Source organism: Paenibacillus sp. PsM32, from assembly GCF_030433815.1.
Lineage (GTDB): Bacteria > Bacillota > Bacilli > Paenibacillales > Paenibacillaceae > Saccharibacillus > Saccharibacillus kyungheensis.
Genome location: NZ_JARUWY010000001.1, coordinates 288,357 through 403,699 on the forward strand (window position 1 = coordinate 288,357; position 115,343 = coordinate 403,699).

Here is a 115,343-nt window from a genome sequence, read left to right on the forward strand (position 1 = left end):
ATGTGAAGACGTGATAAACGTTTGTGTGATTATTGAAAGTATAGATGACCACTGCATTTTACCTACTTCGTGAAAGCGAGGGGCTGGAATACGATAGTGTTGTACGAGGTGTTCTATTTCATCCCTTGTACTAGCATAATGTTGACCAGACATATCTACTAACCTCCTTATCCAATACGAATCAAATCTTCAAACTGATTGTTAGCGATTGCCTGTTCAGTTCGTAACAAAGCAAATTCAATATTTTGCTGTATTACTGCTATTTTCAAATGATATACGCCCGGCTCAACCGTTATATATTGTCCACTGTCCCCATCTTCTGGCTCTAGCTCGCCCCCCTGTCACATTTTCTGCTGCTCCTGCATACAATTGACCCGAAGGAACATTGATCCATAATTGAACTACGGGTTGTTCGATCTCATCTACCTGTTGCATAGTATATAATCCATCTGCGCCTACATTAAGAAAAGCAATATTCCCTAGATTCACTTCTAACAATTCATCTTCAGGAATAGACCACCAATCTGATGTATCTTCCAATCGATGCTTGAGTGCTTGCAGATCATAAATACAAAGTGTTGCTGTATCTGTCATCACTTGAATTTGGTTAGACATTGGATCGTTCCTCCTTAATTATACTCATTTCATCATGTGCACATCTGATCCTGATTACAATCTCATCTCTTCCAGTATTCTTATGATTATTTACAATTCAATCCACTGATCTTCTGTAGAAATAATTGTTTGGATGGTATCAATCATTCGCCGTACAGGTACATCATGTCGATGAAATAAACAATGAATATACACTTCGCCTTCGGCTATAGATTCGATTGCTAGATCAGCCTGCTCCACTTGAATCTGTGCCACATCTGGCCAATCTGTATAAGAAGGATCTGTAATAACCAATCCATCGTCTACCTGCTCAATCACCATATCACCCAGATCTAACGTAACCAAAGCTTGGCTCAACTGCTCGATTAACTGCCTGGCTTGCTGTTCTTTACTTATGCCCTCTTCTTCTATACATTGAATACCGTATTCCCAACCCACGATGACTCACCTCATAAATTCCCGAAAATAATAATCTCATCTGCCCATTCTAATTGAATCTCTAACCAGGTAACCAGCGAGCGGATAAATGCTTTGAGCTCACGATCTTTGGTCTGATAAGCTTTCATTTCTGCTAATATATTAGTCCAGAGTGCTTTGGCTATCGGATTAAAACCAGATGTATCAAAGTAACCATACCGATCATTGGTCACTGGATCAACAATAGGATAATGCTTTTTCAAATAAGGAATCAAATAATCAAAATCACCGGCATAAATAAACACAGAATCAGCTTGAATCTGATCCCACTTTTCACCATAACGTGCAGGCAATAATTCATATCCTAGTAGTCCATCAGCTTTACTATGCTTATACGTAATCGTTCTCATTTGTTCATCCTCATTTCTTATTGAATGACATCTGTTCACAATTTAGGTTTGATTCGAAGATAGAAATGGATACATATACGACTTCATGATTTCGTTGGCTTGTTCTTGAGAAGGTGGCTGTACATAAGGTTGTTCTTGTTCCAACCGTTTTACTTTTTGTTCAACAAATGCTTCATTCACCAGTGACGCTTTATTGTAAAAAGAAGCTTCAATCTCAGCCATATCGCTTGCTTTCATCATTTTATAAAGTAGACTATTGAGCGAATCGCTACCAGCATACAATAATGAATCTGTTTCCTCACAAGAAAATTTCAAGTACAACATCGCTTTTTGAAAAGCAGTAATCTCGGCTTGATTCACCTCTATCGCTCGTAAGCGTCCATCCCGATGATCATTTTGCTCTCTAAGAAATTCATTCATTTTGTACTCCTCCACTCTTATTGCCTTTTTACCATCAATTACTTGCTATCCAGTTGAATAATCCATTCCAGTGTCCGATGCTTACCTTGATCCAATACACTCTTACTTTGCTCTAAATAGCATAAAAGCTGTTTTTTCATTTCAATAGGAAGTTCTGCTCGAAATTGAGAATTTGCTTTGGTGATCCAACCGTCTAGTAGATGATTCACTGTATGCTCTACTATTCTATGTTCAGTTTGGACTAATATTCGCAATAAACTATCTAGACTTTGCCAAGAGTCAAAAGCAAACAGAATACGAAGAGCATTGCGCGAAATATGGGACAATGGACAATTTAGCACCAGTTGGATCAATCGTTCTCGATCTAACATATACGTATATTGGATAAGCGTCTGTTTCGCTATTTTGGATACGCCGGGTTGCGAATCTACTAAAGCTTGAGAGAAAACATCCATATAAGCGGTAGGCTTTAATTTACCCAAAGCTGTCAACACAGCTTTACGTACTTTAATCTGTGTATGATCTTTATATTCAGCTATAACTTCGGCATCTTCTGCTGTACCCGTCTCTCCTAATCCAGCGATTGCGACAGCCAGAGACGATTCATTTCCATTCCATATCTGATCCAAATAATATTCGACATAGGGTATTGGCTTGATTTTGGGCAAATGACGACGTGCTGTCTCGCGAATGGTCAGATTATGACTCATCAGACCATCAATTAACGCAGTCTCGGCTTGCATTGGAAAATGATAACTTAATATATCCAACGCCAGACGACGCAATGCCGGGAAATGATCGGCTAACATCATATACACGATATCTAGCCATTGATTCGATATCTTCTCAGACGAATCTTTATCTACTTCGATTGCTTGATCAATTTGACGAGCAGCCCATAGACGAATCGCTAAAGCATGATCTTGTAAAGCAGAAGTGAATAAATCATATCGATCTGTCGCTTCTGTTTTCAACATCATGTTGTAGCAAAATTGACGAATATAGACATCTGTCGAGTGCATATAATGTTCCAAAGCAGGTCTAGCTTCAGGTTGCGCAATAAGCTGTTGAATCTGTGTATTCAACAATTCATGATGCTCTTTGCCACGCCCTACTAATCGCTGTACTAACCAGATCGACTGAATAAAATATTCGGTATTGCAGATATGTATTTTTTGTTTCAATGCACGATAAGCTTTGAATCGAATAGGAGATACCCAATCATTTAATCGAATCAGCAACCATGGGATTTCTGATCCATTTTGAAATTGGCTTAATCGTTGTACTGCCACTTCACGCACATATCCATCCCAATGAAAGCTAGCCATAATGATCTGAATAGGATGAATATCGTTAGACCAATGCAATACTGTCTCTGGTCGAAGCTCAATCCATGCTTTGCCACGTTGTTGATAATGAAAAGGAAGTGTTTCGCGACAGCGTTCACTTAACCAGATCAATTCACTCACAGGGCATTGTAGTAACAGATCACTAATTGCATTTTCAGCAGCCCTCACGATGTCAGCTCGTTCTGAAAACAAAAAAGATTTGAGATACGGAATCGCAGCTAACTGTCCACTTTCTTTAATTTGAACAAGGAGGTCGACCGATTCTTGCTCATACAATTGATCTAATAAATACTCTACATGAATAGACATACGCCTACTCTTTTTGATGCCACTCATACATTCACCTTCCTATTTTTCTGCGTTCTATGTTTGAGTCTGATATTCAGAAATCATAAAAAGATCGTGATACAACAATCTCTGACGATCCGGTAATTGTACATCTTGATGAAAATGACCAAAGTACCATTGATCATAATCTAGTCGACTCTGGATTATTTGAAAATATTCATGCATCTCATCAGCAACCACTTCTGTTGAATACTTTTGTTGTATCCAGGCTAGACTTTGTGCAGTACAGGTATGAGTGATCACAATATCCACTTTCCAGTGATGTTTTTCCAGATTGGATAGCCCTAACTGGTATTCTTCATCATCCGGCATTTCACGAGCCCACCATGACTTTCCTTCGCATCGAAATGCTTTATCATGTGAAGCGGCTCCTCCAAACGTAAAAAAAGTTAATCCTTCTATCTCATAGACTTGTCCGCGCATGAGGTGTAATACACTGTCATTGATTCGATGCACTAATCCGCCTTGCCATAATTCAGTAGGATATTGTTCTAACAGATCGAAATTTTCGTGATTTCCATCAATAAATACTGTTGTAAACGGTTTGGTCTTATCTAACCATTTCAACCAGTATTGATCTTCTTTGTCTCCGTTCCATATCAATCCAAAGTCACCTGCTACGATCACAATATCTTGTTTACTTAAATGTTTTTGCTCCGGGAAATTCCGAGTATTAAAACGTGTATTCACACTATGAGTACCATGAATATCACCAGTGATATAGATCATCGTAGCAAGCTCCTTTCATTACATGATTATCAGCTTATATATGTTCAACAGTACACTGATCCAATTGTACCCATAAGTTCTGTTCATCGTACCCGCTCACTTTACCTGCTATTACAATCCCTATTCCAAGCGGAAGTCCATCAATCTGTTCAGGTAACATCGCTCGATCTGCAATAGCATACGTATGCTCATCCAACTGAATAACACATCCTTGCGGATAGAACATGCGTAATACTCCTGTTACTGAATCACCGGGTAGATACTGCTGTTTGTAATAATCCCACTGTTTGCGATATTTGGAGATCGCTGATTCCCAGGCAATTTCAAATTCAACCACACCGATCTTTTCATCAGGTTCGTATTCAACTTCTGCTTCAGCGAGCATAAAATCAGGAGCAATAGACACTTTGGAATCTGTGTCTGTCACTACAATTTGGCGATAAGCAATCTGTTGATCATCCAATTCAAAATAATACATTTCATCTTCAAAAAATGATTTGATATACTCCACAAATCTATCCTCCTTATTCCAAGTACTCCATACAGTCCTGTAACGTATTTTGCATATCTGGATCAGTGGTATGACGTGAGATATTTTCAAATATAGGTAGAGCTTGCTTTAGAAGGAGATAACTGTAGACATAATAATTGAAAAAGACTTCTGAATCATATCCACGAGGTTCTTCATTTTCCCACTCTAATTCATCGTCTTGATCATCTTGATCCCAAAGATACACTTCTTCTAATAAAAGAGGCATCGTCTCCAATGTCTGCTCCGTATCTTCCAACTGTTCATGTTCAGAAAGAGCTTCTATCACTCCTTCATACAAATCGATCTCTACTACACTGACTTCATCTGGCGATTGAAGAGATAATTCTTTTAACAAAAAGAATAGTATCCATGGGGTAACCTGCCATAATGTCAATTGATGTTCTACGATATTGGACAGACCACTATAATTTCTTTTAGCGATCATTTGAGGGACTTCTGTGGCTCTCCCATAAGGCGTAGTGATCCGATTCCATGGAATGTCTTGAATCGTTAATTGATCCAAAGAAACTGTCATTTGACCTCTCCTTTCTCCACTTGCTTTATCTGTGTATAGAATTGTAGATATTTGTGATCAAATCCTTGAAAAGCACGTGCTCCCCCGAATTGATGCGCTTGTTCAAACCATGTATATGCGTCAGACGTAGCACCTGTTTCATAACAGGTTATACCGACATTAATTTTGGCTGAAGTATGTCTGGGATTATCTTTTACCGCTTCTACAGCAATCAACGCCCATTCGTGAGCCTGTTGATAATCTTGGCGATCCATATAGATGCTCATTTTACAAGAAGCAATCCACTCAGTAAGATCCCAATGCACTATAGGCTCTGGAAGCAACTCCCAAGCCTCTGTATATTTGTCTAACGCTTGCTCCCATTTGTGATCTTGATGCAACCGATTTCCTTGTTCTACAATAAACACAATTTGATCAGATAGCGGTTGATTATAATCTTCTAAATTAGGCACATTTCAGCCCCCTTTATACCTTGCATATCAATATTCATTCGAAGTTCCTCATCTGAAATCTACTGTCACTTTCAACTCACCTTATGATTTGAATTCGGCTTTGATTCCGCCACAGAAGAAACTTCCTGACATCCCTTGTGCAGCTTCAATATCAACCACCATTAATGTCTCATCATAGCGAAAATCCATTTCAGCGATTTCATTTTTTTCTACATCCGGTGCAGAAAATTCAATCTCTGTCGCTTCTAAAAACGTAAGCTTGATTGTATGATCTGCAAAAGGTTCTGCCAATTGAACATCTAACTCTACCTGATCTTTGCCAATATGATGATCGGTAATGACTCCATGTTCAAAATCAGGGAAATGACCCAATGTTGCAATAATATCTTTGCTACCTACAATCGATACGGTTGGCGAAAATGCCAATTGAATCACAATTTGGTCGCCCCATTCTAGCGGCTCATCTGTTGAAATGTATAATTGAATATGATCTGCTGTTAATTCACGTACACTTGCTACAACATAATCACCCGCAGATACCATCACTACATCGTGTGGATCAAAAGGTAATGGTTGTTCAGACGTATAATAAAGTGTGAATACCTTGTTATTTTGTTCAACTTTTTGAATATGTAATTGCATGTTGTAATGCCTCCTAGTAAACTAAATAAAATCAAAATTATCGTATCCCTTACATGAGTCAGGTGATATAATAATAAATTATACTAAAAAACAATGCTTTATTGACACCCCACTTCACAAATGATTAACGAAACACTAAAAAACAAGTATTCATTTTTTTGCACAAATGAAGGAGGACTCCCCATTATGTCAAAGTCCATATCGATTTTCGACACTACGCTTCGTGATGGTACTCAAGGTGAAGGGATCAGCTTGTCCGCAGATGACAAACTCAAAATTGCCAAAAAACTTGATGAGCTTGGTGTTCATTATATTGAAGGCGGTATTCCAGGCAGTAATGGTAAAGACATCGAGTTTTTCAAACGAGTACAAACACTTGGACTGAACGCCAAAATCACAGCATTTGGTAGTACACGTCGCAAGGGGAGTGTTGCCCATCAGGACGATAACCTCAAACGGATGATTGAATCAGGTGCACAAGCAGCTACATTGGTCGGTAAATCATGGGATTTCCATGTGCATACTGCACTTCAGACGACACTCGAAGAAAATCTAGCGATGATAGCAGACTCGATCTCCTACATGAAGCAACAAGGCATGGAACTGATTTTTGATGCCGAGCATTTTTTTGATGGATACAAAAACAATCCTGAATATGCTGTATCCGTATTGCGCACTGCGCGTGAAGCTGGTGCTGATTGGTTGACTATGTGCGATACGAATGGTGGTACACTTCCTCATGAAATTTATGAAATCGTATCCAGATTAAATCTTGAACTAGGCGGCGCTCCTCTAGGAATTCATACACATAACGATTGCGAACTAGCTGTAGCTAATACATTAAGCGCTGTTCAAGCCGGAGCAAGACAAATTCAGGGTACGATGAATGGATATGGTGAGCGTTGTGGTAATGCTAATCTGTGTTCGATCTTACCAACATTACAGTTGAAAATGGATTACACCTGCATCAGCAATGATCAATTGTCTCAACTTACCAACACCGCACGATATGTCAGTGAAATTGCGAATGTGCATATGCCTGTGAATCAGCCTTATGTAGGTAATGCTGCATTTGCTCACAAAGGTGGCATACATGTTTCCGCTATTTTGCGTGATTCTAGAACGTATGAGCATATCGAACCTGAGAAAATCGGTAACAAACAACGTATTCTCGTCTCTGAATTAGCAGGTCAAAGCAATATCCTTTCCAAAGCAAAAGAAATGGATCTAATCCTTGACCCTGAAAATGAAAACACCAAACAGATCATCGGTAAAATCAAAGATCTGGAGCATCAAGGATATCAATTTGAAGGTGCAGACGCTTCTCTTGAATTGCTGTTACGTGAAGCTAATGGTGAGATCAAAGAGTTATTTGTTTTTGAATCTTTCAAAATGTTAGTCGAAAAAAATGCAGGGTCTGCTGTTGTGTCTGAAGCTTTTGTCAAACTCAGAATCGGCGGAGAAAGTATCTATACAGCCGCAGAAGGTAATGGACCTGTAAATGCACTGGATAATGCACTTCGTAAAGCTTTGGTTGAACATTATCCGAATTTGCGTGAAATGCATCTATCCGATTATAAAGTTCGTGTATTGGATGAAGCCGACGCAACCGCTTCTAAAGTTCGTGTATTGATCGAATCGCAGAATTTGAGCAACACATGGAGTACGGTCGGCGTATCTGCTAACGTTATCGAAGCCAGTTGGGAAGCATTGGTAGACAGTATTCGTTATGCATTGATTGGTCAAGCTTTACCGGATCAGAGTGTCTCGAATGGCCCTTCTGTTCATGGGATCGTTAATCATTAATTATGAATGTACGTATCTTCAAGATAACTTCGCACTGTAATGCTTCATAGCGTTACAAGACGTTATTAAAGGCTCTCATTATGATAAGCTACTATGTCGTATGCCTGTAATCGATATCTGTATTTAGAATTTATAATTTGTATAATTTATATCAAAATAAGGTTCTGGATCGTATATCTTTTTGAGATATGCTTCTAGAACCTTATTTTATGACTTCCTTCTAATGATAATGACTATACACAACACAATAAAAAAAGTGACTCCCCATAGCGTATGGAGAGTCTAATAAAGAGAGGGGTAAATACAATGGCAGACCTGCTGTGCACTGATAGAGAAACTACCATTTTTATTCGTCCAACAGCCCTACAGCTACTGACCGACCATATGAATAGCTCTCTATCCTCAGAAGTCTGCGGGGTCTTGCTCGGTAGAAAAGCAGCGGGCGGTATGCGCATCGAATCCTATCGGAAGTTACGCAACGTTGCACCTGACCCGCTGCACCACTTCCTTTTTGACCCTATTGAATGGGTTCAATGTTGTTATCAAGAGTCTGATCTGATCGGCATTTTTCACTCTCACCCTTTGTCAGCTCCAATTCCTTCGTCAACCGATCTTCATCAGTTACAGTCATTTGGTGCTTTGACTCCTATCTATCTGATAGGATCACCCTCTACTTCCTGGGTAGATCATAGACAAGTGCTGAATCAGCAATGGATATCGAATATGCATCAACATTATTCAGACGACGTATATCCTGAGCATACGCAACCTTTTACGATAGCAGGTTATTATGCAATCCCTACTTCGCTAACAGATACCAATACATCCCAACTGCCTTGGTATACATTGCAATCTTCTACATTACAATTATTTTAAATCATACTGACTTTTTGAAATCAATCTTAAAAATTACTCAAATAAGCATACAAATCTTCCAGTGTATCCACCTGTTTGTGACGCATTAGACGAAGATACTCTCCCCATAAAGATGCCGTCATTTTGGCATCTTCTAGTGCATGATGGCGAAGTGTAATTGGAATACGTGCTTCTTCCAATAATTCATCTAATCCGTAACTACCAAGTGAAGGCTTGAGCCATTTACCAATCATCATGGTATCCAGTATCCGATGTGTTAATTGAATTTTGGATGTTTTCCACAATGCTGCATTTAGAAATGCTTTATCATGACCTGTACCATGAGCGATCAATACCGATCTCCCGACAAAAGCCATAAAATCATGCAAACCATCTATCAACGATGGTGCTCCTTCAATCATTTCCTGGGTAATACCAGTAAGTTCTGTAATATTCTCAGGTACACTTGTTTTGGCATTGACCAAAGTATAAAAGTGTCCGTCTGTTACTTGGTCACCGATCATTTTGACTGCTCCAAACGATAATATTTCATCTCCATGTTGCGCATGAAATCCCGTCGTCTCCAAATCGAAAACGACGGTTTCTAGCTTGTTCAGTGGCATATACAATACTTCAGGGCGACGCTGTTCACGAGAAAGAGATCTTATAAATGCCATTTGCTGTGCAGAAGGCGCACCGAATACGGAAGCAATAGCAGATGGAACCCCACCACTACGCAGACTTCTCCAAAAACCATTGTTCGCTGTTTTCACTGGCTCTTTCATAAGCGTCTCCTTTCTAAAAAGCGTAATTGCCGTTGAAGCACACGATGTGCTTTTTTAACCGTTCCCAGACTATCTCGAAGCTCATGAAAAAACGGTCGTTGTTTCCAATCTTTTTGGGGCATAAATCCAGTACTAATATACAATCCATCGACTATTTGTACAGGCGTTGAATTGCGCATACGAAGTGCTGTCAAAAAAGCTTCTTGCATCATTTCAAGCAATGATAACGTAGCCGCTTCTAATTGGATTAATCGCTCTAATCGCTTCAATGTAGACGATTCATAGATACCATGCTGTAACGCCAGATAGCGTGATGCATTTACGAGTGGAATATAGATACCATATTTCACATCAAAATCACCTGCATGTTCTCCAAATCGTTCTGCAACCACCTGACCTAATACATTAAGTGTAGCTTTGTGACGAACCGTATTACGAAGTACCGCCGCAGGCAACTGTGGTGTTTCTTTCACACCGCTATATAATGTATCTAACCATGCCGCTGAAAGTTCTTCATCGCCTGCCATATGACGCATATCCGAAGCGATAATCCAATTGCGAACAGGTTCCCAGCTCAGATCATTACGCCAACTATTCAATTGCGTACGCCAATCGGTTAGTGTTTTGCGCCACATCGGTTCAGAGCACATGACTTTACCCTGACATTTCTCATACCCTATAGCTTCTAATATATCGGCAAGCATACTTCCAAATTGCTTAAAATAAGTCTCTTTGCCCTCATGAGGTTCATCACTTATGATCAATCCGTTATCTTGATCACTCCACAATGTGGATTCCAATCTCCCTGCGCTACCGAAAACAATAAAAGAATATGCAACAGGAGGCGGACCGTAGCCCGCCTCACTCAATTGTTTTTCACAAATGATAACTGCCTGTTGCATCACATGATCGTGCATCTCATTGACCTGCTTCACCCATTGGCGTGTATCGCTATCAGGCAAAGCTTGATACAATTCGGTCTGCATCGATATGCGCTTTTCTTTCAATAATTGCGGAGTATCAGCATCGGCAAGATCGCGCAAGGGAAGATCAAAAGAATGTTCATTCATCAGCTTCATCCCCTACTGCTCTTTCTTCATGATGTTGGAGAAAAGAGCGTTATTTGCGCGCGTCTTCGCCTAATGCTCTCATTTGCTCAGGATAACCATAAGAACCATGTTCACTAATATCCAAGCCCATCATTTCTTCTTCTTCAGTAACACGGATACCGTTGATCGACTTCATCACCCATAAGATAAGAAGAGAGATCACTAGAACAAAGATAAATGTACCGATCATACCTAACAACTGAACACCCAACTGATGGAATCCACCACCGTAGAACAATCCTGGCGAACCTACGCCTGTTTTTTCTACTAATTCTGGTGTAGCGAAGAATCCAGTAGATATAGCTCCCCACATCCCTGCAATACCATGTACAGAGAATGCATAGATTGGATCATCGATTCCTGCTTTTTCAAACCATTGTGATGTAAAGAAGGTAACAATACCAGCTACCAGACCAATAACGATTGCTGCCCATACTTCGACAAAAGCACAAGAACCAGTAATTGCTACAAGTGCAGCCAGTACACCATTTAACATACTTGGAATATCTGCTTTACCAAAAACAACCCATGAGATCAATAGAGCGGCTACACCACCCGCTGCTGCTGCAAGGTTAGTCGTTAGCGCAACATAAGTGAAGAATCCATCATTTAATGTAGATAACGCACTACCCGGGTTGAAGCCCATCCATCCGAACCAGAGAATAAATACTCCGACTACAGAATAAATTTGGTTATGACCTGGAATAATGTTAGGCTTACCATCTTTATTGTATTTACCAAGACGTGGTTTAAGCATTAATGTAGCGGCTAGACCTGCTGTTGCACCTGTCAAATGGACAACGGTAGAACCTGCATAATCTTGCATTTCCATAGCGCCTAACCATCCGCCACCCCATACCCAGTGAGCAATGATCGGATAAATAATAACTGTAAATAAAATACCGAAGATAATATACACACTCAACTTCGCACGTTCAGCAAATCCGCCAAAAGCAATTGACAAAGATACTGCTGCAAAGGCAAGATGGAAAAGGAACATCATCGAGATCGGAATACCGAGTCCAGATAGTGCATCAAAGGACCCCATCATTCCTTCACCACTTAAGAAAAATCCTTCATAACCGAAAAATCCATTACCATTACCAAATCCAAGACCAAATCCAAAAGCCCAGAAAGCAATTAGTGCAATACCCAGTGTAAGAATTGTTTTACCTGCAACGTGTCCAGCATTTTTCATACGGACTGAACCTGCTTCTAACAGTGCAAAACCAGCTTGCATGAATAACACCAGTGCGAACGCAAGGAACACGAAGAATGTGTTTAACCCTGTGGATACTTCAGCTGTTGTTACCTCAGCTGCTGCAAAAGCACTTAATGGAAAAGCAAGAAGGGTTGATGCCGCTAACCCCATAACGGCCCATTTTTTTCTCATATAACCCACTCTCCTTATGTAATATTACTTCACATGTCGTGAAATCCTTAATGTCATTATAATCAGAATAATGAAAGAATGACAAGAGTTAATTTTCAATTTTTGAAAATACTTTTTTTGTTACATCTATAGATTCTTTAATTCTTCACCGTTTAACATCGTCAAAGTCTATATTCATCAAGCTTTTGAGCTGTTTAGATGCTAGTTGTGATGATCTTTTTAATATTTATTTTTAATGCCTTTATTTATAGTACTTATATAGTATTCAGATCATTTTCATCTAAATTTAAGGGACAATGGTTATACTCATTGATAAGGTACCTAATCAATAATTACAGAATATGTAAAAGTAAGCATAACGTGAAACTGTATGGTTTGACTGTAACGTTTGTATTCCTGTAATATAAACAAACAGGATGCAAACTCAAGGGATCCTGTTTTGATCATGACTATAAATGGGGGTGGATACCTTGGGGATATGAAGCTTTACCGGATTGGCGAATTAGCCAAGACTGCCGGTATTAGTGAGCGAACAGTAGATTACTATACAAAGCTCGGATTAATACAACCAGAAAGTCGTTCCTTAAAAAACTATAGGCTCTATAGTTTTGAAACCTTAACACGCTTGGAACGTATAACAAAGTTAAAGCAGGATAAATACACTCTTGATGAAATTAGAGATAAATTGCACGCCTGGGATCGGGTTTCAGACGAAGAACAGGTTACGCAGCGACTTACCGAGTTGGAACAACACATGCTTCAATTACAACGTGAAGTACGTGAACTCGAACCTTTACTTTCGCAAATGAAGCCTAATCAAGCCAAACGTGCATTTGTTAATCTGATTCCTCAAAGTGCCGCCTGTATCGAGGCGTTAAAATTCCTGCTAGGTCAAAGTTCAGGCATGATGTAATTTGTCTATACTATGGAGGAATGAGAAATGAGTATTAATGCTTTCTTTTGGATCTTAATTATTCTTGCGTTTGGATTAACCATCTGGGCACAATTTAGAGTTAAAGGTACATTTAAGAAATATTCCCAAGTACCCAATGCACGAGGTCTTACCGGCTATGAAGCAGCTCGTCATATGTTAGATAGTAACGGTCTACAAGATGTTCCTATCGAACCTGTACGTGGCTCGCTAAGCGACCATTATGATCCTGTTCATCGGGTGGTACGTCTTTCTGAAGATGTATATTACCAAAACAGTATTTCGGCTGTATCTGTAGCTTGTCACGAGATTGGTCATGCGATTCAACACAAAACGCATTATCCAATGCTTGCACTTCGTCACCGTATCTTCCCGGTTGTTAATTTCACATCCGGTATCGCACCATTCTTAATTATTGCAGGTGCTATTTTCAGTTCATTTAGTCTTTTGGGACTTGGTATTATCTTCTTCTCGGCTGCTGTTGTATTCCAATTGGTTACTTTACCTGTTGAGTTTAACGCTAGTAATCGTGCGAGAGATATTATGGTTGCTGAAGGTTATGTGACTAACGAAGAAGAACGTAGTGTTGGTAAAGTATTGAATGCTGCTGCTCTTACGTATGTAGCTGCTGCATTGCTATCTGTACTTGAATTGTTACGTCTTGTATTTATGTTCGCTGGTAACCGCGACTAATATAACAATATCGTGATCCTACGAATCATACAAAATCGCAAATCGATTTAAAAAAACCCACTTTTGTTTAAACAAAAGTGGGTTTTCTTATTTATTATTTTATTTTTTAACATTGCTGGTTAATTATATCTGTATAAATTGTATATTTTATTCAGCCTTATTATAAACAACAGTACACTTTATTGATTTTCACATTGCTTATGCCTCTATCTACACCTTAGTGAATGTTACATCCATCCATTGTGCAGATACTATTAAACATTATTCAATCTTGTTCTGATTTTCTTGTTCAGACAGTGCTTTGGCATACGCTTCTGCTAGACGTCTCCATCTTCCTCGCAAGCCAGTTAATCTCAACATCAATCCGTAAATAAAGAATCCTGCTATTAACCCACCTACATGCGCCCAGATGCCGATACCAGGAACAACAAAGGTGAAAATAAGCCCTAGTACCAAAATCGTGTACATCGTCTTACGAGAAGCCTCATCCATAATCTGACGCTGGAACAACGCTATATACAAAAATGCTCCATAGATGCCATAGATTGCTCCTGAAGCACCAACAGCTACCACACTATTACCGGATTGTTGATATAATTCCAAACTGATTACATTTCCGATAATACCACTCGCCATATATAGAACCACATAACGCCAGCTTCCAATTAAACGTTCTAATGGAGGCGCAAATACAATCAGTCCAAAGCTATTTGATAACAAATGACTGAATCCATTATGCAAAAATATAGCTGTAATGACTCTCCACCATTGATCATACATAGGTACATTTGTGACAGCACCATAATCGGCTAGCGTCTGTGGATTCGTAGAACCACCGTTAAAGCTCAAAAAGATAAACACTGCCAGATTAATCAATAAAATCAACGAAGTGACTGGATAATACCGTAAAAAACTTTTCCAATTCTCATAACGGACAAATAACATAAGATCTTCCTTTACTGAATATAATAGTGAATCGCATTTTTGATTTATTACCCTTACTCTATTATAATGAATTCTGGTTACGATTGCGAAATGATAGCAATGAATAAGGAGGCAATATGATATGGTACAAGAACGTACAGGTGTAGCTACTTTCAAAGGAAATCCTATTACACTTATTGGGCCTGAACTTAAAGTAGGCGATCAAGCGCCTGACTTCAATCTTAGTAAAAACCTACTTGAACAATCCACACTTAGCGATTATGCAGGTAAAGTAAAACTAATCAGTGTTGTTCCTTCTTTGGATACAGGTGTATGTGATGCACAGACACGTCGTTTTAATGAAGCCGCTTCTGAACTTGGTGACGATGTAATTGTGCTGACCATCAGTGCTGATCTTCCATTTGCTCAAGCACGCTGGTGTGGTGCCGCTGGAGTAGATCGAGTGATCACATTATCCGATTATCGTGATAATTCATTTGGTAAAGATTATGGTGTATTGATTAAAGAATTTGTGATCGATATGCGTTCTATTTTTGTGATTGATCAAAATGATGTTATTCAATACGTTGAATATTTACCAGAAATGGCAGAACATCCAGACTATGATCAAGCTGTGGAAGCTGTAAAAAATCTACTATAGTATTATTATGATAGGTTGTACGCTAAAAGTGCTAATTCTTAGTATTACGATACAATCTCGGTAACGTTCCAAAAAAAGAAGCTTCCTTTTCACATATGATGTGAGTAGGAAGCTTCTTTCTAAATAGTATACCAAATACGTATGTATGAAGCATCTGGCTTCATTAAGTACTGGTTGTTTTGTATTGTGCTAGTTTTTTATCCAAAGAACCAAAAAGATTCAGGATGTTGCGATAATTCGCTCCCAGATCACCTAATGATCCACGAGAAGCTGAATAAATATCGATCGCACTACGCACAGGGCTTACCGATACAATCGATACCGTAATATCCATTGTGCGTCCAAAACCTGTTTTTTTCTCCAGTATAATTTCGCCTACACTTGGAACCTCATGTAATACTTTATAACCCGGAATTTTTTTGAGTGTTGAAGAAACCTCTTCCCATGCTCTTTCGCGGGATAGATTGTAATATCTTGTTTTCATTTGAGGATCTTTGGCACGATCGCCAGTTCCTTCTTGGCTACGTATAATCCCCACTAATGTTCTTTTTAACGACAAGATTTTTCCTCCTTTACATGTAAAGCCTACCTTATTCTAAGTGTATCATTAGTATATGAATAATAAAACTAATATTATGTAAGCGCACACGAAAAACGCCCTATTCTATCAATTCTGATTCAGAACTGTAGCTAGAGCGCTCTCGTATTCAATGTTTCGATCATTCACATTACACCAACTTCTTGCTTACTGATGAATCTACTAAAAAGTCCCGCATATGCCGTCTGATTACATTGTCTTCGAACCTGCGTAGCAGGTGGGTGATCGCAAAACTGTTTTTGAAGTCCCCGCATCCAATGGATAGGGCTGGTCAGCTACAGTTCAATTTGAATCTCCCAAGACATTGTTATTGGTTCAAAACAACAGATAATCAAAACGTACATTGCAGGATGTAAATTCATTATAAACCTGGTAGGGAGAAATGTAAACCTTTACACCAATTTTTTCCTGATACCTATTTTTATACCATAATACAGAGGGAAATCGATAGATAATCCGTGTATTGTTTTCGCTATGTTAACGTTCTTTATTTTTGGTCAAACTTTTTTTGACGTTCTCGTTCATCGAAGTAGGCTGTTTTTCAACATTAATCTGTTGCGCTTGCTCGTTAGGAGACTGATCTCCAATCGCTAATTGTTCGTCTGCTTTTAATTCTTTTTCTTCATCTGCTAGTGCTTGCTTCTCAGACTGTTCTTGCATTTTGAGGAACATGCCATAGAAGTTAAAGAAAGCGAACCAGGCGATACCTGAAGCTAAAAAGAATACAAACAATACCGGATACTTTGTACCGATAAACAACAACGCTACTGTCCCTAGTAATGTAGAGAATAAGCGAAATGGTCTGACGATAGATAGTAAAATTGCATTTTTGATAATATCTTTTAATTTCATATGATAATGAGCAATCATCGCAAAGAAATTAAATAATGATACAAATAATACTAACAAGAAAATTAACATCACAATTCCAAGTAGTTGAAGATTCGGGAATTGGTTCATATAGACGGTATAATCGACATACATAATAATAAACAATAAAGTATAGAAAAATCCGCCTAGCATACTTTGTTTATAATTTTCTTTATATCCTCTAAAGTACGTTTTAAAAACAGATACATCCCCTTCACCCATCACCCATTTACGTACAACGGTAAACAGAGCCGCTGTAGCTGGAAACAAAGTGAACGGTGCCATAATGCCCATTCCCCAATTGGCTTGCAGAATATCATTAGCCGTAAACCCTGGTTGACCGAAAATAAATCGCATGACTAGAAAAAACAAAAATGGTGAAGAACAAATTACCCATAATAGGTTGCTACCTGCCAAGCGCATAATCCACTCGGATAGCCTGTATATTCCACCCATTACCCCTCTAAATTCCAAATCAATTTCCCCCTCACGTCTGCATCAGCATTTGGTTCTATGCCTATTTTCTCTGAACCTACATATATTAAATATACCTAACTCTTCATTATAATACCAGTGCCTATTAAGTATGTACGAGAATTGAAGGTTTCTCCTTCTTGTAAAACAAAAAAAGAAAGTCAGGCGATTAGACCTGACTCTCTTATCTATATTGTATTTATTTTAATTATGCGTTGAAAGAATCGTCACGTTTTGGAGCTGGACGACGGTTTTCGCTGCTAGTTGTACGTGGTTTGTTACGATCACGTCCAGCATCTTTGTTACCTTTGTATCCGCCACCGCTAGAACTTCCGCCGCTGCTGTATCCACCGCGTCCGCCACTGCTGCTGTTGCCTTTGTATCCGCCTGTGCTACTTCCACCACGGTTATAGCTACCACCTGGTTTACGTCCACCAGAGCGAACATCAGGTTTACGACGTTTTGCACGAATTGGATCTTCAGGAGTCAAGTCAACCTGTGCGTCTTTTTTCTCACCAGTTAACAATTTGATTGCTGCTGAAAGCAAGTTCACAGAATCATATTGTTCTAACAATTGGATAGCAATACCTTTGTATTCGTTCAAAGGAGTTGTATCGTCTTGTACTAGCTCAAGCAAGCGCTCAGCTGTAATACGTTGTTTACCTTCAATCGCTTCTGCCAAAGATGGTAGAGGTTTACGCGCGATTTTTTGGTTCGTTACACGCTCGATAAAGTGCAAATGATCTAATTCGCGTGGTGTTACGAAAGAGTAAGCTGCGCCTTCTTTACCAGCACGTCCTGTACGACCGATACGGTGAACATAACTTTCTGGATCTTGTGGCAAGTCAAAGTTAACAACATGAGTTACGCCAGATACATCAAGTCCACGTGCTGCTACGTCTGTAGCAACTAGAACATCAATACTACCATCACGGAATTTACGCATAACGCTATCACGTTGGTTCTGAGACAAGTCACCATGCAAACCGTCTGCTGTATAGCCACGTTTTTGCAAAGCTTCTGCTAACTCATCAACACGACGTTTTGTACGTCCGAAAACGATTGCTAGCTCTGGAGATTCCATATCTAACAAGCGAGACAATGCATCAAATTTTTGACGCTCATTCACTTCGATATAAGATTGATCAATCAAAGGTGCGCTAACGTGTTTTGGAATTACAGAAACATGTTGAGGGTTTTTCAAGAATTGTTGCGCTAAACGCTTGATGTTAGCAGGCATAGTTGCTGAGAACAACATTGTTTGACGCTCTTCTGGAACTTGTTTCAAAATAGATTGGATATCTTCCATGAAACCCATATCAAGCATTTCATCTGCTTCATCCAATACTACAGTTTGTACATCATCTAGTTTGATTGTTTTACGGTTGATATGGTCAAGCAAGCGACCAGGTGTACCGATAATAATTTGAGGTTTCTTTTTCAAAGCGCGGATCTGACGAACGATATCTTGTCCACCGTAGATTGGCAATGAACGGATACCTTTAAAGCGGGATAATTTCTCGATTTCTTCTGCTACCTGGATCGCCAACTCACGAGTTGGTGCCATAATCAATGCTACAATTTTATCTTCCGAACGTTCGATCTTGTTAATAAGGGGTATGCCGAATGCTGCTGTTTTACCTGTACCTGTTTGAGCTTGTCCGATCATGTCACTGCCGCTCATAGCAATTGGAATAGCTTGTGCTTGGATAGGTGTTGATTCTTCAAAACCTAGCTCCATTACCGCTTGTAGTACTTTTTCATCTAACCCGAAATCTGCAAATTTAGTCAAAATATTCGTGCTCCTTCTATATTGTGGACAATCCACCAACTTGTTTGTATTCTTAAGTAGCAAATGAGTAGTATATACCTGCATCGCAGGAGGCCTTGTGGACCGCCACTTATTCTTTTTTTTGTTATGAACTATTGAATAATTCAGTAGTTAGTATAAACTATACCTTTGTTCAATAGTTTCTATGATGAAATAAATCAGTCTTGCGTTTATAGAATAGTCAACATAATTCAGCAAAACATCCCTACTCAAGAATATCTAAATCATTATATCACAAAATACACAATGATTACTAGCTGAATCATAATATAATTACTTTTGTGAAAGATACTTCTTATAAATTAACAGGTATACTTTCCATAACTTACTAACTTACAACCCGAGGTGATTTTTGTGTCAAAAAAAATCGGTGCCCTATTTGTTGTTTTTCTGGGCTCCTTATTCACAGCTGCTGCGTTTAACCTGTTCCTGATTCCCCATCAATTATTAAGTGGTGGTGTATCAGGACTTGCTATGTTAACCGGTTATTTTACACCGCTTAATATTAGTCTGCTTTACTTTGTATACAATATACCTCTTTTGATCGCGGGTTGGTTTTTGCTAGGCAAACGCTATATTTTGCTTAGTATCGTTTCTGTTGCAGCTACCACATGGATGATGACTATTATTCCTGTTGAAGCCGCAGCACCCGATTTATTGTTATCTGCTGTATTTGGTGGTGTATTGATCGGAATAGGAGTTGGTATTTCGTTCCGAGTAGGCGGTTCTTCCGGTGGATTCGATATTCTGGGTTCTATTATTACTCGTTATCGTGATTTCCCTGTTGGTAATGTTATTGTTGGATTAAATGGTCTCGTTGTACTTGCAATGGGTTACTGGTCTAATGACTGGAATATCGCTCTTGCTTCAATGGTATCGATCTACATTGCTGGTAAAGTGCTTGATCTTATTCATGTCAGTCATGTCAAAGTAACACTATTTATCGTATCGAACCATACTGATTTGTTGCTTGAAAAATTAATGCCTCTTCAACGCGGTGTAACTATGATCAAAGCAGAAGGTGCATTTTCTCATACGCCTAAAGATATGCTGATGACAGTAACGACCCGTTATGAATTAGCTGAATTGCGCAGAATTATTAAAGAAACCGATCCTGCTGCTTTTGTTAATATGGTCGAAACCGTTGGAGTTATGGGATCTTTCCGCAAAGGCTAATTGGGATTGATTAGATCTGTATAAAATTTTTATTCGAAAAATGTAAACTATTTTGGTTTTGCTATACACTGAAAGTCGCTTTTTGTCGTAATATATAGTAGACTAAAAACACGCCACCTCTACTTTTTATTATTTGCAGTTTGTGTTCAGTCCCTAACATTTGTTACACAGCCATGCTTTTCCTAAAGTTCTCATCAGAATGATTTCGTTCATTAAGCGTAATGATTCCAGAATAGGAAAGGGTGATTATTGTGGAAATGGAAACGGTCAAATTGTCACAAATCGTCATGAAATGGTTTCCTGATATGATGCCTTCCCTAAAACAGCAAGAATTGAACGCTGTTATCGTTTTACGTGATGGGTTGCGTATTTTGGAACCAGAGGATGCTATGGAAATTATCCACCACAGTATTTGCGAAAATCAAAGCCAGCAATTCATGCAATAAGATTAATTGATAACGATATTAAAAATGTCACTGTTACATCTTTTATAGATGATTGCAGTGGCATTTTTATGTTGTATACTTATATTGGTCATTCACTTGTTTCGCTATGGTTTTACATGTTTAAATAGTGAAGATGGGTATTTTTAGGCACTAACGGTAACAATTATGTTGCTTTACAGTTGATGGACATCCGTTATACTTAAAAAGTAAATCCATTCTGACGTCATGATTATACATACAGAGAAGGAGCTAACACATGGAAATTTTATGGGCAATTATGCTGCTCGCATCGACAACGCTTAGTGGTGGACAAGATGGACAAGCTACAGCTAAGTCCACTACGCTTAAATCCGCTTTGAACCAGGCGGCAATTCACAGTCAATTAAGTAACACAGAGGTAGATGCAGATAATCCTCCTGCCAAAATTGATCCGCAAGTAGATGCGCCTAAAGTAAAAGGTGTCTATGTTACTGCTTATAGTGCTGGTGGTTCGCGTATGACTACCCTGCTTGATCTTTTGGATAAAACAGAGCTAAATGCTATGGTTATTGATCTAAAAGATGACGCTGGATACATAACGTATCAAACTAAAAATGCCAAGTTAAAAGAAATGGGCAGTCCGCAAAAATTTATCGCTGATCCAGACGCTATGATGAAACGCTTGAAAAAACATGATGTTTATCCTATTGCTCGTATCGTAGTATTCAAAGACTCTATCCTTGCCAAAAAACATCCTGAACTTTCTTTTGTTAAAAGCAATGGACAAGTATGGAGTAATGGTAAAGGTGACAACTTCGTAAATCCATATAACAAAGATGTATGGGATTACAATATTGAATTGGCTAAAGAAGCAGCAGCAATGGGCTTCAAAGAAATCCAATTTGATTATGTTCGTTTCCCGGAAGGATTTGAAAATCATGAATCCGAGTTGAAATTTACCAAAACCAAACAATCGCGTGTAGATGTGATTGCTGAATTTGTACAATATGCTCGTAAAGAGCTTGCTCCTTTGGGTGTACGTGTATCTGTAGATATTTTCGGTTATGCGGCTTCTGTACCTGCTGCTGAAGGTATCGGACAAGATTTTGCCAAAATTTCAGAAAATGTAGATGTTATTAGTCCAATGGTCTATCCAAGTCACTATTCTACAGGTTGGTTCGGTGTAAAAGATCCTGACAAAAACCCATATGCAACGATTAAAGGTTCTATGGAAGATACATTGAAAAAGCTGAAACCACTTGGTGATCAGACGCCTATTATCCGTCCATGGATTCAAGACTTTACAGCAAGCTGGTTAGGTAGCGGTCATTATACACAATACGGTGCAAAAGAAGTCAATGACCAGATTCGTGCAATGCATGAAAAAGGAATTGACGAGTATCTATTATGGAATGCCGGTAACCGTTATACCGCTAATGCTAATTATTAATCTTTAATCTGTGCTTTATATACTAGAGCATACGTTATGGATCAGTAAGAACCCGGATCATTGTCCGGGTTCTTTTTTTGTCTATTCAAAAGAAATGATATCCTGTACAATCATTTTTTAATGGACTTATCTGAAAGTTCGTTCAAATACACATAATTGATTATCGTAAATGAGGTTAGCCTATGATTCCTACTGTTACATTGTTGCAGAAGTTCAGTCAGTTTTTGAAAATATTATTTCCTATTCTGATTACCCAGATTGCTTTATCTTTAATGACTTTTTTCGATACGAATATGTCTGGTCATGCCAGTGCAGAAGATTTGGCTGGTGTCGCGATAGGATCGAGTCTGTGGGTTCCGATTCAAGCGGGACTTAGTGGTATTCTAGTAGCAGTGACACCGATTGTGTCACAATTGATCGGTTCGAATCAACGATCCAAAATTAGCTTTAATGTAGTGCAAGCTTTGTTATTATCAGTTGTTGTATCGATTGTCATTCTAATTATCGGTGGATTGTTATTAAATCCAATTCTGGATCTGATGAGTCTAGAACCTTATGTACGTGAAGTGGCTCATGGTTTTATCGTATGTTTATCTACAGGGATTATTCCTTTATTTGCTTACACGGTGCTGCGAAGTTATATCGATGCTCTAGGTCAAACACGATTTTCAATGATGATTACATTATGTGCGTTACCGATCAATGTCGCGATTAATTATTTATTAATTTTTGGTAAATTCGGATTCCCTAAATTAGGCGGAATCGGAGCTGGTGTAGCATCTGCGATCACTTACTGGTGTGTATTTTTGATCGCCGTACTCGTTATACGTATCGCAAAACCTTTTCGCCAAGATCAGTTGTTTAGTAGGTGGCACTCCCCTTCTTTGCAAAATTGGGGCGAAATTTTAAAATTAGGTATTCCGATGGGCTTTGCAATCTTTTTTGAAGTGGCTATTTTTGCTGGAGTCACTTTATTTATGAGCAACTACGATACGATGACGATTGCAGCTCATCAGGCGGCTCAGAACTTTGCTGCAACCCTTTATATGATACCGTTAAGTATTTGTACAGCGTTAACGATTCTAGTCGGTTATGAGGTCGGTGCTAAGCGTCTGAAAGATGCACGGCAATATACAAAGCTTGGTCTTGGCTTAGCGCTTGCTTTGTCATTATGCACCGCTGTGATTCTACTTGCATTTCGTCAATCGGTATCAGCGCTTTACTCTTCTGATCCTGTATTGATTGATCTAATAGCTCATTTTATGATTTATGCTGCTTTTTATCAAATATCAGATGCTATTGCTACGCCTGTACAGGGAGCACTCCGAGGATACAAAGATGTAAATCCTGCTTTCGTTTTAACCTTTATCTCATACTGGATTATAGGATTACCTGTCGGTTACCTGATTGCTAATTATACCGATTATGCTGCTTTTGGATATTGGATTGGTCTCAGTACAGGACTTGCAGTAGGCGCGATCACATTGCTGTCTCGTTTACTATGGGTACAACGACAAGCTATACATTTTGTACCTTCTGAATCTAAATAGTATTACGTCATTTTTGATCTCTATATCAAATCATCGTTGATCACAAAAAACAAAAGCGACATTCTCCTCAATCGGGAAAATGTCGCTTTTCTATTCTTGTCCACTCCAGTCGAAAAGATCAATCTGTTCCATTTCTACTTTCTTTTCTTCTGGAATAGCAGGTATCTCTTGTCCTAACATGCCCATCAATTGTCTGGCGTTATCTGCTGCATCTCCACCAGAATTATTATTGAAAATCACACACACTTCATCCGATTGTTGTTCTAATCGCTGTAAGCGTTCTGCCCATTCTTGTAATTCTGTCTCATTATAGCGATACAGATAACGGACTTCTCGCCAATTCGGTTGACCCGATGAATTCCAGCCTGATTCATTACGGCCATGCATACGCACGACTGTTAATTGACGATCTGTGACTTCTTCTACAATCGGTACAGAACCAATTCCTGCTTGTGGTTCATCGCAGATACTATGAATCCAATTTTCTTTGCGCATGAATTGGATCGTTTTGTCTCGCATTTCAGGTGTGTACCAACTTTGATGACGAAATTCGAGCGCACATGGGTAATCTCCCATCAGTTCACGAATATGTCGAAGTGTTTTGACATTTTCTCGATTACAATCGAACCAGGGTGGAAATTGAAATAGTGCAGCCATCAATTTACCCGCTTGATCCATCGTGCTAATCGATAAGCGAAATGCTTCAAACATTTCGGCTTCACTATCAAAAGGAATCTTGCCACGCGAATGCCCGGTCATACCCTGAAAAGCTTTTACAAGAAAACGAAAAGAACCAGGTGTTTCCTCGGTCCATTTTTCCATATTCCGCCGGGACTGGATCGCATAAAATGAACTATCTACCTCTACGGTGCGGAATAGTGAGCTATAAGTGGGTAATTTGTTCTTATTTGCTTCTTTGGTTAGATAAAGAGAATCATGATCTCCCCATCCGGTTAAACCGACAGTAATCATATGAAAATGAACCTCCTAGCTCTATCGATTACACTTTACTTTGTTTCATTCCAATGCCTGATACATATAAGTTAACAATATCTAATGCTAATTGTTCTGGTGCAACTTTGCCAGGAAGAAGCTGTGTAAATACAATACGTTCGATCGTGCCTACCAAACATTCTGCAACCATATTCATCCGAAAATCAGATTTGAATTGTCCAGAACGTTGTTCACCCGATAACATCTGCTCAACCCATTGAACCAGTTCTTGTTTCATATTTTGCGATTGTGGTGCCAAATGAAATCCTATCCGAGTTAAATAAGGGTTAGCATAAAAATAATCAAACATTAATGTCAACGTATGACATAATTGGTTCAATACCCCATCGGTTGAATTGATTTCAGGAAGACGACTTTCATTAATAACTGTCGTCAAGCGAACATGGAAAAGCTTCACTAACTCCTCAAAAACAGCATCTTTACTTTCAAAATACAAATAAAATGCGGGTTGTGAAAGCTTGGCTTCTGCAACAATAGAACTCACTTTCGTTTCGTGAAAACCATGAATAGCAAATTGTTTAGCAGCAGCGTGTAGCAAACGTAAACGGCTCTCCCTTCCTTTTGCTCCTTTTTCTCTCGCCAATGTATGGTAGCCCCCTTCTAGTTGGTCTCTCCAGTTCCTACGGAGTGAGGATATAAATGACTTACTCCCTTATAGTACAATAATTTAACCGTTACTTCTAATCTTTAATTCAAAATTTTTACCAATTCTTATCATATTTTTTACAAAAGTGATATCTAAAAACAATTTTTAACAAAATAAAAAGCGCGCAAATATTAGCAATCCGAAGATTACGTAAGATTTAGCACGCTTTTTAAAGTTAATGATTGAAACATTTACTTTTTTCTAAAGATAACACTGATTATTGAGATAAACGAAGTGCCAGCTCATAAGTTTCATGATCGAACTCTTTTTTGCTATTTACTACTTTATCGATATCTGTCAATACGATTTCGCCTTTGATTACACCGCAAGCTTTATCGGATTCACCTTCGATTAATTTACGAACTGCAAAGTCTCCTAGACGACTTGCTAAATTACGGTCACGAGGAGTTGGTGTTCCACCGCGTTGAATATGTCCAAGAACCGTTACACGAGGCTCCAAGTTAGGATAATGGATATGCAATTGTTCTGCAATATCTTCTCCACGACCTGCGCCTTCAGCTACGATCACGATACTATGACGTTTACCACAAGCAAAGTTGTGATGCATACGATCTGCTACTTCTTTTAGATCATACGATACTTCAGGTACAAGAATAGTTTCTGCACCAGAAGCTAGACCAGAATGAAGAGCGATATCGCCACAATGACGACCCATCACTTCTACGATAGAGACACGTTCATGAGAAGACATCGTATCACGTAATTTGTTTACTGCATCTACCACAATACCTACTGCTGTATCAAAACCAATCGTTGTATCTGTATACGAAATATCGTTATCGATTGTTCCTGGCAATGCCATTGTTTTGATACCTAATTTACTCAATTTGTTCGCACCTTGATAAGATCCGTCTCCGCCGATAACAACCAATCCGTCGATACCGTGTTTGCGCAGAATATCAGCGCCTTTTTGTTGACCTTCAAGTGTCATGAATTCTTTACAACGTGCAGACTGAAGTACTGTTCCCCCGCGTTGGATAATATCACCTACACTACGTAGATCCATAGGGAAAATATCTTCATTTAGTAACCCCTGATATCCACGTTGAACCCCGCATACTTCAAGACCGAAATAAAGTGCGCTACGTACAACTGCACGAACCGCAGCATTCATTCCTTGGGAGTCTCCTCCACTTGTTAGTACTGCAATTTTTTTGACTGCTGACATTTCAAATTGCCCCCTTGTTAATATGTTTACAAATACTTGCGGATCACCTGGCTATTCAAGATAAAAAAGGCACGCATAGGAGGACCTTTTCGCAATAGCCGTTTAGAGATAGCACGCACTTCTTGTTGTGTTTTGACCTTGGGGTCTGTTAAGTATAGTGCGACTAAACCTTCAACAATCATAAGATGGAATGAAGCACCCGGCAGTTGATGTACATCTGCACGCGCCCAATCAACGATCTTCTCAATTCGATCAATGACTTTAATCGACGGGTCATAATAATCGCAAAAATTAAGATCGCCAGAATGCTGATCTTCTTCCTGATCAATCACATAATCCAGCATAATATGAAGGCAACATACATTTGGAAAATAAGCAGCATGTGCTTGCTTGGCAGCCGCATCATTCATGCCTGGAAGACCACTTGCTGCTAAAAACATCATAAATATACCTAACGTTGAACCTGTTGCAGCAGCAAACTCGTGCCAGTATAAATGAGGTGTACGATGCTTATGCTCAGACCACCACTCCATCAATGTCGCTTGACGTAATTCAGGAGCGATATGTTTGTATGTTTGTAAACCGCAATATAATTCAACCAGATCACGCAAATAAGGATATACAATATCGTAATCTGGAAGTTCACTAATATATCCCTGGCAAGCTTTTACCAGTGTAGACATATAACCAACTTCACTTTCGCTATTAAATACATAATAGTCTCTTGGTTCTACGCCTGGAACAATCGCATCAAGCAAAGCCTGGTGCAATAGACGAAAATCTTCAACATTTGTACATTGAGGACGATCCGATAAGTTATCGGCATAATCGCAAATCGTCTGGAATGCTACAATCAAAGGTAGCAAATTATGAAATTGAGCCATATTCGCTACGGCATATACTGACCCACCATCACAGTGGAATTGCTTATTGCTTAGACTATCAAGCGCTTGATATCGCAATTCTGCATCAGGTATCAAGTTTGCCTGTTCGCGCCAGCGAGCAAACTCTTTACGGACTTCCGGTATTCCGTGTTTGTATACGCGTCTCATCAAAGAAACAGCATTACGCGGAAACGGATAACGGACTTTCATCATATCATTCAATGGGCTTCCTCCACATAGTTGTCTGTTGAACCTATCAGTATTATCATACATTATATTCAGAGTGCTCACAACGTACAATTGAATTTATCACACCGCGCCCTATATGGGTTTTGCTCATTTTCTTCTTCATTTTAAGGACATATATTTCTTATTTTCACTATGGTCTTTGAATAGAATACAAAAAGAATATTCAATGTTGGAAATCGGATCAAAAACACTACTTTTTGTTTTGACTTTCCACATAGACGCTTATGATCGTTTCTCTTCGCCAAATATACATAAAAACAGATAGAATTTTAAATAAATGTAACTTTTTGTTGTATAAATCATACTCTCTTCAAAACGGTTATGATATACTAACCATAATTTTTATAGACCAAAGGGAGAAGATTACATATGTCCACACAAGAACCGCTCTCATGGAGGCGGTTGTTTTCATTTTTTGTACCACTTGGAATTTCAGCTTCACTGGTCACTATTTCACATGTCATTATTAATCGTACACTTGCTTTTGCTGTGGATGCTGAAGTGGTGATTGCTAGCTATGCATTGGCAATGAGTCTGGTGACGATTACAGAACGACCGTCTACTTTATTACGCCAGACTTGTTCTGCTCTGGTTCGAGATCGACTTTCATTTAAGGCTTTGCTTAAAGTGACTTGGATTTTTCTAGCTTTTGTTTTAGCGATTGGAATACTGATTGTGTACACGCCTATAGGAAAATGGATATTCAGTACATTGTTCGGCATCAAAGATTCTATGGTTCCTCTGGTGATTGATGTGTATGCTATTTTGATGTTTGTGAGCATCTTTTCAGTTATTCGCAATATTTATCAAGGTATTATTATTACCAACAATCGTACCAAATGGTTAACGATTGGCATGGTATTCCGTTTGGCAGGAATGTACTCCTTATCGCTTTATTTTATTTATTATCATCACATTACAAGTGGAACTGTCGGTGCTATTTTATTTTTAACAGGTATGATTATCGAAGCGATTGTTAGTTATAGTGAAGGACGGAATATCGCCAAAAAAATGCCTGAAAAGCGTCCTGACCATCCTGTAGAAACACGGGCAGATGTGTTTAAATTTTATAAACCACTTCTTTTCTCATCTTTTGTTGCCATGTTAATCGGCCCTGCTATTAATGTAGTGCTAGGTAAAACAGAAGGGATTGCTCTCGCTATTTCTTCGTTTGCGATAGCAAGTAGTCTATTGCAGTTAATGCTTAGCTTTTTTACTTATATTCATCAGATTGTATTGAATTTCTATCATATTGATCCCAAAAAAGTACGTCGATTCGGATTAGTGACTGGATTTATCCCTGTGACGTTGTTAGCTCTGATTGCTTATACACCTATGAGCTATTGGGTGCTCGGACATATTATGAATGTAAATGGAGAATTATTAACTCAAAGTCTATATACACTGCGAGCTTTTGTATTATATGCACTGGTTATGCCCTGGTTAGATTATTCTAATGGACTTATTCTTTTACGTGGACAGACCAAAGCAATGTTCCGCTCTCAGATGGCGAATGCTATATGTACTTTTATTGTTCTGATTATATTATTGTTTATATTTCCGGCATGGAATGGCGTTATCGGAGCTTTGGCACAGTCATTAGGGCTTGCTGCTGAGTTGGCTATTATTACGCTGGTCATCCGACGGACGGGCAGACGTTCCGGACTTCAAGTAAACAACTGATCGTATGTGTAGCATGTTATAGATGAGAAAATAAGCTTAATTCAAATACCTTTTGTTTGTTCTAGATTATGGTGGAGCAAATAAAGGGTATTTTTTGTTCATTTTGATAGATCATTTGAAATGATCTGTTTTAGAATAGAACTTGTTTTACTTTAGAAAAGACCTATTTGTTTGTATAGAGAATTTGTTTGTAAACATGAAAAAGCGCAAGTCCCTTGAAATGAATCAAGGAAACTTGCGCTTTTACTAACATATGGATGAACATTCAATGAATGCTCAATATATAAGTGATCCGTTACCGGATATCGGTCTTATAATTTAATTACGTTAGCTGCTTGAGGACCACGGTTACCTTCAGTGATGTCGAATTCTACCGCTTGACCTTCATCTAACGATTTAAAACCATCGCTTTGAATAGCTGAGAAATGTACGAATACGTCTTCTCCACCTTCAACTTCAATAAATCCGAAACCTTTTTCTGCATTAAACCATTTAACTGTACCTTTCATTCAAAAAACCTCCTAGAATATCGCCATATATGACGCATAAACCTAGTATAACGTACATGTTCTGAAATAGCAAATAAAACAGCTGTTATGATTTGCAATTAATGAAGGCAAAGGGTATGATTTTAGCAAACGAACAGGGAGTAGAATACTATAATGATAAAAAAACACCAGATTTATAAAAAAGACAATTGGAACATGATGACTGTTGAAGTTCAAGGACGCAAAATCGTACTGAGAGAAATCTCTGACGAATGGGGCGAAGAAACACATGATTTCTTGAGTCGTCCAGCTTTGATGCAATGGGCAAGTGATCGTTTTCCTAAAGAACGCTTTGAGACAGAAGCCGAATGGGAAGAAATTATGAATGCTTTCCGGGAGGTATAACCTTTTCCAATGAATTATACAGCGATTGTCATATTTATTATTCTTGCTTTTTTGCAAGGGTTTGTACTGATTGCTTATAAGGAAACCATTCCAGCGCCTTTAAAGCGCTGGCTTGCTATTTTTGCTATTGTCATGTTATTGGTTGCGTTCTTCTTAATGATCTACGGATTTTTGGTTGCCGTTAACCCTAACACATAATATAGCTTGATGTAGATCAATGTACTCTGGCGCTGAATGGATTATACCCGAATCAGTGCTATTCATTTCAAATATCTATTCATAATTATTGCTCAAGAGGAGGATTTATTTATGCAGCAAATACTTAAAAGGTCTGAAGTGTCACAGGAAAATTGCTGGAATTTATCCGATCTGTTCGCAGATCAACAAGCTTGGGATCAAGCGTATGACAAAGTAAAACAAGAATTGCCTGAAGCGGCTCAATTACAAGGTAAACTTCATACTGCTGAAGCAGTTAAGTCGGCATTTGAGCTAGAAGATCGTATCGGTCTACAGGTAGAACAATTATATGCGTATGCTCATATGCATCAGGATGAAGATACAACGAATCCTACATATCAGGCATTATCGCAAAAAGTTAAAAAATTAGGCGTAGAATTGGGACAAGCTCTTTCTTTTATCACACCTGAAATTCTAGGTCTGTCTGATGAGAAGTTAGATGAATTGCTAGAGTCTTCTCTTCTCGCTCCTTACCGCTTTACACTACAAGAAATGAAACGGGAAAAAGCACATGTGTTATCACAAGCGGAAGAAGCTTTGTTAGCACAAGTAGGTAACCTGTCTCAAGCCCCACAGACGATTTTTGGGATGTTGAATAATGCAGATATGAAATTCCCTAACATTATTGATGAAAATGGTAATGAAGTAGAACTTACTCATGGCCGCTATATTCAATTTTTGGAAAATCCGAATCGTGAATTACGTGAACGTGCATTCAAAGCGATTTACAGTGCATATGCTCGTCAAAAAAATACGATTGGTGCTACATTAACTGCCAATATCAACAAAAATATGTTCTATGCAAATGTACGTAAATATCCATCTGTTCTGGAAAAAGCACTTTATGGAGATAATATTCCTAAAGAAGTGTATACGAACTTGATTGATACCATTCATGAAGGTCTTCCTCTACTACATCGCTATATTGCGTTACGCAAAAAATTACTTGGTGTAGATGAACTGCATATGTATGATCTATTTGCTCCACTTGTAGATGAATTCAAAATGGATATCACTTATGAAGAAGCAAAAGCAACAGTAGCAGAAGGTCTCAAACCACTCGGTGAAGATTATCAACAAGCGCTTCAAGCCGGTTACAACGAAGGCTGGATCGATGTGTATGAAAATGAAGGAAAACGTACAGGTGCTTATAGCTGGGGCGCTTATGGTGTCCATCCTTACGTTCTACTGAATCACAAAGACAATCTAAATAGTATGTTTACACTTGCTCACGAAATGGGTCATGCACTGCATAGTTATTATTCAGACAACGCTCTTCCTTATCGTGATGCACAATACACTATTTTCCTTGCAGAAGTGGCTTCGACCACGAATGAAGCATTATTAATGGATTATCTTTTGAAAAAATCGACTGATCCAAAAGAAAAAATGTACTTGTTAACTTATTATGCAGATCAATTCCGTACGACAGTTTTCCGTCAGACGATGTTTGCAGAATTTGAAATGATTACACATGCTCGTGCAGAAGCTGGCGAGTCCCTAACTCCACAAGAACTATCCAAAATCTACTATGACCTGAATGTGAAATATCATGGTGAAGGTATGCATGTAGATCAAGATATCGAAATGGAATGGGCACGTATTCCGCATTTCTATAACAGCTTCTATGTATATAAATATGCGACAGGCTTCTCTGCTGCAACTAGCTTCTCCAAACAAATTTTGGAAGAAGGACAATCTGCGGTAGATCGTTATACTGGTTTCCTGAAAAGCGGTGGTAGCGATTATTCTATCAATATTCTTGCCAAAGCAGGTGTTGATATGTCTACTCCAGCTCCTATTCGTGAAGCTATGAGTGTATTTGAAGCTCTAATTACTGAAATGGAACAGTTAGCAAAGTAAGTATTGAACATCGGTGAATCACACCCAGACCTTGCATTTCCTCCAATATTCGCCCAATACTTGTAAAGACATGTTTACAATAGGACTGATTGCGTTTTATAGATTAGATAAGGAAAGATTTGACCTTATGCTAATTTGAGGAGGTTATTTATTTTGAAAATGCAATGGATGCTTATTTTAGGTTTGATATTTGCACTGATTACCGCGGTGTTTGCCGTAATTAACGTGAACCCAGTACAGGTCAATCTTTATTTCAATGTAGTACAAGTACCTTTAATTCTTTTGATTATTGGATGCGCTTTGTTAGGTGGTCTAATTGTAGGATTTTATGGTATCTATCGTCAGTACCGTTTACAGCGTGAGATCAAACAACTGAAAGCAGAGTTAGCTCAGGTTCCAGCTGCTACGACTCCTTTGACTACATCATCTGTAGACAATGATCCGCTTAAACCGATGTATACTGATAATGATACGACTGCAACTTCTTTTTCTAACCGTAAGTAAGTCATGCTGAAAAGCTACATGTAATTTACTTGCTGATCAAGATGAAAAACCACTTATCTTTTGTTGTCTGATTTCAGTCAACAGATAAGTGGTTTTTTTGTTGGTTATTTTTTGAATCCATGATGGATATCCTATTTGTCAAAACAGAATATGAATCTATCTCCGTTCATCAGTAGGATGTTATTGTAGTCACTGGATATTGTTAAAATTGGATTTATTATAAAGGAGACCTTTTATTATGACGATAACGATCAATCAAGATTATACGATCTCTTTGCTTACAGAATTATTATCTACTGCTAGTCCTACAGGATTCACTCACGATATTATCAAGCGGATTGCAGAAGAAGCAGGCAAATTTGGTGTAACTACAGCATACAACCAAAAAGGCGGTCTGATTTTGACATTAGACGGTCAGGATGATTCCAAAACGATTGCTTTAAGCGCACATGTTGATACACTAGGTGCAATGGTACGTGCCATTAAGCCACAAGGAACGATTCGATTTACAATTCTAGGTGGATTCAGTATGAACAGTATTGAAAATGAATACTGCACGATTCATACACGTAGTGGCAAAACGTATACAGGGACTATTTTGTCTATTCAACCTTCTGTACACGTATATGATGAAGCTCGCGGACTCAAACGTGAAGAAGAAAATATGGAAGTTCGAATTGATGAATTAGTAGATTCCAAAGAAGATGTCCAACAACTTGGTATAGAAGTTGGAGACTATATTTCATTTGATGCACGTCCTGTCGTCACATCAAGCGGATATATCAAGTCTCGTCATTTGGATGATAAAGCAAGTGTTGCTGCATTGTTTGCACTTTTAGAATCACAATATACCCAGAAATGGAAACCACAGTATCGCACTCAATTTCTTATTTCCAATTATGAAGAAGTAGGACATGGTACAGCTTATATTCCTGAAGGGATTCATGAAATGATCGCTGTAGATATGGGTTGTATTGGAGACGATCTCAGCTGTAAAGAAACAGATGTGTCTATCTGTGCAAAAGATTCTTCCGGTCCTTATGATTATGAAATGACAGGCAAATTAATTGAATTGGCTCAAGCAGGTAATATTGCTTATGCGATCGATGTATATCCTCACTATGGCTCAGATGCTTCTGCTGCTCTACGTGCTGGTAATAATATTCGTGCAGCCTTAATCGGGCCTGGTGTACATGCTTCCCACTCTATGGAACGTACTCATACCGATGCTGTTATCAATACAGCCAAGTTGCTAGGTGCTTATATTACTGCTAAATAAACATAGGGTGCATCCCTTGTGAATCAACAAAAAAACCTTCTTTCTTATCATTTCTGACGAGAAAGAAGGTTTTTTGATATATAGACTGCTGATATCCTACTAAGATGCTTGTACAATAACAGTCGTTGCAAATCGAATCTAATTTAGTTCTGGCTTTGTGCTATCTTTTCAGCCAGTTCGGTTAGATACGTCCAGCGTTCCATAAGATGCTCTAGATGCTTCTCGGTTGCTGTCTGCTCAGCCATCAGCTCTTGCAGTCTTACAGAGTCACTGAACGCTTTCTCCATATCACTTGCAAGATCGACTAGCTTCTGCTCTGTTGCTGCAATATCATCATCAATTTTTTCATATTCCAATTGCTCTTTGTATGAGAATTTTAATTTATTCCGCCAAGCGTTTTTATCTGGTGCAGGTGCTTTTTCTTTTACAGGTTCTACTGCTTTGGGTGCTACGACTGGTGCACTAGCTGCTTTAGCACTTTTGGCAAGATCAGCGATTCGCTCTTCATAATCACTGTAATTCCCTGCATGAATACTAACCTGACCTTCACCTTCAAAAGCAAAGATGCGATCACACGTACGATCTAGGAAGTAGCGATCATGTGAGACCGAGAACACAACACCAGGGAACTCATCAAGATACTGTTCCAGAACGGTTAATGTAGTGATATCCAGATCATTGGTAGGCTCATCCAGTAACAATACGTTAGGTGCACCCATCAATACACGTAGCAAATACAGTCTACGCTTTTCGCCACCCGATAATTTGGAGATCGGTGTCCATTGTGCTGCTGGTGTAAATAAAAAGCGCTCTAACATTTGTGAAGCAGAAATTTTGCTACCATCTGCGGTTTCGACTACTTCTGCTACATCTTTGATATATTCGATCACACGCATTGATTCATCCATTTCTTGATGTTCCTGCGTGAAATAGCCAAATTTAACAGTCTGACCTGTAACCACATTACCTTCACTAGGAACCAGACGACCGGATACTAGATTCAGTAATGTCGATTTACCACGTCCATTAGGTCCTACAATTCCGATACGATCTCCTGGAACCGCATGATACGTCAGATCGTGAATGAGTTCTTTACCACCCAGTGTTAAAGATACATGATCCAACTCTACAATTTGCTTACCAAGACGAGATGAAATGGCTGACATATCCATCGCTTCATCACGACGACCAGGTCCATCATTTTTCAATTGTTCAAAACGGTTAATACGTGCTTGTTGCTTGGTTGTACGTGCTTTGGCTCCACGTCTGATCCATGCTAATTCACGACGTAATAGATTTTGACGTTTGTCTTCTGATGCTGCTTCTCGTTCTTCACGCTCTGCTTTGAGCTCAAGAAAACGTGAATAGTTGGCTTCATAACGATACAGACTACCATGATCCAGTTCGATCATGACATTTGCAACACGATCTAGGAAGTAGCGATCATGGGTGATCATTAGTAAAGCGCCACGACGCTTTTGCAAAAATTGTTCTAACCATGTAATCGAATCATGATCAATATGGTTGGTAGGCTCATCTAAAATTAATAGATCAGAGGGTTGAATAAGTGCAGACGCTAGCGCTACCCGTTTACGTTGACCACCGGATAGTGTACCCATTAGAGCATCATAATGATGAATACCTAATTTGGACAAAATATTTTTGGCTTCACTTTCAAGTGACCATGCATCCAAACGTTCCAATTCTTGGTTTAAATGAATCAATTGCTCTAATACAGCTTCGTCTTCGGGATGAGTCTCTAATTGTTCAAGTACATTCATATATGCACCGACAATTTGAAGTTCTTCTCCGCCACCATCAAATACCTGACGCAATACGGTTGCTTCTGGATCATAAGGTGGATTCTGTGCTAAATAACGAATACGCAATCCATTATTTAATGTCACACGTCCACTTTCTGTACTTTCCATCCCTGCAATTACTTTAAGAAAAGTCGATTTCCCTGTTCCATTGACTCCGACGATTCCGATTTTATCTTGATCTTCCATCCCAAATGAAGCATTTTCAAACAATACTTTTTCGCCGTAACTTTTGGAGATTGACTCCACTGTCATAATATTCATTGTGACTCACCTTCTTGGGAATTGTCCCGGTCTATTTGATCCTGATGATCTACCGAATGATTACATCCTTCTAAAAACAAACGTGCTACAAAATCTGTCCGTTCATGAAGTTGTTCTATCGGAAATTCAGGGTTGAATAAAATATCCATACGTATGCGATCCAGCATTCCAATATAGGATTCTGCACACCATACAGGCTGAGATACGCCACCTTCTGTGAGTACTTTCTCTACAGCTTGCATATAACGCAACATGAACTGCTTCATATAAGCCATAAGTTCAGGATCATTGTTGGGCGTACGGAAAAATAACTTGGTACGATGTTTGCGTTCAAAATAATACATCGAATGATGCTTAGCAATCACAAGTAAGCGTTCTGCCATCGTACTACAATTTTGCAAATTAGTATCTAAACCGCCGAGAAAATGTTCGCAATCTCGACGAGTAACTGCCATAAATAGTTCTTCTTTACTTTTAAAATATAAATATACAGTGCCTTTCGCTATTCCCGCCTGGTGTGCGATATCTGAAATTTTGGTCTCATAAAATCCATTGGAACCAAAAAGATCGTAAGCAGCATCCAAAATCAATTCTAACTTTTCACCTGTGGTGCTGCTCATTAGCCCACTCTCCTATACCCATAAAAATATCAATGCTACCACTCCACCGATAATAGAGCTAAGCCCATTTACAATATCATTAGTCATCCATGACCAGCCACGTAAGTAGGATGTTGGACGATTACAGTGTACTTTGGTTTCTACGACTTTGCCGCAGACCTCGCATTGATACATGACTTGTACGGTTGCTCCTAAAAATGAATCGGCAAAACAACCGGCTAATCCGCCAATCAATCCAACAAGTGGCAATACACCAATAGTAAGTATACCATCTTTAGCTCCAACACTGCTTGATTCTATAGATGCACCTGACCATAGCGAAAATGCCCATGCGGCTAGACCGATCATCAATGCTCCTATTGCGGCTGCGACTGTACCACGAACCGATACCCCGCCTGAAGCTCCTGCTTCTAATACACGACCATTCAATACAGAGCGCGGAGGCTTGCGACTAAGGCTTCCCCATTCAGTCGCCCATGTATCTGCTGTAACAGTCGCCATCACGCCTACAAAAGCGTATATCCATGCTGGATGAGGTATTACAGCATGACCGAGGCACAGAATCATACCCAATCCACCGTTAGCAAATACTTGCCCTGCATCACGACGTGACGTTTTGGCATAATCTTGTTCTAATTTACGTTTGCGTTCGCCTTTCATTTTGGACAGCAGACTACCACTGATAAAAAATAAAATAAGCAAGCCAAACCATAATAGATTCCCTGCTCCATAATAAATGGTACCCATAATAGCTGCCGCATAGGCACCTGAACCGGATAACCACTGCTTTTTATACGCAAGTGCAGCGATTAATCCGGCGCATACTGCACCAATCAACCAATCTAACATTATTCAGCGATCCGGCACTTACCTACAGAAGCGCCTGCATAGATTAATTCAAATGTATCGCCAGTTGCTACAGGGCCTACACCTTCAGGCGTACCTGTAAAAATAATATCGCCGGCTGCAAGTCCATAATTGTCTCCGATATGCGCAATAATCGTTTCAAGGGAAAAGATCATATTGCGTGTGTATCCTAGCTGAACTTGTTGATCGTTTTTGAGCAAAGCAAAAGGTTGTTCAGCCCATGTAGCGGCATCCGGGAAAGGAACAAAAGCAGTCAATGGTGCAGAGTTTTTGAATCCTTTCGCTGCTGTCCATGGATGTCCTTTTTTCTTGAGTACACTTTGTACATCACGCAATGTAAAATCGATTCCAAGTGCTAATCCATCTACCATTTGTTCTACTGAAAGACCAGGTTCATAATCGCGTCCAATTCGAATTACTAACTCGGCTTCATAATGAATTTCACCTTTGTCTTTGGGTAATATCAATTCAGCCTGTTCTAGAGGTACAGCTGCATGAGAAGGTTTCATAAAAATCATCGGTTCAGTCGGTACTTCATTCCCTAATTCTTCAGCATGAAGACGATAATTACGACCTACACAATATACGTTTTGAATAGCAGTCATTGTACATTCTCCTCTGTGATCAATAATATATGATGAATACATGAGATTAATTAGCGATAGCATTTCCTTTGGTATCAAATGCAATACTACTGGATAGTGTTTGTAATCGTTTGAGTAATGCTTGTGCTTTGTCTGATGTCATAGGTACAGGTTGACCTAACTCTGCGGTATACGGAATCACCTGCATACTGCAATCACCGTTTACTGTACATTTGGCTTGAAACACACCCGTATCCCATGTCTTTTCTACCAGTGAACGAGTAAAAATAAAATTGCCTGTACTGTAAGCAATCCATTTTCCTTTGTAATGCTCTAGCCCTTGTAACACATGCGGATGACCGCCAATAACAAGATCAGCTCCTGCATCGACAAATGTATGTGCTAGATCACTTTGATGATCTGCAAGAGTATCTGAACGTTCGACGCCCCAGTGAGCGACGACAACGACAAGATCGGCTTTGCTTTTGGCTTCGCGAATAGCCGCCTGTGCAGCTGTTGCATCATAAGCTGTTGCTACCCCTGCTTGATTCTTACCAGCATTCCAACTCGTTTCTGGAATGACTCGACTAAATCCCAAAAGAGCAATTTTAATTCCTTTACGATCAAAATAAACCGGTTGGTACGCACGAGCGCTGTCTTTGCCAGCTCCGACATAAGCAATCCCACTTTGATCCAGTTGAGCAATGGTATCGGTTAATCCTGTAATGCCTTGATCCAAAATATGATTGTTTGCTAAATTTACTGCGTCAATACCTGCTTGCGCCATATGTGGAAGCGCTTGAGGCGATGATTTAAAAGCATATGTTTTGTCAGCGGCCGTTGTATTTGAATCAGTCACAGGCGTTTCTAGATTCACCACTGTTAGATCATCTGAAGTAAACGAACCTTTAACATATTGATATGGATAATCATATCCTGCTTTCGCTAACTTTTCACCGACTTTTCCTGAAAACATCACATCTCCGCCAAAATTAAGAGTCACCGTCTGACCGGATGGTGTTGTGTTAGTAGCAGGCTGAAGTGCTTTGTTGGACGAATCTGAAGATGATTCAGAAGGTGCTGGCGTATTAGTAGATGAATCCGGTGTTGTCTGTTCTGGCGCTTTATCGGTTGCTGTAGATTCATTAGATGGTGTATCCGATGATTGCGAGTCCGTTTCTTCAGCATTTTGCTCCAAATCAGAAGGTTGTGCTTCTTGATCATCAGTTGACGTCTGATCTAGATGCTCTACATCCCCTTCTGTCGTAGAAAGTGAAGGATCATTCTCATTATCATTTTCATGATCTGACAGCTCTGAAGAATCATTGTTTTCTATAGCAGGATCAGGTACATCTTGATCTGATCTATTTGCCGGATCTAATGTATTATCTGTCTGAACACTCGAAGCTTGCTGTACTTCCTGTGGCTTGATATGAAGCCAGTAATAACCGCCAAGCGCAACAATAGACAGAACCAGCACAGTGTTAAACATAATCCAATAACGGATCCGTTTTTGACGCTGTTTTTTTGCTTGCTGACGCTGACGAGATTGTTGAGACCTTGTTGTGTACATAACGAACTCCTTTAAAGCATAAAATAGTTTACTATACCAAATGTCTTTTTGACTATATCGAATCATACAGACCATTTGTAGCATTTTACACTCTGTCTATTATAACAGGTTATAGTTGTTCGGCAAAAGCTGACGTCTCTATACAAAAAAACCTTCTGTTGTGTTTGATCTCTATGACACATCTATCCAAGTGTATACAAGATACGACAAATAGATGTGTTCAAAAGACTTTGCACAACAGAAGGTTGCTTATACAGCTATATGATTATTACGAATGACTATTAGAAAATGAAGTCACTCGTTCTGCTTCTTTTATCGCCATTTCTTTGGCTGTACGAATACAGTCGGGTAGTCCTACACCATCGTATCCTGCTCCAAGTGCTAATACGCCTGGATATTGTGCTGCTAATTGAGCACGTAGCATCGCAATATTATCCATATGCCCTACTGGATATTGAGGCATCGAATGATGAAGTCGTGTAATCTCGGTAAATAATGGCTGTGCATCAATACCCATCAATTCACGCATATCATGTAGCACTTTCGCTGTAATCTGTTCATCCGTTTCATCAACAACTTGCTCATCACCAGAACGTCCTACATAGAAACGCATCAGTACACGATCATCTGGACTGGTATGAAGCCATTTAGTGGATGTCCATGTACATGCTGTAATCGTGCGACCTTCTTTACGCGGTACAAGGAAGCCAGAACCATCATATTCTGTCTCAATATCTTTGCGGTCAAATGCCATAACGACATTAGCTACAGATACATAATTGATCATCTCTAACGCTTTGGTATCTACCAGCGGCTTCAACAATTTGGAAGCGGCAAATGTCTGTACAGTGACAATCACATGATCGGCAACAACTTCTTGTCCATCACTTAATAACACAATATACGTACCATCTGCTTGAGGCTGAATCGATTGTACACCTGTATTCAGACGTAGATCTGCTGTAGATAATGATTCACCAAGACGATTAATCAGACTCTGTAATCCATTGCGGAACGTTAGAAATGCACTTTTCTTTGTACCTGTGTGCGTTTCTACAGGCTTGCTCCCTGTATTCATTCCTTTGATCAGGCTACCATATTCACGTTCCACGACACCAAATTGCGGAAAAGTGGCTTGTAGACTTAATTTGCGTGTATCTCCAGCATAAATGCCTGCAAGCAATGGCTCGGTTACATTTTCCAATACTTCTTTTCCCAGACGACGTTCGATAAAGTCACCTAACGATTCGTCTTTGCCATCCATTTTGGCAGGTAATAGAAAATCATCCAATGCACGAATTTTACCATCCATCGACAATAGATCACTTTCCATAAATGATCTTAATTCTGTAGGAATACCAAGTACCAGACCGGAAGGCATCGGATGCAATTGACCATCATGCAAAATATACGTTTTTTTGGCATCAGGATTCGTGGTAACCAATTCATCTTCCATTCCAAGTTCTGTTGCCAGATCCACCATCGCTGTTTTGCGAGCAAGAAAAGAATCCGGCCCGCGTTCGATTACAAAACCATCACGTTGTAATGTGTTAACTTTCCCACCAATATGATCATCTTGATCTACAATCGTGATCTGTGCAGTAATTTCTGCTTCTTGCAAAAATTTGCGCATATAGTAAGCGGCACTGAGTCCAGTCATCCCTGCGCCAATAACAACTACGCGGCGAGTAGATTGACTCATTACGCATACACCTCTTTATATTTACGAATGACTTCGTCTGCTAATACTTCCATATATAACGGATCGGTATTTAATGAATCAATACGCATAAGACGCATATCAATTTCAGTTGCTAATTCTTGTGCTTCAATATCCAGATCATACAATACTTCTAGATGATCAGATACGAATCCAATAGGAGCTACCAATACATATTTAACTTGTTCTTTGGCTAACTCTTGCATCGTGTCTAGTACATCTGGACCTAACCAAGGCTCAGCAGTACGTCCAGCACTTTGCCATGTGAACTGCCATGAAGGTACATTGGCACGTTCAGCAATCGCTTTGGAAGTCTCCATCAATTGATCACGGTAAGGATCACCCATAGTCAAAATACGTTCAGGTAGACTATGTGCACTAAACAATACACGTACTTGCTCACGCGTCGCACCTGTTTCTTCAAACAGCTCTAATTTAGCGTTAACACGATTCGATAACGTTTCGATTAATTTAGGATGCAAATGATAACTTTCGATAAATGAGATCGGCAAGTTATGTTTTTCTGCTGTTTCTTTCGCACGTTTGATATAGCTTGCTACACTCATTGTAGAATAATGAGGAGCGAGTACTATACCGACTGCTTCTGTAATCCCATCAGCTGCCATTTGTTCCACACCATCTTCAATAAATGGAAAAGCATGTTTTAACCCCTGGTAACATACAAATTCCAATTCGCTGTCTTTGGTATGTTCATTGAGCATATCTTGCATACCTTGAACTTGATTATCTGTATTTTCACGTAACGGAAAAACACCGCCGACAATCGCTTCATAACGATCTTTTAACTCTTTTAATTGTTCAGGAGCAGGTGGATTCCCGCGACGGATATGTGTGTAATAAGCTTCTACATCATCCAAGCTTGCTGGCGTACCATAAGACATAACCAAAACACCAATTTTTTTACTCATGATTCATTCTCTCCTTCAAATCGTATCGTTATTCTAGATTACCTATATATCCATTATTTCGAAGTGATGCGCTGACGAAGCACTTCTGCTGAATACTCATGGACATAATCTGTTAATTCTTTTAACTTATCAATTGAAGCTTCCGGGAATAGACCATGACCCAAGTTGAAAATGTACCCTGGATCTTGCAAGCCTTCATCAATAATCAATTTGGCTTGTTCATGGATCAGTGAAGAAGGCCCGGTGAGCAAATAAGGATCAAGATTACCTTGTACCGCATATTTGTAGTCTAACCGTTTGCGTGCTTCAGCAAGTGATACACGCCAATCAATACCGATCACATCTACAGGCAATTGACGAAGTTCCGGCAACAATTCTCCTGAACTCACTCCCGGGAAATAAATCTTCGGCACATCCAAATCTTGAAGTTGATCAAAAATATATTGAATCGTTGGCAATACATACGTTTTGAAATCTCGTGGTGACAATGCTCCTACCCAGCTATCAAATAACTGGAATGCTTTGCCGCCATATTGTACATGGGCACGCAAATAGGTTGCTACCATATCTCCTAGCTTACGCATCAAGGAATGCCATAATTCCGGTTCACTATACATCATCGTTTTGGTACGAATATAGTTTTTGGAAGGTCTACCTTCGATCAAGTAGCTGGCAATGGTAAATGGTGCCCCTGCAAATGTAATCAACGGAACTTCTAATTCTTTATCCAAAATCTGAATCGTTTCTAAAATATGAGACAAATCTTGCTCTACTTGAATAGGACGTAACCGCTCAATATCGGCAGCACTACGAATCGGATTCGCTATGACCGGGCCAATATTTTTGACAATATCAAAATCGATACCGATCGATGCTACAGGGTTCATAATATCTGAATACAAAATAGCTGCATCTACACCTAACTTGCGTACAGGCATCATCGTCACTTCTGCTGCAAGTTCTGGTTGCAAGCAAATTTCAAGTAAACTGTAATTTTCTTTAATTTTGCGATAATCGGGATCATAACGTCCTGCTTGTCTCATATACCAGACAGGCAAACGATCTACGTCTTGTTTTCGACATGCGCGTATAAAGGAATCATTATATGTCATCTTTTTTCCTCCGCTGCTTAATAAAAATCTTTCTCCTATAGTGCATCGCACGATAAGATCTATATCTGCCACTTCAATCTATAATGATTTTGGCATAACAAATTATGGTTCCTGTCTACAATCTCACTTATTAATTATGCCCTTTTTTAAGTGGTGGAACAACTCCCCAACCATGAACATCCCATGACAATCCGATGAATCTAGCGCTTGGCACCATAAGCGCGACATCTCCTACTCCAATAAAAAGTGATTTTTGCTCAGCAAAATATCTTTCATAAAGTGCTTGGCACCATAAGCGCTCTATCTCCTATTCCAATAAAAAATGATTTTTGCTCAGCAAAATATCTTACATTCAGCACTTGGCACTATAAACGCTACATCTTCTACCTCATCAAAAATGATTTTACATAGCAAAATTTCTTCCTTTTCACCCCTAAAAAGTGTCTTCAATTATGGTATACTATATGAATGGACTTTTTTAAGGAAGTGAAACATGATGCAAGCATGGAAAGTAAATCTGATCGTGTTATGGTTTGGTCAATTTCTGGTTAATGCAGGAACCACAATGATCATTCCTTTTATAGCGCTCTATTTATCACAAGATATCGGCGTGCAAGGTGAACACCGGGTAGCAATCTGGTCCGGGGTTATTTTTGCTGCCAACTTTGTGACTTCATTTTTGTTCCAACCGTTATGGGGCAAATTATCAGATCAGTATGGACGCAAAGTAATGCTACTTCGCTCTGGATTTGGGATGGCGATTGTATTTACAGCGATGGGCTTTGCAACTCAGCCGTGGCATCTACTTGTATTGCGATTATTGAACGGAACGATATCTGGCTTTAATCCAGCTTCGATATCTTTGATCTCCAGCAGTACACCTAAAGAAAAAATGGGATTTGCAATGGGAATCAGCCAATCGGGAACAGTTGCCGGTAGTATACTAGGCCCGTTAATCGGTGGAATTATGGCAGATACAGTTGGATTCCGCTCGATTTTCTATATTACAGGAACATGTATTTTTATAGCGACATTGTTAGCTTTATTCCTTGTACGGGAGAAATTCGATCGTCTAGCTGCATCTAAAATGCCTAAAGTATCGGTGCTATCAGGATTCCGCGAACTGAGCTTAACCCCGCAATTGCCTGCATTATTTACAGTGACTTTACTGCTACAATTTGCGATGATCAGTCCGATGACACTGATGCCTTTGTATGTACAGAAATTACATGGGACAGCCGAAAATGTAGCTTTCTGGGCAGGGCTGGTAAGTGCAGTCACCGGATTATCCAATATGTTAATGGCTCCGATTCTAGGCAAAGTTAGTGATAAGTACGGAGCTCATCGGGTACTCACATTTTCATTAATAGGAGCAGGATTAATGCTAATCCCGCAAGCTTTTGTTCAAAGTGTAGAGCAATTGATTATTGTGCGCTTTATGATGGGGATCTGTATGGGCGGTCTACTCCCTAGCGTCAACTCATTAATTCGTTATTACACACCGGATGGTATGGAAAGTCGAGCCTTTGGATTTAACAGTAGTACAACAGCGCTTGGTAATATGACAGGAGCAGTTATGGGCGGTGTATTGGCAGGCTTTATCGGTATTGAAGGGCTCTTTATTATGGCTGGGGTCTTGTTATTGCTCAATATGGTATGGGTACGCACCAAATTGTACGTTAAACCTGGTGCATTAAAACACAATCCATCTAGCGTTATAGAGTCTAAGCAAAGTCACTATACTAAAAAGTGATGTTGTCTTCATGATCTGAACAATTTAATTATGATTCGATATGATACACAAAGAACCATCCGATCTCTTCTATAAGATAACCAGAAGAAATCAGATGGTTCTTTTATCAAAGTAGTTCTATATCCGTTGATCTATTTGACCATTGCTAATGCTAATCCATCGTAAGCAGGCAACAGCGTTCCAGTAAGTCTAGGATCAGTCACCATACGACGGTTGAACTCACGTACTGCTTGTACAGCAGGCCCATTTTTGTCTGGATTCAGTGTACGTCCACGCAATAGCAGATTATCACCAGCAATAATCGCACCCGGGCGAGCCAATGTAATCGCATATTCCAAATAGTTCAAATAATTTCCTTTGTCTGCGTCGATAAAAAAGAAGTCAAATTGTCTTCCTTCTTGCTTTAATTGCTCCAGACTATGGATCGCTTCGCCAATCCGATATTCAACTTGATTTCCCAAACCGGCAAGTGTCATATGTTGTCTGGCAAGTTCTGCATAATCTGCTTGTAATTCTAATGAAGTAATGTGACCTGTAGATGTTAATCCTCTACCAAGACAGACACCGCTGTAGCCACCAAGCGCTCCGATCTCAAGCACTTGTTCTGCACGTGCTAACTGTACGAGCATCGTTAATAGTCGACCATATCCAGGCGCTACCGATACTTCTGGCATTCCTTTTTCACGAATCGTTTGTTTAATTTGAATTAATAATGGATCTTCTTGAAGCAATTCATCCATATATTGTTCAGCATCGGGCAATGATTGTTCTGTCATTATCTTGATTTCTCCTTTGGATATTATGATCACTGGTTATCATTTTATAGTCTGTTGATCATTTTTGTTTGGTTTTACATGGCGTTAACCTGTTACAATAGAAATTAAAATCAATATGTGCGGAGTACCTTATCCTATACAATCACGTATATAAGCGCAATATCCTTTTTAAATAGCGATATGCCCTCAAATGATGCCTATTTATTTTATTTATATTGGCATAGAAACGTTTGTAAGTATAGCTTCATTCACCTATACTAGATTGTATGGTTTTCGGAACTACCCTACAAGTTTAAATGGAGTTGACATTGTAAAATGAAAGAATTGAAATTAATAGCGACTTGTCCGATGGGACTTGAAGCTGTAGTCGCAAGAGAATTAAAATTACTCGGTTATCATGATACTCAAACTGAAAATGGACGTGTTACTTTCAGTGGTGATTTTGCTGATATTTGCCGTTGTAATTACTGGTTGCGTACTGCTGATCGTGTATTGATCAAAATGGGCGAGTTCAAAGCTACCACTTTTGATGAGTTATTTGAAGGCACCAAAGCTTTACCATGGGATCAATTTATCCCTGCTGATGGTGAATTCCCTGTATCCGGTCGTTCGCAAAAATCTCAACTAAGCAGTGTTCCTGCAAGTCAGGGTATTGTGAAAAAAGCGGTTGTTGAAAAGCTCAAATTAACGTATAACACCGAATGGTTCCCTGAAGATGGTGCATTATACAAATTAGATGTCTCTTTATATGATGATATCGCTTTGCTGACTTTGGATACAACAGGTCCTTCTCTTCACAAACGGGGCTATCGCAAACATGCAACAGAAGCACCGCTTAAAGAAACATTAGCCGCTGCGTTAGTGTTACTTAGTCGCTGGGGTCCTCACCGTCCGTTATATGATCCATTCTGTGGTTCAGGTACATTATTGATTGAAGCCGCAATGATCGGTTGGAATATTGCTCCTGGACTTCGTCGTTCATTCCCTTCTGAAGGTTGGTCGATTATTCCTGATGAACTATGGGAACAAGCACGTGACGAAGCTTATGATGCTGTCAAAGACGATGTGCCTTTACAATTAGTCGGTAGTGATATTGATCCAGAAGCGATCGAAATTGCTCAAGCTTGTGCGAAAAGTGCAGGGCTTGGTAACGAGATCGAATTTAAAGTTATGCCTGTATCTCGCGTTCAACCACAAGGTAAATTCGGTTGCATTATCACCAACCCTCCTTATGGTGAGCGTCTAAGTGAAGTAAAAGAAGTCGAAAAAATGATTCGTGATCTAGGACGTGCCACGATTTATTTACCTGATTGGTCTGTATTTGCAATCAGTCCGACCCGTCAATTCGAACAATATTTCGGTCGTAAAGCAGACAAACGTCGCAAACTATACAATGGACGGATTGAATGTCAATTCCTTCAATATCTTGGACCTTTGCCTCCTCGTCAACCCAAAGTAGAAGCATAACCAACGTGTTATACAAATCAGATTCGTTTGATTTATTTTTTCAACCGTAAGGAGGTCTGGCTTTGCCATACTTAACTTCTCGTTCAGAGCGTGGCAGTTGGCTTGATCGCCTGAAGTGGCTGGTGTCGTTTAGTCGAATAGATTATATAATTTTTATTATCCTAATGCTGACCAAATTAGTCATTTTGCATAGTCATTTGCATCTGCAAAATATTGATATGAATCCACTTGATGTGGTTACGGCTGTCGGTTCTATTATGCTTGCCTCTTTTTGGACGATCTTTTTGCCGTATCGTGGACGGATTATTGCTTTGATTGTATTAGATGTATTGTTAACTTTTTTAATTTTTTCAGATCTAGTTTATTTCCGTTACTTTCAAGATTTCATCACGATTCCTGTATTGTTGCAAGCAGGTCAAGTCGACTCGCTTGGAGATAGTATCTGGGAATTGATCTATGTAGAAGATATATGGATGTTTGCGGATTGGATTGCGTTGTTACTTGTTGGGTTATTTTTGCTGGTACGTCGTATACGTAGACGCACTCCGCGATATTATTCATCGAATCGCCAGCATTCCTCTATGTATAATGATCGTTTGTCCAAGCGCTTTTCCAAACGGTTTGTCCAGGGAATGATTGTATTTGTACTTGGTCTGGTATTGACAGTAGGGCCGATCAAATTTGCTACATCTACATGGGCAACAGGACTATTTGTAGGGAACTGGTGGAATATGTCTCTTTACAATGTAACCGGTCTACTTGCTTTTCATGGATATGATGCTTATCGATATGCTGATGATCATTTTGGCCCTCAAGATCAATTGTCGACAGACAAAACAGATGAAGTTAAACAATGGTTCGATGCCAAACAAGCCACTAGATCCAAAGCAGGTGATGATGATCTATTTGGTGCTTATAAAGGTAAAAATGTGATTGTAGTTCAAGGTGAAGCCTTTATGAATTTTGTGATTGGCAAAAGCTACAATGGACAAGAAATCACGCCGAATATTAATCGTTTGATGAAAAAAAGTATGTATTTTAGCCAGTATTATCATCAGACCGGTCAAGGTCGTACATCCGATGCTGATATGGCTTCTAATGCTTCTCTTCATCCGCTACCGACAGGTTCGGTATTTATCCGTTATCCTGATCATGAATTTGATACGTTACCCAAAATACTCAAAAGCAAAGATTACAGTACCAATGTATTTCATGCTTATGAAAGTAGCTTCTGGAATCGGTCAATCATGTATCAAAATATGGGCTACGATACTTTTTACAGTAAGCCTGATTTTACGATCGATGAACCACTTGGCTGGTCTCTTGGCGACAAATCCTTTTTCCGTCAATCGCTTGATAAAATGACAGAGTTGAAACAACCGTTTTACTCTTTTTTGATCACTTTATCCAGCCATCATCCATTTAGCTTGCCTGCTTCTGTCCAAGAATTAGATATGGGCGATCTAAGCGGAACGACATTCGGTGATTATATTCAATCACTTCATTATGTCGATGCCGCATTAGGTGAAATGGAACAAGAAATGAAAGACAATGGATTATGGGATAAAACGATTCTTATGTTCTATGGAGATCATGATAATTCATTAAAAGAAAAAGAACCGATGGAAGAATTCCTAGGTCGTTCTTTATCTGATCTGGATATGGAACAATTAATGAATCAAGTGCCGATGCTTGTTCATTTGCCGGATGATCGTCATGCAGGTACTTATAATGAACCTGCCGGGCAGTTAGATATGACGCCTTCAATTTTGCATTTACTCGGTATTCAAGCGAGCCCTTATTATCTGATGGGTAACGATATGTTCAATCAGAAAGAAGATAAACTTGTTGTCTTACGTACCGGTGCATTTACCGATGGCAAAGTATTCTATATTCCTTCAGCAGATGGCATATTTGAAAATGGTACTGCTTATGATATGAAAACACGTGAAGTGACCGATGTGGAGCAAGCTCGTTCAAGTTATGATGAAGCACAGAAACGACTCAATATATCGGATGAACTCATCACGTACGATCTGATTCGTCAATTTCATGAAGCTAAATCTTCAACATCCAAATAATTTGTTGTGAGTGTATAGTCTATTCGCTCATAGATTCACAACAGATAGATGGTTCAACAAAAAAAGCCTTTGTCGATCTACACATTATCGTGTGATTGACAAAGGCTTTTCTATTTTTATTCCTAATGATTATGCTTGCACAGATGGTTTTTTAATGAATTTAGATGCTTTTTCTAGAACTTCATCTTCTGTAGGTGCACTGACATAGCGACCGTTAATATAAACAAAAGCACGCTTGCCACAAGGCCCACAGTACGATTTACATCCTATTTTAATTTCAGCATCAGGAGCCATTTTTTCCAACTTTGGAATCATCGTTTTCAAGCGAACATGATTGCATTTATCACATACGCGAATATCGTTAGCCATTATACTTTCCCTTCTATAGCGGTCTTAGTGATCGCCATGATTGCCTTTGGAAGGGTTAGTAATAACGAAGCCTTCTTCTGGCAAATATAAATAATCAATCTTGATTCCATCTAACCAGGATTCATTTGGATCTACAGCTACATCAATTTCTTTATCTGTGCTTACTAATTCTTCTGCACCTTCTGGTTGACCTAAATCCATACCATAATGAACATGATCACCATGAGAATTCGTAATAAATACGCGCAATTTTAGACCTTCATTTTCGGGTTTATCCAATTCAGCTTGAATCACTTTCGCTGCATTACGTGTAATTTTGACTTTCATAAGATCAGCTCCTCTTCATCGACTAGCCTGCTATATGCAGGAACCATATTTGGAATATCCGACCATTATATTCTTTTTTGAAAAAGAAATGAACCCAATACTACTTTTTGGGTTTCCTTTACTTCAACATTCATGATCGGTTCAGATACTTATTCCGTAACTTTAACCTATACTATTGTATAGCTCTACTGCGCAATACGCAAGACTAAGAGCGCTTAGAACTGCAAGCGCTCTTTATTTTATTCTACTATAAAAATAGACTTGGAACAGTGAACTATGATGCTATTCACAATTTGAATACTTTACTTAGCGAAGTTTCTTGTGTTCATAGACCATTGCTGTTTTTCGTTCTGCCCGGGTTACGAACCAGTTCATCATTAATAAAGTTACTCCAATATCATCTATAGGCATAAACGGCATTACATCAGGCAACACCCAATACGTTAACACAGGTATAAGAAACAATAATTTTTCTCCTAGAGGTAATTCCCGGGAGGTTAACAAGCTTGGCAGTCTTTTAAATACATGCGCCCATTGTTGTAACGAAAAAAATCGATTCCATTTCACAATCCATCTCTCCCTTTTCTATAACAAACCAATATCTACCGACACTTTTAGCGTCTTGCTCTAGTATTACGGTAAACTAATCAGAAAGTTTCAATTTTCTATAAGAACCAGTTCTAAAATTGCCAATATCTATAGCTCTCCTCACAAAAAAAGGCTTTCTTCGTTATAGTACTCGAAGAAAGCCTTAGTCTATTTTATGATCTTGCATCTACAAACCTATTCTCTCTATCTGTGCTACTTATTACGTTGATTGTGAGACAAGTTTTCCTTTGACAATAAGACGGTATTGACTGGAATGATCAGGGTAGCAAGTAATCAGCGTCACAATCGATTGTCCAGATTCAGGTTGTAGTACTTCGACTTGATCCGGTTCTACAATCTGAATATCGTAGACCTGATAAGCATACTTACCTGTGGATGTCTGTAACTGAAAAGCATCATGCTTATTCAATTCATGCAGACGATTAAAAAACTTGCCATATCGACTGGAACGGTGACCTGCAATAGAATAATTGCTATTAATCTGCCCTGCTTCGCCACCACCACGAATATGCCCTAGAGCAGATTGTAATTGTTCTGGATCAGCGCCTTCTACAATAGCTGCTTCCAGATTCAACTTAGGAACAGTAAGGATTCCCTGTACACGAAGACCATTTACATTTTGACTGATCGTAGATGTTTGCTTATTTGTATTACTTTTGCTTGCCACAGATTGTATCTTAGCTTCTACTTCTCTACCTTGATCCAATCCTGTAGCAAACGTCTGCTTGAGTGAAGCTTGTACTTGATTCGTATGCCAGTTGGAATACAGCGTATAGCCAATCGTCGCTATACCTAGCAATAATAATAACGTTCCACATTTAGCTACAAAATGGGACATTGCTGCTCACCGTCCTTGACGATCAAAGCGTAAAGAACGACGACGAACGATCCATCCGAGTATCACCATCAAGCTACCTAATGTGTAAAGTACTGTAGAATCTGCCCATTCTCCTGTTTTTGGCAAAACAGACAAGGACGGTGTAAACATATTGGTTGTAGCATCTGCGTTGTTAGAATTTACAGTAGCCGCAGTGACGACTCCACGCGCTGGCTGTGAAGAGCGATCTGTAGATAAAGATACCAATTGCGGTACATCGGCAGAAGCTGTAATTACACGATTCGGTTGATTTGTATTGATATTATCGGATGGCAAAGCTATTGCTTCCATATCGTCGATCATTACTGGACTAGGATCAGTAATAGACGTTGTTGTTACAGTAGATGATCCAGTGTTAGTAGGAACAGGGTTAGATGGTGCACTATCACTAGATACATCTACAGGTACACGACTACCATTACTTGCAGATGAAATGCCATTATTTGTACTAGCTGTGCCGCTATTATTGCCAGTGTTTCCATTAGAGTTGCCACTGGTATTGCCTGTATTGTTGTTAGGATTAGAGCCATTATTACTATTTCCACTTGTTGTATCATTATCATTGCTATTATTATTGCCATTTCCGTTATTCCCATTATTTCCTGTATTACCTTCTGTTCCATTACCGTTATTGTTATCTGGTTGTTGTGGAACCGTCGGTGTATTGTTGTCTGGAGTTGTCGTATCTGGATCGTCTGTATTTGGTGTTGGTGTAAATGTTACATTTTCCAATACAGCTACATCGATACCAGGCAATACATTATCCAGTAACCCTACTGAAATAAGAGAAGAACGGTCTGTTTGACCTTCTGCATTTTGCTGACTGCTATTTTCCAAAATAGAAAGGTCTATCGCATCTACAATCAGATCAGTTGTCGCTACTTGCACAACAGCTTGTTGGTTAGTATCTGTGTTGTCGGTAGATGAATTATTGTTATCTAATACGCCTACGTGTAAGTCATCGCCGACTACAGTGTCCGTTCCACTTACTTCTACCACAGCTTCATGGTTAGTATCTGTGTTGTCGGTAGATGAATTAGTGTTGTCTAATACTCCGACATGTAGGTCATCGCCGATAATAGTATCCGTTCCACTTACTTCGACCACAGCTTCGTGGTTGCTATCTGTAGTGTCAGTAGATGAATTAGTGTTGTCTAACACTCCGACATGTAGGTTGTCTCCTACCACAGTGTCAGTTCCACTTACTTCGACCACAGCTTCGTGGTTGGTATCTGTAGTGTCGGTAGATGAATTAGTGTTGTTTAACACTCCTGCATGTAAGTCGTCGCCTACTACGGTGTCCGTTCCACTCACTTCCACTACAGCTTCGTGATTGCTATCTATAGTATAGGTAGACGAATTAGTGTTGTCTAACACTCCGACATGTAAATCATCGCCGATAATAGTATCCGTTCCGCTTACTTCGACTACTGCGTCATGGTTGGTATTTGTAGTGTCGGTAGACGAATTAGTATTGTCTAATACTCCGACATGTAGGTCATCGCCGATAATAGTATCAGTTCCACTTACTTCCACTACGGCTTGGTGGTTGCTATCCGTAGTGTCTGTAGACGAATCGCTGTTATCTAACACACCTACATGTAAGTCGTCTCCGATTACTGTGTCCGTTCCGCTTACTTCGACTACTGCGTCATGGTCATTGGTACTGTTGTTAATGGATTGGTTGTGTTGATCCAATACACCAACATGCAAGTCGTCTGCTACGATACTATCTGTTCCTGTCACATCCACTACAGCTTGATTATCTTGTTGATCATTTGCCGTAGTTGTATGATTTTCTGGCAAAATATCAACGTCTAGTTCATCACCCAATATAGTATCTTCTGTCTGGATACTAATCACTGCATTCGATTCAGCAGTGTCTGTTGAAGATGACGTATTTTTATTTTGCAAAATACCAACCTGAACAGTACTTGAAGAAGATTCGTCGTGCTGAAGATCAACATGTACTAATGCATCACTTGTTGAATCTGCTGATACTGTTCCTTGTGACCATCCCAATACCGCCGCTAGACAACCTGTCGCTACCATTGTTTTCATTGACCATTTCATTGTTAATCGCTCCCTTTAATTTTTTATTTTTTCAAATAAAATAGGGAGCTTGCTGTGGTGGCTGTCCTGGTGGTGCATGTGTCCATTGATTACTGCCATGCTCAGATTGAGCACGATACGTTAAAAGATGGATACGATAATGCTTCCAATTAGCCAAACGATTATTGACAAATACATTTTGCGAATTGGAAGTATTACTATTAGACAATTCTGATACATTCGAAGAACCGGCAACGATTAATCCTTGAATACCTTTAACATCTAGCCAGATGGCTGCTGCTGGAGAAACGGGTTGTGTACCTTGTTCACTTGAAATAGCAGGAATATTCTCTGATTGAGGTTGAACTATTGCTTGAGCTGTAGCAACATCTGTATCTGATACATCAGATACATTCGATACGGTCTCATCCAATGGTACAGCAGTTGTTTTGGATGCAGGATACTGAGGTTTTCCTTTTGGTTGTACTGGCTGTGGGACTACAGGTACATATTGGGTTGTCCCTTTCTGAATTGATGCAATCATAGCTTGTGGATCTTTATCGTTAGACTCATGAATCGGTGAAGATTGTACTGCCTCTGTTGATGGGGACTGGGTTGCTTTATGAACCGATGGGACAGCAGGTAGAGCCGGTTGTAAAGATGGTGTGATTTCCGGATTACCTTGAGTACTATTTTTCTGAGTATGGTGGGTTGTATTGGTGTTCTTAGATGGAGTTGGTGCTATCACATCATCCGGTACCGGAGTAGGTGTAACTTCTACTGGAAGCTGCGGTACAATCGGCGGAAGATGGATCACCGGTACATCTGGAACAACAGGTACTACTTCTGGGATAACGGTTGTCGTTGTATCTACAACAGAAGTCACAGCATCACTAGCAGTTTGAACAGTAGATTCAATAACACCTGTTACTGTATTGGTTGTATTTCCAACTGTATTTTGCACTGTTCCTGTAACATTGTTTACAGTTTGGTCTACAGACGAAGTTACACTACCCAGTACGTCAGAAGATTGTCCTTTTGCTGCTTTATCTACCTCTGTAATAACATCAGCAGGGATATCTACAGCATCTTTGACAACTTTATCTACGTCTGTCGTAACTTGATCTACAGTTGTAGATACTTGAGTTGTAGTATCTGTTACTGTGTTGGCTACATTATCTACTGTTTTGTCGACAGTCTCGGTTGTACCTTTGACGGTGTCTTGTACTACATCTGTAACTGTACTTGTTGTTTTATTTACTATATTACCGACTAGACTTGGTGTTGACTTCGAGGAGTCATTACCAGTGGATGATGTCTGAGTTGAAGACGATTCTGGATCAGGCACTTCTCCATGTGCACGTGCGATATCATGATGAGTAAAATAATATAAAAACAAAGCAATCAATAAAGCTAACACTCGATATTTCATAGGAGCTTTCACCTCCTTTCTATATAAAAATGTTGAGACAACTATGTTTAGACAATTATTACAACAGTTAAGGTTTTAATTACTTATATATTACCCTTTAGGTTACTCATTGATATCCATTTTTATACTTTTTTAGGATTAATATTTATTCTTATCGCATACTTTAAGCATATTGTTATTCGTATTGCGTCTATAGCTGATATCTATATAAAATGCTGGTTAATACGTCAAAACCCCTTTAACGTCTTGAAGGGGTTTTTGGTGATCTAGATAATAAAACCTATGAGTTGTGATATCTTATTTGATTTCTTTTATTTCGTATACGTGTCTGTTGTCACTTCACTATTCCTCAAAAGATCGAAGTCTACATCGTCTCCGAATACTGTATCTGTTCCTGATGCTTGAAGTGCAGAACTTGATTCGCTATCCATATTTTCACACTCTGATTCTTTGTTGTTCAAAATGTTCAGATTCAGATCATCTCCTAGAATACTATCTGTTGCTGAAACATCGATCGCCTGGCTATTTTTTCTTTTTTAAAATAGAACAGTAAAAACAGCTATGAAATAAGGAATGAACTGCACCTCGAAAACCTAAAATACTATCTTTCACGTCATATTCAAACTGCATTTTTTCGACAAAAATCATCAAATAAAATAAAACCCATTGACATACTTGGTTTTAGCTTCTATATTAAATTTTAACATTATAAATTACTTGAAAGCTTTAAAGCGATTATGTACAGGGGGAAAAGAAAATGAAAAAAAGTTCAAAGTTTGCTAGCTTGCTTACATTAATGGTAGTTCTGGTGCTCGCTTTAAGTGCTTGCGGCAACGGTGCAGCTAATAACGATACGGCTGCTACAGGTTCATCTACAGATCAACCACTTAAAGGTAAAAATATCGCTTTGATTATGCGTTTGAACAATGGCACATTTTCCGCTCAATATGTCGATGGTGTAAAAGATCAAGTAGCGAAATACGGCGGTACAGTCACAGTCATTACAGCAGATAATGATCTTAGTAAAATGGCATCTGCTCTTGATGCGGCTGTCAATCAAGGTGAATTTGATGGAATTTTACTAGATCATGGCGATGCAGGAGCACTAACAATGGGTGTGCAAAAAGCAGTCCAAGCCAATATTCCTATCGTTGCATTTGACTCTGCATTAGATGGTGTACAAGGTGTCACTAATCTAGCTCAAAATGATCAAAAAATGGCAGAGTTAACGTTAGACCAACTTGCTAAAGATGCAAATGGTAAAGGCAATATCGTCAAAATCTGGGTAGCTGGCTTCCCTCCTATGGAATCTCGTCAAATTTCATATAAAGCGTTTCAAGCTAAATATCCTGATATTAAAGAAATCGCTGCTTTCGGTACAGCAGACAATGCCCAACTAGATGCACAGACTCAGATGGAAGCTATTTTAAAACAATATCCGAACAAAGGTGATATTACAGCAGTCTGGGCAGCATGGGACGAATTTGCTAAAGGAGCAAGTAATGCGATTAAGCAAGCTGGACGCGATGAGATCAAAGTATACGGTATTGATCTTAGTGATGAAGACTTAGCATTGATTCAAGATAAAAATAGTCCATGGATCGCTTCTGCTGCTGTAGATCCAACAACGATCGGACGTGTACAAGTTCGTTATTTGTACCAAAAATTCGATGGAAATACAAAAGATGAAAAAGTAGAATTGGAACCTGTCTATGTACAGCGTGATGATCTACCAAAAGATAAAAAAGTAACAACAGCCGACCTGAATGAATATGTAAAAGGCTGGGGTGAAAGTGATCAAGGCAATACAGACAACCTAAAAGCACTTGAAAAATCTGTTGCTGGGAAATAATTAAATATACTTATTTCTACTTCACAGTAGACTCCAATTCCGGCGGTTTCTTAGGAGACCGATCCGGATTTTGTCTATATGGATAACGATTAAGAAAGGAAGAATCCGATGACTACTTCGATCGAACCATCATCTAGCAGTCTGGTGATGAGCGGAATCTACAAATCATTTGCTAATGTGCCTGCATTAACTGATGTTGAATTTACAGTGGGTAGCGGCGAGATTCATGCTCTACTCGGTGCTAATGGTGCTGGCAAAAGCACACTAATGAAAATTTTGTCCGGCGCTTATACAGCAGATCAGGGTCAGATTGTGATTAATGGTCAGCAAGTTCATATTGATTCCCCAGCCGCCGCCAAGCAAGCCGGTATTCAGTGTGTGTATCAAGAAGTGGATACTTCGCTTATTCCGCAGTTGTCGGTAGCCGAAAATATTTTATTAAGTCGTCTAACTTCTTCTCAAGGTAGTCCGATTCTGCATTGGAAATCGATATACCGACAAGCTGAAGATATTTTACAAAAACTTGGATTTGCTATTTCAGCCCGTCAGCCTGTGAGCGAATTATCGTTAGCCGAAAAGCAGTTAGTATTGATTGCACGTATTATGGCAGAACAAGCCAAATTCGTTATTTTCGATGAACCGACAGCTCCACTTAGTATGGAAGAAGCAGAGCGCTTATTTACTATTATGGAAGACCTCAAAGCACAAGGGATTGGCGTTATTTTTATCTCTCATCGATTACCTGAAATTTTCAGAGTGTGCGATAAGATTACAGTGATGCGTGATGGCAAAAAAGTAAGTACTGTTCTTACAGCAGAGACAAATGCTAATGAAGTGGTACACTCTATGCTTGGTAGAGCTTTTGCAGAAGAATATCCCAAAACATTTGTACCGATTGGTGAACCTTTACTAACCGTATCTGATCTTGCGGCAGGTCGCTATGTCCAAGGGGTTGATCTTGATGTTCGGCACGGTGAAGTGGTTGCTGTAGTGGGATTAGTCGGAGCAGGCAAAACAGAATTGTCTAAACTCTTATTCGGAGCAGATCAACCGGAACGAGGATCGATTCAATTAAATGGTCGTGCTATTCATTCCAAAACTCCTTATCATGCAGTCAGCTCTGGCATTGTACTTGTTCCTGAAGAACGTCGCAAAGAAGGTATTCTGGTCAAAGAATCGGTATTGCATAATTTAAGCTTGCCTGTATTAAAAAAAATTACGAATCTTGGTATGGTATCCAAATCAGCCGAAAAACAGCACGGGGATCAATTGATTCAATCGCTAGGTATCAAAACATCGTCTGACCAGCAATTAACAGGCTATCTTAGCGGAGGGAATCAGCAAAAAGTAGCGATCGGAAAATGGATGCAGACCGATGCTGAACTTTTTATATTAGATGAACCGACCAAAGGGGTCGATATTGGTGCCAAACGTGATATTTTCAAAGTAATCGGAGAATTAGCGGCTCAAGGAAAAGGAATACTCTATCTCACATGTGAATTTGAAGAAGCGATCGGGCTGGCTGATCGTATTCTCGTGATGTGTGACGGTAAAATCATGAAATCTTTTGCTTATGGAGAAGCTTCACAACAAGAATTGTTATACTATGCCAGCGCTGGCCGGGAGGAACTTGTATGAACCACAAAATCGCTCAGTTTTCGTATCGTTATGGAGCTTTAATTTTTATCGGATTGGTATTACTATTTTTCTCTATTTATAATCAACACTTCTTCACATATAACAATATAAGCGATATTTTACGTTCGATCTCGATTGTTACATTTGTAGCGATAGGCATTACGATCTCACTTACGGTTGATGGATTCGATCTTTCTGCTGGATCGACAGTATCGCTGACTACGGTTGTAGTGGCGGCAATGATGGTCTGGCACCAGATGCCGTTGATTTTAGTATTGATTGTGCCGTTGATTATTGGTGCTCTAGTAGGCTTATTGAATTCCTTTTTAATTGTCAAAATTCGTATTCCTGATCTACTGGCAACGTTAGCTGTAATGTATATCGTCAGCGGGATTCATCGAACGTATACCAAAGGCTACTCGATCTACAACAATATGCAATTTCAAGATGGAACCAAAGCGCCCGGGGTAATGTTGGATTCGTTTCTCTGGATTGGTCAGGGTAAATTGTTGGGCGTTCCTTTTCCAGTTATTCTAATGCTGGTTGCCGTAATTGGTATGCACTTATTTTTCAAATATACACGTGGTGGACGGCAAATGATTATGACAGGTAGCAATGAAGAAGCGGCTCGCTTATCTGGATTGCGGGTGAATCGTGTACGTACTCTTGCTTATGTGGCTTCCGGTGTGTTTGCAGCGGTAGGCGGGATTCTGTTTGCAGCTCGTGTAGGTTCCGGCCAGATTGATGCAGGATCATCGATGCAAATGGATGCGCTAGCGGCTGTTTTTGTCGGCTATTCTGTATTCGGTGCAGGTCGCCCGAATGTAATTGGTACTTTTTTCGGTGCTGTATTAATGGGCGTACTGGTTAATGGTATGACTATGCTTCATGTGCAGTATTACACAACAGATATTATCAAAGGAGCAGTACTTGTTCTCGCTTTGGCAGTAACTTTTGTTCATCGTAAACGGCAAAAAGTATAAGATTTCTTTTTTTATAAATGATCAATTAGCATTGTACTAAGTCAAATCTTTTCTATGAGGAGGATATACAGGATGACTCGTTCTGAACCATCATATGAAGCACTAACAGAAACAACCGCAATCGCCCTTGCCAAAACATTAGAACTTTTCAGCCCAGATGCTGATCTTATCTGTCATGAGATTGGTGATGGTAATCTGAATATGGTTTTTCGGATCACCGAACCTGCGGCTAAGCGTGGCATTATTATTAAGCAAGCTCTTCCTTATGTACGTGTGATTGGTGAAGGATGGCCTTTGACACTGAATCGGGCTGTAATTGAAAGTGAAGCGTTACGACATTTTGCCAAACATGTTCCTCAATATGTACCTGAAATTTATTATACTGATCCTACTTATGCTATTACAGTGATGGAAGACTTGTCTCATCTCACGATTGTACGTACTGGATTAGCTAGCGGCTCTACTTATCCACTGCTGTCTACACATATTGGTGAATTTTTGGCAAAGACTCTGTTTGCAACTTCAGATTTTGGTATGGGTCCGCAAGAGAAGCGCGAACTTGCACTACAATTTCATAATCCTGAATTGTGTAAAATTACAGAAAACTTTGTATTTACGTATCCTCTATTCGACCATGAGACAAATGATGTAGAACCTATACTGCGCCCCATTGCTGAACAGATATGGGGAGATCAATCCCTTTTACTTGAGGCGGCAAAGTTAAAGCAGACATTTATCACTCATGCGGAAGCATTGTTACATGGTGATCTGCATACAGGAAGTATTTTCGCTAGTGACGAAGAAACGAAAGTGATCGATCCTGAATTTGCTTTTTACGGGCCGATTGGATTCGATATTGGGCTCTTTATAGCCAATACATTATTGTCTGCGCTCGCTCGTGAAGAAGATGGACGGGATGCTCTTTTATTCCATATCACCAATGTATGGGATGTATTTGTAGGCACCTTTTCTACTCTATGGCAACAGAACAATGTAGAAGATTTTGCATCTATCGAAGGTTATCTGGAATATCAGTTACAGCATATATTTGAAGATGCTGTGGGATTTGCTGGAAGTGAAATAATCCGCCGCATTTTCGGGTTGGCTCATGCACGGGATATCGAAGCGATTATAGAAGATGCTCATAGACTCACTGTTAAGCGCAATGCAGCGGCACTAGGACGTGACTTTATCGTCAACCGCTCTTTATACCAAAGCCCTGCACAACTCGTACAGGCGCTACAACAGGTCGTTACAGGAGCATCTATCGTCCATCCCTCATTGTAATAGACCAATGAACTTGTTTATTCAGATAAATGATACCTGCTCATCATAGGGATAAGCGCTTAATCCTATTCTTTAATCATATGTAATTCAATTCAAAATATAATCAAAAAAGCTACCTTCAACTTATACAACATGAAGGTAGCTTTTTTATGTACTTATTGCAAATAGAATCATCCATTTACATCATTCGCGAGACTTGCCATAGTACTGGAGTAAGCTTGATCTGCTCTCCTAACCATTGACGGGCAATCTGTTGAAAAATCTCCGCAGTCCCACTACAGAAAAATTCATGTACAGGTAGATCTTCTGTAAGAGCAAGTTTTCCTTTATTGTACAAAATGGTACTGATCTCACGCGCAGTTTCTTCGGCTGAATTGATCAATTTCACATCAGGTCCGACTGCTGCTTGAATCGCTTCGGTCAGAAACGGATAATGCGTACAGCCTAGAATCAGACAATCAATAGGATAACTGCGCACAGGTGCTAACACTTGCTGAGCTACCTCATAAGCTTCCTGATCCAAAAACACTCCACGCTCTACCAACGGTACGAAATCAGGACAAGCCTGACTATACACTTGTACAAAAGGTGATAATTGCTTCAACGCTGCTGAATATGCTCCACTGTTAATCGTTCCTAATGTCCCGATTACACCGATAAAGCCTGTTTTGGTCGCGCTAATCGCAGCTCGTGAGCCTGGATGTATAACACCAATCACCGGTATAGATACCTGTGAACTGATATGTTCCAATGCTGCTGCCGTTGCGGTGTTACAAGCAATCACAATCATCTTCGGCTGAAAGGTCATCAAATAATTCACAATTTGCTCGGTGAATTCTTTCACTTCTTCTAGAGAACGAGGCCCATAAGGTGCACGTGCTGTATCTCCAAAATAAATAATTTTTTCGCGTGGTAGTTGTCGCATCACTTCTTTAGCAACAGTTAATCCTCCCACACCTGAGTCGAATATAGCTATCGGTTGTTGCACGTACATATCGCTTCCTTTTCGTAAACTGTACCTATTATACCGTATACACAATTAGTAGCAAGTGAAAGATGTAACGTTTGTTTAGACGCTATAATTTCCTTTAGTTTGTGGACCTGGTTGATCCGCTTGTTCTGCTTTGAGAGCAGCTAGTTCTACTTTCACTTCTGCTGTTGCGATATTGATCTGTTCTTTCCAATCTTTGACTACGCCTACCACTTCTCTGCTCAGTTCTGCCAATTCACGACCTTTTGCTCCTGCAATACGAGCATTGGTGGAAATATCTGAACGCAGTTCACGACCGCCTTTAGGAGCTAGCAAAAGTGCTGTCGATCCTCCTACTAATAGTCCTGTCAAAATACCACATGTTAAACTTTTCGATTTGTTATGATTTGGCATCGTTATCTCTCCTTCGTTTCACTTATCTTTTCTATATGTGTATTACCCACACACCGCTTAAAAATCCCACCTGTCGATAGATCATCATCAGATAAATCAAAAAGCAGACCGATAATCGATCTGCTTTTACTCTGAACCTGCTGCTGAATTGGATGGAAATTGAATCTGATATACGCAACAATGTCCACCTTTGGCGATACATTCAGTTCGCTTTACATCTGCTTGTAGTAATTGTTCAAATAACTGTTGCTCACACTGACAAGCAATATCATAGCGATTCGCAATCTGATTGATCGGACAGTTATATTCATAAATCGTATACTGATCCTCACTTTTTTGCTCATAACGTGCCATATATCCACCATGATGCTGAATATCAGTCAAAGCAGCTACTCGTTCTTTGTGATCTTGAGTATCTGCAATACTTTGATAACGAGATAACAATTTCTGCTTACGTCCTTCAAATAATACAGCCACTGCGTCTTCATCCAACTCACTTAACAGATCTAACGCTAGTTGATGATAATTATGAGGAAAATGTTCTTCCGCACGTTCACTTAGCCGAAAGCGCAAAAACGGTCTACCTGTTGGAATACGCACCGTTTCGGTAATCAATAATCCTTCTTGATCTAACGTATGAATATGACGTCTGACCGCCATCTCTGTAATATTCAATTCCCGTGCTAGCTCAGATACACTGAAAGGTCCTTGTGTTTTGAGCATAATCATAATACTGCGCCGGGTCGATGGTTCCTGATGGGACTTCATCGTATGACCCCCTTGCTCTAAATTGAAATAAAAATGACCCGATCCGCTTTGTCAGCGAAAAGGGTCACATTATCCCTTTGTGGATTAACGCTATTGTAGCGTATCCACTCAGCGATGTAAATTCCAAAGCATTCATTTCAAACAAGATATTTACTATAATAGGGTAGCTTATGTAGACGTCGAAGTACCTGATGCTCTGTCTACATTTATCACTGTTAACGAATCTAATTCTTGATCTAGATACGTATAAATCCGTTGACCGAATTCTTTTAATACTTCTACTAGAGGAGTAGTCAGCGGATGAAGTTCAGTGCGATTCCAATCATAATACTCTTGTACTAACGGACGACGCAGACGCACCAGTGCTGTCAACATTTCGCCCATCGGTTGATCGATTACTTTTTCATCACGCATAATATCTACGATATCGTCATAACTACTAGCATCTCGCATAATAAAGCCATCAATTAAATAACTGCCGATATCTGTTACACATTCAATCGCTAAATGAAGTGCCCGCTCTTGAACAAAACCAGAAATAAGACTGTTATCCCAATCCGTAGACACTTGTTGTAATGCTTCACATACATCTTCTAAGGCTACAATTCTTCGTTCAATCTGTTCACGGTTTATATAGTACAAAAGAGTCACACCGCCTTAGTATTCGTAGTCTGCTGCTATTGAACTTTCTCTCACACTATTCATGTATTCAATGATTTTCACATGTTCTGGATGTACTTGATACGCTTGTAAGCCTTCTAATGTCTCAAATGTAGCTGTTAACGCCACATCATAAGAACGTTCTGTACGCAAAATGTCTGCCCCGATTTCCAAAGCAATCAGTGAATCCACTTTTCCTTCCAAACTTCTTAATTTGGCTACGGTTTCATTCACGACTTCAGTTGTAGGATTTTTCAACTTAAATAAGACAATGTGTTTGATCATAACAGAATAGCTCCTTTATATAGACAATAAGTTTCTTTCTTATCGTATCATAAATGATGAATAGATGCGCTGATAAAAAAAGCTGACACTCTTAAAGAGTATCAGCTTTTTCGTTATGCTATATAGTACGCATTGTACAGATAGATGCAACTATTATTCTTTACCTACTTCTGGAACTTCTTCGCCTTCATCATTTGTAGAAGCATCCGTAGTTTCAGCTTCTTCAGCAGTTGTAGGCTCAAGATCTTCTTCAGCTACACGAGGTACGATAACAGAAGCGATGATCTCTTCTTCACTTGATACCAATGTAACGCCAGAAGGCAATTTAACATCGCCAGCAGTTACTCTGTCGCCGATTTCCAATGCGGAAATATCAACTTCAAGGCTACTTGGCAAGTTTTTAGCCAAACCGCTTACTTCTAATTCTGTTGCTTGGTGTTGTAACACACCACCAGATTTAGTACCGATTGCTTCACCATGGAAGTCAATTGGCATTGTTACATGAATTGGTTTAGTATCGGAAACTTGCATAAAGTCAGCATGCAAGATGCGACCGTCTACACGTTGTACATCTTTAATAAGAACTTGTACTTCTTTTCCACCTTCTACAGCAAGTGAGAACATTTCTGCTCCACCACGTTTAACGTGAGCTAGAAGTTGTTTGGAATCTACATGTACAGGAACACTGCCCAAATCCGGGCCATATACTACACCTGGAACGCGTCCTTTTAGACGAAGTTCACGCATTTCAGAACGTTTTGAACTTTCTCTTTTTGTTGCTGTAAGTTTTTCATGACTTGTACTCATAAGTATTGGCCTCCTAATAATATAAAACGATTGTATGTTAGTTTTTTAATGTTGCAACCAATTTAGTAAGCAAATTGGCTATCGTCTTATTTAATACCCCATTACACAACAAATGTATCAGAAATGGATTTATTTTTTTCAAATAACAACCTGTATGTTCATCGATATCCTTCCAAAAGTGAGTGATATCAAGGAAAAAGCAGACTTCTGTCTATACGCAAAAATATCTGGTTTTTTTCTCCAATCTTATGTGTATTTTATAAATGATAACGATATATCTTCCAAAAAAAGGATATGTAAGTCACTTTTTTATCTTATTTTATACGCTTCAAATAGCAATGACTTCTATTAAAATAAAGCAGATAGTTGTGATCCATCTTACTGATTTGGATAAGTAAATATGCTTATAATTATTCTTATTTGATAAATATTCTTAAATGGTCAAAAATAGTGACCATGTCAGCTTGAAACGAGCGTCTGGGTGTTGTAGGATGTTGAAAGGACACTAAACCTAATATCAAGAAAAAATAGATTAATCGGAGGAAATATGCCTAATCAACCAGAACGACACTTTATAGAGGCGTGGTCTCTGATCAACCGTAAGTACCTCGGCAAAGGAGTGCGAGTTAAGCGATTCCGCAGACCAACACGTTGTCAAATCCGCAATCGAGTATTGCTCGCTGTGCTCATGGTCAATGATATCAAACTATCTGAGCTTGCAGAACGGTTATCGGTTTCATCACGAAGCGTAAGCGCTTGGGTCTATGAAGGCCGCCTCCCTGGCAAAGCCAATCTTGAAAAAGTATGCCGGGAATTGGGATACCCGCACCACATTTTGTTTAACCAGCAGGTGATCAATAATAGCCCTGTGATTTGCCAGCAAGAACCATCTCGCTTTATGAAAAGAACGATTACTCGTTCACCGGTACGTAATCACATTTTGACAGGCTTATGTATGGTACATGATCTATCAGTAACCGATGTTAGCCATTGGATTGGTGTTCATCCAGGTACTTTCCGTAAATGGTTACATCAAGCTACACTGCCTTCACCAGCATTTCAAGAAAAAACAGAACAATTTTTCCGTATTCCCAAATCCGTCTTATTCGCTGACTGTGTATTGGGCGAAGATGAGAAATCTCAAGCGTAATTTAGCATATTCACATTGAATGTATAGGTACAACCAAATAAGCAGCACAAAAACTCCGCTTTCCCACGATATCTAGTGAGAAGCGGAGTTTTTATTATGTCTGTTCTATAGACATGTCCCCTATTGAACTATAAATAACGATTATCCGTAAAAGTAATCATAGAAATTCGCAAATAATTCCGCTCCCAGAATCGGTTCAATCGCAGTCTTGAGCTGTTCTTCAAACGCTGGTAGCACTACACTATCATCATCTGTTATTTCAAAAATCTCAAATGATCCGTATACAACCTCAATAAGTAAGCTCATCGCTACAAAAAAATCTGCCAGTGTAGGTGCAATTAGAAAAGGCTCGCCTGCATCATACCCTGCATATACAGGCGTCCCCTCTTCACTGGTTGCGACGATAATAGGATTACCTTTGCCCAGATCATCTGCAATAATCACAAAGTCTGCACGCCATGTATCGCTTTCTGTAAAAGGCTCTGACATGCCTACCCAGCGATAACCAATCAATGCTTGTTGCAACTGATCGATAGACCAGAATATAATCGGAGAAAATCCAGTCTCAACCAGTACATCAGACGGTTCATAATGACTTAGATAATAATCCAGTTCAGGTGAACTTGGAATGATATCCGGCCATTGGTGCTGCAATGTATCCGGTGATACAGGTGTATATTGCCCGCTAATTTTATATTGATGATGAGTCTGTACCCATTGTGATAATGCTTGTTCTAATGATTTCATACGTACACTCCTAATTACAATCTAGCTTATCTAGAGATCTTCACTGATCCAGACAGTTATGTGGGTATTACAGCAGGAGATGATGTGGATTCACGAATAATCAGCTCAGGGGTATGTATCTTTTCGCCTAAGCCCCGTTGTTCTCCATCTAACATTTGCAAAATCATTTCTGCTGCCGCTGTTCCCAATGCATGCTTGGGGTGACTAAGTGTTGTTAGCTTCACTTCTGTAGCTGTAGCTAGAAAAGAATCGTCAAATCCGACTAACGATAGATCATTCGGTACCGAAAGACCAGCTTCTCGCACGACTTGAAGCAGATTAATAGCTAATTCGTCATTATATAGTACCCATCCAGTTGCACGCTCTTGAGCAGATTGCTTAATAAGCTGTTGGGCTTGTTGAATCGGTGCAGTGCTTTTGTCATCTGTAGTATACGTAAAAATCAATGACGGTTGTAAAGCAATCCCATGCTTGCGATGTGCCGCAACGAATCCTTTCATACGACGTACGCCTTGCATATCATCTGTTTTGAAAAAGCCAGCAATCCGTTGATGTCCCAGTTCTATCAGATGTTGAGCCGCCAAAAATCCTCCACGCTCATCATCCATTCGTAGACATGCGGAATCCATTTCTTCATAACTCGCATTAATCATCAGATAAGGTATTGAACGATTTTCAATAGTAAGAAAATAATTGAGATTAGCACTGCGTTCTCCACTTCGAGTAGGTTCTACAATCAAAGCCGCAGGAGACTGATTGAGCATCATTTCAAGGCACTCGCGCTCTTTGGTTGGATCATTCTCTGTACTCGCTAGCAGTAGACGATATCCTTCGCTACGTAGTCTCGTTTCGATACCTTGCACAATTTGTGGGAAAATATAATCCGAAATATACGTAGTAATCACACCTACCGTTTTGTTGTCATCGACTGATTTGACAGCAGGATCAGCAACAAATGTCCCTTTGCCTTGCATCCGGTTCAACCAGCCTTCTCGCACCAATTCCCCTAAAGCCTGACGTACCGTTTGTCGACTGACACTGAATTGATCAGCAATCTCATGTTCCGAAGGCAATCGGCTACCTGGTAATAATTTGGATGAATGAATCCACGATAATATTTCATCTCGAACTTGTCTGTATTTTGCGGCCATAATTCCTCCGAACGATTGATAAAGATATAAGATATTTTATTTTACCATAAACACAACTGATTAGATCAATTGATGTTCATTCATATATTTTAACCCTGTATAGCGGTTACGTAGCGTGTGAGCAGAATGTAGAGCCAGTTCTAACCATTCGGCTGGCATTTCTAATTGTTCGTATTCACTTGGGCCACCTACTGCGGATAACCACTGCTTCATCTGTGCGCTGGTTGGGATATCTTTGTAAGCGGCAAAAGCTTGAACTTCTGGATGATCGATTGCTAATTGACGATAATGATCGGCTAGAAGTGCTGATGCTACTCCTACTTTGGCTCCATGTAAAATTTGTCTGTGTCCACCTTTGATCAATTCCATTTCCCAGCGATGAGAAATATGATGTTCTCCGCCTGATGCTGAGCGCGAATGATCAGCGATCAACATAGCTATTCCAGAAGCAAGTAGTGAATACATAACCGTATAGATACCTTCTGCACTACCTGAAGCAATCAAGTCTACTTTTTCAATACATTGATGAAGCGCTTCTTCTGTAATATCGTATACCAACTGATTATAAGGTTCTTGTCCAAGATCACGGGATACTTTCCAATCTGCTAATGAAGTGCATTTGCCTAACATATCACCAAATCCTGCGGCGGTTAATGTTTGCGGAGCATTGATCAAAATATTAATGTCTGCAAAAATAGCTTCTGGTGCTTTGGCTTGAAATGTTTCTTTGGTTCCATTCACAATAAGTGGTGCGCCAGCAGACGTAAATCCATCTACCGAAGCCGCAGTAGGAACAGACAAAAATGGCTTATTCATTTTGTGACTGACAATTCGCACAACATCATGAATCGTTCCTGAACCAATCGCTACAATTGCATCGGTCTGAGGAGTAACAGCTAACAACAATTGTACAATTGTCGCTTCATCCGCAATTACATCGCCTACTTTATTTTCACGTAACTCTAATTCTGTAATACCTACCTCAATACTTTGCAGTAAATCTATCGTTTGCCGACCTGCTGCTTCATACGTGAATTTATCATACACAACCATAATATGCTGATAACGCTCGGTATGGATATATGAGGGTAATTTGCGAATAGCTCCTGCTTCTAATTCAATATGAATCCCTATCGTCTCAAAAGATTGATTACCTGCAATTAAAGCTGACTTTTGATTCCAGATCGTAATTTGCTCGTTAATAGATAATGATGGCTGCTTCATGTTGTCATCCCCTTTTGTATAATCAAGATACCGCTTACAATATTTTTCAACTTGTACATAACATTTATTAAATTATGCGCTTTTACATCTAACTTGTACATACATTTTAGAAAAATTTTGTAGTTATGTCTATCTTTTAAAATCATTTCGGTTGTGCTAAACAAAAAAAGACATCTTATTATAGATATCTTTTTTGTTTAACCTGTTTAAGTAGGATCTACTTTTACATAAACCATATCCAGCGCCCGACTAACAATACTAAAATCATCACTGTTCCACATTGTAGCGAAGTTCGTAATGACAACCATAATAATTGCTGATGTGTCTGTAAGTTGCGCTTATTTTTCATATGCTGGTACATACGACATAACGGAATAGCTGTTAATAGAGCAAGAATACCGTAGATCGGCAATCCACCGACAAGTACACAGAGTAAAATACTGCACAAAGCCAGACATAATAAGAAAATCGAAAAGCGAAACGATTTTCGTTCTCCCCATACCACGACCAATGTACGTTTACCAACCTGTTTGTCTGTTTTCCAGTGTAAAAAGTGATGATTGAAAAAGGTCAGTGTCGTTAGCAATCCCATAGGCAATGATAAAAAGAACAACCGTATATCAAAATGACCTGTCTGCACATAATAAGCACCCATCACCGGGAACACGCCAAAACATAATACATGCGCCAGTTCACTACTGCCTTTACCAATATATCCATATTTGATCGGGGGAACGACATAAAATAAAGCCAGTAATCCGCCAATTCCTCCGAGCAATAACACGCCCCATCCACTTAAAAAGTATAATGTTAACGCGCAGACGATTGTTATAGCGAGCATACTCCATGTTACTTTTGCAAATGTTTGTTCACTCCATTTACCAGTCGTCAGATATCCTGAATCTGTCGAAATCGATTCTTCGGATTGATAAGCTGCAACATCGACACCACTGCGATAATCCCATAGATCATTAATCATCATCGAAAAAATATGTATTGCACTTGAACCAATCAATGTTAAAAGGAAAATCAGTACGCTAAATTGATCATTCCATATCCATGCTGCTAAAGCTCCCTGCACTACACAAATCGCCATCAAAGGCACAAAATGCAACCGCGAAGCCTGGCTAAACTCTACCCATTTACTCATTATGTTCCACCTTTGTATTAGATTCATCTTTTTGTTGGTTTGCTTGGAATCAGATAATCTTCATTAACCGTATGTATAACTTTCAAACGCGTATCTATTTTAGATGTAGAGATCAGAATCAATAGATGATGATGCCAACGTATACTAAAAAAAGCGTATCACCTATAAACAGGCAATACGCTTTTATTTACATATCTATTCTATCTAATTAGGATTAACCAATCGTACGAGTTAAAATATCTATAATTTCTTGTTTGCTCTGAGCGTTAATCAATTCAGCCCGAAATTCTTCATGAATTAATTTGCGAGAAAGAGCTACCAGAATCTGCAAATGTTCATTTCCTGCATTGGCTTCAGGTACACCGATCATAAATGCAATCTGAGCAGGCTGATCATCTAAAGATTCCCAATCAAGCGGTTCTGCAAAGCGTGAGAAAGCTAATGCTGCTTTGGCAACCCCTGATGACTTGCCGTGAGGAATAGCGACGCCAAAACCAATACCTGTTGAACTTTGTTGTTCACGTGCCATAACCGCATTAACATAAGCTGCTTCGTCCGTAACTGCTCCAGAAGCTTTCATACCCGCTGCCATTTGTTGAATCGCTTCTTCACGTGTTGTTGCTGTAGAAGGTAAAAATATACTTTCTGTGCTTAATAGTTCGCTGATATTCATGGGTAGTGTCACTCCTTCTAATAGTCATCATCTTATAGTGAACTGGTAGAACCTAACTGTAAATCTTGAAAATATGGACAGCGACCGGAAAAATCATCGTTCCGGTCGCTTGTAGTGAATTATAATTACTTATAATTTAGCAGGTGCTTTGCGTTTAAGCAACAAGACCATCAACGCTGTAACGACAGTACCAATAACAATAGACAATACATACTGTGGCAAATGATCGATTGCATTCGGGATAAAGAGAACGAATACACCACCATGAGGAGCATGTAGACCTGCACCGAAGTACATTGATAATGCACCAGCTACAGCCGAACCTACCATAAAGGAAGGAATAACACGAATCGGATCAGCCGCACCGAACGGAATAGCACCTTCGGTAATAAACGATAGCCCCAGGATCGAAGCCACTTTACCAGCTTCACGCTCTTCTTTGGTAAAGCGATTTTTAGCAATAACAGTTGCTAACCAAATACCAAGTGGTGGAGTCATACCTGCTGCCATAACAGCCGCCATCGGCGTATAAAGAGAAGCACCTAGCAATCCTACTGCAAACGTATAAGCGGTTTTGTTGAAAGGACCACCCATATCGAGTGCCATCATTGCACCAAGAATAGCTCCTAGAATAATAGCATTTCCTGCACCCATATTCGTCAACCAAGCTGTCAAACCTGTCAACAACCATTCAATCGGTTGACCGATAACATAGACCATCAATAGACCAATAGCAAGTACAGACAAGACAGGAACGATTAGAATAGGTTTGAGACCTTCAAAGTTTTTAGGCATTTTGATTGTTTTGATCAAGTAATGTGCAATATAACCAGCTACAAAACCTGCGATAATACCACCGATAAATCCAGCGCCCATATCTTTAGCAAGTACACCGCCTACCAAACCAGGTGCAAGTCCGGGTTTACCAGCGATAGAGAATGAAATGAATCCAGATAATACGATAACCATCAGTCCCATTGAAGCGCCACCAATTGTGGATAACGCAGCTCCGAACGAACCCTCTACTTGATCGACTCCGCCTTTAGTGAAAGCGAATAAGAATGAGAATGCGATAATCAGACCACCTGCAATAACAAGCGGTAACATATTGGATACACCATTCATTAAATGTTTGTAGAACATATTAGGCTTACGACCTGCATTTTCTTCAGGTGTAGCTGTTGGTGAAGCAGCAAGACCACTGGAAGCTTCTTTAGCTAATGCACGATCGATTAATTCTCCTGGAACTTTGATCCCTTGTGCAACTGCTACACGAATAACAGGTTTGCCTGCAAAGCGATCTTCATCTACATCTGTATCAGCAGCGATAATAATAGCATGTGCTTCAGCGATTTCTTGAGCGGTTAGACCATTCTCGACTCCAACTGCACCACGAGTTTCTACTTTGATCGGTACACCTTTTTGATCTGCAGCTTTTTGCAATGACTCAGCAGCCATGTACGTGTGAGCAATACCGGTTGGACAAGCGGTAACAGCCAATAATTTTTTCATGGTAATATCCCCTTATAATGAGTAATGGTCTAACCTTTATCGCCTTTATTAAAACGCTTTCAAATTCATCATGATGTATCATGTATTTCTGATCCCAACGTGTAGTTAAGCGATCGTCACACCTATACCTAGCTTTTTCAGTTGATGAATAATATGAAGCGGTACTCCAGCATCCATAATACAATGGTCAATCTCTGATACGTCTGCAAATTTGGCATAAGCGATATTACCAATCTTGCTATGATCTGCTAATAAAATAACTTGCTTAGCAATATCAATCATTTTGCGCTTAATAGCAGCTTCTGTCAGATTAGGGGTGGTTATACCTTCTTTGAGATCCAGACCGTTTGTTGCAATAAAAGCTTTGTCTACACGTACCATATCCAGTGAACGTTCTGCTATCGGCCCAACAAATGCTAGTGTGTCTGGCCTTAACAATCCGCCAATAATAGACAATTCAATATTCCGACAATCTCGAAGTTCGCTAAGAACAATGACCGAGTTCGTGATCACTCGAATACCGGACATATGCTTTAATTCTTTTGCTAATGGAAGAGTTGTCGTTCCCGAGTCAAGCAAGATCGTATCACCTTGATGGATCATCTCTACCGCTCGCTTCGCAATGCGCTCTTTCTCTTCTCGAAAAGAATCTTCTTTGTCCACCATATTGGGTTCAAAATTAACACTTTGCAGTGATACGGCTCCCCCGTGTGTCCTTTTCAATCGCCTTGCATCTTCTAACTCTTTGAGATCCCGACGAACTGTTGAATCTGATACTCCAAAAGCTTCCCCTAGTTCTTGAACAGATGCCCGGTGATTCTCTTGTAAATATTGAACCATTTTATGCTTTCGTTCTTCTTCAAAAAGCATGGGACATTCCACCTGTCTACATATGTTAGCTAATAATGACGTTGAACATGTTCTCATGATCGATGATGATCGTTTACTGATTTTTTTCGACAATTTTCGTGATCGTTTGTGATTAATCTTGATTGATTTTGATTATAACAGCGTTTTCATAGACTGTAAATAGATTTTTATAATTCTTTTGAACTATTTAATATACTAGGAGTTATAGATTATATATCGTCATTATCTTGCCTAATATTTACATTTATTTGCATGAATTCGCTCATTTTCTTTATTTATTTTTATGAAATGGTCATACAATACAAAATTCGACATTTAAATGTGTTACTTTTGCAAAATGATACCAAAAAAACCTCTGTGAGAAGAACATTAGCTATATCCAATCAGCTTGATCTTCACACAGAGGTTTTGAGTATTATCTTTTATTATTTAGCTACAAGTACTTTTTTCCATATTCCTAAAATCAAACCAGAAATAACAGCGCCAATAGCAACAGCTAATAAGAATAATAAAGCATGATTAGCAAGAGCTGCTACGAAAATCCCACCATGAGGTGCAGGAATATTAATTCCCCAGAATTGCGTCAAGCCCCCTGCAACTGCAGAACCGATAATACAAGACGTTAGAATACGTAATGGATCCGCTGCTGCAAAAGGAATCGCACCTTCGGTTATAAAGGATAATCCAAGTACATAGTTAGTTAGACCAGACTTACGTTCTTGCTCTGTAAATTTGTTTTTGAAGAATGTAGTAGCCAAAGCAATCGCAAGTGGAGGAACCATACCGCCTGCCATAACAGCCGCCATCATTGTACCATTTACATTACCACTTGATGTAAATACACCGATCGCAAACGCATAAGCGGCTTTGTTAAATGGCCCACCCATATCGATTGACATCATTCCGCCTAAGATCAGACCTAGAATAACAGCATTTCCTGTTCCCAGGTTATTCAAGACGTTAACCAACCACGTATTAATACCACCAAAGATTGGATCGAAGATATAGTACGAAATCGTACCGGTAATTAACAGACCAAGTACAGGATATAACAAAATCGGTTTGAGACCATCTAATGTTTTTGGTAATCCAGCAAGTAACTTACGTAGAGCAAGGATCACATAACCTGCCAAGAAACCAGCTGCTAGACCGCCGAGGAAACCAGCGTTAGAGTTCGCTGCCATTAGACCGCCGACCATACCAGGCATTAAAGCAGGACGATCCCCAATACTCATTGCGATAAAACCAGCTAGGATTGGAATCAGGAAGAAGAATGCGCCTTCTCCGCCACCGATCGTTTGCAATAACTTGAAGATTTGGCTATTCTCGCCTGCTGTCTGTTCGATTAAGAACGAGATCGCAAGTAAAATACCACCACCGACAACGAACGGCAACATATGAGAGATACCATTCATTAAGTCTTTATAAATTTTGCTACCTATTTTTGTTTTTTCATTTGAAGATGAAGCTTCAGAAGACGATTTGCCTCCAGCACTATGATAGATTGGAGCGTCTCCATTCATCGCTTTGCGAATCAACTCTTCGGATTTGCGAATACCATCACTAACCGGTCTTTGTAAAACAGGCTTACCATCAAAGCGCGCCATTTCTACATTTTTGTCAGCGGCTACAATAACACCACTTGCACGACGAATTTCATCGTCAGTTAGTACAGTCTGAGCACCTTCGGAACCGTTTGTTTCGACTCTGATCTCTACGCCCATTTCTTGCGCTTTTTTGATCAATGCGTCTTCTGCCATAAAGGTATGAGCAATCCCTGTAGGACAAGCGGTAACAGCAACCACGAATGGTTTGTTGTCTTTGCCTTCCAGCGTAGCTTCTGCTTGTTGCACTGTTGCATTTTCTTGTTGTTTGGCTTGTTCTCTTGCTGCTTTGGCTTCAGCTTTTGCTTTTTCCGCCGCTTCTTTTTCAGCTTGTTGTGTATCGAAAAGTGCGGATACTTCGTCAGGACTGGTTGTATTCATCAATTTTTCGATGAAATCGCTATCAATCAGTAGCTTAGAGAGCGCAGCTAATGTACGCAAATGTGTATTTGCTGCTCCTTCTGGTGCTGCGATCATAAAGAACAAATGAGCAGGTTCACCATCAAGAGACTCGTAATCTACCCCTCTTGTGCTTTTAGCAAAAACAACTGTAGGCTCGTTTACCGCTGTTGTTTTGGCATGAGGCATCGCAATACCGCCACCAATACCCGTACTTGATTCGCTTTCACGTTTCAAAATCTTTTCTTTAAATAGTACTTTGTCATTGATTCTTCCACTGGTTGCAAGACTAGCGATCAATTCATCAATCGCTGCTTCTTTGGTTGTTGCCTGTAAGTCCATGATCATCGTTTCTTTGATCATTAGATCTGTAATTCTCATTAGGTTACACTCCTTTATTGGATTCAATCAACAGCTTTTATAATGTAACAATAGTAACTTGTGGACGTAATTCGTCGATTTTTTCACGTGTCGCTAGATCGTCTGAAAAAGCAGTTGCACTACCAGAAGCAACACCTGTACGGAAAGCTTCAAGAGGATCATGAGTCGATACCAGTGTACCGGTAAATCCAGCGATCATAGAATCGCCTGCTCCAACAGAGTTTTTGACCGTTCCTTTAGGCACATTAGCATGATAGACTTCTTCCGGTGTAATCAACAATGCACCGTCACCAGCCATCGAGATCAATACATGTTGAGCACCAAGTTCTAGCAATTTGCGACCGTACGTAATAATATCTTCACGACTTGCAATCACAACGCTGAACAGTTCTGCTAATTCATGATGATTAGGCTTCACTAATAATGGACGATCTGCAAGTGCTTTGAGCAATGCTGGCCCTGTCGTATCAATTACAAATTCTGCTCCTGTCTGCTTACATACTTCGATCAGACGATCATAGAAATTCGCTCCCAAAGACGGGGGTACACTTCCTGAAAGAACAACCACGTCTTCTTTGTTCAATTGAGATAATTTGGCTACCAGCGCATCAGCTTCTTCCGTACTGATATTCGGCCCTTGACCATTGATCTCTGTTTCTTCTCCATGCTTGAGTTTTACATTGATGCGTGTATCATCTGCCACATGAACAAAATCAGTCGAAATATGTTCAGCATGAAGTTTATCTTCTATATATTGACCGGAAAATCCACCAACAAATCCAAGTGCTGTATTCGGTGCATCCAAACGATTCAAAATACGAGATACGTTAATGCCTTTACCACCCGGAAGCTTTAAGTCACGCTTCATGCGGTTCAAGTCACCCAACTTCAATTCGTCTACTTCCACGATATAGTCTATGGAAGGATTAAGCGTTATTGTATATATCATGGTTATCCCTCGATTATTTTAGTTTTTTGAGCAATCGAACGTTGCCATTGTTCTGGCATCGCTTCTGTGATCAATACGGCTTCATTAAGACTAAACAATTTGGCAAACGTAATCTCACCGATCTTACTAGAGTCAGCTAATATATACGTCTGACTGGACAATTCATGTGCACGTCTTTTAATTAAAGCTTCTTCAGGGTCTGGAGTCGTATATCCCATCTCTGCATCAATACCGTTTGCTCCGAGAAAACATTTATCAAAGCGGAAGTTGTCCATATTTTGGAGCGCTATACTTCCAATAACGGCTTTAGTATGCATTTTCATCATCCCTCCCAACAAATAACTGCGGATCTGTTGATGAACGAGCGCTTCTACATGAGACAATCCATTGGTCACGACTGTAATGTCTTTGGCTTCAATATAAGGAATCATGGCAAGCGTAGTGGTACCTGCATCTAGATAGATACATTCTCCATCCAAAAGCTCTTGTGCTGCTAATTTAGCGATTACATCTTTTTGTTGAACGTTTGTGAATGTTTTTTCGTCCATACCAGGTTCCTGGCTTTTTTGATGAACTAGGGCTGCTCCCCCATGTATACGCTTTAGCAGTTGGCGACTTTCAAGATCGATCAAATCACGTCGAATCGTTGATTCAGAAGCACCTAAAATATCAACTAATTCTTGTAATTTAACTATGCTTCGTTCCTGTAAGCGCTGTAGAATTAAATGGTAGCGTTCTTCTGTCAGCATGTTCATTCCTCCAACTCCAACTATCGTATCACAAACCTAACAAAAAACAATCATTTTCGTTCAAAATAATCCATAAAAATTCAATCAATGACTGTTTTCGTTCACATTTTGATAAATATTTGGAGGAAATTGGATTGTTTGATAAGATTCACTATTATTCTTTTCGGTAAACTAATACATTTTATAAAGCCATCTGCATCATATGTACGTTATTGATCTCTATTCTAATTAGGAGCTTTTTTATACCAATGATCTGAAAGCTTAATCTGATCATAAATAAAAGGCTATCCCTTATCAGATTACTGACAGGAGATAGCCTTCTTTATTTGTATCGTACTTCTATCTAAAATAAGTTCTTGATAGACTCTTATGACATCGCTTCTGCCAGAACAATCTGCTCGTACTCTGTAAATGGATCAGGAATATCCAAACAATACGATTCCACATCGCTAGCACCTACGTACAAGATCGCACGATCATTCGCTTCACGAGTCATTCCGCCACTGAAAATAACATCTACCAGATCAGGACGCTTAGCAGGCCCTTCAGGAAAATCACTTCGAACTGCTATAATTTTCATTGCAGATTTCTCGCGTGTCCATGGATTCACGACAAAAGACATCGCATGATAATGAAGCATTTTCTGTTCGTCTCGATACGCTATATGCCCCAATACACCCAATAAGCCATTTTTCAATAAATGAATTTCGTTAGCGCCGCCCCATTCATTTTTATCAAATTGATCTTTAAATACAGGAGCACTAATAATATTAGACTCTGATAAATTTTGGAAAGATTCAAAAATACCAAATCCAATCAAAGCTACCGCCCCTTCTACACCAAAAGGTCTAGAAAAAACAGCTATATTACCATCAGCCATTTCATTGAGACGAAGATCTTTCATACTCCATGGCCCACTGACTGCATATTCAAAATCACGAATCGTTTTGCCACGATACAATAAAGTACGCCAGCCGATGATTTTGTGATCTGGTTCTTGATTACGATAAATTTCAACACCACCAAAAATCAATTCATTATCCAGCCTTGTAATAAATGGATCTTGTAATTGAAACGGAGTTAAATCTTCTTTCGGTTCCCAGACATCTCCATTACGAGTAAAAAAGATTACTTCAGAATCTTCGGAATTTCTTGCTTCGACACGTCCAGCAATATACAATTCGCCTTCATTCCAAAACGGAGCTGTAATATTATACACATCCAGATTCTCTACTCCTGTAAAGTGAATCTTGGTTCCTTTTTCCTTAGCAGGTGTATATTCTAGCAGTAGTTCCCGGCACGTTTTGATATCCCATTCTAATTTCATCATGAGGTAAGAGGCAACCTTTCTCAGGTATATTCCTGAAGTCCTTTTTCTTTTAGCATGATTACCATATCTTTAATATCTTGCGCACGATCTTTGGCACAGATCAACAACGCATCTTCCGTATCAGCAATAATTAAATGGTCAATTCCTATCGTAGTAATCAATCGCTTTTCTCCATAAATAATCGAATTACGCGTATCAATACCTACATAATTGGCTTTAACAATATTGCCTTCTTCATCCGGTGGGAAAATAGCTCCCAACGCATCCCAGCTTCCGATATCATTCCAACCAAAATCGCCTTCAAGCACAACCACTTCATCACAACGTTCTAGAATACCGTAATCGATCGAAATGTTTTGCAATAGCGGATAAATCTGATTGATCATTTCTTCTTCTTGATCCGTTCCTAGATAAGCAATCAAAGGAACCATCGTTTTGTACAATCTCGGCAGAAAACGCTTAAAATTATCAATAATCGTAGACGTTTTCCAGATAAACATACCACTATTCCATAGATAATGACCCGTTTCCAGATAAGACTTCGCTTTGACAAACGTAGGCTTTTCTACAAATTCAGCCACTTCATATACAGGACAAGGTACACTCATCATAGGTTCACTTTTACATGAAATATAACCATAGCCTGTTGCTGCAAAAGTAGGCTTAATTCCTATAGTCACAATTTTATCAGTTTCCATAGCAATTTGGCATGCTTCTTCTAATTTAGCACGAAATTTTTCTTCCTGAGTAATATGATGATCGGAAGGAAAAACAATCATTAACGAATCCCCATGATTTTTTTCGATATAGAGAGCCGCTAGCAAAATACTGGCGGCTGTATTTTTGGATACAGGTTCGACAAGAATATTAGAAGCTTGCACACTGGTATGCATAATACTTTCCAGTAAAACAGCTTGAGAACGATGAGTCACAATAATCGTATTCTCCATAGGGATAACTCCATCAAAGCGCTGAATTGTATCATTTAACATAATATCGTTACCACTGATATTTAATAATTGTTTAGGAAGATCTTGACGGGATAGAGGCCAGAATCTTGTGCCTCCGCCACCTGCCAGAATCGTTGCAAATCTATTCATTACCCATCACCGCATGAGCCATGCAGTAAGAGACGATATTCTCTGACCCTTGATTGAGATTTAAGCCTACCGCATGAATTCCATCATAACATCCACCTGTTTGACGATCGATCAACGATTCATTGCGTGAATTGCGACCGTGGAACCATTGATAACATAGCAAAGCTTGATCATGATACTTTTGTACGCCAAGCACTTTGTACGCTTCATAACAAGCCATAAGCATTTCCGAAGCTTCAATCGGTTGCTCATCATACGGTGCAGCAGGCTTCCCACGCTGTAACCAACCATGACTACCAATCGGCTTGAAATAACCTTCATCTGTAAATGTTAATTCTGCTAGAAAATCTAAGCTTTCTCGCGCTGTCTGCTGAAAAGCAGCAGTGTTCGAAAATTGAGATGCTTTGAACAAAGCCCACGGTAACATAGCATTACCATAAGTCACTTTATCTTCAAACCAATGCCAATCTGCACTAGCATGACCTTGATATAGATTATGCAGACGAATACCCATATTCTGAATCAATGCTTCAATTCGTATACGTGGTAAGAAAGAAGCGCCTGATCTTTCCCCTGTAGCAAATGGGAATGTATAGGTTAGTGCATCCGGTGTTTCTAACATCGTCGTCAGACCAATTAATGCATAACCGATCGCTCTTGGCGCGCGGATATTTTCCAAAAAGGGAAGCGCACGATTAATCATAAATTTACAAGTATTCTGCAAATTATCTGGAATCGAAGGTTCAGCAATCGTTACACCCAGTGCCCATAGGCATCTGCCCTGACAATCTTCTGAACCTGTTTTTTCTATAAATGTACGATTATAATCCATAAAGTTACGGAAACTACCATTTTCATTTTGAGCATGATAGATAAACGCAAGATACGTATGAACAAGATCCAGAGACGCTTGATCTTGTTTGGTTTTGTATAGTAATACCGCTGCTATTAATGCTCTTGCATTATCATCAGAAGTATATCCTTTTGAACGGTCAGGAATACCAAATTTGGTATGTTGAAAAATACCTGTATCATCGGTTAAGCGTCGTAAATAGTGTGCTGATAGAGTATATGTTGGCGTTGAATCGATGATATTTTCCATTTTAAACTGCACTCCCTTTTAATCCGTAACTGCTTGACATGACTTCACGAAACAACTGAGCATAAGACTTCGCTACTTCGCTCCACATCATTGTTTTTCCTAAAGCCATCGTTTTTTCTTCCATTTCTGCTTTAAGTGCTGGATGATCTAATATATTCAAAATATGCGTTTCCAAAGAAGCCGAGTCGTTAAATTCTGCTAGCAATCCTCTTCCGTCTGCTAACATTTCTATTGCATAACGGTAAGGAGTCGAAATAATAACTCTTCCATACCCTATGCCATAAGCTAACGTGCCACTAACTGCTTGATCTTTGCCTAAATAAGGAGTCAAATACACATCAGACAATACTAGCGACTGAACCACTTCTTCTTGTGTTAACAGTCGATCGACGAACGCAACATTATTTTCAAGTCCAAGTTCAGATACCAAATCAGTTAGCTTCTGACGATATACTTCACCTACTTGTTGCTTAACCACAGGATGCGTTTTGCCCCAGATAATATAAAGTGCTTCTGGATGGGTTTTGACTACACCGCTCATCGCTTGAATAGCATATTCGATCCCTTTACCTGGACTCAGAAATCCAAATGTAGATAAAACTTGGCGATCGCTATATCCATAACGCTCTTTCAATTCTGTACGACTACCTGTGTCAACAAAAGGAACACCATGATGATACATTTTTATTTTTTCAGCAGGAATATTATACACTTCGATTAAGTCCTGTACTTTATTCTCTACCATTGTTACTACTTTATAACTAAGATCAGCAAGTTGTTTCATAATTTGACGCTGTTTATCACTAGGTTCAGATAGAACAGTATGGAAAATAACTATAAAAGGTATTGTTAACTGCGCTGCAAGTTCGACAACATATTCTCCACTTTCACCGCCATAAATACCGAACTCATGTTGAATAACCAGTACATCTGTATTGGATTGATTCAAATCATTAGCCGCTCGCAAGTAATCTGCCCGTTCAAATTGATTAATTTCGCCCATTACCTGACTGCCGTATTCATAAGATTTATCATTATTAACCGCCATAATATGCGGTGGATTAAAGTCATTTATTTTTTTAATTTCATCAAGCATATCTTGCGAGAACGTAGCCAACCCGCATTCTCTTGGCAGACTTGTTCCCAAAAATACAATATTGCGTTTTGTTGTCTCTTCATTCATAGTTATTATCTCCCTTTTATTATATTTTTTTCCAAAATCAAATAACAAAAAAGAAATAAAGATATCTTTATTTCTTAAGATCGAGTTGATTTTATATTGGAGTGTGTATTTATAGTGTGCGTTATTAAATGTAGTCATGATGTATGTTCTTAGCTGATATGTGTATCTTTCCGTTCCTATCTGCTTCCCTAACTTTACCATTGTATAGATAAGTTGTCAAATAATTGACTTTCTAAGGTAACATATTTGACAAGCACTAAACTTGTAGTAACATATTAGATAACAACAAGAAAATGTGTTCGCATAGCGAGCTGATTAGACATTCATTGCTAATCGGCTTTTTTTGCGTAAAATTTTCTTGAATGTCCAAGGAGGCAATACAAATGAGTAATGCTATCGTATTAAATGAACGTAGTAGCCAACAAACAGGTTCGCAAATTCGTGGTCTAAGAAACAGTGGTCATATTCCTGCTACTGTGTACGGCAAAGACATTGGTAGTGTTTCTGTGATGGTGGAAGAGAAATTGTTTTTAGCTACTATTAAAGAAAATCCTCGTGCTATTCTTATGGCTGATATCCCGCAAAAAGGTAAAAAGCCGGTTACGATTCAACATATTCAAAAAGATCCAATTAGTCGCAAAATCTTGCATATCGATTTTCACCAATTGAATATGAATGTAGCGATGGACACTAAAGTAACCATTCATTTCTCTGGCGAACCTATTGGTGTATACGAAGGTGGCGTTATGCAAGTTGAATTGTATGAAGTTGAAGTTCGCTGTATGCCTGATGACTTGCTAAGTGCATTTGAAGTCGATATTACCAAAGTCGGTATCGGTGATCATTTATTAGTATCTGATCTTGAATTCCACAAAGGAATTGAAGTATTAACAGATCCTACAGCTGTTGTAATCAAAGTATCTGCTGCGATTGAAGCTGAGCTAGAAGATGAATCAGCAGAAGCTACTCCAGTCGTTCCAGAAGTAGACAAACCATCAGCATAATTACTTTTTGTAGATTTTATACGATATAAACTTATGTTAAAATAAATCAATATCGTATATTGTATTTATTTATTCTTAACTTATAAGTCTGCTAACACTTTATTATTGTGTGTTTAGTGGACTTTTTTGTGTTCACTTTCAAAATTGAAACGATGAAGCATGTGGAAATAATCCATACAGACCACCCGTATGAATAAATAAAATGTTTTGCATACCCTCGAATGTGCCTTTGCGAATTTCTTCTAATAACCCGTAAAAAGCTTTGCCCGTATATACAGGATCAAGAATCACACCCTCTAATGAAGCTAAGTCTTGGATACATTTTAATTCTTGCGGTTGACTCTGAGCATAGCCTTTCCCTACATAACCGTCTATGATTTCTATCGCTTTTAACGGTATATGTACAGGTTGATCGATATATTGCGAACTTTCTTGGATAACTGTAGAGATCGCTTTTTGAAAATATTGTTCATCATCACATACATTGATTCCTATGATCCGGTGCGAAGTTTCGAGTAGTTGTTGAGCTAGCAGTAATCCAGCATGTGTCCCACCCGACCCTAATGCTACAACAATCGCATCAAATGAAATTCCTAACTCTTGTTCTTGCTGTACGATTTCTTGTAGCGCTGTATAATATCCAAATGCACCGATACCACTGGAAGCTCCTTCTGGAATAACATAAGCTTGTTGTCCATGTGCAGAGACTTCACTACCAATATTATTCATAATATCCATCCGGTGATCACGATAAGCTTCACTACTAATCCAGCGTACTTCGGCACCTAACAAATGATCCAATAGAACGTTTCCTTCATACGTATCAGGTTGCTCACCACGTAATACAACGATAGCTTTTAAGCCTAACTTTGCTGCTGCCGCGGCGGTAGCCCGACAATGATTAGATTGAATCCCTCCACAAGTGATCAATGTATCGCACCCTTGATCCAGTGCTTCACGAATACAATATTCCAGCTTACGAATCTTGTTACCTGCAAATTCAGTTCCTGTCTGATCATCTCGTTTGATATACAAAGAAGGCCCTTGCAACTGTGCAGATAAACGATCTAATTTTTCTATCTTGGTCGGTAGATTAGCCAGTACAACCCGTTCTGGAAGATGAATCATAAGTTAGACCTCCTTATTAAACACTAGCATTAGAACAACCAGTTCAATATTGATTGCATCAATCATAATCCTATCTATTACCTTCTTTTTGATAAAGACAAACACAATCAGCCATATATAAGGGATGAGTATAACTAAAAAAAGACACTACATAAAGTCAGTGTCTGGCAAGTTGGGCTTTTTTACGTTTGCGGTATACTTGATAGCCTTTGCGCACGCCTTCTAACATGACACCGGGAACAGGAAATAAGATACGGGAAGCTACTGGTAAATACAAACGGTAATATGCCTTTTTGAAGTCGCTCCACATTTTACATTCTTCTTGTTTGTAAAAGTCAGAGATATCGACGATTAATCCTCGTCCATTTTCGACCATAACATTTTTGCCATGAATATCGTGAGGACGTAATCCTTTAGAGCGAGCATAATCTAGTGCTGCATCAATATCTTTGATCGCTTGCTCGGATACGAGAATCCCTTTTTTCATACATTCATAGACGGTTACACCACGTAGACGTTTCAATACCAAAAAGTTCGCCCCTACATAATAACAAGCAGAATAGGCAGGATGTACGCCTAGCTTTTCATATACTTTAGCTTCTTCTTGTAAGCCGGACTTACCGACTGCATATACTTTGACAGCATAATCTTCATAATCAGGATGATAAAATACAGCAGCATAATTCCCTGCACCGAGTAAAATCCATGGTTGAGGTGCATTTTTTACTTTTACAGGCTCCATAAAATGAAAACTTTCTACTATCACATTAGCGATTAATTCATCGGTTACCTGCTGTAATAATTTTTCCATCTAATACGCTCCCTATAGCTTCATTCGTAAAGTCATTATTGTGTGGCTACATATGTAAATGCTGTAGATAATCTACTATATTATTCTACGTTATAATGTGGCAAAAGGTATCATTATTTAATCTATTTATAGTATAAATGATATTCAATCTGTTGATCATATGACCCTATAATTGATCTATGCTATACTCTTGTAGATGAGTACATATAGAAAGGAGTTATCAAATGAATACATATGAAATTGTAGCTATAATTGCGCTTGTGTTGTCCGTACTGTTGCTATTGCGTGTCATAAGCTTGCAAAGTCAACTGAATGAAATGAAATCAGATCTAGAATGGCTCAAAAATCGACCGGGTAATGGAGGACTGACTTCTACCCATCGTCCCAAACCTCTCTCATCGTCTACAGGTGCTCCAGAACATACAAGCGTACCCTCAACGATAGATCAAGCTTCATTTGAAGAACGGATATTGTTTTTGACTCATGAAAACAAAAAAATTCAAGCAATCAAAGAAGTACGGGAAGTTCGTGGTTGGGGACTGAAAGAAGCTAAAGATTATGTAGATCAACTAGAAAATGAATACAAACAAAAAAACCTGTAAGCACGCTTTATGTGTTTACAGGTTTTTTTCTGTGCTAAACTTCTTTGCATATAAGCACTTTTTGGATACATAAGCTCGTTTAGTTGTATATCCGAAATCTTTATGAGAAATCTTCTTTACTGTACAAATTATACATCGACAGTGTTGGCTACTTTAGGCCACTGTCCGATAAACTCGTCTTCTGCATAAGCAAAGAATTGATGTAAAATATCTGCTCGATCATCTAAAAATAATTCGTCAGCTATCGCCCCGACTAACTTCGGTATCGCAAAGCGCATCCCTGAAATCGCAGAAGCCGACAAACCACAACTAACCAATGCAGAATAGTTAAACACATACAGCCCATGTAATTTGTCTTTCCCTACTTCATCCCTGCTCTGTAGTGCAAACCCCAGACTAAGATAAGGATGAGCATCCAATAGTGGATTGGCAACTTCTGCTGGTGGTGTATATTTGTCACTCCAACGTGCAATATAAGGTTCTACATCTTTCAATTCTGGACGCAACGCTGGATCACTTAACAATCCTGTACTGATAATTAAAAAGTCGAACGAAAATGTGCCTTGAGGTGTAGTGACAACAGCTTGGTCGCCCACTTGCTCTACTTTTAGCCACGGTGCGCCTAAATGAAGTTGGAATCCATCCCAAGCCGATGCACGTTCAAATGTATCATTGGTAGGTGGTTGATTATATTTAAAAAAGTGCCCGATAGCTGCATATTTATCTTCATCTTGTAAAGCGGCAAATCGTTCGATCATCCCCGAGACTTCCATTTGGCGAATAGGATTAATACGTGGTAGATGTTCACGTCTTACGAATACATGAGCTTCACCGACACCTTGAGAAAGTGCAAAATTCGTATTATCAAAAGCAGAAGCTCCACCGCCTAATACAGCGACTTTTTTACCTCGTAATGGTTCGAAATCAATATTTGCCGAGGTATGAGCATAGAGATGTGCAGGTAAATGATCATGAATCATCGGCGGAACATGCCATTCTCCGCCTCCTTGTATGCCTGTTGCCAGTACTACTTTGCGTGCTAACAATATGTCTGTAGATGATACAGTCGATGATTGTGTACTTTCAATATGCAGACGATGAATTCCCTCTTCAGTCGGTTCAATCCGCTTCAAGCGTGTATGATTACGCACTGGAAGATTCAGAATCTGGCGATACCAGCGTAGATAATTCATCCAATCTCCACGTGGAATTTTATTGACTGCTTCCCATCCTTCTGCACCTGTCTGTGCTTCCCACCACGAGCGGAATGTTAATGAAGGAATACCTAGATCAATCGAAGTTAAATGCTTGGGTGTACGCAACGTTACCATCCGCGCATATGTTTCCCAGGGGCCTTCGACGCCTTCTTTATTTTCATCAATAATCAAAATATTCGATATCCGCTCACGCAACAATCCAAAACCTGCACCCAATCCACTCTGACCGCCACCTACAATAACCACATCATAGACATGTCCTTCAGGGTGTTGCAATGGACGTACCCAATCGGCTCCTCCATATGCTAGATAAGAAAGGTCTGTTTTCACACGTTGATTCAGTTCTGCCAAGCTCATACTCTCTCATCCTTCCTGTGCTCTGTATCTATTTGAAGATAGAACAAATCTATATGATTCAGAATTGTTCTATATCAACTCTACTTTTATTTATTAAAGATTATTTTCAACTTTCGAATTTTGATGTAAGAATTGCTAAGGAATAGACTTATTATATATGTATTATTCTTATTTTTAAAAGTTAATGATAGATTTATTGTCATCATTTCTAAATAAGAAGGTGCAAATTGGTAGAATTAACGAATATAATTTTAAATTTTATAAATTATATGTAAGTTTATATTCCATTATAGTTTTTAGAAATAGTATATTCATCTATGTATTGCTTCAATATTTAACTTTTCCTACTCTTAACTTCTTACCATTTGAACTACGAAACGTTTGAAAATGCTTGTTACAGCAAAAAGAACCTTTCTCTATAGGTAAGAGTAAAGATTCTTTTTGCAATATTTCTGTAATTCTGTTGATTATGACTTGGCTAATGAATTCAAACTAGCTCCCTGTACAAATAGTCGCTCAATATGTTGCGCTACCGTAGGATCAGGGATTAATGGTGGAGCTTGATGAGGCTTAGTGCGTGCATCAATAATAACATTATCGCAACCCCAATGCTTGTGCTTGGTAAAGCTATTTACTCCATATATATCATGAGATGGATTGCTACGGGTAAAGGTAACCCATAAGAAATTATCAATCGTCGCACTTAAAAATGGACTATCATCACACAAAATAATCAATGGACAATCTGGTAATTCACCACGATCGGCAATCACCTGACATAGATCATTTAATTGCTGTTCGTTATGCTCATAATCTACAAAGCTAGCTCCTTGCAAAGCAACCACACCCGGCATGACCAGATGAGCTGTTCCACATTGTGGTAGATCATGTAAGATCGCCGGAACTTCTGTACATAACTCTCGCTTTGGCTCTCCTACAGCAGCGAAAATCACTTTACTACCTGTATTCAATCCTGTTCCTGAATAATCCAGTGTATCAATTGTTGTATTCGTATAGAAATGAATATCACGATGCAAATTGATTCGTTTCAAGATATAAGTAAGAAAATGTACAACATCGTGAGAATCCAATGTCTCTTCTTCTTCCGCTGTCATAAATAAGTACTTGGCAAGACTCAACTGTCCTGTACCTAGAATCCGATTGGCAATCGTTAAAATCTCAGCCGGTTGCTTTACTTTCTGGTAAGGGGTGTATCGTTCACTACCAATTGCAAATAGTAATGGATGTACACCTGCCGCATCAACAGCATGCACTTCTTTGACCCCGGGAATCTCTTGCTTGATTGCTCCACCTGTTAATTCATGAATTAAAGCACCAAAAGCTGTATCTTCTTGCGGTGGTCTACCTACTACAGTAAATGGGAAAATAGCATTTTTGCGTGCGTATACTTTATGCACTCGTAACATTGGGAACTCATGTGTCAGACTGTAATATCCAAGATGATCGCCAAACGGCCCTTCAGGCTTTGTCTCATCCGGGTAAATCTCACCTGTAATCACAAAATCAGCATCATTACTGATACAAAATTCATCTACATAACTGTAACTAAAGTGTCGCCCTGCTAACAATCCTGCAAACGTTAATTCACTCATTCCTTCAGGCAAAGGCATCACCGCAGATAACGTATGGGCTGGAGGGCCACCGATAAAACAGCTTACTTTCAGCGGTTTACCTTGACGATTAGCTTTTTCCTGATGAATCCCAATCCCCCGATGAATCTGATAATGGATACCGATCTCCCGATTCAATTCATACTCGTTCCCATTCAACTGCACCCGATACATACCTAGATTCGAGTTCATAATGCCGGGCTTTTCTGGATCTTCACTATAGACCTGTGGCAAAGTCACAAAAGCTCCACCATCATCTTGCCAGTTCTGAATAAGCGGTAGATCAGCAATCTGAATTTCTTCAAAGTCGGCAGGTAATCCACTCGATTTTTTCAAAGGTAATGCTTTGCGAGCAGACAACCCTGTACCTACATATTGAAAAGGATGCTTCAGTGCTTGCATTGGATTATTTCGCAAAGCAATTACATTTTGTGTCGATTCCCATGTATCTCTAAAAATGAATTTGCTTCGCTCTACAGTACCAAACAGATTAGAAACGGCACGGAATTTAGAACCTTTTACATTTTCAAAAAGCAGTGCAGGCCCACCTGCTTCAAATACACGCATATGAATCGCAGCCATCTCTAGATAAGGATCAACTTCTTCACGAATCCGAATCAGATGCCCGTTTTTTTCCAGATCATTCACACATTCTTCCATATTACGGTAGTTCATATTCCAGCTCCATTCTGCGTTCATTACTTGATCTATAATATCAGTTTACATTGGTTAAAATTTGATTTAAAAATAAGTATATATGTTATATCCCCATTATGGCATGGCGTAACGATACAGAGATGGTACTATTATGTGAACATGAGATCACTTCTTTTTAGTGTACGATATAATGCTGCAAAACGCATCTTATACGCTACATACGAGTCAGAATGATTTTTTACACTGTATATGTTATATCCCACTCTCTATTTTCCGATATTATGTCTATGGATGCCTCTCACTTTCTAATAAAGGATGATCTATGTATGAAATTATTCAAAACGTCTGTGTATGTGGTTACGGGTCTGGTAACGACAGTAGCGATTGCGCTTATCTTGATGGCAGTGTATTCGGATCGCAATTTCTTCTCATCTTTTACCACTGCACAAGCAGATCGCTTGGGAGATTCTATTCAAGGAACTTCCAACGTAACAGTAAATCCACCATTATCCGCAGATCAACTTCCACCTGTAGAACAATTTGCTTCGATTGCCAAAAAAGATCATTATCAAAATAAAGTGGCTGTACTGATGTATCATGATATTGATCCGATCAAACAAGGTGGAGATATTATTACACCTGCTCTTTTTGCTTCTCAATTGGATTATTTGCGTTCTAAAGATATGAATTTTATTTCACTGGAACAATTCCGTCTTTTTATGAAAGGTGGCAAAGTACCGGATAATGCGGTATTGGTTACGTTTGACGATGGATATGAGAACTTCTATACTACAGCGTATCCGATTATGAAAGAGCGCCATATTCCCGGTGTAAGCTTTGTGATTACAGGAGATTTCAGTAAAGGCGCTCTTGTAGCCACTCCTCATATGACCAAAGCCGAAATTAAAAACATGACTAGCTCTGATCCGAATATGGAAGTTCAAGCGCATACCGATAAATTACATTACAAAACAAGCGATACTACTGATGCCCTTACAGCTCCACTGGTAAAAGATGGCGTAACCGAGACCCATGAACATTATCTAGCACGGATTGAGAACGATCTTAGACGCTGTGTAGAAGCACTTCGTCCGCTTACTCCTCATGTCATTAATACATTTGCGTATCCTTACGGATTGCATACACCAGAAGTAGAAAAAGTCGCTCAAAACGTAGGTATTCGTTATGCTTTTACAACTGAGCTTGGTCTGGTGACACGTGATACCGATCTTATGACGATTCCACGTATCAATGGTGGTTCTCCACTGATTGATCCAGAACGTCTGTACAATTCAATCATGTGGGAAAACAAACTACCTGGACGCAATCTATTTATTCCTGATTCGATCCAGCATAGTGGTCGTGAAGCAGGAGAATCGGAAAAGTCTGACACTTCTAAATAAAGAATATGATCTGCTATTAAATACAATCTAGTACCTGTATGAAAATGAATCCGTATAGGTATACCGTCCGCTATCAGTTACTCTAGATAGCGGACTTTTAGGTTGTACTTTTACATATAACAACTACTTAATTATGATAATGCTAAAATAATAAGCTGACACTTTTCTTCCAATTCTATACAATAGATATGGAAATAAGTTTGGTGAAAGAGGGGGCAATTGATGTTAGAAAAAAAGGTGACCTGGCTAGAGTTGTTTTATGATCTGCTATTTGTAGCTGCTGTATCCAAAGCGACCCATGTCTTACTTCATGTAGAACATGGTGGCATTTCACTCGAACAGTTAGGTAAGTTTTTACTTATTTTTATTCCGATCTGGTGGGCTTGGGTCGGGCAAAGTGTATACAACAATCGCTTTGGCAAAGACAGCACCAAAGATCGAATATTTATGATTGTGCAGTTATTTTTTGTACTGATTATGACAGCCAGTCTCAATATCGATTTTGATTCAAATTACATACCTTTTCTGATCGGATATATTGGGCTCAGGGCATTGATGGTTATTCAGTACATGATCACCACTACGCAGGAGAATCATCATCGCCAAGAAACGGCTCGTTTTTTCGGAACGTATTTCTGGGTCGGGATTGTTATTTCATGTGGTTCTTTATTTTTCGATTCATGGATTCGTTATCTTATTTTGTACGCAGGTATAGCTGTCGATATTATTGTGCCTTTGATCGGTCGCAAAAATCTGGTCAAAACGCCGATTCATACTGCACATTTGCTAGAGCGATTTGCTTTATTCACATTAATCTTATTAGGAGAGTCCGTAATCAGTATGTTGTCTGTACTGCAATCTGATCAGTTCACTCCTTCGTCGATCCTGTTTGCTGCAATGGCATTTGTGTTGATTATTGCGATCTGGTGGCAATATTTCGAAAATGTCGAGAAGCATGTGGATAAAGAAAAACAAACTGCCGGACAAACGATTATGTATGGGCATCTATTTATTTACTTTTCACTAAGTATGATTGCTGCTGCGATTCAATTGCTTTTTTTAGAGCAACTTTCGTATCTATTTATTTTGAGCTTTACCTTTGCGTCTGTATTGATTTACTTTTTAGCAGTAATGATCGTATTCCATCGCTATCGCTACCATAATTTCAAGCCACGATTTCAAGTGATGATCGGACTTGCACTGACACTGGGTGTATTATTCGCTTTCGATTGGTTGGTGATGGTATCACCGCATGTGGTATTAGCAGAATTGATGATATTCTTTATTTTATTTGCTAAAGTCACTACGTAATATGTGTATCGTTAGACTTATAATTCATTGGTAGCGGATCATTTACCAACCATTTGCAAAATCCCTGTACTCCTTCCTTGATTAAGGTTAGAATACAGGGATTTTTTAGATATCATAACTATTGCTAGTGATGCTTAGGCTGATCATAAATTGGCTGCAATTCGTTGTTCGATTCCACTTAGAAAAATATCCAGCCCTGCTTCAAACATCTCATCTGTACCTACTTCTCCAAATAAGCCATTGGTATACATTCTGCGAATAATACTGACTTTTTCAGGCGGGACTTGTTCAAATGCACGAAGTGCCCATTCTTCTAATGACTGTTGATTTTCATCTTCCAACTCATTCTCTACTTGTTGACGTTCGTACTCGTCTAATTCATGACACAATACATAGTTAATAATACAGATAATATAGTTAAACTTTTCTTTGTCTGTAAGAGAGAGTGGTTCCAGAGCTTGTAGAAATTGATCAATCATCTGTAAATAATCACTTTCTAAAGGCAATGTTTGCATTAATAATTGTGCAGAGCAAGGATACTTTTTTAATTGATTGCGCATCGTAACAGCATAATGATGTAATTGTTCTTTCCAATCTCCCTGTGGTTCCATAGCCAGAAGAACATCTTTGGCTACATGATTGGCTAATGCCTGAAAAAGCAATTGTTTGCTTTTAAAATACCAATAAATCGACGGTGCTTGAATCCCGATCAGCTTGGCTAATTTACGCATACTGAACTTTTCAATTCCATCTTGAGTTAACAATTCCCACGATGCTTCTAACACTCTGGCTTCTGTAACCGCTAATTTTTTATTCATGTTATCCCTCTTATCTAACCCTGCAAGATGGGTATTTACTTCTTATTGGTTCATAATAACATCTAACAGTGTTAGATTCAACTTGTAGAGTTAGAAAGACAGTCTACATTCGTATTAAAATACTCTCTATTTTCTTAATTACAAAGCAGTATATCATGTTATCAAAAAACCTATAATTATATAAAAAAAGAGCACTTGTCATAATCAAGTAGCTCCTTCTCATAGAAAACAATTTTAGAAATATTCTCAAACTATTTCAATTGGTATTTAGATACTTTATTCTTCGACTCGTCCAATGTATAAACAACATTGTTATCATATTGCATAATAACAGTATCTTTATTATTTAATTTAAAATTTTGGATAACAGACATATCTTTAGGATCAAGTACATATTGTTCTACCACAAGATCCAACCAAATTTTGTGATCATCTGTCATTCTAACAGATGGATAAATAGGTACTTCATCATCTATATGATCAAATGTATGTTTGGCTACAAATCCTTTCGAATCATAAAGAGAAGCTACTTTATCAGCATAAACAATATAATAATTACCTACTCCTCTAATCTCTGCGTTACCTGTAACTTCTCTAGTCCACAATACTTTTCCTTTTGGAGAAATAGCAGTTAAACGATTACCTGTTTTCGGTAAATCAGCTCTCAATAGTATAGTTCCATCATCCCATACTGTTGTATATCCACTATTTGTAGTTGCTCCTTTTGGAAATTCATAACGATATAAACGTTTCATACCTACGGTATATACATCTGTTTTAAAATCAGAAGCTGATGTCGATTGGTTTTGCACAATAACATAAGTATCTGTTATTTGTTCAACCTGTCCAGAAATCATTTTTTTGAATATTTGTTTTCCATTTTTATTATAACCATAGACAATCGTTTTCTCAGAACCTAATTTATTTGATTTGGGAACTACATAAAGCAGTGTACCATCTTTCATCAAATGAACAGGGTTATCCCACACTGCATCTGGATGCTGTTGTTCAGGAAGTTTAATCATCCAATTTTGTTTACCTTTAGCGTTGATAGAATACAACAAATGATTAGATTCAAAATAAGCATATGTTGTTCCATTTTTGCCGTACATAAATGGATACTCTGTTGTTAAATAACCTATTCCTTCTTTAAAAAATGGGAATACCCATTTTGTCTTTCCTGTGTCTGGATCAACCGCATTAAGTGTGTCATAATTCCATATTTTTGTGTATGTTTTCTCATCTTGCATATGTAAATAAACTAATTTCTGATCAGTTGCAAGATGAATATCATTTTTCACATCTAAAAATTCGTCATTTGTACTTTGTGTCCATTGAGGATTAGATAATGTACTCCAGTCTTTGGCAGATGCTATCGAACCAAAAGATGATAATAATACAGATGTAGCCAATACACATATAATTCTTTTTCTCATAATAAATATCCAACCTCTCCATTTTGTATTACATTCAAAAAAAGGAGAATTCTCCAATATCTATATCGTCTATTTACAGGTTATAATTAAGTTGTTTTTAATCCGATTTATAGAGGAGCTACTATTATGCCAAAAGTGTACATAATTAATACGAATACAACAAACGGAAATCAGCATGAACAAGAAATGTTAGATGATAAAAAATGCGCTGCGTATTATGGTCCTTGGAAGCATTATATTGATACTATCGAAGCCAATGATATTATTTTCTTATATAGCAATAATAAAGGTATTATTGCTCGTGGGGTAGCTACTGGTATCGTAGAGACTAAAGATTATAACGGTTATTCTGAAGAAGAACATTACATGTATTTAGATCGTTTCGAAGTATTACAAATTCCTTTAAAAGCTGATAAAATTAAAAATTTACTTACTGAAGCTACTATTAGTAAAAATGGTTCTTCAAAAGAATATAAAATTCAGTGGAATCAAACAATGATTTTACTTTCTTTTGCGCTTGGAATGGTATTATGGCAAGAAATGACTCATAAGCATATATAATAGCCAACAAATTCTTTATGATAATAAAAAGAACCTGTTAAACACTTTGATAAAGTGGTTAACAGGTTCTTAGTTATGCCTTATTTATAATATTTAATCCAACACTGCTCCATTACTCTCAATCACTTTCTAATACCAGAAAAAGCTATCTTTACGTGAGCGATCTAGTGTACCTTTACCGTCATTGTCTTTATCCACATAGATAAATCCATACCGTTTCTTCATCTCGCCTGTACCGGCACTCACGAGGTCGATACAGCCCCATGGCGTATAGCCGATCAGTTCGACTCCATCAGCGATCGCTTCTTGCATTGCGACCACATGTTGCTTCAAATACTCAATCCGGTAATCGTCATGAATACTGCCATCTGCTTGTACTTCATCGACAGCACCCAGACCATTTTCTACGAGCATTAATGGAATCTGATAACGGTTATAAATATTATTTAGTGACCAGCGTAATCCTTGTGGATCGATCTGCCATCCCCAATCACTTGCTTTGAGGTACGGGTTTTTGAGTCCCATCGAGAGATTACCGCCTACTTGTTCTTGATCAGGATCAGCGCTCACACAAGTGGAAGAATAATAGCTGAATGTATAATAATCGACACAGCCTTCTTTCAAAGTCTGCTCATCTTCCGGTTCGATCACAAGCTCAATCCCATGATCTGCAAAATAACGCTTAGCAAAGCCCGGATAAGCTCCTCTCACCTGTACGTCTGAACACAAGAAGTTCGTTAAATTATCTTTCTGTTGCGCTAAAATCACATCTTCTGGATTCGAAGTCAGCGGATACGAACACATATAAGCAATCATACAACCGATTTTGAAATCAGGATTGATTTGATGCCCTAACTTCACAGCTTGGGCACTAGCGACAAATTGATGATGAAGTGCTTGATATCGTGCTTGCGGATCATCTTGTGATGTATCAACTAATTCTCCATTGCCTTTGGGAATCATCGCTCCAGCTAGAAATGTTCCAAACGGTAGCGTCAAAATATTGATTTCATTAAAGGTCAACCAGTATTTCACTGTGTCTTTATACCTTGTAAATAAAGTCTCGCAATAACGTGTATAAAACTCTATCAGACGACGATCTGACCAACCGTTATATTTTTGCGCCAAAGCAAAAGGGGCTTCATAGTGAGATATCGTTACTAATGGCTCAATATTATGCTTTTTCAATTCAGCAAATACTTGATCATAGAACTGTAATCCTTCTTCATTAGGTTCCAGATCATCGCCATTCGGGAATATACGTGACCACGCGATCGACATGCGGAACACTTTAAATCCCATTTCACCAAAAAGAGCGATATCTTCTTTATACCTATGGAAGTAATCAATCGCTTCATGGCTCGGATAGTTTAATGCAGGATCGAGTTCCGTTGTGATTCGGCGAGAAGTCGTATGTGTACCTGCGGTTAACATATCCGAGGTGCTTAGACCTTTCCCACCTTGATCATATCCGCCTTCTAGCTGATTCGCTGCTGTCGCTCCTCCCCATAAAAATCCTTGTGGAAATGTAGGCTGTAATGCGCTCATTGTGCAATTCCTCCTGTTAGATAGTCGTCAGTATATTAGATCAAAACAGTGATCAGATCTTCTTTGAAATGAATCGCTTGTTTATCTGTCTGTACTACATCTTGGAAATTAGCTGTATTGGAAATAATAACCGGCGTAGTCACGATATATCCAGCGGCTTTGATCGCTTCAATATCGAATTCCATTAATAATTGTCCTTTGGTAACGATATCGCCTTGTTTTACTTTTGGTGTGAAATGTTTGCCTTTTAACTTCACGGTATCTTGTCCTACATGGATCAAAATATCGACTCCATGATCACTGGTTATCCCGAGTGCATGCCCTGAGGACAACATCGAAGTTAATACGCCATCAACAGGCGAATATACTTTACCTTCAGACGGTTCAATCGCTATCCCTTTACCAAGCGCACCAGAAGAAAATGCTTCATCTTCTACCGCACTAAGTGGAAGAATGGTTCCTTGTAATGGACTTGCAATCGTTTCTTGAGCGATTTGGATCGTTGTTTTGGGTGCTTGTGGTTCTGTGACCTTTGCTGTTTCTTTATCGTCTTGGAACATAGCATACATAATGGCAAATCCAAGTACAAAGCTAACTCCAATACCGATCAACATTCCATAGAATCCAGCATCGATACCATTTGGACCGATATAACTTGGAACTCCGAAAATACCTAATCCACCCATAATATAAGCTTTAGTACCTGCAAACCCAATAATACCTCCACCTACCGCAGCTGCTATACAACTGATAATAAATGGTTTTTTACGTGGAAGCGTGATTCCATAAATCGCTGGCTCTGTTACACCAAAAAATCCAGAAATGACAGCAGGAACCGAAAGTGATTTGAGTTTAATATTTTTCGTTTTAAGTAAGATCGCAAGTACAACACCTGTCTGTGCAAATGATGCTCCAAACATTCCTGCTAAGACCGGATCAAATTTCATTACTGTTAAGTTGTTGATGACAATCGGAACCAGACCCCAGTGTAAGCCGAAAATAACAAATACTTGCCAGAATGCACCGATCAACATGCCTTCAATAATCGGGCTTAAATTATAGACAAATAGTGTACCTGCCCCTAACAATTGACCTGCCCATGTAGCGATAGGTCCAATAATAAGTAACGTTAACGGAACAATAACAAGCAATGTACAGAACGGAACCAAGAATGTACGAACAACACTTGGAATAATTTTTTTGAAAAATACTTCTAATTTCGAACCTACATACGTTGCTAAAATAATCGGAATAACACTAGACGAATACGTCATCAAAATGACAGGAATTCCTAAAAACGTAATATGGATCGGTGATTCAAACAATGTACCTGCAAATAAGGTATACAATGGATCACCAGCGGTTAAGCCACTAAGCGAAGGGTACACCAATGTTGCTCCAATCGCCATCCCGATAAAGATGTTGGCATTGAACTTTTTCGCAGCTGTATAACCAAGAAAGATAGGAAAGAAATAAAATAGACAGTCACCTAATGCATTAAGAATCTGGTACGTTCCTGATTCTGTGGTTAACACATGTAGTGCAAGCAATAATGCGGTAAATCCTTTAATCATCCCTGTTGCACATAACACGCCCAGAATCGGAGTAAATACGCCAGAAATCATATCAATAAAACGGTTGAATAAACTGACCTTTTCATCACTGGATGTATCTTGTGCTGTATCGGCTTGAAAGCCTCCGACTGCATTTACTTCGGTATACACATCAGGTACATGGTTACCAATAACGACCTGATATTGTCCACCACTCTGAATAACAGTTACAACACCATCCATATTTTTAAGTACATCCGTATTTGCTTTGCTCTCGTCTTTTAATTTAAAACGTAATCGTGTGATACAGTGTGTCAAACTGTTTACATTGTCCCGACCACCGATATTTTGGATAATGTCTTTTGCCAATTGTTCATATTTCATGGGATATCGCTCCTTTGACAGTAAAGTACGAAAAAAGGCAAAACCTAACTAGACCGCGTATAATCATATACGATACGATCTGATTAGGTTTTGCCTGCATGACCAGTAACAATCCTATAGATATTCTGTTGAGTGTAGCTACATACTTAGCAGTGGTTCTCGCTCTATAGTAAGCGCTTACTATAAAGCTATACTTATTGCTCCAGATCGAGATATAATACGCAAAAAGGCAAAACCCAACACATGTCAGACCTAGCTACATGTACTGGGTTTTGCCTTTTCAGTAACAATCCCTAAAACAAGAATATCATCGTTTGATTCATTTGGCAAGAGAAAAAGTATACGCTTACATTATTTATTTTTTAAGAGAGATGTGAGTGCTTTTTCTTTTTTCGAATAAGTCTTTTAATATCATAAATTTTTAAAATTCGTTCGTGATATTATGCCAGTTCGCCAGATTCGGTAACTTCTGCACTCCCCAATAATCTAATAAGATTTGAATGATTTCCTGATGACTGGATGTGTGGTAAGCATAATGTTGAAAAGCCGATTTGTCGCCTTCAGGTACCAACCGAATCTCAATCACCATCCCTTCCCCTTCATGTTGCTCCGAAGCCGCTTGTATGTAGATACTGTGTTCGATGGGTTGACTTGGTGTGATAATGATATAGTCGTAGATACCTGTTTGGAAATCAAGAACGATATCTGAAATGACAGATGCTTCGATCGAGTCATTGTCGTAGATCGTGCCGTTGCTGTCGATGGTGTAAGTAATATGTTGGTAGGACATGGTTAGAACCTCCTGTAAGTGATATGTATTTGGATTAGTCCTATTATACGCAAAAAGTCCGCTAAACACGAAAGTGTCTAACGGACTTTTGTATAATTTGTTTTATTCTTTATATTACACTATTTAGCTGTTCCTCTTTCTTAACCTATTTACTAACAATTTAATATGTTTTTCAAATTCTATTTGTCCCATATCTTCTTCTTTATATATATGATCTTGAGCTAGTGAATATAAAGTCTCATCATCTACTTCACTAATAAATGAATTTACAATTGACTTGTCTAATATATTCCTAATATGGAAGAAAATCATATTCATTTTAAAACTTCTAAATCTATTTCTTGGCATACGAAGAGCTTCAGATACTAAATAAATAACTAAAAGTTCATTTGGATAAAATTTAATAATATCCTCTTCAAGATTTCGCGACATTTCGTTTTTCGACTTAAACAAAATTGAAATTATTGAGGCATCTAGTGAATTTCCTAAATTATCGAGAATTCTTTTATCATCAAAGAAATAATTATAGATTTTATCTCGATATTTAATTTGGTCAGCAGCATTTAATATGATACAAATTCTAAAAAACTTTTCTTCGTTCTCTTTGAAGAAAAATTCTTCTTGGGGAGAAATTTGATCAAATAAATATTTTATGAATAGTTTAAACCTACTATAATCATGTTTTTTTAGTAAAGCAGTTGTAAGTTCAAACATTTCAGAATCATAGCCAAATTTCTGTAATTCTTCAAATAATTCTGAATTGTCTCTAAATTCATTTATGATGCATTTTGAATAAAAAAACTCATAAAAAGATCTGTGATAAAATTTGTAATATTCTTCTTTATTTCCAGCTACATATAGCTCAGTTCTTTGAGTACAAAATTGAAGAAATTCATCAATTGCATTTCTTGTTTCATTTTCTGAACTATATGACTCTTTATATAATTCAATAAAATATTCTTTTATCTCATTTTTTTCTATTTCAATATTATTTGGTCGTGCTAACCAAGCTAGTTTTTCAAAACTAATATTATGATCTAATATATTAGACATTAATTTGAAATTAAAATTGGATTTTTTTTGATCTTTTTCTCTTTTTTTTGATATATAATCTACACACTTTTCATATAAATCAATTTTGTTTTCAGGAAGTTCTTTTTCAGCTTTATATATTTGAACTAACAATGAAACTGTGAGTAAACTTGTTAAAAAACCGTTCTGGATTAATATTTCACTTTGTCTAAGGAATTCTTGCATATTTTGGGCATTAAATTGTTTTAATTTTATCATATTTAGTAAATAATCTTTTATTTGTTTAATATTTACCTTGCAGACATCATATACAATTCTAGTTTTTGGAATAAATCCTTGTCCTCTTGAAGTAATAATAATTTTATTATGTTTATTTGTAACTTCAAAAAAAGAGCTTATTAATTCGTTTAAATACTGTCTATCCTCTTTTTCAACTTCATCTAAGGCATCAAACAAAATAAGACATCTACCCGCTTTTAAGAAATATCTCAAAAAGTTCTTAGTTATAGAATCACTATCTAAACCAGTATTATATATAATACTGTCTACTAAAAAATCTTCAATTGAATACGAAGATTTCATTTGAGAGTTAATTTTAAATTGCTTCAAATCACAATATATCGGTATTAGTTTATCTGAATTGTGAAGACTCATTTCTGAGAATTTGTTTATTACATTTTTTAAGAATAATGACTTACCAAACCCTGCACCACCAATAACAGAAACCATATTAGATTCTTTAAACAAATCAATCCATTTAATTGGCTCAGAAATAGAAATGTTTTCTTTTAAGTGTGCGAAATCAGCTTCATTACTATATTTTGTATTTTGCCCATTAACTTCATTAACATAAAATTCAGGAAAAACATAAAAAGAATATAATTCAAGCTCATCAATTCCATATACATGACTTTTTTTATTACGTGCTCTTAAAATTTTTAAATAATCAGACTTCACTTTCTCAAAATCTTCATTAATATTAGAATATTCATTAATTTCAAAATTAGAGATAATTCGTTTTTCCATCTCATGTAGGCTATTGTTAATAAAATATAATACTCCTACATTTTCAGCTGTTAGAGTACTTATTAACTTTTTCTCTATTATATCAATAATAAAATCGAAATATTTTTTTGTGAAATAAAAATTAATATTTTTTTGGACATTTTTTTCAACAAAATTTACTGCTTGTTGAGATAAATAATTTGTAAAAGTATCTTTATCTAACATAAATTTTATTTTTTTATTAGATTGCATTTTTCGAAAAGTAGAATAATCTATATATTCTGTAAAATCTCTTAAAGTATTAGGATGACTTAAGAAGTCTATAAAGCTTCCAGAATCTAATTCAGTATCTTTAAATTCATCAATAAACTTATTTATTTCATTACACAAAGTTTTTAGGCGTGTTCTATTCTTATATTCTTTAAAAATATCCATTAATAAGGAAGTACTTATATTTATTAAAGTAGGGATTAAAAAGCTGCTAGTAATAGAACTCATATCATTCTCCTTGATTATAGTATTAAAAGAAAAATAAACCAAAATGTGTATTAATAAAAATCTTATAGTAATTTTTGCTAAATGACAATAAAAAATCTTAAATACAAAAGTCCGCTAAACACGAAAAGTGTCTAGCGGACTTTTATTCTATGGAGCCTAGGGGGATCGAACCCCTGACCTCATCGCTGCCAGCGATGCGCTCTCCCAGCTGAGCTAAGGCCCCATGAATATGAAATTGTAACTATGTAACGCAACAACTACATTAATTTATCACATCCACCTGTACCTCGTCAAGAAGCATCCTTTTACATCACTTCCTCCCTTATCTGCAACCTCAATTCATACTCGTAACACCGCAGTCTGTGACAAGCGGGTGACAGTTGGGCGGAAGCGTTGACTTTGGTTCTGTGTGTATTGGTATAATGAAGTATAGTACTCAGAAAAGAGGCGAAAGCATTGAAATTTAATACCACTTATGCCAAAGCAGGATTGGGATTACTCCTAATGTTGGTTTTTTTGACGGCTTGCGGACAGCCTAAAGAAACGCGTGCCGATATTTTCAATCCAAACGGGATCAAAACGATGCCGATCAATGATTCTTTTGGAACCGTTAGTATTCCTGTATCTCCAAAGCGTATTGCGGTCACTAGCCAGTATGCACTGGATTATCTGAATGCGATTGATGTGAATGTGGCACTGGCTCCTAAGCCGAATGAAAGCAATCCTTTTCCTATCTATATGACAGATGAAGAAAAGAACAATATTTCACTGATCGAAGGCGAAGGTACAGACATCAATCTATCTGCATTGAAAGGGCAAAAGCCTGATTTGATCTTTACCAATAATAGCGATCGTGCGGTATATGATGAATTGTCCAAGATCGCACCTACAATCTATATTGCGCAAATGAATGATTGGCGTAGTGAGCTGTATAATTATGGCACAATCGTTGATAAAGAAACCGCAGTAAAGCAGTTTTTGAATGCATTTCAGCAAGCAACCAATGCAAGCAAATCGAAGCTAACGCCGATTATCGGTACATCTACTGTAGCAGCGGCTTCGATGACCAAAGACGGTATGACATTATACAACAATGCCAAAAATGGTGTCGGCGAAGTGATGTATCAGGATATGGCACTGAAAGCTCCGGCTAATTTGCCAACAGATACAGTATCTGCTCCAGCCACAGTTGCACAATTGCAAAGTATCAATCCAGATTATCTGTTTATCTCTACAGGGGTTAAAAACGATACAACAGAAGCATTGACCAAACGCATGACAGCTACAGCAGACGGTGCTACATGGAATCAATTAACAGCCGTACAAAACGGGCATGTCTATATTGTAGATCCTTCCTTTTTCAATAATACCCCTCCTGCTAAAACGTATGTATTAGAAACGATTTTGAAAAAAGTAGAAGGTAACTCTTAATCTAGTCAGTCTTCTGAATGATGATTTTATAACAAAATTGCTTATGTAAAGAAACAACGATGAATCAGCGTCCCTTTTGATAAATATCGGGAACAGCTTATATGATTCATCGTTGTTTTTTGTTGGATGTTAATTACGTTGATACAACAAGCAAAAAAACTTGTATTCACTTTTCAAATCCGATATAATCGTACTTACGGTGATTTATTCACCACTCCCACATTGACTTCTTAGACATACTTCATGATTAATGTGGAAGTTACATATTCGCGGTCATGGCGGAATTGGCAGACGCGCACGGTTCAGGTCCGTGTGGGCTTACCCCCGTGGAGGTTCGAGTCCTCTTGACCGCATCCTTATTGTTTACTAAGCTTGTCTCGTATATTGCGGGATGGGCTTTTTTATATTTCTATTGCTTTAAGATATTCAATAAATAGATGCTATATGTTCTCTTAATGATGCAGGCATAGCTCCAAATTGTAGAACTTGCTCTATTTCATCGATATGCGCTGTACGACTTGCTCCGATCAGCATCGAATCAACTTGCGGATGTTCCATTGTCCACCAGAGCACTAACTGTACCAGCGTGCATCCTACTTCTTCTGCTATTTGACGGTACGTATCGACTTTGGCGAAGTTCTCGTTGGTAAAATAGTGCTTAATCCGTTCTTCTCCTTTAGCCAGGCGACTTTCGACAGGAATGTCTTGCAGTGATCTATACCTTCCTGCTAATATCCCTCTTGCTAATGGGCTGTAAATAATCTTGCCGATACCCACTTGCTCACAGTAAGGAAATACTTCTTGTTCTACTGCACGAGCAAGCAAATTGAACTCAGATTGAATCGAAGCACATGCTGTCCATTGATGTGTATGACTGATCTCATAAGCAGAACGTAGCTGATCTACAGCAAAGTTGGAATAACCAATCGCTCTAACTTTACCTTGTTGCACTAGCTCATGTAATACAAATAACGTTTCTTCCAGTGGAGTATGAGGATCGAACTCATGGACTTGATACAGATCGATATAATCGGTTTGCAGACGTTGGAGCGAACGGTCGATCTGTTGTGTAATATGCTGGCGTGACAATCCTTCGTCCATCTTGCCCTCACCCATACGCATGCCTACTTTGGTCGCAAGTATAACCTGATCTCGTTTTCCTTTAAGAATATTTCCAATCATCTGCTCGCCTAATCCATCTCCGATATGATCGATATCTTGCCTTTTTCCATAAAAGTTAGCAGTGTCGATCAGAGTCATACCGATATCTAGACTTTGATCTATAATACGTTGTGAAGCAGATGCATCGATCCATCTTCCAAATGCCATCGTTCCCAGACCTACTTTGGATACTGGAATATTCGATTTACCTAATATCTGCTTATCCATTCAATTGTTCTCCTTAACCATCTGTGCCAATCCACTTCCAAATGACCAGTCTTCGAATTCAGTCTCGACCAATATAATAAATACATCTTCGATCCGAATACCCACTTGTTGTGCTAGCGCTGTCGCTAACTGTTTATACAGATTTGTCTTCTTGACCACGCCTCGACCAGACTTCAAGGTAATCTGGATATATAATAATCCATCTGAACGATCTCCTTGTAAATAGTGTCGATCATATACAAACTGTTCTGGCTGATGACTATGAAAGACTTGAAAACAATCATTCTCCGGTACATCACAACAATCGATTAAAGCGGATAAAATAACCTGACTCATCTGTTGTAACTGTTCTGCATTGTACTGATTATGCATATAACTTACTCTTGTAAATGGCATATCGCTGATCCTCCATACGATTGAATTGGTTGATACTGATACAAGCTTTTATGAATACTCTGATTGTATCTATATTCTCTTTATTTATATAATAGATAATAATCATAAAGATCATTCATTTTACCGATAAAGATAGTAAAAGGAAAATCTACTAAGGAGGTGCATTATGGATTTAACAGAATTGATTGCTTTTCAGACCGTGATGCAAGAAGGTACCTTTGTCAGAGCAGCCGAAAAGCTGAATTATGCTCAATCAACAATTACTAACCAGATCAAACGATTAGAAAAAGAATTAGGATTGACTTTGTTTTATCGTAATTGGGAAGCGACCTTAACACCTGCCGGGCAACGATTTGCTGAACAAGTCGATCAATTAATCCATCACTGGCGGTATGTCGGTGATATAGCCAAGCAATTGAATGAAGAAGAAATAGGTACTTTACAGATTGGTGTCACAGAGACATGGGCAGATCGTTATTTACCAGCTATTTTATATCAATTTCGGCAATATCGACCCAAAATTACTTGTGAGATTATAGTCGGCAATTCGACTTTTTTGGAAGAGTGTCTACAACAGGAGAAAATATCGTTAGCTTTATGCGCAGATTCGGAGTCGTCTCACCATTATGTATTTGAACCTTTACACCAAGAATCAATCTCGCTGATTATACCGGCTAATCATGTATTGGCGAATACCCAAGCAGTGACTATCGACGAGTTATTATCACATCTGTTGATTATCGGGCAATCGTCGTGCAAGTATCGCTTTCAAGTGGAAAAAGCTTTTAGAACGTATGAGCAAGAACCGTTATTTTACACGATTAATCAACTTTCTTTAATTCCGCTTTATGCTGAACAATTAAATGGGATCGGGATTGTACCGTCTTCTTTGAGTGTAGATGATACGTATACTGTTTTACCTTTTCCTTCTGTAGATCACCATTTGCAGATTGGCATTTTACAACCCCGGCGTATCAAATATAACAGCGGTATGCAGCAACTTTTTGTAGAAGAAGTTCGGAAGTATTTTAAAAATCTCCGTGAATAGTAATCTTCAATTTGATATGGATTCAATCATAAATCGTAGTCGCTTCCATGCTTTTATAAAGAAATCGCCATGTATAAATATAAGATCACAAGAATAAGCAATATACCAAAAAGAGCACTCTACTTGTTACTGTAGAAGTGCTCTTTTTTTGAAATATACAATAGACGTTCATACCTTTATTAGCAATCTTAATGCGATCTAACAGGAATTAGCTATTTGAGCTATCGCTCTCGTCTTCTTTTGACAGCAGACCTTTGAGTTCTTTCATAAACATATTAATATCTTTAAATTGACGATATACCGAAGCAAACCGCACATAAGCTACTTCATCGACAGGATACAACTGTTCCATGACTAATTCGCCTACAGCACGACTTTCCACTTCTGCCATCGCTGTAGTATGTAGACTTTTTTCCACTTCAGAGACGATCATATCCAGTTGATCTACCGATACCGGACGTTTCTCACAAGCGCGAATCAGACCGCGCAGGATTTTGTCGCGACTAAATTCTTCACGACTTCCATCTTTTTTGATCACAATTAGCGGTGTTTCTTCCACCATCTCGAACGTCGTAAAACGGCGATTGCAACTTTCACACTCACGTCTACGACGAATCGATTTATTATCATTGGCTGGACGGGAATCCAGCACCTTGGTTCCATTGTGACTGCAATATGGACATTTCATTGCTCACGTCACTTCCTTTCTCGCCAACCGTTCATTCGGACATCATTTCAGTTAAGTTCATGCATATATATTCAGGATGTGAGTAAATATGAGTTACAGAATCCAACATAGTGCTTGTTCGATCTAAAAGGCATCGTATAATTCAGTATACTGCTTATAATAATATAATACACGTTGGACATAATGTCTCGTTTCCCCGAAAGGAATATCTTTGACATCTTCTAATGTACCGTCCCATTTGCCGGAACTTAGCCATGATTTTACATTACCAGGACCTGCATTGTAGGCTGCAATTACAGCGATTTTGTTACCACCGAACTGACGATTAAGCTGTCTAAGGTACCATGTACCAATCTGAATATTCGGATCGATCTCATGCTTGACCGTTTCCAGTGACATGTTGTCCAAGTGTGCTTGCTCCATAATCCATTGCGCCGTATTCGGCATCAGTTGCATAATACCGAGTGCGCCTTTTTTGGATTCCATACTGGGCTTAAAGTTAGTCTCGACTCGAATAATAGAAGCAACTAGAAAAGGATCGACTTCATAAGCAGACGCATGAGCACGAATCTCTTCTTTATACTCTATCGGATAAATCCATCCTAGCCAGCGACTATTGAAAAAAACCACAATCACAACAAGCACGAATAGCGGTAAAAGAAATCGTTTACGAACCAATTTCTTCATGAAAGACCTTTACTCTGCCAGAACTGTTCCAATTGAGCATACGTGTCCTCAAGGGTACCGCTATTATCAATTACAATGTCAGCTACTTTTTTCTTTTGCTCAATATCCATCTGAGCGTTAATCCGTTTCCAGGCTTGTTCTTCATTAAGTCCATCGCGTGAGATCAGACGCTGTAATTGAACAGGCTGAGGCACATATACGACCATAATCTGATCAAACGTATAGACCCCTTTGGCTTCCAACAACAGCGGAATATCTGCTACAACCAGTGTATCTGGATACTGCTGTTCTAACTCTACCGTACGTGTCTGAATCAATTCACGAATCGCTGGATGCGTAATATCTTCAAGCGACTTCCGTTCTTCGGGATGGGTGAAGATATGTTCCCCTAACTTTTTGCGATTCAGTGTTCCGTCTGCTTGCAACATGTCTGTGCCAAAGCGTTCTACCACTTGAGACAGCACAGGATGATTCGGCATCATCACTTCCCGCGCAATCAGATCCGCATCAATCAGCTTGGCTCCTTTGGATGATAACCATGCCGAGACAGAACTTTTACCTGTGGCGATTCCTCCGGTTAACCCGATATTCATGATATCACCTCAATGTTTCTGACGAGTAGGTAGCGGCTGACACACCGGACAAAAGTGTGTTCCTCTTCCGCCGACAACCGTCTTCTCGACAAGTGTTCCGCATTCATAACAAGGTTCTGCTTTACGACCATAAATACGTAGACTGTGCTGGAACATGCCCATTTCGCCTTGACCATTTACATAGGACTTGATCGACGAACCACCTGCTTCTACAGCATCTGCAAGTGTGGACACTATCGCTTCATGCAGACGGGTTAATTGTTCTGCTGACAATGTATTAGCAATCTGCTCTGGATGAATCCCCGAACGGAACAACGCTTCATCGACATAAATATTTCCGATCCCTACCACATACTTCTGATTGAGCAATACAGGCTTAATCATCGTACGGCGCTTGCTCATCATATGGATAAATTGCTCTGCTGTAAATTCCGGTGCAAGAGGTTCAAGCCCCAGATGCATCAGTGGCTTCGACTGCAAATCTTCATCTTTTTTGAACAAATGCATTGTACCGAATTGACGCACATCTTTGTACCGAAGTTCAGTACCATCTGTAAAATGAAAAATCACATGAGTATGCTTCTCAACAGGTTCATCCTGAGTATAGACCCCATAGCGCCCTTCCATACGTAAATGAGAAACCAATACCAAATGATCCATCACAATACGCAAAAACTTCCCGCGACGCTCTACTTTCTCAATCGTATGCCCTTGAAGCTCTATCTCAAACTGCTTATGATCATCTGGCAATTGAACAATACGTGGTAAAGATACCGTAACATGATCAATCGTTTTGCCGGCAACCAAGGTGTTTAACGTGCGTCTAACTGTTTCTACTTCCGGCAATTCCGGCATAACCTTTCACCTTACCTTTAATATAATAAATTTATTTTATATTGAATGAATTTGGATGTCCTTCTACATGCTCGGAGAGGAACTACCATCCCTCCGCTTCGCTTCTCTACCCTTTTAATTATAGACTATTTACTTCGCTTCATACCAGTTCGCACCATAGCTTACTTCAGCTTTGAGAGGAACCGATAAAGACAATGCTTTTTCCATCACTTCTGGTACCAATGTCTTCATTTGTTCTAGCTCATCAGCAGGGACTTCAAATACCAATTCATCATGTACTTGAAGAAGCATACGGCTGTTTAACTTATGGTCTTTGAGCGCTTGATCCATATGCACCATCGCTAATTTGATAATATCTGCGGCTGTACCTTGAATCGGTGTATTCATCGCTGTACGATTTGCAAAAGAGCGCAGATTAAAGTTAGACGAGTTGATATCCGGTAGATAACGACGACGTTCTAACATCGTTTTAACGAAGCCGTCTTTTTTCGCTTCGACTACGATATCATCCATATAACGGCTAACGCCTTTGAATACTTCTAGATATTGATTGATAAAGTCGCCTGCTTCTTTACGAGTAATGCCTAGATTTTGAGATAATCCATAATCACTGATTCCGTAGACAATACCGAAGTTAACCGCTTTGGCAGAACGACGCATATCGCCATCGACTTGCTCTTTGGTCACGCCGAATACATCCATCGCTGTTTTGGTATGAATATCCATATCATGCAAAAAGGCATCTTTCAAACCTGGATCATCTGCCATATGAGCAAGTACGCGCAGTTCGATCTGAGAATAATCGGATGATAAAATACTCCAACCACTTTCAGACGGCACAAATACTTTACGTAATTTACGTCCTTCTTCCAGACGAATCGGAATATTTTGCAGATTCGGGAACTGACTGGATAAGCGACCTGTTGCTGTAATCGTCTGACGGAAGAACGTATGCACTTTGCCAGATTTGGGATGAACTTCTTTCAGCAATCCTTCTACATAAGTGGATTGCAATTTGGCAAGCTGACGATACACCAGAATCAACTGCACGATATCATGATAAGGTGCTAATTTTTCCAGTACATCGGCACTGGTTGAATAGCCTGTTTTGGTTTTTTTCTCTACAGGTAGACCTAGACGATCGAATAAAATCTCACCTAGTTGCTTCGGTGAATTCAGATTAAATTCTACACCCGCCATGCCATGAATCTCTGTCACTAATAGATTAATCTTTTGTTCAAACTCTTTGCCCAGTTCACGCAATTCATCTGTATTTACAGCAACACCTTGTTTCTCCATATCCGCTAAAATACGGGACAATGGCATCTCTAGATCATTAAATAAGCTGGTCATTTCATTTTGTTCCAATTGTTCACGTTGTAATGGAACCAATTCACGAATCGCTGCTGTTTTGCGTGCAAGATGATGACTCAATACGTCTTCTTCAGGCACTTTATATTTAGCCCCTTTACCAAACACCGTCTCGTCTTCTGGCATATGAGGTAGACCATATTTGGCTCCAAGAGCATTTAAGCTTTGTCCTGATTCTGTAGGATCAAGCAAGTAGGCTGCAATCTGCACGTCAAAAGAAGCACCTGCAAAAGGAATATCGCTCCAGTACAATACAAGGTCTGCGCGATGTAGATCATGTCCATGCTTCGGAATCGATTCATCGGCTAACCATGCACGTACACCTGCTGCACGCTCACTAAGCAACGTCTCAGGCGTCATAAAGTAATACTGATCTGGCGCTGACAATACAATACCGACCAGTTCAGCATGATGCGGATTATCTCCATGACTTTCAATATGCAATACTTCGACAGCATTCAGTACTTTTTCCAATGCAGGAAGCTGTTCTTCGCCTACAATAGTTACTTCTAGTTCAGAAGCTTCCACTTGAGCAGGATCATGCAGATCTTCCCCATCAATATCAGACAGATTGAGGCGCTGAATAATCGAATTAAATTCTAATTTACGCAAAGCTACAATTGATGTTACCGGATTGAATCCATCATATTTCATACTTTCCCATGTCGCATCAAAAGGAACATCACGGAAAATAGTCGCTAACTCTTTACTCATCCGAGCATCATCGGCATGTGCTTCTACTTTTTCTTTCATTTTGCCTTTGAGTTGATCGGTGTTCGCTAAGACTTCTTCTACACTGCCAAATTGATGTAACAATTTGAGTGCTGTTTTTTCACCGACACCTGGAATACCCGGGATATTATCAGATGTATCACCCATCAATCCTTTTAGATCGATAATTTGAGCAGGTGTTAAGCCGTAACGTTCTTCGATTTCTGCTGGGCCGTAAGGTTCAATATCACTTACACCTTTGCGAGTGAGTGCAATTTTGACGTGATCTGAAGCCAGTTGTAGCATATCTTTATCACCACTAACGATCAGCACATTACGTCCTTTTTCTTCAGCCGTACGGGATAATGTACCAATAATATCATCAGCTTCATACGTATCTAATTCAAAGTACGTAATACCAAGACCGGTCAATAATTCTTTAAGCAATGGAAATTGCTCGGATAGTTCTGGTGGTGTTTTTTGACGTCCACCTTTGTAATCTCCATAAGTCGTATGACGGAACGTGATTTTACCTGCATCAAAAGCAACCATCACATGTGTTGGTTTTTCTTCTTCCAGCAAGCGAATCAACATATTGGTAAATCCATAGACTGCATTAGTATGCTGTCCACTTTTGGTTGTCATCGGTTGTTGCATCGCAAAAAAAGCACGATAAATAATACTATTTCCATCTATTAAAAGAAACTTTTCCATAGAACCTCCTGTAATTAGAACATCTCTATATTTAACCATGTACTGGTTGATGATTAGGATTAAGATTTGCTCTTTCTATGATACCACAAGCCCTTCTAATCAAAAAATAAAAGCACCGGATTTGTGTCCGATGCTTTGGGATTGCTTTATAATATAACCTATTTGTACATTAACGATTAAGATCAGGACGTACGCCTGTCACAAGGTAGACGACACTTTCGCCAATATTGGTGGCGTGATCTCCGATACGTTCGATATAACGTCCTGTCAGATTCAGCAACATCACTTGCGGGCCGTCTACCGCATGATCGATCATATAGTTGTGCAGTTCACGAATCATTCCACTATACATATGATCGACTTGATCATCGTCTACACCGACTTTATAAGCCAGATCTGTATTTTCATCCAGATACGATTGGATCGATTCTTTGGTCATTTGTCCTACGATATCTGCCATACGCGGAATATCTACTAATGGCTGAATCAATGTAGAGTCTTGTAGACGCAACGTTACTTTAGCGATATCGAGAGCCAGATCACCCATACGCTCCAGATCACTAGAGATTTTGAAAGCTACAATAATACGACGTAAATCTTTGGCTACCGGTTGTTGTGTTACGATCAGGCGTGAACCGATTTCCATCACTTTCTCTTCTAATTCATTTAACTTATAATCATTACCAATAATTATTTTTGCCTGTTCGATATCAAGGCGTTGTAGTGATAGCACAGCTTCTTCCAAAGCATGTACTACATGATCTCCCATAGCAGTGAGCAACTGACGTAGCTCTCCTAGACTTTGGTCGAATTCTTTCCGGTTGGGCATGAACAAGTCCTCCTTGGTGTAGGTATTAGCCGAATCTTCCCGAAATATAATCTTCTGTTCGAGAGTCCGTAGGGTTGGAGAACATCTCCGGTGTATCGGATGATTCCACAATTTCTCCATTTAAGAAAAACGCAGTCTGATCTGAAATACGCGCTGCCTGATGCATATTGTGTGTTACCATCACAATCGTATAATCCTTTTTGAGCTCACGCGTTAATTCTTCAATCTTCAATGTAGAGATTGGATCAAGTGCTGAAGTGGCTTCATCCATAAGTAGAATATCCGGTTGACCTGCTAGCGCACGCGCAATACATAGGCGTTGCTGTTGTCCACCGGATAAGCTAAGTGCAGAACGTTTGAGATAGTCTTTCACTTCTTCCCACAACGCAGACTGACGCAAGCTTGTTTCTACGATCTCATCTAGATCTTTTTTGGAAGTAACGCCATGTAGACGTGGACCATAAGCTACATTTTCGTAGATGGACTTGGGAAAAGGATTCGGTTGTTGAAATACCATACCTACTTGCTGACGCAAATTTTCGACTTCTACATTTTCTCCGTAAATATTAGAACCACTGATCTCCACTACGCCTTCGATGCGTGTGCCTGGAATCATATCGTTCATGCGATTCAATGTACGAAGCAATGTTGATTTACCACAACCGGAAGGGCCGATAAAAGCAGTAATCGCTTTTTCTTTAATATCCAAATTAATATGTTTAAGAGCCTGATGTTTCTCATAATACAGGTTCAATTGTTCAATACGTATAATCGCTGACACAAGGTACACTCCCCTGATTTTCAATTCATTTTCGGTGACAAATGTTTTTTACATCTATTCATCATAAATCATATTTGTAAATCCCATCAGTTCGAATTGTAAACGGAATGTAAAAAATGTAAGCCTGATAAATTAACGCTGTAAAGCTTGCGCAACGATACTGGTCAAATGATCCGCTTGATCAGCCGATTGCATCAATTGTTCTGCATTTTGAGAAGCTTGTTCTGCTTCGACTGTCATTTTGCCAAATAATTGATTCGCTTGCTGAATATAGATCATACTTTGATCCATCACTGTCTCGGTCGTATGAGTGGACGAAGCAGATTGCCCAATCATTTCACCAAGTCCGGTAAGTAACCGATTTACATCTGTAGAAAGAGTCGTAATATGCGAAGATAATTTGCGCATTTCTTCTGCGACAACAGCGAATCCTTGTCCTGCCGCTTTAGCCCGTGCTGCTTCTATCGAAGCATTAAGCGCAAGCATATTACTCTGACCTGCAAGATCAGTTACCGTATGCACGACTTTACTTGCTTGTCCTGTGTAATCAAGCATCTGTTCTGCGAGTGTACGCTGACGCACTACTAACTGTTGTACTTGCTGAAATTGTTGATGCGCTTGATTCAGATCCTGTTGCCCGGATATCGTCTGTTGCTTCATCAGATGAAGCTCTTGATGACTGGCTTGAGCAGCTTGTTGTACCACTTTGACCGCATCTCCAATCTGCTCAACAAACTGACGTGTGTCGTGCAAAGAAGAAATCCGTCTTTGTTCTGTAGCTAATTGCAGATGATTAGACAGCTCCATAATATCGCGTATCGTCACTATGCCTGCTAATCGTTCTTGATCTATTAATACAACACATTCATAAAAAGAATCGCCTTCACGAGCAAGCGCAGCATCGACCACGATCGAAGCTTCTGTATCGATATCCATTACTAGCATATTAGACTGACTAAACATCACTGTAGAACGAGTGTCATACAATTCACTAGCGAATCGGCTTGCCATATGTCGATAAAATTGTTCACGCATAACCAGACCTTCTGGGCGCTCCTGTTCATCACACAACACAATACAAGGAAGATGAGTCTGGCGCTTGAACCGAACAAAAGTGTCTCGGCATGTTTCTTGAGCACGAATAGCAGGCACTGTTATTACATAATGACGCAGACGAAGTTCTTTTGCGTCTGTGTGCATATGTGATTCTACCTCTGTTGCTATTATCTGATCTACAGGTTCTATAATCGCTTGCTTATTTTCTTTCTCTATATCAACCGGCTGCATGATTTCAGGTTCACGTATCAGCATGTCTAACATGATTGATGACCTCTCCTAACGAATTAATATAGTCTTTAAGACTCATAGACTAAGACTAAAGGATCAATGTAAAAATCAATCTTTTAAAATACGCTAAGTATGTAAAAAACGCTCGACACTCCATATTAAATGGAATGTTGAGCGCTTGTTTTTTTGCGTACTACTAATTTATAACCAACCCCACGAATCGAAT

Annotated in this window: 110 protein-coding genes, 2 tRNA genes and 1 other RNA gene (2 of these 113 cut by a window edge); 31 read left to right on the forward strand and 82 right to left on the reverse strand. The window is 38.9% G+C overall.

Annotated features, from left to right (window positions below; genetic code table 11):
• From QCD85_RS01380 to QCD85_RS01435, 12 genes are all read right to left on the reverse strand, one after another.
• Positions 1-153, reverse strand: the 5' end (the start) of a protein-coding gene (locus QCD85_RS01380) for a DUF6756 family protein (protein ID WP_301261425.1). The gene continues 354 nt to the left of window position 1, outside the view; 153 of the gene's 507 nt are visible here — the first part of the coding sequence; its start codon is at positions 151-153; the stop codon falls past the left edge of the window.
• A gap of 14 nt (positions 154-167) precedes the next feature.
• On the reverse strand, positions 168-269 hold the full coding sequence (locus tag QCD85_RS01385; protein ID WP_367317615.1) for a hypothetical protein: 102 nt from the start codon (positions 267-269) through the stop codon (positions 168-170).
• A gap of 16 nt (positions 270-285) precedes the next feature.
• Positions 286-615 carry a DUF6386 family protein gene (locus QCD85_RS01390; RefSeq protein ID WP_301261426.1) on the reverse strand — a complete coding sequence of 110 codons (330 nt, stop codon included), beginning with the start codon at positions 613-615 and terminating at the stop codon, positions 286-288.
• A 90-nt stretch (positions 616-705) separates the two neighbouring features.
• Positions 706-1,053 (reverse strand): hypothetical protein, encoded by a 348-nt coding sequence (locus tag QCD85_RS01395; RefSeq protein WP_301261427.1) that lies wholly within the window; start codon positions 1,051-1,053, stop codon positions 706-708.
• Between the two features lie 11 nt (positions 1,054-1,064).
• Positions 1,065-1,442: a hypothetical protein gene (locus QCD85_RS01400; RefSeq protein WP_204824726.1), complete on the reverse strand. Its 378-nt coding sequence runs from the start codon at positions 1,440-1,442 to the stop codon at positions 1,065-1,067.
• A 42-nt stretch (positions 1,443-1,484) separates the two neighbouring features.
• Positions 1,485-1,862, reverse strand: coding sequence for a hypothetical protein (locus QCD85_RS01405; RefSeq protein WP_301261428.1), 378 nt, complete (start codon positions 1,860-1,862; stop codon positions 1,485-1,487).
• 38 nt (positions 1,863-1,900) lie between these two features.
• Positions 1,901-3,520, reverse strand: coding sequence for a HEAT repeat domain-containing protein (locus QCD85_RS01410; protein ID WP_301261429.1), 1,620 nt, complete (start codon positions 3,518-3,520; stop codon positions 1,901-1,903).
• Positions 3,521-3,574: 54 nt separating this feature from the next.
• Positions 3,575-4,288, reverse strand: a complete 714-nt coding sequence (locus QCD85_RS01415) for a metallophosphoesterase family protein (RefSeq protein WP_301261430.1) — start codon at positions 4,286-4,288, stop codon at positions 3,575-3,577.
• Positions 4,289-4,322: 34 nt separating this feature from the next.
• Entirely contained in the window at positions 4,323-4,799 is a 477-nt protein-coding gene (locus QCD85_RS01420) for a hypothetical protein (RefSeq protein WP_301261431.1), read from the reverse strand.
• Positions 4,800-4,812: 13 nt separating this feature from the next.
• The gene (locus QCD85_RS01425) at positions 4,813-5,355 is read right to left on the reverse strand and encodes a hypothetical protein (RefSeq protein ID WP_301261432.1); all 543 of its coding nucleotides are present in this window, start codon (positions 5,353-5,355) and stop codon (positions 4,813-4,815) included.
• Positions 5,352-5,807 (reverse strand): hypothetical protein, encoded by a 456-nt coding sequence (locus QCD85_RS01430; RefSeq protein WP_301261433.1) that lies wholly within the window; start codon positions 5,805-5,807, stop codon positions 5,352-5,354. The genes QCD85_RS01425 and QCD85_RS01430 overlap by 4 nt, the downstream gene beginning before the upstream one ends.
• An 81-nt stretch (positions 5,808-5,888) precedes the next feature.
• Positions 5,889-6,449 (reverse strand): Imm50 family immunity protein, encoded by a 561-nt coding sequence (locus tag QCD85_RS01435; RefSeq protein WP_301261434.1) that lies wholly within the window; start codon positions 6,447-6,449, stop codon positions 5,889-5,891.
• 186 nt (positions 6,450-6,635) lie between these two features.
• Here QCD85_RS01435 and cimA point away from each other — a divergent pair, with 186 nt between their 5' ends.
• Both cimA and QCD85_RS01445 read left to right on the forward strand, forming a co-directional pair.
• The gene (cimA, locus tag QCD85_RS01440; RefSeq protein ID WP_301261435.1) at positions 6,636-8,255 is read left to right on the forward strand and encodes a citramalate synthase; all 1,620 of its coding nucleotides are present in this window, start codon (positions 6,636-6,638) and stop codon (positions 8,253-8,255) included.
• Between the two features lie 306 nt (positions 8,256-8,561).
• Entirely contained in the window at positions 8,562-9,131 is a 570-nt protein-coding gene (locus QCD85_RS01445; RefSeq protein ID WP_301261436.1) for a M67 family metallopeptidase, read from the forward strand.
• 26 nt (positions 9,132-9,157) lie between these two features.
• On the opposite strand, the gene QCD85_RS01450 is transcribed toward QCD85_RS01445, so the two are convergent.
• Genes QCD85_RS01450 through QCD85_RS01460 form a run of 3 tightly spaced genes read right to left on the reverse strand, consistent with a single transcriptional unit; the run spans position 9,158 to position 12,397 of the window.
• Positions 9,158-9,895: an exonuclease domain-containing protein gene (locus QCD85_RS01450; RefSeq protein ID WP_301261437.1), complete on the reverse strand. Its 738-nt coding sequence runs from the start codon at positions 9,893-9,895 to the stop codon at positions 9,158-9,160.
• Positions 9,892-10,974 carry a DUF294 nucleotidyltransferase-like domain-containing protein gene (locus QCD85_RS01455; protein WP_441005590.1) on the reverse strand — a complete coding sequence of 361 codons (1,083 nt, stop codon included), beginning with the start codon at positions 10,972-10,974 and terminating at the stop codon, positions 9,892-9,894. Before QCD85_RS01455 ends, QCD85_RS01450 begins: the two co-directional genes overlap by 4 nt.
• Before the next feature lie 40 nt (positions 10,975-11,014).
• A complete protein-coding gene (locus QCD85_RS01460; protein WP_301261439.1) occupies positions 11,015-12,397 on the reverse strand; it encodes an ammonium transporter in 1,383 nt (460 codons plus the stop codon).
• A gap of 478 nt (positions 12,398-12,875) precedes the next feature.
• Between QCD85_RS01460 and QCD85_RS01465 the strand changes: the two genes are divergently transcribed.
• Positions 12,876-13,310: a MerR family transcriptional regulator gene (locus QCD85_RS01465; protein WP_204825033.1), complete on the forward strand. Its 435-nt coding sequence runs from the start codon at positions 12,876-12,878 to the stop codon at positions 13,308-13,310.
• Between the two features lie 27 nt (positions 13,311-13,337).
• Positions 13,338-14,021: a zinc metallopeptidase gene (locus tag QCD85_RS01470; protein ID WP_301261440.1), complete on the forward strand. Its 684-nt coding sequence runs from the start codon at positions 13,338-13,340 to the stop codon at positions 14,019-14,021.
• Positions 14,022-14,282: 261 nt separating this feature from the next.
• On the opposite strand, the gene QCD85_RS01475 is transcribed toward QCD85_RS01470, so the two are convergent.
• Complete coding sequence (locus QCD85_RS01475; RefSeq protein WP_273615609.1) at positions 14,283-14,966, reverse strand: rhomboid family intramembrane serine protease; 684 nt, start codon at positions 14,964-14,966, stop codon at positions 14,283-14,285.
• A gap of 121 nt (positions 14,967-15,087) precedes the next feature.
• Here QCD85_RS01475 and tpx point away from each other — a divergent pair, with 121 nt between their 5' ends.
• Positions 15,088-15,606, forward strand: coding sequence for a thiol peroxidase (gene tpx / locus QCD85_RS01480; RefSeq protein WP_301261441.1), 519 nt, complete (start codon positions 15,088-15,090; stop codon positions 15,604-15,606).
• 163 nt (positions 15,607-15,769) lie between these two features.
• Here the strand turns inward: tpx and QCD85_RS01485 are convergent, their stop codons facing one another.
• The 4 genes from QCD85_RS01485 to QCD85_RS01500 form a co-directional block, all read right to left on the reverse strand.
• Positions 15,770-16,165 (reverse strand): DUF1499 domain-containing protein, encoded by a 396-nt coding sequence (locus QCD85_RS01485; RefSeq protein WP_069327075.1) that lies wholly within the window; start codon positions 16,163-16,165, stop codon positions 15,770-15,772.
• 204 nt (positions 16,166-16,369) lie between these two features.
• Positions 16,370-16,559: non-coding RNA, 6S RNA (gene ssrS / locus QCD85_RS01490), on the reverse strand.
• 122 nt (positions 16,560-16,681) lie between these two features.
• Entirely contained in the window at positions 16,682-17,548 is an 867-nt protein-coding gene (locus QCD85_RS01495) for a YesL family protein (protein WP_274170429.1), read from the reverse strand.
• A gap of 208 nt (positions 17,549-17,756) precedes the next feature.
• Positions 17,757-19,340, reverse strand: a complete 1,584-nt coding sequence (locus QCD85_RS01500; RefSeq protein ID WP_273615606.1) for a DEAD/DEAH box helicase — start codon at positions 19,338-19,340, stop codon at positions 17,757-17,759.
• Positions 19,341-19,733: 393 nt separating this feature from the next.
• Between QCD85_RS01500 and QCD85_RS01505 the strand changes: the two genes are divergently transcribed.
• The 4 genes from QCD85_RS01505 to QCD85_RS01520 all read left to right on the forward strand — a co-directional run bounded on the left by QCD85_RS01505 (position 19,734) and on the right by QCD85_RS01520 (position 23,980).
• Positions 19,734-20,555 (forward strand): YitT family protein, encoded by an 822-nt coding sequence (locus tag QCD85_RS01505; protein WP_373461949.1) that lies wholly within the window; start codon positions 19,734-19,736, stop codon positions 20,553-20,555.
• Between the two features lie 251 nt (positions 20,556-20,806).
• Entirely contained in the window at positions 20,807-21,001 is a 195-nt protein-coding gene (locus QCD85_RS01510; protein WP_204824744.1) for a hypothetical protein, read from the forward strand.
• A 256-nt stretch (positions 21,002-21,257) separates the two neighbouring features.
• Positions 21,258-22,430 carry a putative glycoside hydrolase gene (locus tag QCD85_RS01515; protein ID WP_273615605.1) on the forward strand — a complete coding sequence of 391 codons (1,173 nt, stop codon included), beginning with the start codon at positions 21,258-21,260 and terminating at the stop codon, positions 22,428-22,430.
• A 182-nt stretch (positions 22,431-22,612) separates the two neighbouring features.
• Entirely contained in the window at positions 22,613-23,980 is a 1,368-nt protein-coding gene (locus QCD85_RS01520) for an MATE family efflux transporter (RefSeq protein ID WP_301261442.1), read from the forward strand.
• Positions 23,981-24,070: 90 nt separating this feature from the next.
• Here the strand turns inward: QCD85_RS01520 and QCD85_RS01525 are convergent, their stop codons facing one another.
• From QCD85_RS01525 to QCD85_RS01540, 4 genes are all read right to left on the reverse strand, one after another.
• Positions 24,071-24,952 (reverse strand): DUF72 domain-containing protein, encoded by an 882-nt coding sequence (locus QCD85_RS01525; RefSeq protein ID WP_301261443.1) that lies wholly within the window; start codon positions 24,950-24,952, stop codon positions 24,071-24,073.
• Between the two features lie 28 nt (positions 24,953-24,980).
• On the reverse strand, positions 24,981-25,577 hold the full coding sequence (locus QCD85_RS01530) for a TetR/AcrR family transcriptional regulator (protein WP_273615602.1): 597 nt from the start codon (positions 25,575-25,577) through the stop codon (positions 24,981-24,983).
• A gap of 280 nt (positions 25,578-25,857) precedes the next feature.
• Positions 25,858-26,829 (reverse strand): 6-phosphofructokinase, encoded by a 972-nt coding sequence (pfkA, locus tag QCD85_RS01535; RefSeq protein WP_069327067.1) that lies wholly within the window; start codon positions 26,827-26,829, stop codon positions 25,858-25,860.
• A 26-nt stretch (positions 26,830-26,855) separates the two neighbouring features.
• A complete protein-coding gene (locus tag QCD85_RS01540) occupies positions 26,856-27,935 on the reverse strand; it encodes a tetraprenyl-beta-curcumene synthase family protein (RefSeq protein WP_273615601.1) in 1,080 nt (359 codons plus the stop codon).
• Positions 27,936-28,331: 396 nt separating this feature from the next.
• Here QCD85_RS01540 and QCD85_RS01545 point away from each other — a divergent pair, with 396 nt between their 5' ends.
• Complete coding sequence (locus QCD85_RS01545; RefSeq protein ID WP_274170432.1) at positions 28,332-29,645, forward strand: multi antimicrobial extrusion protein MatE; 1,314 nt, start codon at positions 28,332-28,334, stop codon at positions 29,643-29,645.
• Between the two features lie 311 nt (positions 29,646-29,956).
• On the opposite strand, the gene QCD85_RS01550 is transcribed toward QCD85_RS01545, so the two are convergent.
• Positions 29,957-30,154, reverse strand: a complete 198-nt coding sequence (locus tag QCD85_RS01550; protein ID WP_069327064.1) for a cold shock domain-containing protein — start codon at positions 30,152-30,154, stop codon at positions 29,957-29,959.
• A gap of 153 nt (positions 30,155-30,307) precedes the next feature.
• On the opposite strand from QCD85_RS01550, the gene QCD85_RS01555 reads away from it, so the two are divergent.
• The 5 genes from QCD85_RS01555 to QCD85_RS01575 all read left to right on the forward strand — a co-directional run bounded on the left by QCD85_RS01555 (position 30,308) and on the right by QCD85_RS01575 (position 34,421).
• On the forward strand, positions 30,308-30,538 hold the full coding sequence (locus tag QCD85_RS01555; protein WP_204824752.1) for a hypothetical protein: 231 nt from the start codon (positions 30,308-30,310) through the stop codon (positions 30,536-30,538).
• Between the two features lie 9 nt (positions 30,539-30,547).
• Positions 30,548-30,736 carry a hypothetical protein gene (locus QCD85_RS01560; RefSeq protein WP_069327062.1) on the forward strand — a complete coding sequence of 63 codons (189 nt, stop codon included), beginning with the start codon at positions 30,548-30,550 and terminating at the stop codon, positions 30,734-30,736.
• Positions 30,737-30,847: 111 nt separating this feature from the next.
• Complete coding sequence (gene pepF, locus QCD85_RS01565) at positions 30,848-32,638, forward strand: oligoendopeptidase F (protein WP_301261444.1); 1,791 nt, start codon at positions 30,848-30,850, stop codon at positions 32,636-32,638.
• Between the two features lie 153 nt (positions 32,639-32,791).
• On the forward strand, positions 32,792-33,142 hold the full coding sequence (locus QCD85_RS01570; RefSeq protein WP_273615597.1) for a LapA family protein: 351 nt from the start codon (positions 32,792-32,794) through the stop codon (positions 33,140-33,142).
• 238 nt (positions 33,143-33,380) lie between these two features.
• Complete coding sequence (locus QCD85_RS01575; RefSeq protein WP_301261445.1) at positions 33,381-34,421, forward strand: M42 family metallopeptidase; 1,041 nt, start codon at positions 33,381-33,383, stop codon at positions 34,419-34,421.
• A 143-nt stretch (positions 34,422-34,564) separates the two neighbouring features.
• Here the strand turns inward: QCD85_RS01575 and QCD85_RS01580 are convergent, their stop codons facing one another.
• The 8 genes from QCD85_RS01580 to hemE form a co-directional block, all read right to left on the reverse strand.
• Entirely contained in the window at positions 34,565-36,505 is a 1,941-nt protein-coding gene (locus tag QCD85_RS01580) for an ABC-F family ATP-binding cassette domain-containing protein (protein ID WP_274170435.1), read from the reverse strand.
• Positions 36,502-37,125 (reverse strand): TetR/AcrR family transcriptional regulator, encoded by a 624-nt coding sequence (locus QCD85_RS01585; RefSeq protein ID WP_274170436.1) that lies wholly within the window; start codon positions 37,123-37,125, stop codon positions 36,502-36,504. The genes QCD85_RS01580 and QCD85_RS01585 overlap by 4 nt, the downstream gene beginning before the upstream one ends.
• 12 nt (positions 37,126-37,137) lie before the next feature.
• A complete protein-coding gene (locus QCD85_RS01590; RefSeq protein WP_301261446.1) occupies positions 37,138-37,974 on the reverse strand; it encodes a DUF92 domain-containing protein in 837 nt (278 codons plus the stop codon).
• Positions 37,974-38,597, reverse strand: a complete 624-nt coding sequence (locus QCD85_RS01595) for a fumarylacetoacetate hydrolase family protein (RefSeq protein ID WP_301261447.1) — start codon at positions 38,595-38,597, stop codon at positions 37,974-37,976. Before QCD85_RS01595 ends, QCD85_RS01590 begins: the two co-directional genes overlap by 1 nt.
• A 46-nt stretch (positions 38,598-38,643) precedes the next feature.
• Complete coding sequence (locus tag QCD85_RS01600) at positions 38,644-40,149, reverse strand: CapA family protein (RefSeq protein WP_301261448.1); 1,506 nt, start codon at positions 40,147-40,149, stop codon at positions 38,644-38,646.
• A gap of 268 nt (positions 40,150-40,417) precedes the next feature.
• Positions 40,418-41,851, reverse strand: coding sequence for a protoporphyrinogen oxidase (gene hemG, locus QCD85_RS01605; RefSeq protein WP_273615590.1), 1,434 nt, complete (start codon positions 41,849-41,851; stop codon positions 40,418-40,420).
• Complete coding sequence (hemH, locus tag QCD85_RS01610) at positions 41,851-42,798, reverse strand: ferrochelatase (RefSeq protein ID WP_273615589.1); 948 nt, start codon at positions 42,796-42,798, stop codon at positions 41,851-41,853. The genes hemG and hemH overlap by 1 nt, the downstream gene beginning before the upstream one ends.
• A gap of 53 nt (positions 42,799-42,851) precedes the next feature.
• The gene (gene hemE, locus QCD85_RS01615) at positions 42,852-43,910 is read right to left on the reverse strand and encodes a uroporphyrinogen decarboxylase (RefSeq protein ID WP_273615588.1); all 1,059 of its coding nucleotides are present in this window, start codon (positions 43,908-43,910) and stop codon (positions 42,852-42,854) included.
• 496 nt (positions 43,911-44,406) lie between these two features.
• Between hemE and QCD85_RS01620 the strand changes: the two genes are divergently transcribed.
• Positions 44,407-45,663 carry an MFS transporter gene (locus QCD85_RS01620; protein ID WP_301261947.1) on the forward strand — a complete coding sequence of 419 codons (1,257 nt, stop codon included), beginning with the start codon at positions 44,407-44,409 and terminating at the stop codon, positions 45,661-45,663.
• A 131-nt stretch (positions 45,664-45,794) separates the two neighbouring features.
• Here the strand turns inward: QCD85_RS01620 and QCD85_RS01625 are convergent, their stop codons facing one another.
• A complete protein-coding gene (locus QCD85_RS01625; protein WP_301261449.1) occupies positions 45,795-46,439 on the reverse strand; it encodes an O-methyltransferase in 645 nt (214 codons plus the stop codon).
• 315 nt (positions 46,440-46,754) lie between these two features.
• Here QCD85_RS01625 and QCD85_RS01630 point away from each other — a divergent pair, with 315 nt between their 5' ends.
• Positions 46,755-47,906: a THUMP domain-containing class I SAM-dependent RNA methyltransferase gene (locus tag QCD85_RS01630; RefSeq protein WP_204824767.1), complete on the forward strand. Its 1,152-nt coding sequence runs from the start codon at positions 46,755-46,757 to the stop codon at positions 47,904-47,906.
• A 62-nt stretch (positions 47,907-47,968) separates the two neighbouring features.
• Positions 47,969-49,987: an LTA synthase family protein gene (locus tag QCD85_RS01635; RefSeq protein ID WP_441005591.1), complete on the forward strand. Its 2,019-nt coding sequence runs from the start codon at positions 47,969-47,971 to the stop codon at positions 49,985-49,987.
• Positions 49,988-50,116: 129 nt separating this feature from the next.
• Here the strand turns inward: QCD85_RS01635 and QCD85_RS01640 are convergent, their stop codons facing one another.
• The 6 genes from QCD85_RS01640 to QCD85_RS01665 form a co-directional block, all read right to left on the reverse strand.
• Positions 50,117-50,356: a DUF1450 domain-containing protein gene (locus QCD85_RS01640; RefSeq protein WP_204824768.1), complete on the reverse strand. Its 240-nt coding sequence runs from the start codon at positions 50,354-50,356 to the stop codon at positions 50,117-50,119.
• 24 nt (positions 50,357-50,380) lie between these two features.
• Complete coding sequence (locus tag QCD85_RS01645; protein WP_069327047.1) at positions 50,381-50,683, reverse strand: heme biosynthesis protein HemY; 303 nt, start codon at positions 50,681-50,683, stop codon at positions 50,381-50,383.
• 306 nt (positions 50,684-50,989) lie between these two features.
• Positions 50,990-51,250, reverse strand: a complete 261-nt coding sequence (locus QCD85_RS01650; protein WP_273615585.1) for a hypothetical protein — start codon at positions 51,248-51,250, stop codon at positions 50,990-50,992.
• 241 nt (positions 51,251-51,491) lie between these two features.
• Positions 51,492-52,130 carry a class D sortase gene (locus QCD85_RS01655; RefSeq protein ID WP_301261450.1) on the reverse strand — a complete coding sequence of 213 codons (639 nt, stop codon included), beginning with the start codon at positions 52,128-52,130 and terminating at the stop codon, positions 51,492-51,494.
• Between the two features lie 6 nt (positions 52,131-52,136).
• Positions 52,137-54,242: a hypothetical protein gene (locus QCD85_RS01660; RefSeq protein ID WP_301261451.1), complete on the reverse strand. Its 2,106-nt coding sequence runs from the start codon at positions 54,240-54,242 to the stop codon at positions 52,137-52,139.
• 31 nt (positions 54,243-54,273) lie between these two features.
• Positions 54,274-55,653, reverse strand: coding sequence for a hypothetical protein (locus tag QCD85_RS01665; RefSeq protein ID WP_301261452.1), 1,380 nt, complete (start codon positions 55,651-55,653; stop codon positions 54,274-54,276).
• Between the two features lie 757 nt (positions 55,654-56,410).
• Between QCD85_RS01665 and QCD85_RS01670 the strand changes: the two genes are divergently transcribed.
• From QCD85_RS01670 to mtnK, 4 genes are all read left to right on the forward strand, one after another.
• Positions 56,411-57,505 carry a sugar ABC transporter substrate-binding protein gene (locus QCD85_RS01670; protein WP_301261453.1) on the forward strand — a complete coding sequence of 365 codons (1,095 nt, stop codon included), beginning with the start codon at positions 56,411-56,413 and terminating at the stop codon, positions 57,503-57,505.
• 108 nt (positions 57,506-57,613) lie between these two features.
• Complete coding sequence (locus tag QCD85_RS01675) at positions 57,614-59,143, forward strand: sugar ABC transporter ATP-binding protein (protein ID WP_301261454.1); 1,530 nt, start codon at positions 57,614-57,616, stop codon at positions 59,141-59,143.
• Entirely contained in the window at positions 59,140-60,126 is a 987-nt protein-coding gene (locus QCD85_RS01680; protein WP_069327040.1) for an ABC transporter permease, read from the forward strand. Before QCD85_RS01675 ends, QCD85_RS01680 begins: the two co-directional genes overlap by 4 nt.
• A 72-nt stretch (positions 60,127-60,198) precedes the next feature.
• Positions 60,199-61,413, forward strand: coding sequence for an S-methyl-5-thioribose kinase (gene mtnK, locus QCD85_RS01685; RefSeq protein ID WP_301261455.1), 1,215 nt, complete (start codon positions 60,199-60,201; stop codon positions 61,411-61,413).
• 178 nt (positions 61,414-61,591) lie between these two features.
• Here mtnK and racE read toward each other — a convergent pair whose 3' ends face one another.
• From racE to QCD85_RS01715, 6 genes are all read right to left on the reverse strand, one after another.
• Positions 61,592-62,401: a glutamate racemase gene (gene racE / locus QCD85_RS01690; protein WP_301261456.1), complete on the reverse strand. Its 810-nt coding sequence runs from the start codon at positions 62,399-62,401 to the stop codon at positions 61,592-61,594.
• Between the two features lie 81 nt (positions 62,402-62,482).
• Positions 62,483-62,797 (reverse strand): YtxH domain-containing protein, encoded by a 315-nt coding sequence (locus tag QCD85_RS01695; RefSeq protein WP_273615577.1) that lies wholly within the window; start codon positions 62,795-62,797, stop codon positions 62,483-62,485.
• A 126-nt stretch (positions 62,798-62,923) separates the two neighbouring features.
• A complete protein-coding gene (locus QCD85_RS01700) occupies positions 62,924-63,565 on the reverse strand; it encodes a helix-turn-helix transcriptional regulator (protein WP_301261457.1) in 642 nt (213 codons plus the stop codon).
• A gap of 168 nt (positions 63,566-63,733) precedes the next feature.
• Complete coding sequence (locus QCD85_RS01705; RefSeq protein ID WP_301261458.1) at positions 63,734-64,207, reverse strand: DUF86 domain-containing protein; 474 nt, start codon at positions 64,205-64,207, stop codon at positions 63,734-63,736.
• A 15-nt stretch (positions 64,208-64,222) separates the two neighbouring features.
• Positions 64,223-64,510: a Dabb family protein gene (locus QCD85_RS01710; RefSeq protein WP_204824780.1), complete on the reverse strand. Its 288-nt coding sequence runs from the start codon at positions 64,508-64,510 to the stop codon at positions 64,223-64,225.
• A 153-nt stretch (positions 64,511-64,663) separates the two neighbouring features.
• Positions 64,664-65,317, reverse strand: a complete 654-nt coding sequence (locus QCD85_RS01715) for a 50S ribosomal protein L25 (protein ID WP_301261459.1) — start codon at positions 65,315-65,317, stop codon at positions 64,664-64,666.
• A gap of 547 nt (positions 65,318-65,864) precedes the next feature.
• Between QCD85_RS01715 and QCD85_RS01720 the strand changes: the two genes are divergently transcribed.
• Entirely contained in the window at positions 65,865-66,467 is a 603-nt protein-coding gene (locus QCD85_RS01720; protein ID WP_069327033.1) for a transcriptional regulator, read from the forward strand.
• Between the two features lie 141 nt (positions 66,468-66,608).
• Here QCD85_RS01720 and QCD85_RS01725 read toward each other — a convergent pair whose 3' ends face one another.
• From QCD85_RS01725 to QCD85_RS01790, 14 genes are all read right to left on the reverse strand, one after another.
• Positions 66,609-67,214, reverse strand: coding sequence for a hypothetical protein (locus QCD85_RS01725; protein ID WP_301261460.1), 606 nt, complete (start codon positions 67,212-67,214; stop codon positions 66,609-66,611).
• Between the two features lie 56 nt (positions 67,215-67,270).
• The gene (locus QCD85_RS01730; protein ID WP_273615572.1) at positions 67,271-68,365 is read right to left on the reverse strand and encodes a GntR family transcriptional regulator; all 1,095 of its coding nucleotides are present in this window, start codon (positions 68,363-68,365) and stop codon (positions 67,271-67,273) included.
• 60 nt (positions 68,366-68,425) lie between these two features.
• Entirely contained in the window at positions 68,426-69,589 is a 1,164-nt protein-coding gene (locus QCD85_RS01735) for a sn-glycerol-1-phosphate dehydrogenase (protein WP_301261461.1), read from the reverse strand.
• A 223-nt stretch (positions 69,590-69,812) separates the two neighbouring features.
• A complete protein-coding gene (locus QCD85_RS01740) occupies positions 69,813-70,739 on the reverse strand; it encodes a prenyltransferase (protein WP_273615570.1) in 927 nt (308 codons plus the stop codon).
• 214 nt (positions 70,740-70,953) lie between these two features.
• Positions 70,954-71,412: a PTS sugar transporter subunit IIA gene (locus tag QCD85_RS01745; RefSeq protein WP_301261462.1), complete on the reverse strand. Its 459-nt coding sequence runs from the start codon at positions 71,410-71,412 to the stop codon at positions 70,954-70,956.
• Positions 71,413-71,541: 129 nt separating this feature from the next.
• Positions 71,542-72,924: a PTS fructose transporter subunit IIC gene (locus QCD85_RS01750; RefSeq protein ID WP_273615568.1), complete on the reverse strand. Its 1,383-nt coding sequence runs from the start codon at positions 72,922-72,924 to the stop codon at positions 71,542-71,544.
• Between the two features lie 105 nt (positions 72,925-73,029).
• On the reverse strand, positions 73,030-73,794 hold the full coding sequence (locus QCD85_RS01755) for a DeoR/GlpR family DNA-binding transcription regulator (RefSeq protein ID WP_301261463.1): 765 nt from the start codon (positions 73,792-73,794) through the stop codon (positions 73,030-73,032).
• A gap of 425 nt (positions 73,795-74,219) precedes the next feature.
• Positions 74,220-76,178 (reverse strand): PTS fructose transporter subunit IIABC, encoded by a 1,959-nt coding sequence (locus QCD85_RS01760; RefSeq protein WP_301261464.1) that lies wholly within the window; start codon positions 76,176-76,178, stop codon positions 74,220-74,222.
• Positions 76,179-76,215: 37 nt separating this feature from the next.
• On the reverse strand, positions 76,216-77,127 hold the full coding sequence (pfkB, locus tag QCD85_RS01765; protein WP_301261465.1) for a 1-phosphofructokinase: 912 nt from the start codon (positions 77,125-77,127) through the stop codon (positions 76,216-76,218).
• A gap of 2 nt (positions 77,128-77,129) precedes the next feature.
• A complete protein-coding gene (locus QCD85_RS01770; RefSeq protein ID WP_273615564.1) occupies positions 77,130-77,876 on the reverse strand; it encodes a DeoR/GlpR family DNA-binding transcription regulator in 747 nt (248 codons plus the stop codon).
• A 367-nt stretch (positions 77,877-78,243) separates the two neighbouring features.
• A complete protein-coding gene (locus QCD85_RS01775) occupies positions 78,244-79,206 on the reverse strand; it encodes a DUF1861 family protein (RefSeq protein ID WP_301261466.1) in 963 nt (320 codons plus the stop codon).
• A gap of 20 nt (positions 79,207-79,226) precedes the next feature.
• On the reverse strand, positions 79,227-80,306 hold the full coding sequence (locus QCD85_RS01780; RefSeq protein WP_273615562.1) for a mannose-1-phosphate guanylyltransferase: 1,080 nt from the start codon (positions 80,304-80,306) through the stop codon (positions 79,227-79,229).
• Complete coding sequence (locus QCD85_RS01785; RefSeq protein WP_301261467.1) at positions 80,299-81,408, reverse strand: glycosyltransferase; 1,110 nt, start codon at positions 81,406-81,408, stop codon at positions 80,299-80,301. The genes QCD85_RS01780 and QCD85_RS01785 overlap by 8 nt, the downstream gene beginning before the upstream one ends.
• Position 81,409: 1 nt before the next feature.
• Positions 81,410-82,591 carry a glycosyltransferase family 4 protein gene (locus QCD85_RS01790; protein ID WP_204824797.1) on the reverse strand — a complete coding sequence of 394 codons (1,182 nt, stop codon included), beginning with the start codon at positions 82,589-82,591 and terminating at the stop codon, positions 81,410-81,412.
• A gap of 383 nt (positions 82,592-82,974) precedes the next feature.
• Here QCD85_RS01790 and QCD85_RS01795 point away from each other — a divergent pair, with 383 nt between their 5' ends.
• Positions 82,975-83,595, forward strand: a complete 621-nt coding sequence (locus tag QCD85_RS01795; protein WP_273615560.1) for a 50S ribosomal protein L25 — start codon at positions 82,975-82,977, stop codon at positions 83,593-83,595.
• A gap of 138 nt (positions 83,596-83,733) precedes the next feature.
• Here the strand turns inward: QCD85_RS01795 and QCD85_RS01800 are convergent, their stop codons facing one another.
• Positions 83,734-84,723 carry a D-cysteine desulfhydrase family protein gene (locus tag QCD85_RS01800; protein ID WP_301261468.1) on the reverse strand — a complete coding sequence of 330 codons (990 nt, stop codon included), beginning with the start codon at positions 84,721-84,723 and terminating at the stop codon, positions 83,734-83,736.
• 157 nt (positions 84,724-84,880) lie between these two features.
• Positions 84,881-85,534, reverse strand: coding sequence for a serine/threonine protein kinase (locus tag QCD85_RS01805; protein ID WP_301261469.1), 654 nt, complete (start codon positions 85,532-85,534; stop codon positions 84,881-84,883).
• A 224-nt stretch (positions 85,535-85,758) separates the two neighbouring features.
• Here QCD85_RS01805 and QCD85_RS01810 point away from each other — a divergent pair, with 224 nt between their 5' ends.
• Entirely contained in the window at positions 85,759-86,136 is a 378-nt protein-coding gene (locus tag QCD85_RS01810; protein ID WP_273615556.1) for a ribosomal protein L7/L12, read from the forward strand.
• Between the two features lie 128 nt (positions 86,137-86,264).
• Here the strand turns inward: QCD85_RS01810 and QCD85_RS01815 are convergent, their stop codons facing one another.
• Positions 86,265-87,710 (reverse strand): FAD/NAD(P)-binding protein, encoded by a 1,446-nt coding sequence (locus QCD85_RS01815; protein WP_301261470.1) that lies wholly within the window; start codon positions 87,708-87,710, stop codon positions 86,265-86,267.
• Positions 87,711-88,177: 467 nt separating this feature from the next.
• Positions 88,178-90,016 (reverse strand): UbiD family decarboxylase, encoded by a 1,839-nt coding sequence (locus QCD85_RS01820; protein WP_301261471.1) that lies wholly within the window; start codon positions 90,014-90,016, stop codon positions 88,178-88,180.
• A gap of 308 nt (positions 90,017-90,324) precedes the next feature.
• Between QCD85_RS01820 and QCD85_RS01825 the strand changes: the two genes are divergently transcribed.
• Positions 90,325-91,401 (forward strand): polysaccharide deacetylase family protein, encoded by a 1,077-nt coding sequence (locus tag QCD85_RS01825; RefSeq protein ID WP_273615553.1) that lies wholly within the window; start codon positions 90,325-90,327, stop codon positions 91,399-91,401.
• 222 nt (positions 91,402-91,623) lie between these two features.
• Complete coding sequence (locus QCD85_RS01830) at positions 91,624-92,712, forward strand: low temperature requirement protein A (RefSeq protein WP_301261472.1); 1,089 nt, start codon at positions 91,624-91,626, stop codon at positions 92,710-92,712.
• A 143-nt stretch (positions 92,713-92,855) separates the two neighbouring features.
• Here the strand turns inward: QCD85_RS01830 and QCD85_RS01835 are convergent, their stop codons facing one another.
• Both QCD85_RS01835 and QCD85_RS01840 read right to left on the reverse strand, forming a co-directional pair.
• On the reverse strand, positions 92,856-93,530 hold the full coding sequence (locus QCD85_RS01835; protein ID WP_274170469.1) for a TetR/AcrR family transcriptional regulator: 675 nt from the start codon (positions 93,528-93,530) through the stop codon (positions 92,856-92,858).
• Between the two features lie 251 nt (positions 93,531-93,781).
• Positions 93,782-95,023, reverse strand: coding sequence for an outer membrane protein assembly factor BamB family protein (locus QCD85_RS01840; protein WP_301261473.1), 1,242 nt, complete (start codon positions 95,021-95,023; stop codon positions 93,782-93,784).
• 69 nt (positions 95,024-95,092) lie between these two features.
• Here QCD85_RS01840 and QCD85_RS01845 point away from each other — a divergent pair, with 69 nt between their 5' ends.
• Positions 95,093-95,527, forward strand: a complete 435-nt coding sequence (locus tag QCD85_RS01845) for a hypothetical protein (RefSeq protein ID WP_301261474.1) — start codon at positions 95,093-95,095, stop codon at positions 95,525-95,527.
• 129 nt (positions 95,528-95,656) lie between these two features.
• Here the strand turns inward: QCD85_RS01845 and QCD85_RS01850 are convergent, their stop codons facing one another.
• The 5 genes from QCD85_RS01850 to QCD85_RS01870 form a co-directional block, all read right to left on the reverse strand.
• On the reverse strand, positions 95,657-97,075 hold the full coding sequence (locus QCD85_RS01850; RefSeq protein ID WP_301261475.1) for a glycoside hydrolase family 1 protein: 1,419 nt from the start codon (positions 97,073-97,075) through the stop codon (positions 95,657-95,659).
• A gap of 35 nt (positions 97,076-97,110) precedes the next feature.
• Positions 97,111-99,012, reverse strand: a complete 1,902-nt coding sequence (locus QCD85_RS01855; protein WP_301261476.1) for a beta-glucoside-specific PTS transporter subunit IIABC — start codon at positions 99,010-99,012, stop codon at positions 97,111-97,113.
• A 421-nt stretch (positions 99,013-99,433) separates the two neighbouring features.
• On the reverse strand, positions 99,434-99,802 hold the full coding sequence (locus tag QCD85_RS01860; protein WP_273615546.1) for a hypothetical protein: 369 nt from the start codon (positions 99,800-99,802) through the stop codon (positions 99,434-99,436).
• Positions 99,803-99,925: 123 nt separating this feature from the next.
• Entirely contained in the window at positions 99,926-102,337 is a 2,412-nt protein-coding gene (locus QCD85_RS01865; RefSeq protein ID WP_301261477.1) for an NACHT domain-containing protein, read from the reverse strand.
• Between the two features lie 150 nt (positions 102,338-102,487).
• Positions 102,488-102,560: transfer RNA gene (locus tag QCD85_RS01870), tRNA-Ala, on the reverse strand.
• 233 nt (positions 102,561-102,793) lie between these two features.
• Between QCD85_RS01870 and QCD85_RS01875 the strand changes: the two genes are divergently transcribed.
• Both QCD85_RS01875 and QCD85_RS01880 read left to right on the forward strand, forming a co-directional pair.
• Positions 102,794-103,768 carry an ABC transporter substrate-binding protein gene (locus QCD85_RS01875; RefSeq protein WP_301261478.1) on the forward strand — a complete coding sequence of 325 codons (975 nt, stop codon included), beginning with the start codon at positions 102,794-102,796 and terminating at the stop codon, positions 103,766-103,768.
• A 269-nt stretch (positions 103,769-104,037) separates the two neighbouring features.
• Positions 104,038-104,121: transfer RNA gene (locus QCD85_RS01880), tRNA-Leu, on the forward strand.
• A 73-nt stretch (positions 104,122-104,194) separates the two neighbouring features.
• Here the strand turns inward: QCD85_RS01880 and QCD85_RS01885 are convergent.
• Complete coding sequence (locus QCD85_RS01885; RefSeq protein ID WP_301261479.1) at positions 104,195-105,157, reverse strand: aldo/keto reductase; 963 nt, start codon at positions 105,155-105,157, stop codon at positions 104,195-104,197.
• Entirely contained in the window at positions 105,158-105,553 is a 396-nt protein-coding gene (locus tag QCD85_RS01890; protein ID WP_301261480.1) for a tautomerase family protein, read from the reverse strand.
• Positions 105,554-105,719: 166 nt separating this feature from the next.
• On the opposite strand from QCD85_RS01890, the gene QCD85_RS01895 reads away from it, so the two are divergent.
• Positions 105,720-106,601 carry a LysR family transcriptional regulator gene (locus QCD85_RS01895; RefSeq protein ID WP_301261481.1) on the forward strand — a complete coding sequence of 294 codons (882 nt, stop codon included), beginning with the start codon at positions 105,720-105,722 and terminating at the stop codon, positions 106,599-106,601.
• Between the two features lie 208 nt (positions 106,602-106,809).
• Here the strand turns inward: QCD85_RS01895 and nrdR are convergent, their stop codons facing one another.
• The 9 genes from nrdR to QCD85_RS01940 all read right to left on the reverse strand — a co-directional run.
• A complete protein-coding gene (nrdR, locus tag QCD85_RS01900) occupies positions 106,810-107,289 on the reverse strand; it encodes a transcriptional regulator NrdR (RefSeq protein WP_204824817.1) in 480 nt (159 codons plus the stop codon).
• Positions 107,290-107,412: 123 nt separating this feature from the next.
• Positions 107,413-107,976: a lytic transglycosylase domain-containing protein gene (locus QCD85_RS01905; RefSeq protein ID WP_273615540.1), complete on the reverse strand. Its 564-nt coding sequence runs from the start codon at positions 107,974-107,976 to the stop codon at positions 107,413-107,415.
• Entirely contained in the window at positions 107,973-108,569 is a 597-nt protein-coding gene (gene coaE / locus QCD85_RS01910; protein ID WP_301261482.1) for a dephospho-CoA kinase, read from the reverse strand. Before coaE ends, QCD85_RS01905 begins: the two co-directional genes overlap by 4 nt.
• A 9-nt stretch (positions 108,570-108,578) precedes the next feature.
• Positions 108,579-109,424: a DNA-formamidopyrimidine glycosylase gene (mutM, locus tag QCD85_RS01915; RefSeq protein ID WP_273615538.1), complete on the reverse strand. Its 846-nt coding sequence runs from the start codon at positions 109,422-109,424 to the stop codon at positions 108,579-108,581.
• Between the two features lie 129 nt (positions 109,425-109,553).
• Positions 109,554-112,220, reverse strand: a complete 2,667-nt coding sequence (gene polA, locus QCD85_RS01920) for a DNA polymerase I (RefSeq protein WP_301261483.1) — start codon at positions 112,218-112,220, stop codon at positions 109,554-109,556.
• A 169-nt stretch (positions 112,221-112,389) separates the two neighbouring features.
• Positions 112,390-113,049, reverse strand: coding sequence for a phosphate signaling complex protein PhoU (gene phoU / locus QCD85_RS01925; protein ID WP_273615536.1), 660 nt, complete (start codon positions 113,047-113,049; stop codon positions 112,390-112,392).
• Between the two features lie 25 nt (positions 113,050-113,074).
• Entirely contained in the window at positions 113,075-113,830 is a 756-nt protein-coding gene (pstB, locus tag QCD85_RS01930) for a phosphate ABC transporter ATP-binding protein PstB (RefSeq protein WP_204824823.1), read from the reverse strand.
• 132 nt (positions 113,831-113,962) lie between these two features.
• Entirely contained in the window at positions 113,963-115,150 is a 1,188-nt protein-coding gene (locus QCD85_RS01935; protein WP_301261484.1) for a methyl-accepting chemotaxis protein, read from the reverse strand.
• Positions 115,151-115,275: 125 nt separating this feature from the next.
• Positions 115,276-115,343: the 3' end of a response regulator transcription factor gene (locus tag QCD85_RS01940; RefSeq protein ID WP_301261485.1), read on the reverse strand. The gene runs 664 nt beyond the window's last position; only the last 68 of its 732 coding nucleotides appear in the window; its start codon lies off the right edge, out of view — the gene reads right to left on this strand; it ends in the stop codon at positions 115,276-115,278.

Coding starts and splice junctions, on each gene's coding strand:
- QCD85_RS01390 (WP_301261426.1), bottom strand. CDS start 615: ATGTCTAACCAAATTCAAGTGATGACAGATACAGCAACACTTTGTATT.
- QCD85_RS01400 (WP_204824726.1), bottom strand. CDS start 1,442: ATGAGAACGATTACGTATAAGCATAGTAAAGCTGATGGACTACTAGGA.
- QCD85_RS01405 (WP_301261428.1), bottom strand. CDS start 1,862: ATGAATGAATTTCTTAGAGAGCAAAATGATCATCGGGATGGACGCTTA.
- QCD85_RS01410 (WP_301261429.1), bottom strand. CDS start 3,520: ATGTCTATTCATGTAGAGTATTTATTAGATCAATTGTATGAGCAAGAA.
- QCD85_RS01415 (WP_301261430.1), bottom strand. CDS start 4,288: ATGATCTATATCACTGGTGATATTCATGGTACTCATAGTGTGAATACA.
- QCD85_RS01425 (WP_301261432.1), bottom strand. CDS start 5,355: ATGACAGTTTCTTTGGATCAATTAACGATTCAAGACATTCCATGGAAT.
- QCD85_RS01435 (WP_301261434.1), bottom strand. CDS start 6,449: ATGCAATTACATATTCAAAAAGTTGAACAAAATAACAAGGTATTCACA.
- cimA (WP_301261435.1), top strand. CDS start 6,636: ATGTCAAAGTCCATATCGATTTTCGACACTACGCTTCGTGATGGTACT.
- QCD85_RS01445 (WP_301261436.1), top strand. CDS start 8,562: ATGGCAGACCTGCTGTGCACTGATAGAGAAACTACCATTTTTATTCGT.
- QCD85_RS01450 (WP_301261437.1), bottom strand. CDS start 9,895: ATGAAAGAGCCAGTGAAAACAGCGAACAATGGTTTTTGGAGAAGTCTG.
- QCD85_RS01455 (WP_441005590.1), bottom strand. CDS start 10,974: ATGAAGCTGATGAATGAACATTCTTTTGATCTTCCCTTGCGCGATCTT.
- QCD85_RS01460 (WP_301261439.1), bottom strand. CDS start 12,397: ATGAGAAAAAAATGGGCCGTTATGGGGTTAGCGGCATCAACCCTTCTT.
- QCD85_RS01465 (WP_204825033.1), top strand. CDS start 12,876: ATGAAGCTTTACCGGATTGGCGAATTAGCCAAGACTGCCGGTATTAGT.
- QCD85_RS01470 (WP_301261440.1), top strand. CDS start 13,338: ATGAGTATTAATGCTTTCTTTTGGATCTTAATTATTCTTGCGTTTGGA.
- QCD85_RS01475 (WP_273615609.1), bottom strand. CDS start 14,966: ATGTTATTTGTCCGTTATGAGAATTGGAAAAGTTTTTTACGGTATTAT.
- tpx (WP_301261441.1), top strand. CDS start 15,088: ATGGTACAAGAACGTACAGGTGTAGCTACTTTCAAAGGAAATCCTATT.
- QCD85_RS01515 (WP_273615605.1), top strand. CDS start 21,258: ATGGAAATTTTATGGGCAATTATGCTGCTCGCATCGACAACGCTTAGT.
- QCD85_RS01520 (WP_301261442.1), top strand. CDS start 22,613: ATGATTCCTACTGTTACATTGTTGCAGAAGTTCAGTCAGTTTTTGAAA.
- QCD85_RS01525 (WP_301261443.1), bottom strand. CDS start 24,952: ATGATTACTGTCGGTTTAACCGGATGGGGAGATCATGATTCTCTTTAT.
- pfkA (WP_069327067.1), bottom strand. CDS start 26,829: ATGTCAGCAGTCAAAAAAATTGCAGTACTAACAAGTGGAGGAGACTCC.
- QCD85_RS01545 (WP_274170432.1), top strand. CDS start 28,332: ATGTCCACACAAGAACCGCTCTCATGGAGGCGGTTGTTTTCATTTTTT.
- QCD85_RS01550 (WP_069327064.1), bottom strand. CDS start 30,154: ATGAAAGGTACAGTTAAATGGTTTAATGCAGAAAAAGGTTTCGGATTT.
- QCD85_RS01555 (WP_204824752.1), top strand. CDS start 30,308: ATGATAAAAAAACACCAGATTTATAAAAAAGACAATTGGAACATGATG.
- QCD85_RS01560 (WP_069327062.1), top strand. CDS start 30,548: ATGAATTATACAGCGATTGTCATATTTATTATTCTTGCTTTTTTGCAA.
- pepF (WP_301261444.1), top strand. CDS start 30,848: ATGCAGCAAATACTTAAAAGGTCTGAAGTGTCACAGGAAAATTGCTGG.
- QCD85_RS01575 (WP_301261445.1), top strand. CDS start 33,381: ATGACGATAACGATCAATCAAGATTATACGATCTCTTTGCTTACAGAA.
- QCD85_RS01580 (WP_274170435.1), bottom strand. CDS start 36,505: ATGAATATTATGACAGTGGAGTCAATCTCCAAAAGTTACGGCGAAAAA.
- QCD85_RS01585 (WP_274170436.1), bottom strand. CDS start 37,125: ATGAGCAGCACCACAGGTGAAAAGTTAGAATTGATTTTGGATGCTGCT.
- QCD85_RS01590 (WP_301261446.1), bottom strand. CDS start 37,974: ATGTTAGATTGGTTGATTGGTGCAGTATGCGCCGGATTAATCGCTGCA.
- QCD85_RS01595 (WP_301261447.1), bottom strand. CDS start 38,597: ATGACTGCTATTCAAAACGTATATTGTGTAGGTCGTAATTATCGTCTT.
- QCD85_RS01600 (WP_301261448.1), bottom strand. CDS start 40,149: ATGTACACAACAAGGTCTCAACAATCTCGTCAGCGTCAGCAAGCAAAA.
- hemG (WP_273615590.1), bottom strand. CDS start 41,851: ATGAGTCAATCTACTCGCCGCGTAGTTGTTATTGGCGCAGGGATGACT.
- hemH (WP_273615589.1), bottom strand. CDS start 42,798: ATGAGTAAAAAAATTGGTGTTTTGGTTATGTCTTATGGTACGCCAGCA.
- hemE (WP_273615588.1), bottom strand. CDS start 43,910: ATGACATATAATGATTCCTTTATACGCGCATGTCGAAAACAAGACGTA.
- QCD85_RS01620 (WP_301261947.1), top strand. CDS start 44,407: ATGCAAGCATGGAAAGTAAATCTGATCGTGTTATGGTTTGGTCAATTT.
- QCD85_RS01625 (WP_301261449.1), bottom strand. CDS start 46,439: ATGACAGAACAATCATTGCCCGATGCTGAACAATATATGGATGAATTG.
- QCD85_RS01630 (WP_204824767.1), top strand. CDS start 46,755: ATGAAAGAATTGAAATTAATAGCGACTTGTCCGATGGGACTTGAAGCT.
- QCD85_RS01640 (WP_204824768.1), bottom strand. CDS start 50,356: ATGGCTAACGATATTCGCGTATGTGATAAATGCAATCATGTTCGCTTG.
- QCD85_RS01645 (WP_069327047.1), bottom strand. CDS start 50,683: ATGAAAGTCAAAATTACACGTAATGCAGCGAAAGTGATTCAAGCTGAA.
- QCD85_RS01655 (WP_301261450.1), bottom strand. CDS start 52,130: ATGTCCCATTTTGTAGCTAAATGTGGAACGTTATTATTATTGCTAGGT.
- QCD85_RS01660 (WP_301261451.1), bottom strand. CDS start 54,242: ATGAAATGGTCAATGAAAACAATGGTAGCGACAGGTTGTCTAGCGGCG.
- QCD85_RS01665 (WP_301261452.1), bottom strand. CDS start 55,653: ATGAAATATCGAGTGTTAGCTTTATTGATTGCTTTGTTTTTATATTAT.
- QCD85_RS01670 (WP_301261453.1), top strand. CDS start 56,411: ATGAAAAAAAGTTCAAAGTTTGCTAGCTTGCTTACATTAATGGTAGTT.
- QCD85_RS01675 (WP_301261454.1), top strand. CDS start 57,614: ATGACTACTTCGATCGAACCATCATCTAGCAGTCTGGTGATGAGCGGA.
- QCD85_RS01680 (WP_069327040.1), top strand. CDS start 59,140: ATGAACCACAAAATCGCTCAGTTTTCGTATCGTTATGGAGCTTTAATT.
- mtnK (WP_301261455.1), top strand. CDS start 60,199: ATGACTCGTTCTGAACCATCATATGAAGCACTAACAGAAACAACCGCA.
- QCD85_RS01695 (WP_273615577.1), bottom strand. CDS start 62,797: ATGCCAAATCATAACAAATCGAAAAGTTTAACATGTGGTATTTTGACA.
- QCD85_RS01700 (WP_301261457.1), bottom strand. CDS start 63,565: ATGAAGTCCCATCAGGAACCATCGACCCGGCGCAGTATTATGATTATG.
- QCD85_RS01710 (WP_204824780.1), bottom strand. CDS start 64,510: ATGATCAAACACATTGTCTTATTTAAGTTGAAAAATCCTACAACTGAA.
- QCD85_RS01715 (WP_301261459.1), bottom strand. CDS start 65,317: ATGAGTACAAGTCATGAAAAACTTACAGCAACAAAAAGAGAAAGTTCA.
- QCD85_RS01720 (WP_069327033.1), top strand. CDS start 65,865: ATGCCTAATCAACCAGAACGACACTTTATAGAGGCGTGGTCTCTGATC.
- QCD85_RS01725 (WP_301261460.1), bottom strand. CDS start 67,214: ATGAAATCATTAGAACAAGCATTATCACAATGGGTACAGACTCATCAT.
- QCD85_RS01730 (WP_273615572.1), bottom strand. CDS start 68,365: ATGGCCGCAAAATACAGACAAGTTCGAGATGAAATATTATCGTGGATT.
- QCD85_RS01735 (WP_301261461.1), bottom strand. CDS start 69,589: ATGAAGCAGCCATCATTATCTATTAACGAGCAAATTACGATCTGGAAT.
- QCD85_RS01740 (WP_273615570.1), bottom strand. CDS start 70,739: ATGAGTAAATGGGTAGAGTTTAGCCAGGCTTCGCGGTTGCATTTTGTG.
- QCD85_RS01745 (WP_301261462.1), bottom strand. CDS start 71,412: ATGAATATCAGCGAACTATTAAGCACAGAAAGTATATTTTTACCTTCT.
- QCD85_RS01750 (WP_273615568.1), bottom strand. CDS start 72,924: ATGAAAAAATTATTGGCTGTTACCGCTTGTCCAACCGGTATTGCTCAC.
- QCD85_RS01755 (WP_301261463.1), bottom strand. CDS start 73,794: ATGCTTTTTGAAGAAGAACGAAAGCATAAAATGGTTCAATATTTACAA.
- QCD85_RS01760 (WP_301261464.1), bottom strand. CDS start 76,178: ATGAGAATTACAGATCTAATGATCAAAGAAACGATGATCATGGACTTA.
- pfkB (WP_301261465.1), bottom strand. CDS start 77,127: ATGATATATACAATAACGCTTAATCCTTCCATAGACTATATCGTGGAA.
- QCD85_RS01770 (WP_273615564.1), bottom strand. CDS start 77,876: ATGCTGACAGAAGAACGCTACCATTTAATTCTACAGCGCTTACAGGAA.
- QCD85_RS01775 (WP_301261466.1), bottom strand. CDS start 79,206: ATGATGAAATTAGAATGGGATATCAAAACGTGCCGGGAACTACTGCTA.
- QCD85_RS01780 (WP_273615562.1), bottom strand. CDS start 80,306: ATGAATAGATTTGCAACGATTCTGGCAGGTGGCGGAGGCACAAGATTC.
- QCD85_RS01785 (WP_301261467.1), bottom strand. CDS start 81,408: ATGGAAAATATCATCGATTCAACGCCAACATATACTCTATCAGCACAC.
- QCD85_RS01790 (WP_204824797.1), bottom strand. CDS start 82,591: ATGAATGAAGAGACAACAAAACGCAATATTGTATTTTTGGGAACAAGT.
- QCD85_RS01795 (WP_273615560.1), top strand. CDS start 82,975: ATGAGTAATGCTATCGTATTAAATGAACGTAGTAGCCAACAAACAGGT.
- QCD85_RS01800 (WP_301261468.1), bottom strand. CDS start 84,723: ATGATTCATCTTCCAGAACGGGTTGTACTGGCTAATCTACCGACCAAG.
- QCD85_RS01805 (WP_301261469.1), bottom strand. CDS start 85,534: ATGGAAAAATTATTACAGCAGGTAACCGATGAATTAATCGCTAATGTG.
- QCD85_RS01810 (WP_273615556.1), top strand. CDS start 85,759: ATGAATACATATGAAATTGTAGCTATAATTGCGCTTGTGTTGTCCGTA.
- QCD85_RS01815 (WP_301261470.1), bottom strand. CDS start 87,710: ATGAGCTTGGCAGAACTGAATCAACGTGTGAAAACAGACCTTTCTTAT.
- QCD85_RS01820 (WP_301261471.1), bottom strand. CDS start 90,016: ATGAACTACCGTAATATGGAAGAATGTGTGAATGATCTGGAAAAAAAC.
- QCD85_RS01825 (WP_273615553.1), top strand. CDS start 90,325: ATGAAATTATTCAAAACGTCTGTGTATGTGGTTACGGGTCTGGTAACG.
- QCD85_RS01830 (WP_301261472.1), top strand. CDS start 91,624: ATGTTAGAAAAAAAGGTGACCTGGCTAGAGTTGTTTTATGATCTGCTA.
- QCD85_RS01835 (WP_274170469.1), bottom strand. CDS start 93,530: ATGAATAAAAAATTAGCGGTTACAGAAGCCAGAGTGTTAGAAGCATCG.
- QCD85_RS01845 (WP_301261474.1), top strand. CDS start 95,093: ATGCCAAAAGTGTACATAATTAATACGAATACAACAAACGGAAATCAG.
- QCD85_RS01850 (WP_301261475.1), bottom strand. CDS start 97,075: ATGAGCGCATTACAGCCTACATTTCCACAAGGATTTTTATGGGGAGGA.
- QCD85_RS01855 (WP_301261476.1), bottom strand. CDS start 99,012: ATGAAATATGAACAATTGGCAAAAGACATTATCCAAAATATCGGTGGT.
- QCD85_RS01860 (WP_273615546.1), bottom strand. CDS start 99,802: ATGTCCTACCAACATATTACTTACACCATCGACAGCAACGGCACGATC.
- QCD85_RS01865 (WP_301261477.1), bottom strand. CDS start 102,337: ATGAGTTCTATTACTAGCAGCTTTTTAATCCCTACTTTAATAAATATA.
- QCD85_RS01885 (WP_301261479.1), bottom strand. CDS start 105,157: ATGGATAAGCAGATATTAGGTAAATCGAATATTCCAGTATCCAAAGTA.
- QCD85_RS01890 (WP_301261480.1), bottom strand. CDS start 105,553: ATGCCATTTACAAGAGTAAGTTATATGCATAATCAGTACAATGCAGAA.
- QCD85_RS01895 (WP_301261481.1), top strand. CDS start 105,720: ATGGATTTAACAGAATTGATTGCTTTTCAGACCGTGATGCAAGAAGGT.
- nrdR (WP_204824817.1), bottom strand. CDS start 107,289: ATGAAATGTCCATATTGCAGTCACAATGGAACCAAGGTGCTGGATTCC.
- QCD85_RS01905 (WP_273615540.1), bottom strand. CDS start 107,976: ATGAAGAAATTGGTTCGTAAACGATTTCTTTTACCGCTATTCGTGCTT.
- coaE (WP_301261482.1), bottom strand. CDS start 108,569: ATGAATATCGGGTTAACCGGAGGAATCGCCACAGGTAAAAGTTCTGTC.
- mutM (WP_273615538.1), bottom strand. CDS start 109,424: ATGCCGGAATTGCCGGAAGTAGAAACAGTTAGACGCACGTTAAACACC.
- polA (WP_301261483.1), bottom strand. CDS start 112,220: ATGGAAAAGTTTCTTTTAATAGATGGAAATAGTATTATTTATCGTGCT.
- phoU (WP_273615536.1), bottom strand. CDS start 113,049: ATGCCCAACCGGAAAGAATTCGACCAAAGTCTAGGAGAGCTACGTCAG.
- QCD85_RS01935 (WP_301261484.1), bottom strand. CDS start 115,150: ATGTTAGACATGCTGATACGTGAACCTGAAATCATGCAGCCGGTTGAT.